Genomic DNA, 87,213 nt, shown 5'->3' on the forward strand with positions numbered 1-87,213 from the left:
CAGGACAGTGAAACGACTTTGCGCCGATGATAGTGCGGGTTCCCGTGTGAAAGTAGGTCATCGTCAGGCTCTTACAGCCCAGAAAACCCCAGTCTCCTAAAGACTGGGGTTTTTTGCTTTGGGAAATCGACTTTGGGTTACACAAGACAGTTGAAATATGAGGCCGTAATGCAATTGCAGGACATTTTGTATTCGCAGGGGTTTGGCACTCGGCGCGTGTGCGCGGGGCTGGTGCAGCAGGGGTGGGTGGCCGTGCGGGAGGCTTCCGCGGATTCGGGCTTCCAGATGTGTACAGACGCCGCGGCCAACTTTGATTTGCAAGGACTTCTGCTTAGGGTTCAGGGCGTGGAGTGGGAGTGCCATGAGAAGGCTTATGTGCTGCTCCACAAGCCCGCAGGAACGGAATGTTCGCAAAAGCCTTGTACGTATCCCAGCATCTATACCTTGCTACCCACTCCGCTGCGCCAACGGCCGACCAAAAGCGCCGTGCAGGGCGTACAGGCCGTAGGTCGGTTGGACCAGGACACCACGGGAATGCTGTTGTTGAGTGACGATGGCCAGTTCATTCATCGACTCAGTTCCCCCAAAAAACATGTTCCCAAGGTGTACCAGGTCACTACGAAGCACGCCTTAGACACAACTCAAGCAGAGCGCCTGCTGGCCGGAGTGGTATTGGACGACGATCCGAAGCCTGTGCGCGCTGCGGCATGTGAGGTGCTCGGAAGCCACCGGCTGGCTCTCACGCTCACCGAAGGGAAGTATCACCAAGTCAAGCGCATGATTGCAGCCGTCGGTAACCGTGTGGAAGGATTGCACCGATCGCGCATTGGTCGTTTCGAACTGCCAGGGGATCTGGCGCCCGGAAGCTGGAAGTGGCTGACTGCGGAAGAGCTGGCTTTGCTTGATCGCATGGACTGAATGAGGCGAAGGCCCGCATGCGTTTCGGAGGCCGAGAGCCCATGCCGTGGGGACTCCAGAGCATCGCTCATCGTGGGGTGTAGACCGTCTTGTGCATGGATCAGAGATGTTACTTATTCGGCACCTTTGAACGGGGGGCGCGCGGATAAACTGGCAGGCTCTGTTGAAAGTTGTTCTGTGAAGATTTCTGCGATCGCGCGTTTGGAACTGTGCCTTGGAGCACTCTGGTTATTCTGCGCAAGTGCATGGGCGACAGTTCCCCCCGTGTTTGTGTTGAATTCGCTAGAGGCCAATGTCAGTGTCATCGACCCGGTCACCTGGACGGAGACCGCTCGCATCCCGACGGGCAAGGAGCCTCATCACCTGTACCTTACGCCTGACGAAAAATCGATCATTGTGGCGAACGCGCTGGGGGACACGCTCACGTTTGTCGATCCTCGCACCGCGCAGGTGCAGAGAACCGTTCGCGGGATTGTGGACCCGTACCACCTGCGGTTCTCGCCAGACATGAAGTGGTTCATCACTGCGGCGAATCGGCTCAACCATGTGGACTTCTACCGCTGGGATGGCAAGGAGCTCACGCTGGTGCAGCGCGTTGCCACATCGCGCACGCCAAGCCATCTCTGGATCGACAGCCGCAGCACCACCGTTTACGCCACCATGCAGGACAGCGACGAGTTGGTGGCCATCGACATTGCCACGCAGGCCATCAAGTGGCGGATCAAGACCGGTCCCATGCCTGCGGATGTCTATGGGTCGCCGGACGATAAACGGGTTTTTGTGGGCCTGACGGGTGGCGACAGCGTGGAGGTGTTCGATGTCTCCGGGCGCGCTCCCTTGAGCATCCAGAAGATCAAAACGGGCAACGGTGCGCATGCGTTCCGTGCGGCCGGTGATGGTCGTCATCTGTACGTGAGCAACCGTGTGGCCAACACCATCAGCAAGATCGATATGGTCAGTTTCCAGGTCATCGAGTCTTACCCAGTGCCCGGGGGACCCGATTGCATGGAAGTCTCCGCAGACGGCCGGTTCATCTATGTGAGTTCACGCTGGGCGCGCAAGCTGTCGGTTGTGGACACAAAGGCCAAGAAGGTGGTGCGGCAGGTCACTGTGGGCAAATCGCCCCACGGCGTATGGACGCTGCAACACGCCCCGCGGTAGGTAGGTTTGGAGTGGTGGAGATCATGCCGGGACGGCCTGCGCGAGGTCCACTCCGTGCCACCTTGAGTGTGTTGCTGCACCGCATCGCCCTTTCATGCCAGGGCGCACGATTTGCTATATTTTTAATAGCTTTTAGCGCTTTATTATCAAGCGCTAGAGCCCAAAATGGCTGTAAAAACTCCGTCTACCTGACGTTTGACACAGGGCACATGGAAGTCGCACCGCTTGTGGCCGACGTGCTGCGGCGACAGCAGGTGCGGGTGACGTTCTTCGCGGCCAACGAGCGGACGAAGGAAGGCGATGGCAGCCTGGGGGATCATTGGGCGCCATGGTGGCGTGCGCGGGCGGCAGAAGGGCACGAGTTCGCCTCCCATACCTGGGACCACACCTACTGGCGGTCCGACCTGGGTACGCCGCAGAAGCCCGCGTTTCGCGTCCGACCATCGGCGGGGCCGCGTGCGGGTCAGGACTATGTGCTTACGGCCCCCGAGTACTGCCAGGAGCTGGGTAAGGCGGCCGACCGGCTCAAGCAGATCACCGGCAAGGCCCCGCTCCCGCTCTTCAGGGCGCCCGGCGGCAAGACGTCGCCTCAACTGTTGGACAGCGCTCGCGCCTGCGGCTTTGCGCACGTGGGCTGGTCCCCGGCGGGTTTTCTGGGAGACGAGCTTCCCAGCGAGCGCTTCAGCAATTCAGAACTGCTGCGCAAGGCTTTGCGGGACGTGCGGGATGGCGACATCCTGCTGGCGCATCTTGGGATCTGGTCGCGCAAGGAGCCCTGGGCGCCCGTGGTGCTGGAGCCCTTGATCGAAGGGCTGAAGGGACGGGGTTTCTGCTTCAAGACGCTTCGAGAGCACCCGGCCTACCCCACCATGGTTGAACCCAGACGCGCGCGCTGAACCATGGAAACGCGCGTTTACCATCGCTGCTCTGAACGGCCCGCTGAACGAATGACGAGCGGCGGCGAAGACGCACACCACGCAACGAGGATGTAAGCCATGGGCTGGCTTGGCAACGGGTTTGATGTGCTGCAGCAGCAGCTGTTCGAGGGCGTGCTGCAGCCGCTCATGTTCCACCTGGGGTTGGGAAACCTGTTGGAGACTGGCTATGAGGCCGCAGGCTGGCTGCTGGTGGGGGTGCTCCAGCTGGTGGTGATTGTGGCCGTGATCGGGCCCTTGCAGCGGGCCCGGCCTGTGGAGCCCGTGACCAACCGGGCCACCATTCGCACGGACATTCTGTACACGCTGATCCACCGCCTGGGGCTTTTCCGCCTGGGGCTTTTCTTTGCCATTGATCCCCTCGCCGACGATTTTTTCGGAGCGCTGCGGGTAGCGGGTATCAGCACCTTCCAGCTCGACGGCGTATGGCCAGGGGTGACGGATGTCCCCTGGGTCAGCCTGCTGATGTATCTGGTGGTTTTTGACTTTGTGGACTACTGGATCCACCGGGGTCAGCACCAGTTTGAGTGGTGGTGGCGTCTGCATTCGTTGCACCACGCTCAGCGTCAGATGACGATGTGGAGCGACAACCGCAACCACCTTCTGGACGACTTGCTGCGCGACACCATCCTGGTGGTGGTTGCGCAGCTGATTGGCGTGGCGCCAGGCCAGTTCATCGCCATCGTGGCCATCACGCAGCTGAGCGAGAGCTTCCAGCACGCCAATCTGCGCGTGTGGTTTGGCCGCTGGGGTGAGCGCCTGTGGGTCAGCCCACGGTTCCACCGTTTGCACCACAGCATTGGACTGGGGCACGAAACCCTGCGGCCAGTTCCTGGTGCGCCCGCCGACGCTGAGTCGGCCACGCGCTACCGCACGGTGCTGGGCGGGCACAACTTCGGCGTGCTGCTGCCCTGGTGGGACATGCTGATGCGCACGGCCAATTTTGAGCTTCGCTACGACCCCACGGGCATCCGTGACCAGGTGGAGCCCGGACCGGACGGGCGGGTGCGCGACTACGGGCGAGGGTTCTGGTCGCAGCAGTGGCGCGGAATACTCCGGCTCATCGGCAAAGCGTGACGGTGCCTTGACCTGGCTTTCAGGCAGCAAGAGCGGAGGGCGCGGCAGGATCCGTCCTTAATTCCTTTGGCATGCAGCGGCCCCGGACCATGGCTGTATGCTTGCCGCCCATGGGACTATTGCTTGATTCCTTCTGGCGTGCAGCCGCCTACTGCATGCGGCCGCGCGTGATCGTGCTGTCGATGATCCCCCTGCTGCTGATGGCAGCGCTGGGCCTGGCGCTGAGCTACTTTTATTGGGATGCGGCCGTGCAGGGCATGCGGGCCCTGCTGGAGGCCTCTGCGTTGCTGTCCAGCTTCTGGGGCCGGCTGCAAAGCTGGGGTCTGGGCGATGTCACGGCTGTCATGGCGCCGTTGATGGTGGGCGTGGCTGCAACCCCGGTGCTGGTGGTGCTGTCGCTGCTGATCGTGGCGGTATTGATGACGCCGGCTCTGGTTGCGATGGTGGCCCAGCGCCGTTTCCCGGCGCTGGAGCGCAAGAAGGGCGGGTCGTTCATTGCCAGCGTGGCGTGGTCGCTCAGCTCCACCGTGCTGGCGCTGGTGGCGCTGGTGGTGTCCATCCCGCTGTGGCTGGTGCCGCCGCTGGTGTTGATCCTGCCGCCCTTAATCTGGGGCTGGCTGACCTATCGCGTCATGGTGTTTGATGCGCTGGCCGAGCATGCCAGCAAGGAAGAGCGCGTGGAACTGTTTCGCCGCCACCGCAGCAGCTTGCTGGGCATTGGCATCGTCACGGGCTACCTGGGCGCCGCGCCCAGCATTGTCTGGGCTTCCGGTGCGCTGTTTGCCGTGGCTTTTCTTGTGCTGATCCCCGTGGCGATCTGGATCTATACCCTGGTTTTCGCGTTCTCGTCGCTGTGGTTCACGCACTATTGTCTGGCTGCCTTACAGCGCCTGCGGGCTGAGACGGGCGGTGCGGGGGCTACCTTGGCCGTGGTCCCGGCCGATGAGGGGACATCGGCTGTTTCGGCCGCAGCCGATCAAGTCGGCGCCTCCCAGGCCCCCGCGCAGCTCGCGCCAAAACTGCCTGCACCCGCCCCTTCCCATGGAGTTTCCCCGCCATGACCCCTCAGTTCGGTCTCATCATCGTTGGAGACGAAATCCTTTCCGGTAAGCGTGCCGACAAGCACATGCCCAAGGCCATCGAGCTTCTGGCTGCCCGCGGCCTTGCGCTGGCGTATGCCGACTATGTGGGCGACCAGCCGGGCCGCATCACCGCCACGCTGCAGCGCGCCCTTGCGTCGGCTGACGTGGTGTTTTCTTTTGGCGGGATTGGCGCCACACCCGACGACCACACGCGCCAGTGCGCGGCGCGCGCACTGGGCAAAGACTTGACGTTGCATCCCGAGGCCGAGGCATTGATCCGCGAGCGCATGCAGGACGTTGCGCGCGAGCAGGGCGTGCCTTACGAGCCGGACCGGGCTGACAACGTGCACCGCCTCAACATGGGTGTGTTTCCAGCCGGGGCGCGCATTATTCCGAACCCCTACAACAAGATCCCTGGCTTCAGTTGCGACGGTCCCGGCGGGGGCACGGTCCACTTTGTGCCGGGATTTCCCGTGATGGCCTGGCCGATGGTCGAATGGGTGCTGGACAACCACTACGCGGCCTTCTTCAACCGCACACCGCAGACCGAGCAGTCGGTGGTCGTCTATGGCGCCATGGAGGCTGCGCTGACGCCGCTCATGGAACGCGTTGAAAAACACCATCCGCAAGTGCGTGTGTTTAGTTTGCCCAGCGTGGATCATCCACAATACGGGCGGCATATCGAACTGGGCGTCAAAGGGCCTGCCGAGGCGGTTCCCGCTGCATGGCAAGAGTTGAAAGGCGGTCTGCACGATTTTGGTGCGACCTGCGGCCCCGAATTGGTGCGCAAGCTTGGACGTCCAGCATAGAACCCATAGACGCACCGTTTTGGTGCTTTCCGCCTGATGGCGGTTGAGTGTATGGGGCCTAGTGCTCCTTCATAGTGCGGAGCTTGCACTTGGCTGGCACGCAAACTGCTTTTCATTCGGCAAATTCTTTTTTCAACAAGCGCTTTACCCAGGAGAACCTGATGGCCAAGACCGTTGCAGACGTGATGAAGATGGTGAAGGAAAACGAAGTCAAGTTCGTTGACTTCCGTTTTACCGATACCCGTGGCAAGGAACAGCACGTGACCGTGCCCGTGTCCCACTTCGATGAAGACAAGTTCACGTCCGGCCATGCATTCGACGGCTCTTCGGTGGCCGGCTGGAAGGGCATCGAAGCTTCGGACATGCAACTCATGCCCGACCCCAATACCGCCAACATCGATCCGTTCTTTGAAGAGACCACACTGTTCCTGCAGTGCGACGTGATCGAGCCCGGTGATGGCAAGGCCTACGACCGCGACCCCCGCTCCATCGCCAAGCGCGCTGAAGCCTATCTGAAGGCTTCCGGCCTGGGCGACACCGCCTACTTCGGTCCCGAGCCAGAATTCTTCATCTTCGACGGCGTGCGCTGGTCCAACGAGCCCGGCCGCGTATTCAGCGAAATCGAAGAATATGAAGCCCCCTGGAACTCGGGCGCCAAGCTCGAAGGCGGCAACCGCGGCCACCGTCCCACCGTCAAGGGCGGCTACTTCCCCGTGCCTCCGGTTGACAGCACGCAAGACATGCGCGCCGAGATGTCTCTGATCCTCGAATCCCTGGGCATCCCGGTCGAAGTGTTCCACCATGAAGTGGCGGGCGCTGGACAGAACGAAATCGGCACCAAGTTCAGCACGCTGGTCGAGCGCGCCGACTGGACACAGGTCCTGAAGTACGTTGTCTGGAACGTGGCCAACGCCTACGGCAAGACGGCTACTTTCATGCCCAAGCCCTACGCTGGCGACAACGGCTCCGGCATGCACGTTCACCAGTCCATCTGGAAGGATGGCAAGAACCTGTTCGCTGGCGACGGCTATGCTGGCCTGTCGGACTTCGCGCTGTACTACATCGGCGGCATCATCAAGCACGCCCGTGCCCTGAACGCCATCACCAACCCCGGCACCAACAGCTACAAGCGCCTGGTGCCCGGCTTTGAAGCTCCTGTGAAGCTGGCCTACTCGGCCCGCAACCGCTCGGCTTCGATCCGCATTCCTTACGTCGCCAATCCCAAGGGCCGCCGTATCGAAGCGCGCTTCCCCGATCCATCGGCCAACCCCTACCTGGCCTTCTCGGCCCTGATGATGGCTGGCCTCGACGGCGTGGAAAATAAGATCCATCCCGGCGAAGCCGCCACGAAGGACCTGTACCACCTGCCGCCTGAAGAAGACAAGCTGGTGCCCACCGTGTGCCACAGCCTGGACCAGGCGCTGGAATATCTGGACCAAGACCGCGGCTTCCTGACCAAGGGCGGTGTGTTTACCGATTCCATGCTCGACGCCTACATCGAACTCAAGATGGGCGAAGTCACGCGTTTCCGCATGGCTCCCCACCCCGTCGAGTTCGACATGTACTACTCGCTGTAATCGCCTGCTACAGGCTGATCACGGTCCAAAAAAAGGCGGCGCGAGCCGCCTTTTTTCATGGCTGCATTGCGGGTGGCGCGATGCCCAGGCCGGAAGACAGGAACCAACGTCCCGATCGTGGGTCTGTGGCAAAGCCCCTGCCCGGGCGTGCCAGTGTGGAATTGGCGATGTGTGGCGATTGGGGGATACTTCCCCGATGCCTGCTCGGCAGTGCGAGGAAACCGAATGAATAAACCGCTCATCACCCTGATCCTGATTGCCGCTGCGGCACCCGCCGCCTGGGCGCAAGACCGCATCTACCGCTGCGGCAACGAATACACCAACAACGCAACCCAGGCCAAGGAGCGTGGCTGCAAACTGGTGGAAGGGGGCAATGTGACGGTGGTGCAGGGCACTCGCCCGGCCGCTCCCGCTGCAGCCCCAGCCGCTGGAGGTGGTGCCCCGGGGGCAGCGCCCGCCACGTCGCCTCCAAGCGCTCCCCGCGTGAGCAGCAACGACCAGAAGGCGCGCGACGCCGATGCGCGCGCCATTCTGGAGTCTGAACTGCGCAAGGCCGAGTCCCGCCATGCCGAGCTGGTGAAGGAATACAACAACGGCGCGCCCGAACGCAACGCGCTCGACCTGCGCAACCCCCAGCGCTACATCGAGCGTACCGCCGAGCTCAAGGCCAGCGTGGCCCGCAGCGAAAGCGACATCGCCGGCATCAAGCGCGAACTGGCGCGCCTGCCTGCACCGTGACCGACAGCGCCGCCGCTGTGAACCCGCTGCCTACAGAGGCGCCCGGCCCGGACACCGAGCGCTTCCACTCGCTCGACCTCATGTCAACCCTGGTGGCGGTGCTGCGGGCCGACGGCGCCGTACAGTTTGCCAACGCGGCGCTGGAAAACACACTGGGCCTGTCGCGCCGCACGCTCGAAGGCGTCGACTTCTCCACCTTTTTTACCGACCCCGCGCTGCTGCAGACGGCACTGGCAGGGGCGCGCGGCAAGGACTTTGCCGCGCTGCGCTATGAAGCCAGCCTGAAGCGCGTGCACCAGGAGCCCGTGCCTGTGCACGTCAATGTGGCCGATGCCGAGCAGGTGGGCGAGATCCTGGTAGAGCTGTGGCCGCTGGAGCAGCAGGCGCGCCAGGACCGCGAGGAGCGGCTGCTGGACCAGGCCCAGGCCAACAAGGAACTCATCCGCAACCTCGCCCATGAGATCAAGAACCCGCTGGGCGGCATCCGTGGCGCGGCGCAGCTGCTGGAGATGGAGCTCGACAACCGCGAGCTGACCGAATACACCCAGGTCATCATCCACGAGGCCGACCGCCTGCAGAGCCTGGTGGACCGCCTGCTCGCGCCGCACCGCCACCCGCACCTGGTGGGCGACGTCAACATTCACGAGGTCTGCGAGCGCGTGCGCTCGCTCGTGCTGGTGGAGTACCCGCAGGGCCTCAAGGTCGTGCGGGACTACGACACCTCCATCCCCGAGTTCCGTGGAGACCGCGCGCAACTCATCCAGGCGCTTCTGAACATCGTGCAGAACGCCGCGCAGGCGCTGACCGACCGCGTTGCGGCAGGCGATGCCGTCATCACCTTGCGCACGCGCGTTGCGCGACAGGTAACCTTTGGTCGCCAACGCTATCGGTTGGCACTGGAATTGCATGTCATCGACAACGGACCGGGCGTGCCCGACGCGATCAAGGAGCGTATCTTCTACCCTCTGGTGTCGGGTCGGGACGGTGGGTCAGGACTGGGGCTGACGCTGGCGCAAACCTTTGTTCAGCGGCACCACGGGTTGATTGAATGCGACAGTGCACCGGGTCGCACCGATTTCCGAATCCTGATTCCCTTGCCCTGAGGTCCCCTGACACGCAACCACAGGGAAGGTAAGAAAAACATATGAAGCCGATCTGGTTAGTAGACGATGACCCCTCGATCCGCTTCGTCCTGGAAAAGGCCCTGGCACGCGAGAACCTGCCCACGCGCAGCTTCACGCATCCGCGCGAGGTGCTGGATGCCCTGTCCGACCTCACCGTAGGCGACCCCGCACGGCAGGGCCCGCAGGTGTTGGTCAGCGACATCCGCATGCCCGGGGGCTCCGGCCTGCAACTGCTGGAAAAAGTGCGCGAGCTCCAGCCCGGCCTGCCCGTCATCATCATGACGGCATACTCCGACCTCGACAGCGCCGTCTCGGCCTTCCAGCGCGGCGCTTTTGAATACCTGCCCAAGCCCTTCGACCTGCCCAAGGCGGTGGAACTGATCCGCCGCGCGGTGGAAGAGAGCCAGCGCGAAGAGGTGACCGAAGAGCGACAGTCCGACACCCCCGAAATGCTGGGCCAGGCGCCTGCCATGCAGGACGTGTTCCGCGCCATCGGGCGGCTGTCGCAAAGCCAGGTCACGGTGCTCATCACCGGCGAATCCGGCTCGGGCAAAGAGCTGGTGGCCCGCGCGCTGCACAAGCACTCGCCGGTGGCGGATGGCCCCTTTGTGGCCATCAACACGGCCGCGATCCCCAAGGACCTGCTGGAGAGCGAACTCTTCGGCCACGAGCGCGGGGCCTTCACCGGCGCGCAGACCCAGCGGCGCGGCCGCTTCGAGCAGGCCGAGGGCGGCACTCTGTTCCTCGACGAAATCGGAGACATGCCGTTTGATTTGCAGACGCGCCTGCTGCGCGTGCTGTCGGACGGCCAGTTCTACCGCGTCGGCGGCCATGCGGCCGTCAAAGCGCATGTGCGCGTGATTGCTGCCACCCACCAGGACCTGGAAAAGCGGGTGAAGGAAGGCGGCTTCCGCGAGGACTTGTTCCACCGCCTCAATGTGATCCGCCTGCGCCTGCCTGCGCTGCGCGAGCGGCACGAGGACGTGCCCATGCTCACCCGCCACTTCCTGCAGCAAAGTGCGCGGCAGCTGGGCGTGGAGCCCAAGCGCATTGCCGACTCGGCGCTGGCGCGGCTGGAACAGTTTGCCTTTCCAGGCAACGTGCGCCAGTTGGAGAACATCTGCCACTGGCTCACCGTGATGGCGCCGGCGCAGGTGATCTCGCTGCAAGACCTGCCGCCGGAAGTGTTGGAAGCGCCGATCTATCAGCCGCCAGCGCGCGCCGGTGGTGCCTCTGCAGAAGCAGCAACCCCACCTGCAGCACTGTCGCCGCAACCTGCGCCTGCGATGGCCACGCCTCCCGTGCCCGAGCGCGTGGGCGCTGTGCACCCCTTCACCGCTGCCGTGCCTGCCGCCGCCATGGCGGATGCTGCACCTGCCCCCTGGCCCGCTGCAGCCGAAGTGGCGGCCGTGCCTGTGACCGTCGCGCCGCACGCATCCAGCACCTGGGAGCAGGCGCTGGAAACCGAGGCGCAAAAGCTCCTGGCCGGCGGTCAGCCCGAGGTGTGGGACGCCCTCACACGACGCTTTGAGTCCCGCCTGATCCGCACCGCGCTGGTGGCCACACACGGCCGCCGCATGGAAGCCGCGCAGCGCCTTGGTATCGGGCGCAACACCATCACGCGCAAGATCCAGGAGCTGGGTCTGGATGCGGCGGATGAAGCATGAAAAGTATAAAAAGTGCCGCTAGCGCTTGCTTAATAAGCGCTGAACGCTATAGATAGCATAGCGTGTGCGCGACGGCGCACGCCTGCATCTAGCGCTGCCCCGCCGGGGCGGCACTCTTTTCGCGAGTCGGGTGCCCCGTGCAGCGCGTGATTTTTAACCCGCGCCCGCGTGGCTTTGCCCGCGTGTCCCTTGCGTCCTACATGTAGGCCCTCCCTGTGCCGACCCGGTGCTCTGTTGACCGCTTCAAGAATGAAGTCACTGTCAACCAACCGGAGAACCTTCTATGTCGGATTTCAACGATGCCAACCGTGATGCCAATCGCGACCCCCTCACCAACGAACCCGGTTCCCACCCTGTGGGCACCGGCGTGGGCGCTGCGATGGGTGGTGCTGCAGCAGGTGCAGCTGCTGGTGCCTTCGGCGGCCCCGTGGGCGCGGCCGTGGGTGGTGCGGCCGGCGCTGTGGCCGGCGGGCTGGCGGGCAAAGCCGCCGCCGAAGCGGTGAACCCCACCGCCGAAGACGCCTACTGGCGCGAGAACTACAACCGCGAGCCCTACTACACGGAAGGCCGCACCTACGACCAGTACCGTCCCGCGTACGAACTGGGCTGGTCGTCGGTCGGCCGTTACGAGGGCGACTTCGATGCCGTCGAACCCCGCCTGGCTGACGACTGGCGCGCCCGCCACGCCGCCGAAGGCCTGGCCTGGACGGATGTGCGCCCCGCCACCCGTGCCGCGTGGAACCGCGCGTCCGGCACGGCTTTGGCCAGCGACCGGCCCCTCGACGTGATCGACAACGACGATGTGATCGACGTGCTGAACGACGTGCTGGAATCCGCACGCGATGGGGAATACGGCTTCCATTCGTGCGCCGAACACGCTGATTCGGGCCAGCTCAAGACCATCTTCCAGCGCCATTCCCGCGAATGCGCTGCCGCTGCAGTGGAGCTGGAGCACGAAATCCGCCGCCTGGGCGGTGACCCTGCCTCGGGCGGCACCGTGGCGGGCGCGCTGCACCGCGGTTGGGTGTCCGTGAAAACGGCCCTGTCCACCAGCGACGACAAGGCTGTGCTGGCCGAATGCGAGCGTGGCGAGGACGCTGCCGTAGCCCGCTACCGCAAGGCGCTCAAGGCCAACCTCCCCTCGGACATCCGCCAACTGCTGGAGCGCCAGTTGCAAGGCGCCCAACGCAACCACGACGAAGTGCGTGCTCTGCGCGACGGCTTTCAGGGCTAAGTCATTAGACGGGACGCGCCGCTGGCGCGTTCGCCCAGCCCTGAGAGGCTGGGCAAACAAAAAAGCTGCAGGGCTCCACGCCACTGCAGCTTTTTTTTATGGGACCAGTGGCAGCGGGTAAACGCATGCTCGCGCTGGGTCGGCCCATGCCGTGCGGAGCTACGCCAGTGCCAGCGTGGCCACGACCGGGGCGTGGTCGCTAGGCTGGGGGTTCTTGCGCGGCGCGCGGTCCACCACGCAAGCCGTCACCGTCGGTTTCAGGGCCTCGCTCACCAGGATATGGTCGATGCGCAGGCCCCGGTTTTTCTGAAAGCCGAGCATGCGGTAGTCCCACCAGGAATAGGTTTTTTCGGGCTGATCGAACAGGCGGAACGCATCGGTCAGACCCAGCGCCAGCAGGTCCTGGAAGTGCTGGCGCTCTTCCACCGTGTGGTGGATGGTGTCCTTCAGGCCCACGGGGTCGAACGAATCGCGGTCCTCGGGAGCCACGTTAAAGTCCCCCACCAGCGCCAGCCGCGGGTGGGCCACCAGTTCTTCCCTCAGCCAGCGGTGCAGGGCCGTGAGCCACAGCATCTTGTAGGCAAACTTTTCGCTGCCTGGGGCCTGGCCGTTGACGAAGTAGCCGTTCACCAGACGCAGCGGGCCAGCGGGCGTGTCCAGCGTCGCGGCAATCACGCGGGCCTGTTCGTCATCGTGGCCAGGGATGTTGCGCACCACGTCGCGCAGCGGGTGGCGGCTCAGGATCGCGACGCCGTTGTAAGTTTTCTGGCCGAAGGTGACGGCTTCGTAGCCCGCTTCGCGCAGGGCATCGTGCGGAAACTTGTCGTCCGTGAGTTTCAGTTCCTGCAGGCACAGCGCGTCCACCGGGTGGGCTGCCAGCCAGTCCAGCACCTGGGGCAGGCGCACGGAGAGGGAATTCACGTTCCAGGTTGCAATTTGCATGTTTTTGGCCTCCAGCGCTTGATGGATAAGCGCTAACAGCTATGAATTTGGTAGTAATAGCACAGTCGCAGGGCAGGGTGCACCTGGCCGTTCAGCGCCGTTCGTAACGCACAAAACTGAACGGCAGGCCGTTGCTCCTGCTGACATGTGCGCTGCGTTCGGTGGCCATCCATTCGGGGCCCAGCGCGGGGGCATAGGCGTCGCCTTCAAAGTCCTGCGCAATCTCGGTCACTTCCACGCGCTGGGCCAGGGGCAGGGCTTCGGCGTAGATCTGCGCGCCGCCAATCACCCACACCGTGCCATCACCAGGGCACTGGGCCAGCGCATCGGCCAGGCTGGCGGCACGCAGCGCGCCGTCGGCCTGCCAGCCGGCTTGGCGGCTGACGACGATGTTGCTGCGCCCCGGCAGAGGCCGAAAGCGGGGTGGCAGCGAGTCCCAGGTCTTTCGGCCCATGATGACCGGGCAACCCTGCGTGAGTTGCTTGAAACGCGCCATGTCCTCCGGGATGTGCCACGGGATGGTGTTGTCTTTGCCGATGACGCCGTTGGCCGCGCGGGCGTAGATGAGGGCGATTTCCATGCGTTAGAAGGTGTGAATGAATCCGGCGTGCCCGAGCAGGCCGCCAAAACGCGCCCGATCTAGGCGCAAAGCGCAGCCATAGCGCGGGCTATGGCGAGAATTTGAAACAACGAGCGGGTGCGTTTTGGCGGGATGAGCGGGCATGGCGGGTTCGTTCACACCTTCTCAGACCGCCACAGGGGCCTTGATGGCTGGGTGGCACTGGTAGTCCAGCACCTCAAAGTCCTCGTACGCGTAGTCGAAGATGCTGTCGGGCTTGCGCTTGATATTCAGCAATGGGTAGGGGTAGGGCGTGCGTGCCAGCTGCGTCTGCACCTGTTCGTGGTGGTTGCTGTAGATGTGGCAGTCGCCACCCGTCCATATGAAATCGCCTACTTCCAGGTCGCACTGCTGGGCCACCATGTGGGTCAGCAACGCGTAGCTGGCAATGTTGAAGGGCACGCCTAAAAAGATGTCAGCACTGCGCTGGTACAGCTGGCAGCTCAGCGTGCCGCGTCCGCCGGGCTCTTGGGCCGGGGCCACGTAGAACTGGAAGAACGCGTGGCAGGGCATGAGCGCCATTTTGTGCAGCTCGGCCACGTTCCAGGCGCTCACGATGATGCGGCGCGAGTCAGGGTTGGTTTTCAGCGTCTTGATCACGTCGCTGATCTGGTCGATGTGTCCGCCGTCCGGCGTGGGCCAACTGCGCCACTGCACGCCGTACACGGGGCCCAGGTCGCCGTCCTCGCGTGCCCATTCGTCCCAGATGGTTACGCCCCGTTCTTTCAGCCAGTTGTTGTTGCTGGAGCCCGTGAGGAACCACAGCAGCTCCTGGATGATGGACTTGAGGTGCACCTTCTTGGTCGTGACCAGCGGAAAGCCCTCCTTCAAGTCAAACCGCATCTGGTGGCCGAACACGCTCTTGGTGCCGGTGCCCGTGCGGTCCGACTTGTCCACGCCGTGGGTGAAAACGTGGCGCATGAAGTCTTCGTACTGAGAGCGCACGGGGCGGGCGGTAGCGGGGGCAAGGGGCTGGTTCATGGGCGGGCAGGGATGGCGCGTCGCGGGCGAAGAAGGTTGGGCACGGTGCCCGCCATGGCGTTGAACGGGGCGCGAGGCCGCAGGCGGGCAGAGCCTCGGGATTCTATGCCGCTGGCTCGCGTGGTGCTGTGCCGGCGCACTGCATGGAAAAATTTGAGTCAAATAGGGCTCTAGCGCTTGCTGCATAAGCGCTGAAAGCTATCAATTTTGGTATTTCTGCGCGGTGAGATCACAAGCCGGCTCGAAGGTACCAGCTGTGCATTGCAGATACCCAATTGATCCATCTAGGTAGAAATACCAGGGCAGTGGTGCAAATTAGTATTTATTGGCTCGATGCGAGTACCAATCGAGCATGCAAGCATCGGTATCGTTCAGTCCGTCAATGCCCGCAGCCGCTGCACCGGCGTTGAACGGCAGATTCCCCATCCATACCAACGACCTAGGAGACATTCCGATGCCACATTCCAACCGTGTTGCTGCGCCCAAGCGCCTGGCCCTGGCAGCGGCCCTGGCGGCGATGCTGTGCGGCGCCGCCAGCGCGCAGGCGCAGACCGAGCTGGTGATCGCCACCGTGAACAACGGCCACATGATCGAGATGCAGAAGCTCTCCAAGAACTTCGAGCAGGCCAACCCCGACATAAAGCTCAAGTGGGTGACGCTGGAAGAAGGCGTGCTGCGCCAGCGCGTGACGACCGACATCGCCACCAAGGGCGGCCAGTTCGACGTGATGACGATCGGCATGTACGAAGCGCCCATCTGGGGCAAGAAGGGCTGGCTGCAGGAGCTCAAGACCGACGCCGCCTACGACGTGGACGACCTGCTGCCCGCGGTGCGCAACGGCCTGACGGTGGACGGCAAGCTGTTTGCCGCGCCGTTCTATGGCGAAAGCTCGATGCTGATGTACCGCAAGGACCTGGCCGACAAGGCGGGCGTGCAGGTGCCCGAGCGCCCCACCTGGCCGCAGATCAAGGACCTGGCCGCCAAGATGCACGACCCCAAGAACGGCGTGTATGGCATCTGCCTGCGCGGCAAGCCGGGCTGGGGCGACAACATGGCCTTCATCACCACCCTGGTCAACACCTTTGGCGGGCAGTGGTTCGACATGCAGTGGAAGCCGCAGCTCGAATCGAAGCCTTGGAAGGACGCCATCAACTTCTACGTTGACCTGCTCAAGAACTACGGCCCGCCCGGCTCTGCTGCCAACAGCTTCAACGAGATCCTGGCGCTGACCAACTCCGGCAAGTGCGGCATGTGGGTGGACGCGACCATTGCGGCATCGTTCGTGGCCGACCCCAAGCAGTCCAAGGTGGCTGACCAGATGGCGTTTGCCCAGGCGCCCACCATGAATACGCCCAAGGGCGCCAACTGGCTGTGGTCGTGGAATCTGGCCATTCCCGCAGGTTCGAAGAAGGTGGACGCTGCGCAGAAGTTCATCACCTGGTCCACAAGCAAGGACTACATCCAGCTGGTCGCCAAGACCAACGGATGGGCCAATGTGCCCACCGGCACGCGCAAGAGCACGTATGCGTCGCCCGAGTTCCAGAAGGCTGCGCGCTTCGCCGCTGCTGAGAAGACGGCCATCGACTCGGCCAATCCGACCGATTCGACCCTGCCCAAGAGCCCGTATGTGGGCGTGCAGTTCGCGGCCATTCCGGAGTTCCAGTCCATCGGCATCGCCGTGGGCCAGCAGATGAGCTCGGCGCTGGCGGGCAAGACCACGGTGGACGCGGCGCTGAAGGCCTCGCAGGTGGCGGCCGACCGTGAGATGAAGAAGGCCGGCTACTACAAGTAATAGGCATTCATTCGGCTACTGCGCGGGCCGATCCGCGGCCGGTGTTCCTCGCCGTACAGACGTACGGCTGCGGTACAGCGACCCCGCCTCAGCCCGCTCGCTACGCCGACTGAACGCCTATTGCGCCGCTGGTTTTAACTTCCTCTGGCACAGCCGGATTCCCCGAGACTCTCCATGAACCGCCGCCTGCTCCCTCGCCTGCTGCTCACGCCCGCCGTGGCCACGCTCTTCCTGTGGATGGTCGTGCCGCTGGTGATGACGATCTACTTCTCGCTCATCCGCTACAACCTGATGCAGCCCGACCAGACCGGGTTTGCGGGACTTGAGAATTTCGAGTATTTCGTCACCGACCCGTCGTTTGGCACGGCGGTGGTCAACACCCTCTTGCTGCTCGGGAGCGTGATCCTCATCACCGTGGTGCTGGGTGTGGCGATTGCGTTGCTCATCAACGATCCGTTTCCTGGCCGCGGCATCGTGCGGGTGCTGCTGATCTCGCCGTTCTTCGTCATGCCCACGGTGAATGCGCTGATGTGGAAGAACATGATGATGAACCCCATCTACGGCGTGCTCGCGCAGGTGTGGATGTTCTTTGGCGCGCAGCCGGTGGACTGGCTCACGGACCACCCGTTGTTCTCGGTCATCGTGATGGTGTCGTGGCAGTGGCTGCCCTTTGCCACGCTGATCTTCATGACCGCGCTGCAGAGCATGAACCACGAGCAGCTGGAGGCCGCGCGCATGGACGGCGCCAACTACCTGCAGCAGCTGCGCTACCTGTATGTGCCGCATCTGGCGCGCTCGGTGGCGGTGGTCGTGATGATCGAACTCATCTTTCTGCTCAGCATCTTTGCCGAGATCTACACCACCACGGGTGGCGGGCCGGGCGATGCGAGCACCAACGTCACCTTCCTGATCTTCAAGCAGGCGCTGCTCAACTTCGATGCAGGCGTGGCATCGGCCGGGGCGCTGTTTGCGGTGGTGCTGGCCAACATCGCGGCGGTGTTCTTGATCCGCATGGTTGGCAAAAACCTTGACAAGTAAGACGGGGCAACGCTCATGACAACGACAAAACGACGTCGCTCCAACTTCCGGCTGGGCCCGCTTGCACTGCGCACCGCAGCGGCCTGGGCCTTGGCCCTGCTGCTAGTGTTTCCGCTGGCCTGGCTGTTCCTCACCGCCTTCAAGACCGAGCTGCAGGCCATCGCCGTGCCGCCGCTATTTGTCTTCACGCCGACGCTCGAGAATTTTCATGAAGTCCAGGAGCGCAGCGACTACCTGCTGTACGCCAAGAACTCGGTCATCACCAGCGTGCTGTCCACGCTGGTTGGGCTGATGCTGGCCGCGCCTGCGGCTTATGCCATGGCGTTCTTCGCGGGCAAGTACACCAAGGACATCCTCATGTGGATGCTCTCCACCAAGATGATGCCCGCCGTGGGCGCGCTGGTGCCCATCTATGTGCTGGCGCAAAAGAGCCACCTGCTCGACACACAGCTCGCGCTCATCATCGTGTTCGCGCTGTCCAACCTGCCCATCATGGTCTGGATGCTGTATTCGCACTTCAAGGACATCCCGCGCGAGATTCTGGAAGCTGCGCGCATGGACGGCGCCACGCTGTGGCAGGAAGTGCGCCTGGTGCTGCTGCCGCTGGGCATGGGCGGCCTCGCGTCCACCGGCCTCTTGTGCCTGGTGCTGTCATGGAACGAGGCCTTCTGGAGCCTGAACCTCAGCGCCGCCAAGGCCGGCACGCTGGCCACGCTGATCGCGTCCTACTCCAGTCCCGAAGGCCTCTTCTGGGCCAAGCTGTCCGCCGCCTCGCTGATGGCGATTGCACCCATTGTGGTGTTCGGCTGGTTCAGCCAGAAGCAGCTGGTGCAGGGCCTGACGTTTGGCGCCGTGAAGTAACGCGCAGCTTTCCTATCCAACGCAATCAAGTTTTCAGGAACCCGATTCCATGGCCTACCTCCAACTGCGCGGCATCGAGAAATTCTTTGGCGAACACCGCGCCATCAAGGGTATCGACCTGTCCATCCAGAAAGGCGAGTTCATCGTCTTCGTCGGCCCTTCGGGCTGCGGCAAGTCCACGCTGCTGCGGCTGATCGCAGGGCTCGAGAACATCGACGGCGGCACGCTGATGCTGGACGGCCGCGACATCACCGACCAGCCGTCGAGCAAGCGCGACCTGGCCATGGTGTTCCAGAGCTACGCGCTGTACCCGCACATGAGCGTGTACGAGAACATGAGCTTCGCACTCAAGCTGGCCAAGGTGGACAAGCACGTGATCGACGAGAAGGTGCAGAACGCTGCGCGCATCCTCAATCTGACGCAATACCTGCAGCGTACGCCCAAGGAGCTGTCGGGCGGACAGCGCCAGCGCGTGGCCATCGGCCGCGCCATCGTGCGCGCGCCCAAGGTGTTCCTGTTTGACGAGCCACTGTCCAACCTCGACGCGGCCCTGCGCGGCCAGACCCGTGTGGAGATCGCCAAGCTGCACCGCGACCTGGGCGCCACCACCATCTACGTGACGCACGACCAGGTCGAGGCCATGACGCTGGCCGACCGCGTGGTGGTGCTGCGCGACGGCGTCATCGAGCAGGTGGGCACGCCGCTGGAACTGTACGACAAGCCTGCCAACCAGTTCGTGGCCCAGTTCATCGGCACGCCGCAGATGAATGTGGTGCCCCTGCCGCAGCTGCCATCTCCTGTACAACAGCAGGCACCCGCCGGGGCGGAGGGCGGTGCCATCGGCCTGCGACCCGAGAACATCACGGTGCGCAACACCGGCGCGACGCTGGTGCCGGGCCAGGTGGACCTGGTGGAAGCATTGGGCGCCGAGACGCTGATCTACGTGAGCACGCCCAGCGGCGCGCAGTTTGTGGCGCGCCAGAACGACCGCACAGGCCTGCGTGCGGGCGATGCGGTTTGCCTGGACATCGATGCCTCGCAAGCCCACTGGTTCGACCCCCAAGGCCGCGTAGTGGCCCGCCAGGCTGCATGACGGTCATGAGCCTCCAAGACACACTCCAAGGCAAGGTGGCGGCCATCACTGGCGCGGCCTCTGGCATCGGCTTTGCCAGCGCCCAGGCCATGTCCGATGCGGGCGCGCGCGTGGTGCTCATCGACCGCGATGACGCCGCGCTGGCCAGGGCCTGTGCAGCGATTGGCGAACGCGCTTCGCCGCTGGTGCTCGATCTGCTGGATGCCAAGCAGTGCGCCAGCCTGCTGCAGCGCACGTTGGCCATTGCAGGACCGCTGGACATCTTTCATGCCAACGCGGGGCTGTATGTGGGCGGCGATCTCGTCGATGCCGACCCTGACGCCATCGACCGCATGCTGCAGCTCAACGTCAACGTGGTGATGAAGAACGTGCACAACGTGCTGCCCCACATGATCGAGCGCGGCACGGGCGACATCATCGTCACCAGCTCGCTGGCCGCGCATTTCCCCACGCCGTGGGAGCCGGTCTACGCATCGTCCAAGTGGGCGGTCAACTGCTTCGTGCAGACCGTGCGCCGCCAGGTGTTCAAGCACGGCATTCGTGTGGGCTCCATCTCGCCCGGGCCCGTAATCACCTCGCTGCTGGCCGACTGGCCGGCCGACAAACTCGCCGAGGCCAAGGCCAGCGGCAGCCTGATTGAGGCCTCTGAAGTGGCCGAGGTGGTGCTGTTCATGCTCACCCGCCCGCGCGGCATGACCATCCGCGACGTCGTGATGATGCCCACGAACTTTGATCTCTAGAAACCCGCAGTCACGCACCATGAATTTCATCCTGCACCTGGGCCTGGGCTCGTTCCACCGCGCCCACCAGGCCGTTTACGTTCACGCATTGCGCCAACAGGGCCAAAAGGAAGATCAGGGCTGGGCCATCGCAGGCGGCAACCTTCGCCCGGACATGGCCGACACCATCGCGGCGCTGCAAGCGCAGGATGGGCGCTACACGCTCGAAACCGTCACCCCCCAAGGCGAGCGCAGCTACACCGTCATCGAGTCGATCCAGCGTGTGATCCCCTACCAGGACGACCTAGCCCCACTGATTGCCATGGGCGCCGACCCCGCCACGCGCATCATCAGCTTCACGGTGACTGAGGCTGGCTACTACCTCGACGCGCAAAACCAGCTCGACTGGCCCACGTTTGCCGACCTGCGTGCGGACCTCGAAGCCGTGAAGATGGGCCAGGCAGGCCACACCATCTACGGCGGCCTGGTCAGCATCCTGCGCGCGCGCATGGCGGCCGGTGCGGGCCCCGTGACGCTAATGAACTGCGACAACCTGCGGCACAACGGCGAGCGCTCGCGCAGCGGGCTGCTGCAGTTCATCGACGCGCTGGGCGATACCCCGTTGAAAGCCTGGGTGGAGCAGAACACCACGAGCCCCAACGCCATGGTGGACCGCATCACGCCACGCCCCACGCCCGATGTGGCCGAGCGCGTGAAGGCCGCGACCGGCTGGGACGACAAGGCGGCGCTCATGGGCGAGAGCTTCATCCAGTGGGTGATCGAAGACGACTTCATCGCCGGCCGGCCCACATGGGAAAAGGTCGGTGTCGAGATGGTGAAGTCGGTGCAGGCGCACGAAGAGGCCAAGATCCGCCTGCTCAACGCCACCCACAGCTGCATCGCCTGGGCGGGCACGCTGGCTGGCTACCAGTTCATCCACGAAGGCACGCACGATGCCGCCATCCGCCAGATGGCCTATGACTACGTGACCAACGATGCGATCCCGGTGCTGCTGCCGTGCCCCATCGACCTCGCGCGCTACCGCGACGTGGTGCTGGACCGCTTTGGCAACCCCTCCATTGCCGACACCAACCAGCGCGTGGCCATGGACGCGTTCTCCAAGATCCCCGGCATGATCGCGCCCACCATCCGCGATAAGCTGGCGCGCAATCAGCCATTCGACAGCGTGGCCCTGCTGCCCGCGCTGTTCCTGGCCTACCTGCAGCGCTGGCATGCGGGGCAGATTCCCTACACCTACCAGGACCAGGCCATGGACCCGGCCGCGGCGCACGCCATTTGCGACGCGGGCGACCCCGTCGCTGCCTATGCGGCCGACACCACCTTGTGGGGCGAGATGGCCAGCCACCCGCAACTGGTGGACACCCTGCGCAAAGCCTACGCCCGCGTGCTGGCCTTTGTGGCTGAGCGGACATGCGCCTGAGGCTGGTGTAACTTTCGCCCACCACCGCCGCCATGACCGTGAAAACGCCCACCGCCCCGCGCCACACCAAGCCCGAGCTGGAGCACGACTATGTGCGCTCCCCCGCGCTGGGCTACGAATCGCCCGAGACGGCGGGGTTCGTCCGCTGCCTGGCACACGGGTTTCCCACGCCGCTCGCGCGCTGGCACTACCACGACGAGTACGAGCTGCACCTCATCACCGCCACCTCGGGCAAGGTGTTCGTGGGCGACTGGATCGGGCAGTTCCAGCCCGGCCACCTTGTGCTGACTGGCCCGCGCCTGCCGCACAACTGGATCAGCATGGACCTGCCCGAAGGTGGTGTGCCGCTGCGTGACCTGGTGATCCAGTTCTCGCACGCGCCGCTGGTCGCCAGCAGCGAGAGCATCCCTGAGCTGCGCGAGGTGCTGCCCCTGCTGGAGCGCGCACGCCATGGCATCGAATTCTTCGGCATGGAGGCGCAGGCGCAGGAGCACTGGCACCGCATCAAGGCGCGCCAGGGCCTGGCACGGTTTGGCGCGTTCTGTGAGTTCCTGAGCGACCTGGCCCGCTGCACCGACTTTCGCCTGCTATCGAGCACGCAGCTGCAAAGCGAGGACGACGACACCCAGCTCGACCAGATCAACGCCATCGTGAGCCGCATCACCGACCACCTGGCCGACCCGCTGTCGGCGGCCGACCTGGCGCAAGAGTTGGGCATGACGGAAAGCCGCTTTTCGCGCTTCTTCCGCCGCGCCACGGGCAATACCTTCACCGACTTCGTGAACCTGGTGCGCGTGAACCGCGCGTGCCAGCTGCTGATGGAGACCGAGCGCTACATCACGCACATCGCGTACGACGTGGGCTTCAACAACATGGCCAACTTCAACCGCCGCTTTCTGGACATCAAGGGCATGACGCCCAGCGAGTACCGCAAGCAGGGCGCGGGGCGGTTTGGGCCTCCATCCAAGCCGTAATGACGCCTGTATCTCACGACTCCATCGTTTCTCCGCCGATCCATGCCGCCATCGCGGGCGAAGCCCTGATTGACCTCATTCGTCGCCCCGACGGCAGCTACCTGCCGTGCCTGGGCGGGGCGCTTTACAACCTGTGCCGCGCGCTGGCGCGGCAGGGCGTGGGCACGCAGTACCTCAACCCCTTGTCGGGCGACCGCTTTGGCCGCGAGCTGGCAGCGCAACTGGCAGCCGATGGCGTGACGCTGGCCCAGCCGGACCCCGTGCAGCAAGTCACGTCCTTGGCCGTGGTCAACCTCACCGCACAGGGCCACCCCGACTACGCCTTCTACCGCGAAGGCGTGGCCGATCGAGCTGTGTCCGCCCAGAGTCTGGAGGCCGCCTGCAGCCGATTGCCTGCATTGCAACTGGTCTGCACCGGCGCCCTGGCGCTCGACGCGCGCGACACCGGTGTTTACCTGCCCTGGCTGGCAGCCCAGCGTACCGCAGGCCGCTGCGTGGTGGTGGACGCCAACCTCCGCCCCTCCGTCATGCCCGATCTGGTGGCCTACCGCAGCGCGGTGCACGCCGCTCTGGCCCACGCCCACATCATCAAAGCCAGCGACGAGGACCTGGAGCACCTGGCCGTGCCCGGGGCCGACGCCTTGGCCCGCGCGCAGCACCTGCTGGCCGCCAACCCGCAGGCCCATCTGCTCGCGCTGACGCTGGGCGAGGAAGGCGCGTGGCTGCTGCATCGCAATGGCGTGCAGTGTTTTGCCAGAGAAGCCCAGTCCCTTCAGGTAGTGGACACCGTGGGCGCGGGCGACAGCTTTCTGGCCGGCCTGCTGGCGCATCTGCTGCGGCAGGCGCAGGTTGACGGTGGCGCGGAGAGTTTTGCGCATGTCGTCGCACGCTTGACGGGTGACGCCTGCCAGCAGGCGCTGCGCCACGCGCTGGCCAGCGCCAGTCTGTGCGTGATGGAACAGGGTTGTGTTCCACCGGGGTGGGATGCGGCGAACGCGTGGAGTGGGCTGCATCCGGCATCCCAGGACCCAGCTTGAACAAGGGGCCGCACGCGCTCTTGCGGTCCGGCCGTCTATCATGTGCCGTCGCAGTTTGCGGAGGATGTTGATGGCGGAGTTTGTGGTTGCGATGCTGTGGTCGGCAGTGGAGGCTCTGTTGTTGTTCACCGGCGCAAAGTTGGTCCCGGTGGTCAGCCTGGGCCGCTGGCGCTCCCAGCGCTGGGGCAGCGACGAGGCTCGTGTCTTTGGCGCAGCGGGCGCCCTGTCGTTTCGCCACGAAGGAAAGCGGGTGGTGACGAACAACGGTCTGCTGTTTGTTGGGTTGCTGTTCTACGCATTGCTTATCCCGGTGGTGTTTGCCGGTTGGGGACTGGTGTCGGCATGATCTCTTTTGGTGCTGCGCCTCCCGCCACATGCATCACGGCTGCCAAAGTCACTGAAGCCCAAGCCGCCTGCCATGTCGTCCGCCAGTCGATCACCCACTGCTGCATGCCCGACCACGGTGGCGACCCCGCCATCCTCGCCGCGTGGCTGGCCAACAAAACTCCCGAGAACCTGGCTGCGTGGATCTCCGGGCCCGGCGCCGCTGCGTGGGTTGCCTATCGCGCGGACGTGATGGTGGGTTTTGCCCTGCGCACGCACGCCACGCTGGCGCTGTGCTACGTGCTGCCCGAGGCGCTGTACCAAGGCCTGGGACGCGCTCTGCTGCGCGAGGCCGAGGCCGACGCGCGACAAGCGGGCATCAGCGAGCTGGCTTTGGAGAGCACGCGCACCGCGCAGGCGTTCTACCTTCGCAACGGCTATGCGCCGTCGGGCTCTGCCCGGGCGTGGGCGGGGCTGCAGTCACAGCCCATGCGCAAGATGCTTTGAGCTTGCCGCCGCCGTGCGGTGCGATCTGCCGTGTTTGCCGCAGGAAATCAATATCAAAGCGAAAATGGCCGCCAGCGCTTTATGGTAAAGCGCTGGCGGCTATCTTTTTTATAGTCAGCTGGGCAGATATCCCGGCTGCTGGGCCTGCAGCACCCGCCCCGGGTTCATGATGCCCTGCGGGTCCAGCACCTGCTTGATGGCACGCATCATCGACAGCGCCACGGGCGACTGGTACTTGGCGAGCTTGTCGGCCTTGAGCTCGCCAATGCCATGCTCGGCCGAGAACGAGCCGCCGAACTCCGCCACGGCTTCGTACACCAGGTGGTTCACCTCCGCTTCGTGCTCGCGCAGGAAGGCCTTGGTGTCGCCCTCGGCCGGGGCCTGCACGTTGTAGTGCAGGTTGCCATCGCCCAGGTGGCCGAAGTTGACCAGGCGCACGCCTGGGATCTCGCGCTGCAGCACCGCATCCGTGTGCGCCACGAAGGCCGGGATGCGCGAGATGGGCACAGAGATGTCGTGCTTGATGTTCAGGCCCTCTTCGGCCTGGGCCAGTGGAATGCTCTCGCGGATGTGCCAGAGCTGGTGCGCCTGCGTGAGGTTCTCGGCCACCACGGCGTCGGTCACGCAGCCCACTTCAAAGGCCGTCTCCAGCAGCGCTTCGAAACGCGCGCGGGCATGTTCTTCGGATTCGCTGTCCGAGTTCTCCAACAACACGCACCAGGCCGCGTTCTCGTCGCCCAGAAAGGGCACGCGCAGCTGCGGCATGTGCTTGCCCACCAGGCTGAGCGCAAACTGCCCCATCACCTCGAAGCCCGTGAGGCCCGCGCCCAGTTGCTTGTGCGCCAGCCCCAGCAGGGCCACGGCGTGTTCCATGGAGGGCACAGCGGCCCAGGCCGTGAGCTTGGCGGCGGGCTGGGGGTAGAGCTTCATCGTGGCGGCCGTGATGATGCCCAGCGTGCCCTCGCTGCCGATGAACAAATCGCGCAGGTCGTAGCCGGTGTTGTCCTTGCGCAGGCCCTTGAGGCCGTCCCACACCTCGCCCTGCGGCGTGACCACTTCGAGGCCCAGGCACAGGTCGCGCGCGTTGCCGTAGCGGACCACTTGCGTGCCGCCCGCGTTGGTGCCCAGGTTGCCGCCAATGGTGCAGCTGCCCTCGGCCGCGAGGCTCAGGGGGAAGAGCACTCCGGCTTTCTCGGCCACGTCCTGCAGGTTCTGCAGGATGCAGCCCGCTTCCACGGTCATGGTCAGGTTGTCGGTGTCCACGCTGCGCACGGCGCTCATGCGCGTGAGGCTCAGCACGACCTGCGTGCCGCTGTCATCGGGCGTGGAGCCCACAGCCAGGCCGGTGTTGCCGCCCTGAGGCACGATGGCGGTGCCTGCTGCCGCGCAGGCCTTGACCACAGCGGCCACTTCCTGCGTGTTGGCAGGGCGCACCACAGCCAGCGCCTTGCCGCGCACGCGGCGGCGCCAGTCCTGTTCCCAGGCAGCGAGGTCGCCTTCGGTGAGCACGTGGGTGGGGCCAACGATGGCGCGGAGGGTGTCGAGCAAAGTGGTCATGGGCTTCAATCAGGGGAAGTCGGAGGCGGGCAGGGGCGTGCAGGCGATGCCGCGGGCATCAGGGTGCAGGGGCCGCTGCGTCGGTAGCAGCGGCTGCGGCTGCGGCCGCAGCCTTGGCGTTGCGCTGGCGCAGTCGTACATGCAGCGTGCAAGCAGTGAACAGTACCAGGCACAGGGCAATCTCGGCCCAGGCCAGCCATTGCGATGGGGGAGCATCGCTCCACCCGCGCACTACGCCTTCGGTGAAATACAGCCAGATCACCAGGCTCACCCAGCGATAGGTGTACATGCGGTTCTTGAGGATGCCGGCCAGCGGGATGCACAGTGGCAGCGCCTTGACGGCCAGCCAGGTGCCACCGGGTCGCAGCGGCGCGAGCACCAGCTCCCACGCCAGGCACAGCACGATCAGGCCCAGCAAGCTGCCGGTGGCTACCCAGCGCGTGGCGTCCACGGCGGCGTTGTTGGGGGAGGCATGGGCAGGGGCGGTGGAGGCGGCAGTCATTGGGGTGGCATCATATCGGCCATGCCTTTGTCCCTGCAGACAGTGGCCCGGCGCGCAGAGGCGCTGCTGGCCGAGCTGTCCCACTTCCCCTGGAGAACCACTGCCCAGACGCTGCGGGAGCGGTTTCGCGAAGACCACCTGGGCCTCACAGCCAGCAGCCTGACCTTCACCACCGTACTGGCGCTGGTGCCGTTTTTTACCGTGGCGTTGGCGGTGTTCACGGCGTTTCCCATCTTCGGCAAGTTGCAGGTGGCGCTGCAGGCCTGGCTGGTCAGCAGCCTGGTGCCGGACAGCATCTCGCGCCAGGTGATTGGCTACCTGAATCAGTTTGCGTCCAAGGCCAGCGGCCTGGGCGTGGCGGGCTTCAGCATCCTGCTCGCCACGGCGTTGGCGCTGATCCTCACCATCGACCGCACGCTCAACGGCATCTGGCGCGTGCAGCGCCTGCGGCCGCTGGGGCAGCGGGTGCTCATCTATTGGGCGGCGATCACGCTGGGCCCGGTGCTGATGGGCGCCAGCCTGGCATTCACGTCGTATGTGATGTCGGCATCGGGCGGGCTGGTCAACCGCCTGCCTGATGGCGTGCAACTGTTGTTCGACTCCATCCAGTTCCTGCTGCTGGCGGGGGCCATGGCGTCGCTGTACCACTACGTGCCCAACACGCCGGTCAAGTGGCGCCACGCATGGGCGGGTGGCTTTTTTGTGGCGGTGTGCATGGAGCTGGCTAAGAAGGTGCTGGCGCTGTACCTGGGCAAGGTGCCCACCTATTCGGTCGTGTACGGAGCGTTTGCCACGCTGCCCATTTTGCTGGTGTGGATCTATGTGGCCTGGGTCATCGTGCTGTTAGGGGCGGTGGTGACGGCCTACCTGCCCAGCCTGCTCGCCGGGGTCGCACGGCGTGGCACGGTGGCGGGCTGGACGTTTCAGCTGGCGGTGGAAGTACTGCAGCAGCTGCACGCGGCGCGCCACTTGCCGTCCAAAGGGCTGCGCCCCAGCCAGCTGGCCCAGTTGCTGCGGGTGGACATGCTGCAGCTGCAACCGGTGCTGGAGGCCCTGACGGCCATCGACTGGGCCGGGCAGGTGGCTGACGCGGCCGTCAGTGCGGCGGATGTGCCCGAGTCACGCTACGTGCTGCTGGCCGACCCGGACCAGACACGGTTGGAGCCGTTGCTGAAACGGCTGCTGCTGGAACGCGCGCAGACGCTGGAGCCGCTCTGGACACGCGCAGCGCTGAGCGAGCTGCGGCTGGCGGATGTGATTCAAAAATGATAGCTGTCAGCGCTTGGTGGGTAAGCGCTAGAGCCATATTTAACTGATTTTTTAGCCCTTGCGCCGCTCGGGTACGGCGTCGGGCGGCGTGGGTGCCCGCCCGTCCACGCGCAGGTGCAGGGCGGCCTGGGCCATGAGGTTGGCGGACACGGGCGCAGTGACGAACACGAACAAGGTGATCAGTAGTTCGGCAAAGCCCATGCGGCCCTCGGCGGCGGCCAGGATCATGCTGGCCAACAGTACACCGCCCACGCCCAGCGTGGACGCCTTGGTGGGCGCATGCAGGCGCATGAAGAAGTCCGGCAAACGCACGAGGCCGATCACACCAACCAGCGAGAAAAACGCGCCAATCAGCAGCAGCACGGCGGCCAGCCATTCGGCAAGAATCTGAAGAGTCATGGGGTGGTCCTCTAAAGGGTGGGCAACAGCGGGTCGTGGATTACGAATTCACTCGATCACGTCACCGCGGCTCAGATAGCGCGCCAGCGCCACGGTGGATGCAAAGCCCAGCATGGCCACGATGAGCGCAGCCTCGAACAGCAGCGCCGTGTGCCAGCGGATGCCCAGCAACACGATCAGCGCGACCGCATTGAGGTAGAGAGTGTCCACGGCCAGCACCCGGTCTACGGCCTGCGGGCCACGCACCAGGCGCCAGGCGCAGAGCAGAAAACACAGGGCCAGCGAGGCGGTGGCAATGTCCAGCGCAATGGGGAGGATGCTGGTGGCGGTCATGCGCGGTCTCCTTGCAGGGCGGCTGCCACGGGGTCTTCAGCCTCAAATATCGCGAGCAGCGGGGCTTCGTAGCGGGCCTTGATGTCAGCCGCCATCTGCGCGGGGTTGTCGCAATTGAGGGCATGCACCAGGATCTCGCGGCGCTCTTCGTCGATGGTGCACGACACCGTGCCCGGCGTGGTGGTGATGATGGTCGCCAGCAGTGTGATGGCGGTGGGGTTGGTCAGGGTGAGCGGCACCGGAACCCATGCGGGCTGCGGCCGCGACATGGGGCCCAGCACCAGCCGGGCTACCGTGATGTTGGACACCACGATGTCCCACAGCACCACGGCGCCCAGCCGCACCGCAGCGCGCATGTTGAGCGTGCGCGGGTCGGGCAGAAAGTCGGCCAGAAGCCGCGGAATAACCAGGCCGATGAGGGCGGCCGACAGCAGGTGAAAGACTGACACCGAGTGCTGCAACAGCAACCAGGCCACGCCCAGCAGCAGCGACAGCCAGGGGTGGGTCAGCCAGCGTTGTTTCTTCTTGGTCATGGGGTGGTGCCTCCCTTGCCGGGCAGTTTCACTTCGCCTTCACCACCGCGGTAGGGCCGCGCGGTCTGGGCAGCGGCGCCGCCCACGGCGTTCAGCACTGCGTCGGCGTAGCCGTTGCGGTTGTCCAGCTGCGCGGCGGCAGCGTCGGTGTATCGCTTCAGGGGCGAGGCCGCCACCGCAAGCAGCAGGCTCAGCGCCAGCAGGCCCAGCGTGGCCGTCATCAGGCGGCCGCTGCTGCCGGCGCTGCAGGCGGGCTCGCGTGCGGGCAGCACGTTCCAGAACAGGATGGCGCCGGCCCGGGCCAGCCCCACCAGCGTGAGGAAGCCGGCCACCAGCACCACCGTCCAAACCCAGGCATGGGCGGGTGTTGCGGCAGCGCTTTCCAGCACCATCAGTTTGCCCAGAAAGCCCGGCAGCGGCGGCAGGCCGGCGGCCGATGCAGCGCCGAGCAGCGTCATGAGGCCCAGCAGCACGGGCTGCGCTACGGGCGGTGCAGGTTGCAGGTGATCACCCGCCGTGCCGCGCTGCGAGGCCACCAGCTCTACCAGCAGGAACAGTGCGGCCATCACCAGCGTGCTGTGCACCATGTAGTACAGCGCCGCCGACATGGCTGCTGGCGTGAAGAGGCCCACGGCAGCCAGGATGGTGCCCACCGACGCCACGGTGAGGTAGGACACCAGGCGGGCCAGGCTGTGCGCCGCCAGAGCACCCAGCACGCCCAGCACGATGGTCGTCAGCGCGATGGGCAGCAGCCATGGCGCGGCGGCCAGCGCTGCATGGCCGGCCCCATCTCCGAGCATGACAGCGTGCACGCGGATGATGCTGTACACGCCCACCTTGGTCATGATGGCAAACAGCGCCGCTACTGGCGCGCTGGCGGCGGCATAGGTGGTGGGCAGCCATAGATACAGCGGCGCGATGGCCGCTTTGAGGCCGAACACCACCAGCAGCACCAGGGCCCCGGCCTTGAGCAGCGTGGCCTGCTGGGGCTCCAACTGCGTGATGCGCAGCGCCAGGTCGGCCATGTTCAGCGTGCCGGTCAGCGCGTAGATGATGGCCAGGCCCACCAGGAACAGCGCCGACGCCACGAGGTTGAGCACCACGTAATGCAGCCCGGCCTTGAAGCGGTCGCGCCCCTGCCCGTGCACCATGAGCACGTATGACGCGATGAGCAGCACCTCAAAGAACACAAACAGGTTGAACAGATCGCCCGTGACAAAGGCGCCCGACAGCCCCATGAGCTGGAAGTGGAACAGCGCGTGGAAATGCCGCCCGTGGCTGTCCCACCCGCCGGTGGCGTACCACAGCACGGGCACGGCAATGGTCCAGGTCAGGGCCAGCATCAGGGCGCTGAGGCGGTCCACCACCAGCACGATGCCGAACGGCGCGGGCCAGGCGCCCAGCGGGTACACCGTGATGGGCCCGGCGGCGGCCTCGGTCATCAGGCGCCATGCCAGCATGGCACCCAGGATGACCGACACCATGCTCACCCAGCGCCGCAGACGCAGTTGAACGCCGCCGTGACTGGCCTGGCCGCCCCCGTCGCCGATCAGCAGCAAAGCCACGGCCGTGAACATCGGCAGCAGCACGGGCAGCACCGGAAGGTGCATGGAGAAGAACGTGTTCAGCAGGTCGCTCATGCTGCTCCATCCCGCTGCTGCGTTGGTCCGGTGGTGGCGTGGCCGGGCTCGTGCCCGTCCACATGGTCGCTGCCCGTTTCGTGGCGCGTGCGCAGGGCCAGTTCAATGACAAAGCCCGTGGTGGCAAAACCGATCACGATGGCCGTGAGCACCAGCGCCTGGGGCAGGGGGTCCGCCACGGCGCCGCCTTCCGACAGGATGGGCGCGGCGTTTTGCCAGAGCCGGCCCATGGCAAAGATGAACACGTTGACGGCATAGCCCAGCAGGCTCAGGCCGATGACGACGGGCCAGGTGCGCCCGCGCAGGATGAGATAGATGCCGGTGGCTGTGACCGCACCGATGCCGGTGGCCACCAGAAATTCGAGGCTCATGGTTGGACTCCGTCAGGGGTTGGGCGGGGCGCAGCAGGCTGCGAGGGACCGGATTCGCGAGTGACCGCGCCCAGGGTGGACAGCGTCAGCAAGGTTGCGCCCACCACGGTGATGTACACCCCCAGGTCAAACAGCGCCGCCGTGGCCAGCGGGATGTCGCCCAAGACCGGCAAGTGCGGATGGCCGTGCGCGCTGGTGAGGAAGGGCTGCCCGAAGAAGAATGCACCCACGCCTGTCAGCCCGGCAATGCCCAGGCCGATGCCGATCCAGCGCACAAAGCGCCGGCCGCCCTCGGCACGCAGCAGTGCCTCGGCGCGCGATTGGCCCATCGCCACGTACTGCAGCACCAGGGCAACCGCTGTGACCAGCCCCGCGATGAACCCGCCACCGGGGAGGTTGTGGCCCCGCATGAAGATGTACAGCGTGACAACCAGCGCCAGCGGCAACACCACACGCGCCGCCACGCGCAGCATCAGTGGCTGAGCCGCAAACGTGAACAACTGGCCTTGCGCATCGGTGGTGGCGCGGCGGGTGCGCATGCCGTCCATGAGCGCCAGTACGCCAATGGCGGCAATGCCCAGCACGGTGATCTCACCAAAGGTGTCATAGCCGCGGAAGTCCACCAGAATCACATTGACCGCATTAGTCCCGCCCCCGGCAATGGCCGACTGGTTGAGGAAGTACCAGGCAATCGAGTCGTGGTCGCGCGTGAGCATCACCCACGCCAGCCAGGCAATGCCGGCGCCCCCCACCAGCGCCAGCGAGGCATCGCGCAGGCGGCGGCTGGGCGCGGATTCGCGCGGCGTGTGGCGGGGCAGCAGGGCCAGGCCCATGAGCAGCAGCACGGTGGAAACCACTTCTACCGTCAGCTGGGTCAGCGCCAGGTCGGGGGCGGACAGGCTCACAAAACTCAGGGCTGTGACCAGCCCCACCACGCCGGTCACCACCACCGACTGAAAGCGGTCGTGGTGGTTGAGGGCCAGCCACGCGCATGCCGCCAGCAGCAGACCCCACAGCACAAGCGCCGGCAGGTTCACGGGCAAAAGCTCGCGCGTGCCGGTGCCGGGTGCCTGGCCCGTCAGCACTGGTACCGCCACGGCTGCCACGCAAGCCATCACCATCCACGCGATGTAGCGCTGCAGTGAGCCGATTTCCAGCAGCGATGTGATGCGCCCGGCTGCAGCAAACAAACGGTCGGAGCCGCGGGTGAAGAGGCTGGAGCCAGTGAGGGCGCCAAACCAGCCTTCGGAAGACGTGGCATGCAGGCGCCCGTTGCGGGCGAGCAGCAAGTAAAAGGCCACGCCCGCAGCCAGAGCCACCACGCTCAGCAGCAGCGGCAGATTAAACCCGTGCCAGATGGCCAGGTGGTATTCAGGCGGCGGCGCGCCCAGCAGGGCGGTGGACGCCAGCTGCACCATCGGGCCCAGCGTGAGCGCGGGGATGATGCCCACCACCACGCAGACGGCGGCCAGCAGCGCCACCGGCGCCTTCATGCCGATGGGCGGCTCGTGCGGGTGCGGGTTGGGCAGGTCGCGCGGCGCGCCGTTGAAGAACACGTCGTGTACCAGTCGGGCCGAATATGCGACGCTGCACAGCGCGGCCAATGTGGCCAGGGCGGGTACCAGCCAGCGCCAGCCGCCGCTTTGCGCAAAGGCCACGGTTTCGGTCAGGAACATTTCCTTGGACAGGAAACCGTTGAACAGCGGCACCCCGGCCATGGCGGCCGAGGCCACCATGGCGAGCGTGGCAGTCCAGGGCATGAGCTTGTACAGACCGCCCAGCTGGCGCATGTCGCGGGTGCCGGTTTCGTGGTCCACAATCCCGGCCGTCATGAACAGGGCGGCCTTGAAGCTGGCGTGGTTGAGGATGTGAAATACCGCCGCAACGGCCGCGAGCGGAGAGCCCAGGCCGATGAGGAGCGTGATGAGTCCCAGGTGGCTGATGGTGGAATAAGCCAGCAGCCCCTTGAGGTCGTGCTTGAAGATGGCGATGAACGCGGCAAACGCTACCGTGACTAGACCGGCGGTGGACACGATGCCCACAAACAGCTCCGTGCCGCCAATCACAGGGGTCAGGCGGGCCAGCAAAAAGATGCCGGCCTTGACCATGGTGGCCGAGTGCAGGTAGGCCGAGACGGGCGTGGGGGCCGCCATGGCCTGGGGCAGCCAGAAGTGGAAGGGGAACTGGGCGCTCTTGGTGAAGCAGCCCAGCAGGATCAGCACCAGCGCGGCCGGGTAGCGGGAGTCTGCCTGGATCTGCGCCGCCAGGGCCACCATCTGGCTGATCTCGTAGGTGCCGGCAATCTGGCCCAGCAGTACAAAGCCCCCCAGCATGGCCAGCCCCCCGCCGCCCGTGATGGCCAGCGCCATGCGGGCGCCGGCGCGGGCATCGGCCCGGTGGTTCCAGTAGCCCACCAGCAGAAAGGACGAAATGCTGGTCAGCTCCCAGAACACGATGAGCAGTAGCACGTTGTCGGACAGCACGATGCCCAGCATCGCGGCCATGAACAGCATCAGCGTGCTGTAGAACTTGCCTACTGGGTCATCGGCCCCCAGGTAGTTGTGCGCATACAGGATGATGAGCAGGCCCATGCCGGTGATGAGCAGCGCGAACATCAGCGAGAGCCCGTCGAGGCGCAGCCCAATGTTGAGGCCGATCTCGGGCACCCAGGGCGTGAAGTGGCGCAGCACCTCGCCATCGAACACGGCCGGTGCCTGCATGAGCAGCAGGCCCAGGCTGGCGGCTGTGACGGCCGCGGCGATCCACGCAGTGCGCGGGCGATGGCTGGGGTGGTGAAGAAGGGCGCCGGACCAGCCCGTCAGGGTGGTGCCCGCCAGCAGCGGCAGCAAGATGATGAGCAGCAGCACGGTGTCCTATCCAGTCAAATGAGCCCGCCATTCTAGGCAGGCCCTTTCAAGTCCCCGTGTGGCGGGGGGTGAAGAAAACGCCTGAAATCTCCGAAGGCATCGCCCCCCGCTCCACGTCCCGCGTTGCCGGGCCATGCGGGGCAGAAGGCGGCGATCAGTGCTTGTCGGAGCCGGCCATCAGCCGGTCGGTCAGCGCAATCGCCAGGGCGCTCAGCAGGAACACCACGTGGATGATGGTCTGCCACATCAGCACCTGCAGCTCGTAGTTGGCGGCGTTGATGAAGGTCTTGAGCAAATGAATGGAGCTGATGCCGATGATGGCGGTTGCCAGTTTGACTTTCAGCACCGAGGCGTTCACGTGGCTCAGCCATTCCGGCTGGTCGGGGTGGTCTTCCAGCCGCAGGCGGGACACGAAGGTCTCGTACCCGCCCACGATCACCATGATTAGCAGGTTGGAGATCATGACCACGTCGATGAGCGCCAGCACCACCAGCATGATGATGGTCTCGTTGAGCGAGGTCACGGCGATATCGCTCTTGTAGCCGATGCTGGACACCAGCTTCTGCAGCGCCACGGTGTCGCCGAACACGGCTTCGATGAGGTGCACCAGCTCCACCCAGAAGTGGAATACGTACACCGCCTGCGCCAGGATGAGGCCCAGGTACAGCGGCAGCTGCAGCCAGCGGCTGGCGAAAATCAGGGCCGGCAAGGGCCGCATGGGGGAGGGGCTCGGTGGGGTGGGCTGAGACATGGGAGTCCGAATGGAAGGGTGGGGCTTTTCGAAAGACGCGCGATTCTAGAACCTTGTTGACACGGCCCAGGGGTGATGGCTGGGCGACACAGGGGCTATGCTCTGTAAGCTTCGCGCCAGTCAGTGGCCTGTAAGTGCCGCGGCCGACAGTACCGCCCAATTTCATCAGAACCAGGAGACATCACCATGAGCGCCCCCACATCCGCGATCGAGTCCGTATTGGTGGAAAACCGCGTGTTTCCGCCCGCAGACGCCGTTGTCAACGCGGCCCGCGTGTCGGGTATGGCGGGCTATGAGGCGCTGTGTGCCGAGGCTACGAAGGACTTCGAGGGCTTCTGGGCCCGCCAGGCCCGCGACAACGTGGTGTGGACCAAGCCCTTCACCCGCACGCTGGACGAATCGAATGCCCCGTTCTTCCAATGGTTTGCCGATGGCGAACTGAACGCCAGTGCCAACTGCCTGGACCGCCACATCGGCACACCCACCGAGAACAAGACCGCCATCATTTTCGAAGCCGACGACGGCGCCATCACCCGCGTGACCTACAAGGAGTTGCTGGCCCGGGTGGGGCAGTTCGCCAACGCCCTCAAGGCCCACGGCGTGAACAAGGGTGACCGCGTACTCATCTACATGCCCATGACCATCGAGGGTGTGGTCGCCATGCAGGCCTGCGCGCGCATCGGCGCCACGCACAGCGTGGTGTTCGGCGGCTTCAGCGCCAAAGCCGTGCAGGAGCGCATCATCGACGCCGGGGCCGTGGCAGTGATCACCGCCAACTTCCAGATGCGCGGGGGCAAGGAGTTGCCGCTCAAAGCGATCATCGACGAGGCCCTGGCCATGGGCGGCTGCGACACCATCCGCAATGTGTTTGTGTACCAGCGCACCCCTACGCCGTGCAACATGGTGGCCGGGCGCGACAAGACCTTTGCAGACGCACTGGCCGGCCAGCCCAGCGAATGCGCGCCCGTGCCCGTGGGCGCCGAACACCCCCTGTTCATCCTGTACACCAGTGGCTCCACCGGCAAGCCCAAGGGGGTGCAACACAGCACGGGCGGCTACCTGCTGTGGGCCAAACTCACCATGGACTGGACCTTTGACCTGCGCCCGGACGATGTGTTCTGGTGCACGGCCGACATCGGCTGGATCACGGGCCACACCTATGTGGCCTACGGCCCGCTGGCTGCTGGTGCCACGCAAATTGTTTTTGAGGGCATTCCCACGTATCCCAACGCGGGCCGGTTCTGGCAGATGATCGAGCGGCACAAGTGCACCATCTTCTACACCGCACCCACGGCCATCCGCTCGCTCATCAAGGCCGCCGAAGGCGACGCTGCAGTGCACCCCGCACGCTCAGACCTGTCGAGCTTGCGCATCCTCGGCAGCGTGGGCGAGCCCATCAACCCTGAAGCCTGGATGTGGTACCACAAAAATGTGGGCGGCGAGCGCTGCCCTATTGTTGACACGTTCTGGCAGACTGAGACCGGCGGCCACGTCATCACCCCGCTGCCAGGCGCCACGCCGCTGGTGCCGGGCAGCTGCACCCTGCCACTGCCGGGCATCACCGCCGCCATCGTGGACGAGATGGGTAACGACGTGCCCCATGGCTCGGGCGGCATCCTGGTCATCAAGCGCCCCTGGCCCAGCATGATCCGCACCATCTGGAACGACCCCGAACGCTTCAAGAAGAGCTACTTCCCCGAAGAACTCAAGGGCTATTACCTGGCTGGCGATGGCGCCGTACGCAGTGCCGACCGGGGTTATTTCCGCATCACCGGCCGCATCGACGATGTGCTGAACGTGTCGGGCCACCGCATGGGCACCATGGAAATCGAGTCCGCCCTGGTCGCCAAGACCGACCTGGTGGCTGAAGCCGCCGTGGTGGGCCGCCCGGACGACGTGACGGGGGAGGCCATTTGCGCCTTCGTCGTGCTCAAGCGGTCGCGCCCCACCGGCGAAGAGGCGAAGCAGATTGCCAACGAACTGCGCAACTGGGTCGCCAAGGAAATCGGCCCCATTGCCAAGCCCAAGGACATCCGCTTCGGCGACAACTTGCCCAAGACCCGCAGCGGCAAGATCATGCGCCGCCTGCTGCGCAGCATCGCCAAGGGCGAAGCCATTACCCAAGATACCAGCACGCTGGAGAATCCGGCAATCCTGGATCAATTGTCTAAGGCCAATTGATCCAGGAAGGCTCTGTGTACACGGGGCCTGCGCGTAGCGCTTGCCGGATTCGGGAACACTCATATCGCGCAGCGATGTGACGTGGTCACAGAACCGCATCCCGTTCACTGGCTGGCAGTCGCCCAAGTTGCCGGCCAATGGGGCCACGCACGCCCCTAGTAGAGAGGGCCTGCGCGCAGCGCTTTGTGTTCCGACCCTACAAGTCCGGCGCCCTGTAGGACGGCGGCTGAAAACAGCTGCCACAGCCCGTCAGCCTCTCGTCCATGGGGTACAACCGCGGCATTGCGTAGCCGGCCTTCCTGGCCGGACGCGTGCTCACCGGAGTCCACCATGCAACTGCGATCTGTTGTTCTTCTCCTCACCGTGCTCGCCATTGCCGCGTTGGCGGCACTCAACTGGCCCGCGCTGGCCGAGCCATCGGCTGTATCCCTCGGCCTGACCACCATCGAGGCGCCTCTGGGTCTGATCATGTTGGCGCTGACTGCGCTGCTGGGCGTATTTTTTGTCGCTTATGTGCTGTCGCTTCAGGGTTCGGTGCTGATGGAAACGCGCCGCCACACCAAAGAACTGCAAGCCCAGCGCGAGCTGGCAGACCGGGCGGAGGCGTCGCGATTTACGGAGCTGAGGGCTTTCCTGGAAGCGCAGCACCAGCAGGCCCATGCGGCAGTGCTGCACCGGCTGGACGCGCTGGAGGCTCATTTGGCCGCCCGCGCCCAGGAGACCGACAACACCACGGCAGCGTATGTAGGGCAGCTCGAACAGCAACTGCGCGACCGGGAGTCGCGCGCGACGGTGATCACGCCCATCGTCTGACGGCCGAACCTGCCGCCGGCCCAGCAAGGCAAAAAAAAGCCACCGCAAAACGGTGGCTTTTTTTCTGCAATGGTGCTTACTTTTGCGTCAAGACCCAGGCTGCCAGCTTTTTAGCGTCAGCATCGTTCACCTGGGCATTGGCGGGCATGGGCACGGGGCCCCACACGCCTGCGCCACCCTTGATGATCTTGGCAGCCAGCTTGTCCACCGCGTCTTTCTGACCTGCGTACTTGGCTGCCACTTCCTTGTAGGAAGGGCCCACCAGCTTCTTGTCCACCGCGTGGCATGCCATGCAATTCTTGGACGTGGCCAGCGCCTGATCGGCCATCGCGGGTGCAACAACCGACAGCGTCAGGGCAAGAGTGATGAGGGTACGCTTCATGGTGGGAATTCCTGTGGTTGAGTTACAGTGCTTTTAATGGAATTGTAGTGACTTGGGTTGACGCGCCCTTGTCCTCCATCAATAGGGTTTATGCGGCGTTCTCTGGAGGCGGCTATGTATCTGCTAGGACTTTCGGTTTTGTTGCTGGCGTTGAAATACCTTGAAATCGGCCCCGTGGCCAACTGGTCTTGGTGGTGGGTGCTGTCGCCCTTTGCCCTCACGGCGCTATGGTGGGCCTGGGCTGATGCTACCGGGTATACCAAACGTAAAGCTGTGGAAAAGATGGAGCAACGCAAGCAGGATCGCATCAACAAGCACAAGGAAGCCCTCGGGATGCGTCCTCGCAAGCCCCATTGAAGTGGGCACCGTCGGGAGACCTTGCTGCCTGGCAGGTTCTCCTCGACGGCTCGGAACCGGGCTCAAAAAACCCCCGTGGCATCTTGGTGCCACGGGGGTTTTTTATTGGCTGGTCAGAGTACGGGCAGCGCTTCAGTACGCGTCCAGCACCGCACCCTTGCTTGCGCTCGATGCATTGAACGCAAACTTGGCCTGCACGCCCCGTGTGTAGCGTGGGGCAGGGGCTGACCAGCCAGCGCGGCGTTTGGCGATCTCCTCGTCAGGCACGTTCAGCTGCAGCAGCAGCTGGCGCGCGTCGATGGTGATGCTGTCGCCTTCGTTGACGAAAGCGATGGTGCCGCCCGCAGCCGCTTCGGGTGCCACGTGGCCCACCACCATGCCCCAGGTGCCGCCAGAGAAGCGGCCGTCAGTGATCAGGCCCACACTCTCGCCCAGGCCGGCGCCGATCAGCGCGCCGGTGGGGGCCAGCATCTCGGGCATGCCGGGGCCGCCCTTCGGACCCAGGTAGCGCAGCACCATCACGTCGCCCGCCTTGATCTTGCCGTCCAGGATGGCTTGCAGGGCCGACTGTTCGTCGTCGAATACGCGCGCCGGGCCAGTGATCACGGGGTTCTTCAGGCCAGTGATCTTGGCCACCGAGCCTTCGGGGCTCAGGTTGCCCTTCAAGATGGCCAGGTGGCCTTGCGCGTACATGGGGTTGCTGATGGGGCGGATCACATCCTGATCGGCGCGGGGCTCATCGGGCACGTCCTTGAGCACTTCGGCAATGGTCTTGCCGGTGATGGTGATGCAGTCGCCGTGCAGCAGACCGGCATTCAGCAAAATCTTCATCACTTGCGGGATGCCGCCTGCGCGGTGCAGGTCCACGGCCAGGTACTTGCCGCTGGGTTTCAGATCGCACAGCACCGGGGTCTTCTTGCGGATGCGCTCGAAGTCGTCGATGTCCCATTCCACGCCTGCCGCGTGCGCAATGGCCAGGAAATGCAGCACCGCGTTGGTCGAGCCGCCGGTGGCCATGATCACGGCCACGGCGTTTTCGATGGAATTCTTGGTGACGATGTCGCGGGGCTTCAAGTCCATCTTGATGGCCTCGATCAGCACCTTGGCTGACTCTTTGGCCGAGTTCATCTTCTCGTCGTGCGGGTTGGCCATGGTGGAGGAGTAGGGCAGGCTGATGCCCAGCGCCTCGAACGCGCTGCTCATCGTGTTGGCGGTGTACATGCCACCGCACGAGCCCGTGCCGGGGATGGCGCGCTTTTCGATTTCCTTGAGGTCGAAGTCGCTGAGCTTGCCCGCCGCGTTCTCGCCCACGGCCTCGAACACGCTCACGATGTTCAGGTCCTTGCCCTGGTAGTGGCCGGGCAGGATGGTGCCGCCGTACACATAGATGGCGGGCACGTTGGCGCGCAGCATGCCCATCAGGCCGCCGGGCATGTTCTTGTCGCAGCCGCCGACCACCAGCACGCCGTCCATCCACTGGCCGCCCACGCAGGTTTCGATGCAGTCGCTGATGACTTCCCGGCTCACCAGGCTGTACTTCATGCCTTCGGTGCCCATGGCCATGCCGTCCGAGATGGTGGGGGTGCCGAACACCTGGGCGTTGCCGCCCGCTTCTTCGATGCCGGCAATCGCCGCGTCGGCCAGCTTCTGCAGGCCGCTGTTGCAGGGGGTGATGGTGCTATGGCCGTTGGCCACGCCCACCATGGGCTTGACGAAGTCCCCTTCCTCGTAGCCCATGGCGTAGTACATGGAGCGGTTGGGCGCGCGCGACTTGCCCTGCGTGATGTTGGCGCTACGGCGGTTGATGGGCTGGATCGGGATGGTCTTGCTGTCTGCCATGGCGGTTTCCTGGTGGGGAGTGAAGTCGTTGTAGTTGGGCGGGCAGCCCTGAGAGATGCCCCCGGCTGTCGGGATGCAAGTATGCGGGGTTTGGAGGCGCGTTTCCAATCCCTTTCGCCTGCTTCAGTAATATGCAAAACATATCACCGGATCACCACCTCAATGAAAGAAGCACTCATCGATGTGCGCGCCTGGCGCCAGTTTGTGACCGTCGCGGAAGAGCTGCATTTCGGCCGCGCGGCACTGCGCCTGCACATGACGCAGCCGCCGCTGACCCAGGCGATCGCACAGATGGAGCGCTCGCTGGGCGTGATGCTGTTCGACCGCACACGCCGCCGTGTAGCGCTGACGCCGGCAGGTGAGGCGCTGCTGCCCGATGTGCGCGACTTCTTGGAGAGGGCGCAGGCCCTGCCGGTGCGCGCGCGCGCCGCGGCGGCGGGGGAGGTGGGGCGCGTGCGACTGGGTTTTGTTTCCACCATCGGCTTCGAGCGGCTGCCCGCGTGGGTGCGCGACTTTCGCGCGCTGTGCCCGCAGGTGGCGCTGGAGCTGGTGGAGGCCACGGGCGATGTGCAGCGTGCGCTGTTCTCGCGTGGCGAGCTGGATGCTGGGCTGATGCTGCATTCACCCGGGTTTGCGCCGCCCGAACTGGCGCGTCTGGCGGTGGCGGACGAGCCGCTGGTGCTGGCGCTGCCGGCGCGCCACCCGCTGGCGCACGCGCCGCACCTCTCCCTGCCCGATGTACTGGCCGAGCCGCTGGTGATCTTTCCCCGGCGCATCGTTCCGTCACTACACGACGCCATCTTCGCGCTGTACCACGCGGCGGGCCGCGTGCCCGTGGTATCGCAGGAGGCCATCCAGATGCAGACCATCGTCAACCTGGTGTGGGGCGGCCTGGGCGTGGCCTGGGTCCCCGAGAGCGTGACCCAGTTCCGCCGCGAGGGCGTGGTCTACCTTGCGGCCGATGCATTTGGCCCCGCAGCGGCGGGCAGGGCGCGGGCCAGGGGGGCCAAAGCCAGCCCCGGGCCGCTGATGCCCGTGTGCGAGACCAGCCTGGTGTGGCCGGCTGCGCCCAGCAACCCGGCGCTGGCGCGGTTCATCGACTTTGTGCGCGAGCGTTCTGCAACCAGCTAGTGTCCCGAGTGAGGAGTTCGTTGAAAAACAAAAGATGTCGAAATCGATGTCAGGCAAGGCGCAAACCACAGCGATACCCGTAGCTATCGCGAGCATTTGCAACGCGGCTTGGCGGCGATTCTCGGCATCTTTATGAGACGAAATTCTCACTCGGAACACTATTCACCCAGGTGCCGCAGCAGCGCCGCGCCTGTACATGAACAAGAGTCCGGCCGCAATGGCCAGCAGTGGCTGCGCCACCCCATTGATGGCCGTCCAGCCCACGCCGGTCAGCAGGGCGCCCGAGGCAAACGACATCATGGCCGCCACGATGCCGTTGGCCAGCTGCATCAGCGCCTGGGCCTGGCCGCGCTCCTCGGGCGCGTGGTGGTCGGCCAGCAGTGTGGTGCCCGCGATGACCATCAGGTTCCAGCCCGCGCCCAGCAACAATGAACTCGTGAGGAACTCCGTAAAAGACACTCCCGACAGCGCGACCACAGCGCTCACGGCCAGACACGCTGCGCCCACTGCGGCCACGGCGCGGCTGCCAAAGCGGTCGACCAACGCGCCTGAAAACAGCGCTGGCGCGAACATGCCAATCACGTGCCACTGGATCACCTGCGCGGCCGATGCAGCCGAAAAGCCGCACACTTCCATCGCAAGCGGCGTAGCGTTCATCACCAGGATCATCAGGCCGTGGCCGATGGCCGTCATCACCACGGCAGCGCGCAGGCCGGGCCGTGCCAGCAAGGCGGCCATCACCGACACGCCGCCCGCCGCTGGTTTGGGTGCCACACCTTCGCGCAGCAGCGCCATCACCGCCCAGCCCAGCGCCGCCAGCACCGCGATCGCCAGGTAGGCGCCTGCCAGCGGCGTAGCCAGGAGGTTGCGGGACCACAGCGCCAGCGGGGGCGCGAAGACTGCCGCGCACAGCCCACCGGCAACAACGCAGGCGGCGGCGCGGCCCTTCTGCGTGGGCTCCACCGTCTCCAGCGCGGCATAGGTGTAATAGCCCGATGAGGCCTGGTAGGCGCCGATGGCCAGCGTACCCGCGCAGAACACCGCGAAGCTGCCCCACTGCACGCCCAGCATGCTCACCAGACCGCCTGCCACACCGAAGAGCGCGCCCACCTGCAGCCCTGCGCGCCGCCCCCGGCGCTGCATGAACAGCGACAGCGGCTGCACGGACAGCAGGTTGCCCAGCACCAGCAGCGCCAGCGGCAGCGTGGCCAGCGCCGGCCACGGAGCCAGCCGCGCCCCCACGATGGATGTCAGCGTGATGCCGATGATGGAGCAGCCCCAGTACAGGGCCTGGCCTGCAAACAACAGGCGAACGGAAGCATTGCGCACGAGCAGCATGGATGGTTTTCGGTAGTGCGCCGGGCGGCGCGGAAGGGGTGGGGAAGGTCAGTCCAGCAATCCGCCGGTGCCAAAGCGTTGCGCGTACGCCTGCGGGCTCACCGCGCGGTGCTTGTGAAAGCTGCGGCGCAGGTTTTCGGGGTGCTCGAAGCCGCACAGCCGCGCCACGGTCGAGACGGACGCCTGGGCCTGTGCGAGCAGGGTGGACGCCGCCTCGACCCGCACGCGCTCCACGTAGCGGCCAGGCGTGGTGCCCAGTTCGCGCTGGAACACGCGCGTGAGCGTGCGCGGTGGCATGTGGGCGCGCTCGGCCAGCGCATCCAGCGAGAGGTCGCCGCCCAACTGCGTGGGGATCCATTCGAGCAGCGCTGCCAGCCGGGGCGCATGGCGCGTCTCGGGCGCCAGCAGGGCGCTGAACTGCGCTTGCCCGCCCGGACGGCGCATGAACATCACCAACCGACGTGCCACGGCCAGCGCCACGGGCCGGCCCAGATCAGCCTCCACCAGCGCCAGGGCCAGGTCGATGCCAGCCGTGACACCTGCCGAAGTGAAAAGGTGCCCGTACACCGGGCTGGCCGCGTCGTAGGTGTGCAGGCAGTCCTCGTCTACCGCCACGGCAGGATAGTCGCGCCGCATCATGTCCGTGCGGCACCAGTGTGTGGTGGCGCGCAGCCCGTCAAGCAGCCCCGCATGCGCCAGCAGCAACGCGCCCGAGCACACCGATCCCATGCGCCGCACTTGAGGCTCGGCACGGCGCAGCCACTGCTGCAGGGCGGCGTTGTCCAGCTGCTCAATCACGCCGTCGCCACCCGCCACCAGCACGGTGTCCAACTGGGCGGGCTGGAGCGTGTCGAGTCCCACGTCCGCCATCACCACAAAGCCTGCGGATGTGGTCACAGGCCCGGGCGATTGCGCTACCAAATGCAGCACATAGGCGGGCGGCAGGCCGTGGCCCGCACACTCGGCGTTCGCCGAACCGAAGACCTGCAGCGGGCCGATGGCGTCCAGGCTCATGAAGCCGGGGTAGACCAGGCAGGCGACGGCGCGCGGGGCGGACCGGCTGGGGCGTGGGGCGCGGGCGGATGGCGTGAGCCGCGCGGACCCGGCGGGCGTAGAAGGGGGAGGCATGGCGCCAGTGTCAGCGTTCCCGCAACTGGCGGCAATGACAACGAGCCCACAGATCTGGCCAATGGCCCCAGCGCGCCCGTCGGTCGCCGTGCATTGAAACGGGCGCCGTGCAAGGACGGGCGGATAGGGCCGGGATGCCAGGGCCATGCGGGGCGCGGGCACAATACCGCCCACCATGCTGACCTACCCCCACATCGATCCCGTCGCACTGCAGATCGGCCCGCTGGCCATCCACTGGTACGGCCTTACCTACCTGGCGGCTTTTGGCCTGTTCATGTTCCTGGGCATCCGGCGCCTGCGGCACGAGCCTTTTGCCTCCATCACCGGCCCGGGCGCATGGACGCGCAAGGACGTGGAGGACATTCTCTTCCTTGGCGTGGCGGGCGTGGTGATTGGCGGGCGCCTGGGCTATTGCCTGTTCTACAAACCCGGCTACTACCTCAGCCATCCGCTGGAGATTTTTGCCGTGTGGCAAGGCGGCATGGCCTTCCATGGCGGCTTGCTGGGCGTCATTGTGGCCATGCTGTGGTTTGCGCATTCGCGCAAGCGCCCGTGGCTGCAGGTGGCTGACTTTGTGGCGCCCTGTGTGCCGACCGGCCTCGCAGCGGGGCGGGTGGGCAACTTCATCAACGGCGAACTGTGGGGGCGTTTTGCCAGCCCCGACCTGCCTTGGGGCATGGTGTTCGCGCACAGCGGTTCCATGCAGCCACGCCACCCGTCGCAGGTCTACCAGTTCCTGCTGGAAGGGCTGCTGCTCTTCGTCCTGCTGTGGCTGTATGCGCGCAAGGAGCGCCGCCCGGGCCAGGTGGCTGCGACCTTCCTGTTCGGCTACGGCGTCTTCCGCTTCATCGCCGAATACTTCCGCGAGCCGGACGCCTTCCTGGGCATCTTGTCGCTGGGCATGAGCATGGGGCAGTGGCTGTGTCTGCCCATGATCCTGGGCGGCGCGGCGCTGTGGCTGTGGGCGCAGCGCCAGCCACAGACGGCAGCATCTTTGAGGTGAAATCGGGCTCTAGCGTTTGACTGATAAGCGCTAAAAGCTATCAAAAGCGTAGTGGAATTGCGGGGCCCGCGGGCAGCGGGGCAGACTGCCGCCCTCCGCGGCATTCCACGCGGGCGAGCATTTGCGTTGCTTGACAACGATTTCGAGGTCTTTGGCATTTCAACTAACGGCTCACTCGGGGTATGAGCGATCCGCAGCCGGGCGCCTTTTCCGTGCTTGGTTTCCCGCCACATCTGTTGTTTCCGCACCGCCCGCAAACCTTTTTGGCACTTGGCTGGCCGGATCCGCGTTTTTCCCCTTGTCATTTTCCATAATTATGAGAAATTATGGCCTTGCGTTGACAAAGCGCGGGTTTGCTGCCTGATGAATACACGTTGGAAGCAGTAAGCGCACGCTCGGCGTGGTTCTTTTACAGATCTCCGATTGGAGTGCCTTGCACATGCGTCCGGTTCTCAACTCACTGCATGACGAAGCTGCCTCGCGGTTGCGAGAGCAGATTTTTGCGGGCGGGCTGCCTCCGGGCAGTTTTCTGGACGAGGGCGCGCTGTGCGAGCGGCTGGCCATCTCGCGCACGCCGCTGCGCGAGGCGCTCAAGGTGCTGGTGGCCGAGGGTCTTCTGCGCCATGAGCCGCGGCGCGGCTGCTTTGTGGCCGAGATCACCGAGCAGGACCTGGATGACATCTTTCCCGTGATTGCCCTGCTGGAAGGCCGTGCCGCGCACGAGGCCACCAGCAAGGCCCGGCAGGCCGACATCGTGGCGCTGGAGGTGTTGCACGAGCGGCTGCAGCAGTGTGCAGCCGACGGGCAGGTTGCCGACTACTACGAGGTCAACTACGCCATCCACGAAGCCTTCATCACGCTGGCCGACAACCGCTGGCTGGCCCAGGTAATCGGCGACCTGCGCAAGATCCTGCGGTTGGCGCGGGCGCAGACCCTGCACGTGCCGGGACGCCTGCAGCAAAGCCTTGCCGAGCATCTGGCCGTGTTTGCCGCCCTCAAGGCACACGACTGCGACGCGGCCGAAGAGGCCATGCGCAACCATCTGTTGCGCCAGCGCGATGCGCTGCGCGACGTTGCCCGCAACCATCAATCGAGGTTGACACCATGATCACCACCACCCCCGAATGGATCTCCCGCAGCGTGTCGCGCCTGCGCTCCGCGGCGCCTGCTGCCGCCGCAGCGGGTGACAAGGCTTCGGACAAAACGCCCGACAGGGCCGCCACCAAGGTTGCGGCGCTAGACAAGACCGTGACCGACGTGGTCGCCAAGGTGGCGATGCCCCGCTCCACGCATGAGCGGCTGCAGGCCACGCTGCGCCGTGGTCAGGAGGCCCTGTCGCCCCGCGCACTGCGCCGCCTGCTGGCCGACCTGCAGGAGGTGGTGGCGCCGCAGGTCAGCGAGATCGAAGGCGGGCGCCGTGCCCAAGCCGTGGCCGACTGGTATGCCAAGGCCGACCCCGAGGAGCGCCGCGACATGTGGCTGCTGATGTGTGAGCAGTTCGCGCCCGACGCCACGCGCTTCAAATCAGCCCGTCAGCGCTACGAGGCAGCCGCCGGCACGGCCGAAGAAGGCCAAGCCGAGATCAGCCTGCGCCGCGCGCTGGTGTCGCCGCGCACGCGGCTGCTGCAGCGGTTTGCGGTGTTCCCCGATGGCATGCGCTTTTTGCTGGACCTGCGGGCCGAGCTGCTGCCTCTGCTCAAAAGCGACAAGCGCCTGCTGGCGCTGGACGCAGAGCTGGAGCATCTGTTCTCCACCTGGTTCGACGTGGCGTTTCTGGAGTTGCGCCGCCTGTCGTGGGATTCGCCGGCGTCGCTGATCGAGAAGCTCATCAAGTACGAGGCCGTGCACGACATCCGCAGCTGGGCCGACCTGAAGAACCGGCTCGACAGCGACCGTCGCTGCTACGGCTTCTTCCACCCGCGCCTGCCCAACGAGCCGCTGATCTTTGTGGAAGTGGCTTTGGTGGACCGCATCTCCAGCAGCATCACGCCGCTGCTGGACGAAGCCGCCGCACCGGCGGACCTGGGCCGCGCCACCACCGCAATCTTTTACTCCATCAGCAACACTCAGACGGGCCTCAGGGGCGTGAGTTTTGGCGATTCGCTCATCAAGCATGTGGTGGAAACGCTCACGGCCGAGTTCCCGCGCCTGCGCACCTTTGCCACGCTGTCGCCCATTCCGGGATTCCGCGCGTGGCTGGGCAAGCATGCGGGTGCCATGCTGGACCGCCTGGACGACAAGCGCCGCGCCGAGCTGGGCCGCGCCGTGGGGTTTGAGCCCCCGCAGGCCACGCATTTGCTGGCCGCCGTGGACAAGGCGCTGGATTTGGATGCGCGGTCCCCCGTGCGGCAGATGCTGCTGGAATGTGCCGCGTACTACCTGGGCCGCGAGTTGCACGAAGGCAAGCCGGTGGACCCGGTGGCACGTTTCCACCTGGGCAACGGCGCGCGGGTGGAGCGCCTGAACTGGGCGGGCGACCCGTCCAGCAAGGGGCTCAAACAATCGTACGGGCTCATGGTGAATTACCTGTACGACATCAAGCGCATCGACAAGCACCGCAGCTTGCTGGCGCAAGGCAAGGTGCCGGTGTCGGGGGACATCGACAGCCTGTGCCGGGACTGAGAACTGTTCATGTTCCTGGGCCGGCACCCCACCGGGCCTGTCATCTTGCGCCGCTACCATGGTTTCCCGGTCTCGGGCCTGCGGCGGCTGGTGTAAGGTCCACCCGCCCGGCGGGCGCAAATCCTGCTGATACACCGCTGATTTTTCTTCCATCATTTTTTACAACGACGACAGGAGACAAAGCCATGACGAAAGACACACACATCCATCGCCGACAGGTGCTGCTGGGCGCTGCCGCGGCCGGGCTGGGCCTGGCCGGTGGCAGCAGTGCCAGCTGGGCGCAAGGCGCCGCTGGCTGGCCCAGCAAGCCGGTGAACCTGGTGGTGCCGTTCCCTGCGGGAGGCGGCACCGATGCATTTGCGCGCCCGCTTGCCGCGCAGTTCTCCAAGGCCACGGGCAAGACACTGGTCATCGACAACCGCGGCGGCGCCGGCGGCACCGTGGGTGCCAGCTACGCGTCCAAGGCCGCCCCGGACGGCTACACGCTGTTCATGGGGGCCGTGCACCATGCCATTGCGCCGTCCATGTACCCCAAGCTCGACTACGACATCGAGAAGGACTTCGTTCCCCTGTTCCTGTTGGCCAATGTGCCGCAGGTGGTGGTGGTCAACCCCAGGGCCGTGCCTGTGAACAACTTCCAGCAGTTCATGGACTACGTCAAGCGCAATCCTGCCAAGCTCAACTACGGCTCTGCCGGCGCCGGCACGTCGCACCACCTTGCGGGCGAGTTGTTCAAGCAGCAGACGGGCACTTTCATCACCCACATTCCCTACCGGGGCGCGGGCCCCGCGCTGCAAGACCTGATCGGCGGCCAGGTGGACATGATGTTTGACGGCCTGGGCTCGTCCGCTGCGCACATCAAGGCTGGGCGTATCAAGGCGCTCATGGTGTCGGGCCCCAAACGCAATGCCGCTTTCCCGGACGTACCCTGCGCCGCCGAAGTGGGCCTGCCCGACTACACCGTGACCACTTGGTACGGCCTGTGGGCTCCCAAGGGCACTCCCGCCGACGTGCAAGCGCGCATCGTGGACGAGATCCGCAAGCTGGGCGCGGCCGACGAACTCAAGGCCATCTGGGCCAACAACGGCGCGGAATACGGCGGCATGACCCAGCAGCAGTTTGCGGGCATGGTGAGCAGCGAGGTCAAGCGCTGGGCGGCCGTGGTGAAGGCCTCTGGCGCGAAGTTGGACTAACCCCCTGAGCCGCTTCGCGCCTTCCCCCTCAGGGGGACGCCACCGGTGGCCTGGCGGAGCCAGTTCCACGGTGGCACTGGTATGGGGGGCGGGACGGCGCGTAGCGCTTGACGAAACCTGAGTGTTGTGACGGGACGGGAAACCAAGATGTCGGGTGAAGTGTTGATGAATGTTCCCGAGCGCGGGCTGGTGCAGGTGACGCTGCGCCACGCCGGTCGGCTCAATGCTATGTCGCGCGCCATGTGGCGGCAACTGCGGCTGGTGTTTGAGGGCATTCAGCGCAGCAGCGAGGCGCGCTGCGTGTTGATCGCGGGGGAGGGCAGTGCCTTCTGCGCGGGCGGCGATATCTCGGAATACCCTGACTTTCGGTTCGACGCAGCGGCCCTGCGCGACTTTCACGAGAACGACGTGTGGGGCGGGCTGCAGGCCATGCTCGCGTGCGACGTGCCCATCGTGGCCCACATTGAGGGCGCCTGCATGGGCGCTGGCGTGGAGATTGCCAGTTGCTGCGACATCCGCATCGCCGGCCAGTCCGCACGTTTCGGTGCGCCCATTGCCCGGCTCGGCTTTCCCATGGCCCCGCGCGAGGCGCAACTGGTGGTGGGGGCGGTGGGCGAGGTCACCGCGCGCCAGATGCTGCTGGAGGCCGCCACCTTCAGCGCCGCCGACATGCAGGCACGCGGGTTTTTGAGCCGTGTGGTGCCCGACGACCAGGTGGCCACCGAGGCCCGTGCCAGCGCGCTGCGCACCGCTGCCCTGGCTCCTCAGGCCGCCCGCCTGAACAAGCAAACACTTCGGGCATTAAAAGTGCCTCTGGCGCTTGATGAGCAAGCGCAAGCAGCTATCAAAAACATAGTAATGGGCGCACCCGACCCGTACGCCTATGCCGACAGTGCCGAGCATCGCGAGGGCATTGCCGCATTTCTGGAAAAGCGCCCGCCCGCATTCTTCTGACCGTCTGACTGTCCGAACGCACCGCGCTTCTCGGACTTGTTTATTCGTGTCCCTGAACCATTCATTTGCAACCGCACCCAGCCAACCGCCTACTGCCAAATGCCTACTGCCATGAGCTCCACCAACCTCTTCACCGCCCTGCGCGCAGCCTTTCCCGCCGACCTCTCCCGCACAGCGGTGGAAACCACGGCGCCTGACGGAACGCCTCTGTTCTACACCTGGGCCGACCTGGACCGAGCGAGCGCCCGCATGGCCAACCTGCTCGCATCCCTCAAGCTGCCCGAAGGCAGCCGCGTGGCCGTGCAGGTCGAAAAATCGGTCGAGGCCATGGTGCTGTACCTGGCCACGCTGCGCGCGGGCTACGTCTTTTTGCCGCTGAACACCGCCTACCAAAGCGCCGAGATTGAATACTTCATCAGCAACGCCGAGCCGGGCGTGGTGGTATGCACGCCGGGCAACTTTGGCTGGGTGAGCAAGATCGCGTTCACGCAGGGCACGCAGCATGTGTTCACCCTGGGCGATGACCGCACCGGCAGCCTGCTGGAGCGCGCCGCGCACCACAGCGACGTGCACAAGCCCGTACAGAAATCGGCCGACGACTTGGCCGCCATCCTGTACACCAGCGGCACCACGGGCCGCAGCAAGGGCGCAATGCTCACGCACGGCAACCTGCTCAGCAATGCGGTGACCTTGAAGGACTACTGGGGCTGGAAGGATGGCGATGTGCTCATCCACGCACTGCCCATCTTCCACGTCCACGGCCTGTTCGTGGCCATCCACGGCGCGCTCATCAACGGCAGCAAGATGATCTGGTTCGCCAAGTTCGACCCCAAAGCCGTGCTGGCCGCCATGCCGCGCGCCACCGTGTTCATGGGTGTGCCCACGCTGTACGTGCGCCTGCTGGCCGAAGCAGGGCTGAATAAAGACGCTACAAAACACATGCGCCTGTTCATCGCCGGCTCTGCGCCGCTGCTCATCGAGACCTTCACCGAATGGCAGAAGCGCACCGGCCACACGATTCTTGAGCGCTATGGCATGAGCGAAACCATCATGCTGACCAGCAACCCCTATGCTGCCGACGCGCGCCACAACGCCCAGGCGGAGCGCCGCGGCGCCACCGTGGGCTTCCCGCTGCCGGGCGTGGGCCTGCGCGTGGTGGACGATGCGAACAAGCCACTGCCCGTGGGCGAGATCGGCAATATCCAGGTCCAGGGCCCTAACGTGTTCAAGGGCTACTGGCGCATGCCTGAGAAGACGGCCGAAGAGTTCACCGCCGATGAACAGGGCGGCAAGTGGTTCAAGACCGGTGACGTGGGCAAGGTCGATGAGCGCGGCTACGTGAGCATCGTGGGCCGCAGCAAGGACCTGATCATCAGCGGCGGGTACAACGTCTACCCCGCAGAGATCGAGGGCTACATCAACGAAATGCCCGGCGTGGCCGAAAGCGCGCTGGTGGGCGTGCCCCACCCCGACTTTGGCGAAGTGGGTGTGGCCGTGGTCATCGCCAAGCCCGGCGCGGCACTCAACCCCGACGCCATCGTGGCGCAGCTTAAGTCGCAGCTGGCCAACTTCAAAATCCCGAAGAAATGTTTCGTGGTGCCTGAGCTGCCGCGCAACACCATGGGCAAGGTTCAAAAGAACCTGCTGCGTGACCAGTACAAGGCGCTGTTCGTTTAACTATCGTTTTGATAGCTGCCAGCGCTTTTTGAATAAGCGCTCGAGGCCGATTTGACCTCAATTCCGCGCCCGGTGGGTGACAGTGGGCGCGCTCCCTGCCAGCGGCTGCCGTGGCACCGGCACTGCCGGACCACGGGCGGCGTCCCTCCGGGCGGAAGACGCCCAAGGCGGCTCAGAGGGGTTAACTACCGCAACACCAGCACAGGAATGTGCGAGTGCGTCAGCACATGCTGCGTCTCGCTGCCCAGCAGGAGGCGCTTGAGGCCCTTGCGGCCGTGCGACGCCATGACGATCAGGTCGCACTTGTGCTTCTTGGCGGCTGAAATCACTGCCTCGGCCACCAGGTCGGACTTGGCCACCACGGCCTTCACCTCCACCCCATGGCTCGCGCCCTGGGTCTTCACGCCGTCCACCATGGCCTGCGCAGCAGCGCTCCATTGGGCTTCGATGCGCTTGACGTCGTTCATGTCCACCGGCATGCCGCCTTCAAAGTAGCTGCGCGGGTAGCGGGGCACCACCTTCAGGGCCACCACGGTGGCGCCGGACATTCCGGCGAGCGACAGGCCGTGTTCGACGGCCTTGTCGGAAAGGGGTGAACCGTCGGTGGCGATCAGGATGCGTTTATACATGGCGGGCTCCTCAAAGTTGTGGAACAAGCTTAGAGTGGATCATGTCCTGCGGCTTGATCCAGGTCAATGTGCCTGCAGGCCCCCACAGATAGGCTTGAACCATGTCAATGTTTCGACCTGCAGAAGCGCCCGTGGAGTCCGCGCCGGAGGTGCCCGGGTTGGTAGCGTCCGTGGCGTCTGGGGCTCCCGCTCCGGAGCACGCGCTGCTGCTGGACGACCCGCAGGAGTGGTCCGCATTCGGCCGGCCCTGCACCCCCGGCGCTGACCTTGCCAACAGCGCGTGGGATTCTCAGGTGGTGCTGGAGGGCATGCACTGCGCGGCCTGCGCCCTCACCATTGAAGACGCCTTACGCGCGGTGCCCGGCGTGCAGCAGGCCGAGGTGAGCGCCGCCACCCGCCGCGCGCGCGTGGTGTGGCAGCCGGGGCAGGTGCTGCCGTCGCAGTGGATGGCCGCAGTGCAAAAAGCGGGCTACCGCGCCATGCCCGCCATGGACGCGTTTGCGCGCGAGCAGCGCCAGCGCGAGAGCCGGCGTGCACTGTGGCGCTGGCTGGTGGCGGGCTTTTGCATGATGCAGGTGATGATGTACGCGTGGCCCGCCTATGTGGCGCAGCCCGGCGACCTGTCGGGCGAGATGGAGCAGTTGCTGCGCTGGGCCTCGTGGGTCATCACGCTGCCCATGGTGGTGTTCTCGTGCGGGCCATTCCTTGCAAGCGCCTTGCGCGATGTTCGCCTGCGCCGTGTCAGCATGGACCTGCCGGTCGCGCTGGGCATGGCCATCACCTTTGTGGTCAGCACGGCGGGCACGTTTGACCCGTCGGGCATCTTCGGCAAGGAGGTGTATTACGACTCGCTGACCATGTTCGTGTTCTTCCTGCTCACCGGCCGCTGGCTGGAGCTGCGTCTGCGCGACCGCACCGCCGGCGCGCTGGAGGCCGTGATGAACCGCCTGCCTGACAGCGTGGAACGCCGCACGCCCGACGGCATCTTTGTGCGCGTCGCCACGCGGCGCCTGGTGGCGGGCGACACCATTCGTGTGCTGCCGGGCGAGGCGTTTCCGGCCGACGGGCGTATCACGCTGGGCAGCACCCATGCTGACGAAGCCCTGCTGACGGGCGAGTCCACGCCCGTGCCACGCTCCGTGGGCAGTGCGGTCACGGCGGGCAGCTACAACCTGCAATCGCCGGTGGAGGTGCTGGTGGAAGGCACGGGCGGGCAGACGCGCTTTGCGCAGATCGTCGCGCTGATGGAAAGCGCGTCGCTGCAAAAGCCCCGCCTGGCCCAGCTGGCAGACCGCATCGCGCGGCCGTTTCTGGTGGCGGTGTTGGCGGCCGCCACGCTGGCTGCCGTGTACTGGTGGCCATCGGACCCCGGCCATGCGCTGATGGTGGCGGTGGCCGTGCTCATCGTCACCTGCCCGTGCGCGCTGTCGCTGGCCACGCCGGTGGCCATGCTCACCGCCGCGGGCACGCTGGCGCGACATGGCATGCTGGTGCGCAACCTGCAGGGCCTGGAAGCGCTGGCCGGGGTGGACACCATCGTCTTCGACAAGACCGGCACCCTGACCCGTGACGGCATGGCGCTGCAGGCCGTGCATACGGCCCCCGGGTGGACGCAGCAGCAGGCGCTGGGCCTGGCTGCGGCGCTCGCACGCGGCTCCATGCACCCGGCATCGCGTGCCGTGGTGGCCGCTGCAGGCGCCTCCGCCGCGGCGCGGGATCCGCGCTGGGTGGTCACAGACTTGCGCGAGGAAGCGGGGCAGGGGCTCGTCGCTACCGTGACGGACACCCTGGCCGCGGCACAGCCGGCACGCCAGGTCCGGCTCGGGTCCGCACACCACGCGCGTGTGCAGGCTGACACCTCGGCCAGCGTTCTGCAAGTGGTGCTGTCTGAACAGCATGCCGATGGTGCGGTCTCGGAACTGGCGCGCTTTGATCTGGTGGAAGACTTGCGCGCGGAGGCGCCTGTCGTGGTGGCTGCGCTGCAGCAGGGCGGCGTTGCGGTGCACCTGCTGTCGGGCGACCGCGCCGGCGCCGTGCAGCGCGTGGCGCAAGAGGCGGGCATTGCCCAGGCGCAAGGCGAGTGCACGCCGCAGGGCAAGCTCGCCGCGCTGCAAGCCTTGCAGGCTGGCGGCCACCGGGTTGCCATGGTGGGCGATGGGCTCAACGACGGCCCGGTGCTGGCCGGGGCCCATGTGTCGTTTGCATTTGGCCGTGCGGTTCCGCTCGCGCAGTCGCAGGCCGATTTTGTGGTGCTGGGCGACAGCCTGGCTCTGGTGCCTCAAACCGTGCTGCTGGCACGCCGTACCTTGCGTGTAGTGCGCCAGAACCTGTGGTGGGCTGCTGGCTACAACGCGCTGTGCGTGCCTCTGGCCGTGGTGGGCTGGATGCCCGCCTGGCTGGCGGGGCTGGGCATGGCGCTGAGTTCGCTGCTGGTGGTCGTCAACGCCGCCCGTCTGGCGCGCGATCTGCCCCCGCTGGCGGATTCTGGCGATTCCGCCGACGAGGGGGCCAACCTGGCACCCGTCGCTCTTTCATCCACAAGCCTGGAGACCGTCTGATGGACATCCTGTATTTGCTGATTCCGCTGTCCGTGCTGCTGGTGCTGCTCATCCTGGGCGGGCTGTGGTGGGCGGTGTACCACGGCCAGTTCGAGAGCGTCGAACAGGAGGGCGAGCGCATTCTCCGGGACGGTTGACTTGGGTCAATGCTGAAAACGACGCGCTGCAACAAACTCTTACTGCATTACAAAAGAGGTGCCCGATGGATTCTCCAAAAACAATGGCTGCGCACTACAACGATACGGTGGTGCGGCAGTTTTCTATCATGGCCGTGGTCTGGGGGGTGGTTGGCATGCTGGTGGGCGTGGTCATCGCTGCCCAGCTGGCCTGGCCTGAGCTCAACTTCGGCATTCCGTGGCTCAGCTACGGGCGCTTGCGCCCCTTGCACACCAACGCGGTGATTTTTGCGTTTGGTGGGTCAGCACTGTTTGCCACCAGCTACTACGTCGTGCAGCGCACTTGCCAGGTGCGGCTTTTTGCAGGGCCTCTGGCCGCCTTCACCTTCTGGGGCTGGCAACTGGTCATCGTGGCAGCTGCCATCAGCCTGCCGCTGGGCTACACGTCCGGCAAGGAATACGCCGAGCTCGAATGGCCCATCGACATCCTGATCACGCTGGTGTGGGTGTCCTACGCCATCGTGTTCTTCGGCACCATCGGCGTGCGCAAGGTCAAGCACATCTACGTGGCCAACTGGTTCTTCGGCGCGTTCATTCTGGCCGTGGCGCTGCTGCACGTGGTCAACAGCGCGGCCATCCCGTCGAGCTTCATGAAGAGCTACTCGGCCTATGCCGGCGTGCAGGACGCCATGGTGCAGTGGTGGTATGGCCACAACGCCGTGGGCTTCTTCCTCACCGCAGGTTTCCTGGGGATGATGTACTACTTCATCCCCAAGCAGGCCGGCCGCCCGGTGTACAGCTACCGCCTGTCCATCGTGCACTTTTGGGCGCTGATCTTCACGTACATGTGGGCTGGCCCGCACCATCTGCACTACACCGCGTTGCCAGACTGGACGCAATCGGTGGGCATGGTGTTTTCGCTGATTCTGCTGGCGCCCAGCTGGGGCGGGATGATCAACGGCGTGATGACGCTGTCGGGCGCTTGGCACAAGCTGCGTGACGACCCCATCCTGCGCTTTTTGATCGTGTCGCTGTCGTTCTACGGCATGTCCACCTTCGAAGGTCCGATGATGTCCATCAAGACCGTCAATGCATTGAGCCATTACACCGACTGGACCGTGGGCCACGTGCACTCCGGCGCGCTGGGCTGGGTGGGCCTGATCACGATGGGTTCGTTGTACTACCTGGTGCCGCGCCTGTTCGGCCGCGAAAAGATGCATTCCATCAAGGCGATCGAGCTGCACTTCTGGATGGCCACCATCGGCATCGTGCTGTACATCGCCGCCATGTGGATCGCCGGTGTGATGCAGGGCCTGATGTGGCGCGCAGTCAACCCCGACGGCACGCTGACCTACACCTTCGTGGAAAGCGTGAAGGCGACCTATCCGTTCTATGTGATCCGCGTGGCCGGTGGCCTGCTGTACCTGGGAGGCATGCTGGTCATGGCCTGGAACGTGTGGGTGACGGCGATTTCGGGGCGCTCGGTCAAGGTGCAGATTCCCGCAGTGAATGCGGCCCACGCCTGAGACCCACAGGAGAGATAACCCATGTCTGACAACAAAACATCTGCCTCGACCGGCTTCTCGCACGAGAAGGTGGAAACGAACAACTTCCTCATGATCGTGCTGATCCTGCTGGTGATCGCCATTGGCGGCCTGGTGGAGATCGTGCCCCTGTTCTTCCAGAAGTCCACCACAGAAGCCGTGAAGGGCGTCGAGCCCTACACCGCCACCCAGCTGGTGGGGCGTGACGTGTACATCCGCGAGGGTTGCTACAACTGCCATTCGCAGATGATCCGCCCCTTCCGTGCCGAGACGCTGCGCTACGGCCACTACTCGGTGGCGGGCGAGTTCGTGTACGACCACCCCTTCCAGTGGGGCAGCAAGCGCACGGGCCCCGACCTGCACCGCGTAGGCGGCAAGTACAGCGACGAGTGGCACCGCATCCACCTGGTCAACCCGCGTGACGTGGTGCCCGAGTCGAACATGCCCGCCTACCCCTGGCTTGAAAAGACGGCCGTGGACCCCGCCAGCGTGGCGCCCCGCATGAAGGCGTTGCGCACCGTGGGCGTGCCCTACACCGACGCGCAGATCGCCGCATCCGCCGACGAGGTCAAGGGCAAGACCGAAATGGACGCGCTGATCGCGTACCTGCAAGTCATGGGCCGCGCGCTCAAGTAAAGGAGATTCGCCATGGACATCACCACCATGCGCATCGTCGCAACACTGGCCAGCCTGGCCGTTTTTATCGGTATCTGCGTCTGGGCCTACCTGGGCAGCAACCGTGGCCGGTTCGATGAGGCAGCCAAGCTGCCCTTCGAGCAGGAATGACCGACCGACTGACGCACACCTCCAGAACGAGAATTTCCCATGAGTGACTTCACCAGCAATTTCTGGTCGGTCTTTGTGACCACGCTGACCCTGGTCGGCATCATCGCCTGCGGCATTCTGCTTTGGATGGCAGGCCGCAAGAAGGTGATGGCGACCTCCGACAACACCACCGGCCACGTCTGGGACGAAGACCTGGTGGAGATGAACAACCCCCTGCCGCGCTGGTGGGTGTGGCTGTTCGTCATCACCATCCTCTTCAGCCTGGGCTACCTGGCCGCCTACCCGGGCCTGGGCAGCTTCTCGGGCAAGCTGAACTGGACGCAGAAGGGCGAGTACGACGCCGAAATGGCCAAGGCCCGGGCCGAGCTGGAGCCGCTGTACGCGCGCTTCGCCTCGATGAAGCCTGAAGACATTGCAGCGGACCCGCAGGCCCATGCCATCGGCGAGCGGCTGTTCATGAACAACTGCGCGCAGTGCCACGGCTCTGACGCACGCGGCAGCAAGGGCTTTCCTAACCTGGCCGACAACGATTGGCTGCACGGCGGCACGCCCGACAAGATCCGCGAGACGCTGGAAAAAGGCCGCATCGGCAACATGCCGCCCATGGCCGCTGCGGTGGGATCGGCCGAAGACGTGCGCAACCTGTCCCACTATGTGCTGAGCCTGTCGGGCAGCCCACATGATTCGCTGCGTGCGTCGCTGGGCAAGTCCAAGTTTGGCGCCTGTGCCGCCTGCCACGGCATGGATGGCAAGGGCAACCAGGCGTTGGGTGCACCCAATCTCACCGACGACATCTGGCTGCACGGCTGGGGTGAAGCGGCCATCACCGCCATCATCAACAACGGCAAGGTCAACGAAATGCCGGCCCAGGCCGACAAGCTGACCGAAGCGCAGATCGGCGTGCTGGCCTCGTACGTTTGGGGCCTGTCCAACGGCAAGCAGGCGGCTGCAGCGCGCTAACCCACAGCCCCGGGCGGCGAGCTGCCGCCGTCCGGAAGCTGTCTGACAGTACCCGCAGCCAAGCGAAGCGACACCACCATGAAGCCCCCCAGCGAGCCAGCTCGCAAGGTCATTCCGATAGCACCGGTCGCCGCCGATGCCTCCTCCCAGGGAGAAATCGTTTCTCTGTACGAGGCGCAAAAGAAAATCTACCCGCGCTCCATCAGCGGGTTGTTTGCACGCTGGCGCTGGGGCATGGTGTTCCTCACGCAACTGGTGTTCTACGGATTGCCGTGGCTTGAGTGGGGCCAGCGCCAGATGGTGCTGTTCGACCTGGGCGCACGGCGTTTCTACATCTTCGGCCTGGTCCTGTATCCGCAGGACTTCATCTACCTGACGGGCCTGCTCATCATCTCGGCGCTGTCGCTGTTTCTGTTCACTGCAGTGGCGGGGCGGCTGTGGTGCGGCTTCACCTGCCCGCAGACGGTGTACACCGAGATCTTCATGTGGATAGAGCACAAGGTCGAGGGAGACCGCAGCGCGCGGCTGCGGCTGGACAAGGGCCCCTGGACCTTCGAGAAGATTCGCAAGAAGTTTTTGAAGCAGGTGCTGTGGCTGGCGGTGGCCGTGTGGACGGGGTTCACCTTTGTGGGCTACTTTGTACCCATTCGCGAGCTGGGTGGCGAACTGCTGGCCCTGCAGGGCAGCTGGCAGATCTTCTGGGTGCTGTTCTACGGCTTTGCCACCTACGGCAACGCGGGCTATATGCGCGAGCAGGTGTGCAAGTACATGTGCCCGTATGCGCGGTTCCAGAGCGCCATGTTCGACAAGGACACGCTCATCGTGACGTATGACCGCGAGCGCGGCGAGATGCGCGGGCCCCGCAAGAAGGGCACCGACTACAAGGCCCAGGGGCTGGGCGACTGCATCGACTGTTCACTGTGCGTGCAGGTGTGCCCCGTGGGCATCGACATCCGCAATGGCTTGCAGTACGAGTGCATTGGCTGCGGCCTGTGTGTGGACGCCTGCGACACGGTGATGGACAAGATGCAGTACCCACGGGGGCTGATCCGCTTCTCCACCCAGAACGGCGTGGCCAACCACTGGAGCCGATCGCAGATGTGGCGCCGCGTGCTGCGCCCCCGTGTGCTCATCTACACCGCCGTGCTGGTGGCCTTGTGTGTAGCCATGCTCGCAAGTCTGGTCACGCGCACACCGCTGAAGGTGGACGTGGTGCGCGACCGTGCGGCGCTGTCGCGCATCGTGGCGGGTGGCAAGCTGGAGAACATCTACCGCCTGCAGATCATGAACGCCACCGAGGGTGCACAGCGCTACCGCATCACCGCGAGCGGACTGCAGGGGCTGGAAGTGGCCTCTGAACCCGAGGTGGAGATCGGCCCGGCCGAGTCCCGCTGGGTGGCGGTGCGGCTGCAGATCCCTTACGGATCGGCTTCATCGGGATCGCACCCTGTGCAGTTTGATGTGGAGGCGCTGGGCGCGGCCGCCCACGTGCGTGAGAAGTCCGTGTTTCTGGTGCCGCGATGATGGCCATGTCCCATGCACATGGGGCGTGTTTTGCCTGTGCAATGCTTGCCCGCACCGTGCGGTGTTGACCGATAGTGATAGCCATCGATTTGTTGAACTGTTTATTTGAGGAGTAACCGCCATGCCATCGACACCAGCTTTAGAGACGCCCTCGGCCCCGTGGTGGAAGTTCGGCCATGTGTGGCTGGTCATTGCCGGTCCCGTCATCGTCATCGTGGCCGGATTCGTCACGCTGTGGCTTGCGCTGTCGCGGCCAGACCCGGTGGTGGCCGAGGACTATTACCGTCAGGGCATCGAGATCAACAAGACGCTGGAGGCCCCGGAAAAAAGCCTGGCGCCGGCCATGAAGGGCCGCAACCACGCCGCCACGCCCGTGCAGGACCAGCCACGCTGAGCCCCGCATGCAACCCGCCGTGCCCCCAGAGGCCCCCCAGCGGCGCGCTGGCCCCTGTCAACGGAGACTACAACGATGTGGACGCAACGCCTGATGTGGATTGCATGGCCCGCCTTTCTGATGGCGGGTGTGCTGGAGATGCTGGTTTTTGCCATGGTGGACCCGCAGGATCTACACTGGTTCGGGCAGCCGCTGGCGTTGTCGCGCCAGGGCGTCTATACGCTGGCGTTCTTTGTGTTCTGGGGCGTGACGGCAGCCGCCGGTGCGCTGACCACCCTGCTGTCCATGTCGCCGTTTGAAGTGAACCGCTGCCCCGTGCCACACGGCGAGCGGCCCGACGATTGCCGCAAGAACGGGGACACCTGCGCGTAGTGCTGGCGGGGAGGGTTAGCGCTGCAAGGCCGCAATGCCGCAACGCCGCGCTGCAGGGGGGGCGGCGTGCCCGCCGGCCCCATCGGCCAGCGTCCCACGACCTCAGTGGCAGGCTTGCTGGCTGTTGACGATGCGCTTGAGCGCGTCGGTATCCAGAATGCGCACGTGGCGCTGTTTGACCTCCACGATGCCCTCTTCCACAAATTTGGAGAACGTGCGGCTCACGGTCTCCAGCTTCAGTCCCAGGTAGCTGCCGATTTCTTCACGCGTCATCCGCAGCACCAGTTCGGACTGTGAGAAGCCCCGGGCATGCAGGCGCTGCACCAGGTTGAGCAGGAAAGCGGCCAGGCGCTCTTCGGCGCGCATGCTACCCAAAAGCAGCATCACGCCGTGCTCGCGCACGATCTCGCGGCTCATAATCTTGTGCACGTGGTGCTGCAGGGCAGTGACTTCGCGCGAGAGCTCTTCAATACGGTCGAAGGGCATCACGCACACTTCGGCATCTTCCAGCGCCACGGCATCGCAGGTGTGGTGGTCGTTCACGATGCCATCGAGGCCGATGATCTCGCCTGCCATCTGAAAACCGGTCACCTGGTCGCGACCGTCCTCGGTGGCCACGCAGGTCTTGAAGAAGCCGGTACGGATCGCATACAGCGAAGTGAAGGTTTCGCCGTTGCGAAACAGCGTGCCGCCCCGTTTGACCTTGCGGCGGACGGCGACCACTTCGTCGATGCGCTGCAGTTGCTCATCGTTCAGACCCATGGGCATGCACAGCTCGCGGAGGTTGCAGTTGGAGCAGGCGACTTTGATGGTGAGCGGATTCATGGGCGCGTGGCAGTTGAGGTTTCAAGCATATCGCGCGCCGTATGCGTTGCGAAGCTCGCGTCGCGGCAGTTTGCGAATGACATGCATCAAATTGTCGCTGTTCGTGTCCGCGCATCACTTGATGTGGGTCAAGGACAGCATGGGTAGCCTACGGCACAGTCAGGGTGTACGCAAGGATATTTCCCCATGACCGCTGTTACGCCCGATCTTCTGCGCCGTTTTGACGTGCCAGGGCCCCGTTACACCTCCTATCCCACGGCCGACCGGTTTGTGGAGGCCTTTGGTCAGGACGACTACGTTCTTGCGCTGGAGCAGCGCAAGCTGGGCACCACGGCCAAGGCCTTGCCGTTGTCACTGTATGTGCACATTCCATTCTGTGAATCGCTGTGCTACTACTGCGCGTGCAACAAGATCATTACCAAGCACCACGACCGAGCCGACGTCTATCTGCGCTACTTGAGCCGCGAGATCGACCTGCACACCGCGCACTGCGGCACGGGCCAGGTGGTGAGCCAGCTGCACCTGGGGGGCGGCACGCCCACGTTCTTGTCGGACCAGGGGCTGCGCGAACTGATGGCCATGCTCCAGCGCAGCTTCACGCTGGCGCCGGGCGGCGAGTATTCCATCGAGGTGGACCCGCGCACCGTGACCCCCGCGCGCCTGGCGCTGCTGGCGGAGCTGGGCTTCAACCGGCTGAGTTTTGGCGTACAGGATTTTGATGCCGAAGTGCAGAAGGCCGTGCACCGCATCCAGCCGGCAGAACAGGTTTTCGCCCTGGTCGATGCGGCGCGCGGGCTGGGCTTTGAGTCCATCAACGTGGATCTGATTTACGGCTTGCCGCGCCAGACGCCGGAGTCCTTTGACCGCACACTCGCGCAGGTGGCCCAATTGCGGCCCGACCGCATTGCGCTGTATGCCTACGCTCACCTGCCAGAGCGCTTCAAGCCCCAGCGGCGCATTGTGTCGGCGGAACTGCCGGCGGCATCGGCCAAGCTGTCCATGCTGTCGCGCTCGCTGGACGCCTTCATGGACGCAGGGTATGTGTACGTGGGCATGGACCACTTTGCGCTGCCCACCGATGCGCTGGCCGTGGCCAAGCGCCAGGGCCGCCTGCACCGCAACTTCCAGGGCTACAGCACGCAGCCCGACTGCGACCTGATTGGCCTGGGCGTGTCGGCCATCGGCCGGGTGGGCGCCACCTACAGCCAGAACGCCAAGACGCTGGATGAGTACTACGACTTTCTGGACCAGGGTCGCCTGCCCGTGGTGCGTGGTCTGGCCCTCACGCGCGACGACCTGGTGCGGCGCGCGGCCATCATGGCGCTGATGTGCCAGGGCGAACTGCTGTTCGAGCCCATGGAGCAGGCCTGGCTTATCGACTTTCGTCATTACTTTGCGGCCGAGCTGGCACAGTTGGAATCCATGGCCGACCAGGGGCTGGTGACGGTGGGACCAGAGGGCATCCAGGTGACCGCCACGGGCTGGTTTTTTGTGCGCGGCATTGCCATGGTGTTCGACCGCTACCTGCAGGCCGACCGCAACCGGGCACGCTTTTCGCGCATCATCTGAGAAGGTGTGAACGAACCCGCCATGCCCGCTCATCTGAGTCCGATGTGCTATTTGCTTCTAAAAACATAGCTGCCAGCGCCTGTCATTCAAGGGTTACAGACGGTTTTTGTATGAAATCCAATACAGGCAAGCGCTAGCTGCTATTGATATTGAAGCGGTACACCCACTGTTCACCACGCACCCATGCTTGTCACCCTTGCTTCCACCGCCTTGCTTATGGGCTTGGCCGGCGGCTCCCACTGCCTGGCGATGTGCGCCGCGCCTTGTGGCGCACTCACAGGGCAGGGCGGCGCAGCGCAGGCGGGACAGACCGTTCAATGGGCCCCCCGCGGCGGCATGGTGCGGCGGTCGGTAGCGTTTCATGCCGGCCGGCTGGCCGGGTATGCCACTGCCGGCGCGCTGGCTGCGCTGGCCATGGACAGCCTGGCCTGGCTCACGCAGCAGACCACGGCCCTGCGCCCCGCGTGGACGCTGATGCACGTGGCCATGATGGCCTGGGGACTGATGATGGTGGTGCAGTCGCGCCAGCCGGCCTGGGTCGAACAGGCCGGCCGCTCGGTGTGGGCGCGCGTGCGGCCCTGGGTGGGTGCACCCGCCGGGGTGCTGGCCGCCGGCTTCCTCTGGGCCCTGATGCCCTGCGGACTGCTGTATTCCGCCCTGCTGGTGGCTGCACTCAGTGGCGGTGCGCTGCAAGGCGCCATCGCCATGGCGCTGTTCGGCGTGGGCAGCGGCTTGTGGCTGGTGGGCGGGCCATGGGTCTGGAGCCGGGTGCGGAGCCGCCTGAACGCCGCCCGCGCCGAGTGGGGCACGCGCGTGGCCGGTGGCATGCTCTGCGCCGTGGCGGCCTGGGCACTGTGGATGGACCTGATCTACAAGCCTTCGCTCTGGTGCCGGTAACCGCTATTGTTGCAGCGGTGCGACGCGTAGGGGCTTGCCCTGACCGCTGGCGGAAGGTGGGTGCGCACAATGTCACGCAATTGTGGCCGTGCCGCTGCGGTGTCACGGGCGGTTCGCCGGGCTGTCTTCGGAAGCAGGGATAATCCGTGTAACCATTGGTGGCATCGATGTCCCCATGTTACGCGTACCTCTGAAAGTGAACTCCTCCATCCTCATCGACATCAGCCAGCTGCGTGTCGGCATGTACATCCAGCTCGATGTGGGCTGGTTGCACCATCCGTTCCCGGTGAGTAGTTTCAGGGTGGCCTCGGCAGAGCAGATTGCCACCCTGCGGGAGCTGGGGCTGACGGAGGTGCGCTATGTCCCCAAGAAGAGCGATCCGGACCTGAAGGAGCTGGTGCCCGCTGCCTGGAGCGTGCCCGAGATGGCGGCGCCACCCCCAACCAATGCGCTGGACCCCGCCGCCGGCACGGTCGCGGCCGCAGTGGACCAAGAAGCCCTGCGCCGCCGGGCCGTTCTGGACGCCCAGAACCGTGCCCTGGCCGCGTGCAACCAGCGGTTTACCGAGGCCACACGGCAGTACCAGGCGCTGGAGCGCTCGGTGTCCGAGCGCCCCGATGAGGCACGGCAAAAGGGCGAGGCGCTGGTGACCGGCTGCGTGTCGGACCTGCTGGAAAACGGCGACTCCGTCATCCGCCTGCTGTCAGAAGGCGTGGGCGAGCGCAACGGTCTGCATCCCATCAACGTGATGGTGATCGCTCTGCTGCTGGGGCGGTCGCTGGGCATGCAAAGCGAGGAGCTGCACCACCTGGGTGTCGCCGCCCTTGTGCACGATCTCGGCAAGCTCAAGCTGCCGCCCAACCTGCGGCAGCCCACGCCGTCCATGATCCCCATGGAGCGCAATCGCTACGAAACCCATGTGGGCGAGTCGGTGGCCTTCGCCACGCGCATGGGCCTGCCGGAGCCCGTGGTGCAGGCCATCGCGCAGCACCACGAAATGGCTGACGGCAGCGGCTTTCCGCTGCGCCTGACCGGTCCGGCGCTGGGCCGCAACAGCCAGGTCTTGGCGCTAGTCAACCGCTACGACCGCATGTGCAACCCTGCCGTGGGCGTGGATGCACTCACGCCGCATGAGGCGCTGTCTGTCATCTTTGCGCAGCTCAAGCCCAAGTTCGACGCTGTGGTCCTGGGCGCGTTCATCCGCATGATGGGGGTGTACCCGCCGGGTTCCATCGTGCAGCTGGTCAACGACCGCTACGCCATCGTGGCTTCGGTCAATTCGTCGCGTCCGCTGCGGCCCAAAGTCATCGTGCACGACTCGCGCGTGCCTAAGGATGAGGCGCCCATCCTGGACCTGGAGACCGTGCCTGAACTGGGCATCCGCCGCAGCCTCAAGCCCGCACAACTGCCGCGCGACGCGCTGGAATACCTTTCGCCCCGGCAGCGTATCTGCTACTTTTTTGAGCGCGCGGTCACGCCCGGCCCTGACGAGGCGGGTGCGTGAGCCTCCGCCAATCCCCTGCCTGGCTGGATGGGCTGCTCGAAGCCGTGTGGCTGGTCGATGAGACCAGCCTCCTGATCCTGCACGCCAACCAGGCGGCACAGCGCCTAGCGGGTATGCCCCTGGCCGACATGGTGGGGCAGTCGGTATTGCGCCTTGCAGCCACGCCGCAGGACCAGGCCTTCTGGGGCGAGCCTGCGGACGTGGTCGCGCAAGGCATCCATTCGCACACCAGCCTGCTACGGGCCAGTGGCGCGCTGGTTCCAGTGGAGCGCCGCGTGACCCGCGTGCCACGGTCGGCCGAGGAGGGCGGCGAAACGCAGTTCATGGTCACCATGCTGGACCGCAGCGCGCAAGACGCCACCGAGCGCGAGCTGGAAACCCTGCTCTCCGAATTGCGCGCCACGCTTGATTCCGCTGCCGACGGCATGCTGGTGTGCGGCCTCGACGGTAAGGTGCGGGCCTTCAACCAGCGCTTGGCGCAGCTTTGGAGCATTCCGCGCGAGCGCCTGGTACAGCGGGACGACGCTGCGGTATACGCCCACATGGCCAGCCAGGTGGTGGACGCGCGCATGTATGCAGACCGCCTGGCCGCGATTGCCCGTGAACCCATGCAGGAGAGCACGGACATCCTGGAGCTGCGCGGCGGCACGGTGCTGGAGATGCGCACGGTGCCGCAGTTCAGCCACGGGCGACCCGTGGGGCGGGTCTATTCGTACCGCGACATCACGCGCCAGACCGAGATCCAGGCCAGCCTGCGGCTGGCGGCGCGCGTGTTTGAGTCCAGCCTGGACGCCATCTTCATTGCCGACAGCCAGCACCGCATCCTGCGCATGAATCCTGGTTGCGAGCGCCTGGTGGGCCCGTCCGCCGCTGCGTTTGAGGGCTGCATGGCCGCCTCGCTGTTTGGCGGCGGCTCGGACGCCGGCTTCATGGAGCAAGTGCTGCAAGGCTGGGCCACCGAGGGGTTCTGGGAAGGCGAGCTCTGGCTGCCGCGCGACAATGGCGCGTACTGCGCCGTGCAGCTGTCTTGGGTGGCGCTGCGCGACGACGAGGGCCGGTTGGTGCAAAGTATCGGCTTCATGCGCGACCTAACGCTGCAGCACGCCGCGCAAAAGCGCATTGAGGAGCTGGCCTACAGCGACCTGCTCACCGGCTTGCCCAACCGCCTGCTGCTGTCGCAGCGCGTGGACACCGCCATCCAGGGCGCACGGCAGACCGACACGGGCTTTGCCATCCTGTTCCTGGACCTGGACCGGTTCAAGATCATCAACGACTCGCTGGGCCACCCCTTTGGCGACCGCGTGCTGCAACTGGTGGCCGAGCGCCTGCAGACCTGCCTGCGCCAGACCGACATGCTGTGCCGCCTGGGCGGCGATGAGTTTGTCATCTACCTCCACGGTGGCGACGCGGCCGTGGCCGAAAGCGTGGCGCGCCGCATCCTGGACGACATGCTCAAGCCCTTCACGCTCGACAGCATGGGCTTTTCCATTCAGTGCAGCATCGGCATGGCGCTGTACCCGCAGGACGGCACCACGCTGGACGACCTCATCAAACAGGCCGACACGGCGATGTACCGCGTGAAGGACCGGGGGCGCGGCAGCTACGGCTTCTACCAGCCGCAGATGAACGCCAACCTGCTCTCGCGCATGCAAATGGAGCACGCCATGCGCCAGGCGCTGGGCCTGCAGCGCATGGCGGTGCACTACCAGCCCCAGGTCAACCTGGCCACCGGCCGAATCACGGGCGCTGAGGCGCTCATCCGCTGGACGGACCCCGAATTCGGTGCCGTGTCGCCCGCGCAGTTCATCCCGTTGGCCGAGGAGTCGGGCTACATCGTCACGCTGGGGGCCTGGGTGATGGAGCAGGCGGTGCGCGAGGCCGCAGTGTGGATGCACAGCGGCACGCCCATCATGGTGTCGGTCAATGTGTCGGCGCTGGAGTTTCGCCAACCGGATTTTGTTGAGCGCATCACGCGCCTGCTGGCCGTGCACCAGCTGCCGCCCACCTTGCTGGAACTGGAGCTCACGGAAACCATCCTGTTGCAAGATGCGCAAGAGATGGAGCAGCGTGTGCGCGTGCTGGCAGACCTGGGCATTGGCTTGGCCATCGATGACTTTGGCACCGGTTATTCCAGCCTGGCGTACCTCAAGAAGCTGCCCATCCACAAGCTCAAGATCGACCAGTCCTTTGTGCGCGGTCTTCCCGATGACGATGGCGACCGCGCCATCGTGAGCGCCATCATCAGCATCGGGCGCGCCATGCACATCGAGGTGGTGGCCGAAGGCGTGGAGACCGCCACCCAGCAGGCCGTGCTGCAGGCCATGGACTGCGACCACTACCAGGGTTACCTGTGCGCGCCGGGCCTTCCTGCAGAGGAATTTCGGGCCATGCTGGCGAAACCGTTGCCCTCGGCGGCACAGGGCAAGCCCAAGCCGCTCAAGAGCAAAAGCTGAGCGGGCTCAGCGGTGTTTGCTGGGTTGACCCGGAAGCCCGAAGCCTCTGCGACGTGCTGCGAGCTTTAAGCCGCCGTCACGCCCTTCCAGAACATGTAGGCCGCCAGACCAAACAGCAGCGATGCGAACACCCGCTTGAGCTGCTTGACGGGCAGGCTGTGCGCCGCCTTTGCGCCCAGGGGGGCCGTCAGCACGCTGCAGGTGGCGATCACGGCCAGCGCCGGCAGCCACACATAGCCGAGCGACGCGGGTGGCAGGTCCGCCACGTTGTAGCCGCTGGCCACATAGCCCACCACGTTGGCCAGCGCAATCGGAAAGCCCAGCGCTGCGCTGGTGGCCACGGCGTAGTGGATGGGCACGTTGCACCAGGTCATGAACGGCACGCTCACAAAACCACCGCCCGCACCCACCAGGCCCGACAGGAAACCGATCACGCCTCCGGCAGCCACCTGGCCTGCACCGCCGGGCATCTGCCGCGCCGGAGCCGGTTTCTTGTCCAGAAACATCTGCGTGGCCGAGAAGCTCACGAACAGTCCGAAGAAGATGGCCAGGAACGACCCCTTGAGCAGCGCAAACACGCCCAGGCTCGCCACCATTCCGCCCAGCACGATACCGGGCGCCAGGCGCTTCACGATGTCCCACTGCACGGCTCCGCGCTTGTGGTGCGCGCGCACGCTGGAGATCGACGTGAACATGATCGTGGCCATCGACGTCGCAATGGCCATCTTCACTGCCAAGTCGGGCGCCACCTGCCGGCCGCCCAGGATGTAGGTGAGAAACGGAACCAGCAGCATGCCGCCGCCAATGCCCAGCAGGCCCGCCAGAAAACCGGTGGCAAGGCCGAGCACGGCGAGTTCAACGATCAGGATGGGATCCAGCATGGCGTTCGAAAGGAGATGAGGAGCAAGACGAGGCCGGGAATGCAGCCCGCCGGCGCCGCGCGGCAGCGAAGGCGCGGTGGCAGGTGCATAGGAAGAAGGTGTCCGCGGATGCTACCGAACTCTCATCCTGAACCGGGGGTTCAGGTGGGCGAGGGCAGCCTTGCATTGGGTTCATCTGACGCGAGATGATCACGCTTGCTGGGCGATGTACCAAGCCCGAGCTCGTTGAGCATTGGTTCAAGGAAATATAAAGCCCGGCGGCACCGCAGACCCCTCTATTGTAGGTGCTTGAGGGTTGTTGACGGTACGGGTGGGGCTTGTAAAGCCTGTACACCGCTGCAGCGCGAAAGCACGTGCAGTATGGCTCTCTGAGCCTTGCGTCAGAGCAGCCGGCCGTCGTCGCCCAGTGCCTGGTCCAGACGTTGCACCAGACTTTGGAGTCGCTCGTTGTCTGCGTCGGGCAGCAGCGATGCCTGGGGGCTGGCATCGCCTGCGGGTTGTGGGCGCTGGGTGGTGTTGGGGCCGCTTGCAGGCTGCGCTGCGCTGGCGGCCAGGTCTGCGGCTTCGCGGTCTGCAATCTCAAACGCCAGGTTCAGCGCGGCGAGCACGGCGATGCGCTCGCGGGCGCGCACCTTGCCTGCATCGCGAATGCGGGTCATGGCCGTGTCCACGCGCTCCACAGCATCCAGCAAGCGGCTTTCGTGGCCCTCGGGGCAGGTCAGCAGGTAGCTTTGCTGCAGGATCTGCACCTCGATCTGTTTCATTCGGCTTCTTTCGTGGCGGGGGCGGTGGCGGGCAGACGGTCCAGCAGGGCGTCCACGCGGGCGCGGGCCGCGCTGAGGCGAGATTTGAGGGAATCCCGCTCGTGCGTGAGGGCTGCCACCTGTTCGGTCAGCAGTGCGTTGGTGCGCTGCAGTTCTGCGTGGCGCAGCAACAGGCGTTCAACGCGGTCAGCGATCTGGTCGGTGGGGGACGGGAGGGCCATACAGCCCTTCATTGTAGGGTTGTGGCTTGCAAACGGCCGTAAAATCCCGGCGTTGGTGCTCGCGGTGTGGTTCACATGCCGCAGTTCAACGGGAAGCAGGGAGGCGCCACCCCACAGTGCGCGCCCAGCCTGCGCTGCCCCCGCAACGGTCAGCGGACGAATCACCCGATTCTCTCTTCATCCACATGCCACTGGGTGCCTTGAACAAGCGCCTGGGAAGGCGTTGAAGAGTGTTCCGCCAGCCCGGATACCGGCCAACACGGTGGTTGTGTGCGACCTGCTTTTTTGGGGCAGGCGGTGCGCGGCCGTATCACCCATCTGCTGGCGGGGAGGCCGGCGCGGGTACTGTTTGTAGACCTTGATCCCATGAAAATCTGTACCCCTCGTGCGCGCGCTGCGGCGCCGCTGTGCCTGCGCCCTGCGCTCCTGGCTCTGGCCGTGGTGGGCGCCTGCGCGGCGCACGCCCAGCAAGCCAACGCCACCGCTCCCGGTGCCGACGAAGCTGACAGCCGTGGCGCCGTGCAGCTGGCGCAAAACCTGCGCCAGCCCTCGCTCAACGAAACCGTGGTGACGGCCACGCGCACGGCCCAGCCTTTGTCCGACCTGGTGGCCGACGTGAGCATCATTGACCGCGAAACCATTGAAAGCAGTGGGGCCACCGGCCTGGCCGACGTGCTGGCGCGGGTGCCCGGCATCGAAATCTCGCGCAACGGCGGGCCCGGCACCACCACCAGCGTTTTCCTGCGCGGGGCCGAGTCGCGCTTCACGGCGGTGTACATCGATGGCGTGCGCATGGACTCGCAGTCCACCGGCGGCGCCGCGTGGGAAGCCATCCCGCTGGCGCAGATTGACCGCATTGAAGTGCTGCGCGGCCCTGCGGGCGCCGTGTACGGCTCCGACGCCATGGGCGGCGTGGTGCAGATTTTCACCAAGCGCGGCGAGAACGGCGTTGCGCCGTACGTGGGCATCGGCCTGGGCACACACGGTACACGCAAGCTCGAAGCGGGCGTGAGCGGCGCCAGCGGCACTGTTGACTACGCACTGGGTATTGCGCGAGAAGAGAGCAAGGGCTTCAACGCCCGCACGGTGACCACGGCCAACCCGGACCGCGACGGCTACGAAAGCACATCGGGCAGCGCGCGTGTGGGTCTGCAGGTCAACAGCGTGCACCGGCTGGAGGGCACACTGCTCGTGAACGACATGGACAGCGGCTACGACACCAGCCCCACGGCCAACGACCGCAATCTGCACAAGCTGCATGCGCTGGGCCTGAATTGGCAGGCGCAGTGGAGTTCGCAGTACAAAACGCGCGTGCAGATCACCGATTCGCGCGACCGCTACGAAACACGTCCCTCGGTCTACCTCACCGAAACCCAGCTGCGCGGCTACCTGTTCCAGAACGAGTGGCGCCAGGGGCCGCATTTGGTTACCGCAGCGCTGGAGCGCCGCGAAGACCGCCTGCAGAACGCTCCCATCGACCGCAAGCGCTCACAGGACGCGCTGGCCCTGGGATACGGCTACACGGCTGGGTCGCACACCCTGCAGGCCAACCTGCGGCACGACTCGGACAGCGAATTTGGCGGCAAGGGCACTGGCAGCCTGGCCTATGGCTACAGCTTTGCACCCCAGTGGCGCGCCACTGCGTCGGTGGGCACGGCCTTCCGCGCCCCCACGCTGTACCACCGCTTCAGCGAATACGGCGTGGGTTCGCTCAACCCCGAAAGCAGCCGCAACGTGGAGCTGGGGCTGCGCTGGGCACATGCCAGCAGCAGTTTCTCCGTCACCGCATACCGCAACCGCGTGCAGGACCTCATCACCTTCGGCGGCCCCGGCCCGTGTGCTTCCAGCTTCGGCTGCTATGTGAACACCGCGCGCGCCGAGTACAAGGGCGTGACGCTGGCGGGATCGCACAAGCTGGGCAGCGTGCAATTGCGTGCGTCGCTGGACCTGCAAAATCCCCGTGACCTGAACACCGGCCGGCAACTCGCACGCCGTGCCAAGCGCCACGGCACGCTGGGCGCCGATACGCTGGTCGCGGGCTGGACGGTGGGTGCCGAAGTGCAGGCCTCGGGTCGCCGTTTCGACAATGCCGCCAACACCGTCACGCTGGGCGGCTACACGCTGGTCAACCTGTACGCCAGCACCCGCATTGCGCGCGACTTCACGCTGGTGGCCCGCCTGGACAACGCGGGCGACAAGCACTACGAAGTGGCCCGCACCTACGCCACCGCTGGCCGCACGGCCTACGTCGGCATCAAGTGGGCAATGCAGTGAAGCCACCCCTGAGTCGCTGCGCGCCTTCCCCCCGCAGGGGGGGCGCCACCCGTGGCCTGGTGGAGCCAGTTCCACGGTGGCACTGGCTTGGGGCGCGCCAGTTTCGTCGGCCATTGGGTGAGCACCGCACTGGGGGTGGGGTGTGACACGCTGTCCCGCGCTGCTGATTGCAGCCCCGGCATCGGGCCAAGGTAAAACCACTGTCACCGCAGCGCTGGCGCGCCTGCATGCGCGCCAGGGTCGGCGCGTGCGCGTGTTCAAGTGCGGGCCGGATTTTCTGGACCCGCACTGGCACCAGCTGGCCAGCGGTGCGCCCGTGCACCAGCTCGACCTGTGGATGAACGGCGAGGCCGACTGCGCGCAGCGTCTGCATGAGGCAGCGCGTGATGCGGACCTGATCCTCATCGAAGGCGTGATGGGGCTGTTTGATGGCCAGCCCAGTGCAGCCGATCTGGCACAACACTTTGGTGTACCGGTACTGGCGGTGGTCGATGCCTCGGCCATGGCAGGCACGTTTGGTGCGCTGGCATTTGGTCTGCGCCACTACCGTCCCGGTCTGCCTTGGGCCGGAGTGCTAGCCAACCGTGTGGGCAGCGCGCGCCACGCGGACATGCTGCGCGATGGCTTGCACGATGTGAACGACTGGATGGGGGCGCTGATGCGCGTGCAGGCCGACCCCTCAGCACCCGCTGGCAAAGCGGCTGCGGCACTGCTGCCCGAACGCCACCTGGGCCTGGTGGCCGCGCACGAACTGGACGACAGCCTGCAGCGCCTGGATGCTGCGGCCGACGCACTGGCTGCCACGCCGCTGGGCCAGATGGGCCTGGACGACTTGCAGTGCTGGGCGGTGGACTTCCCGGCGACTGCGTCGCCACCCACCGTGCCACGCCTGCTGGCGGGCCGCACGGTGGCTGTGGCGCGCGATGCAGCGTTCTGTTTTATCTACGCGGCCAACGTGCAATCGCTCGAACACATGGGCGCCCGCGTGGTGTTCTTCTCGCCCCTGCACGATGCCGCTTTGCCCAGTTGCGACGCAGTCTGGCTGCCCGGCGGCTACCCCGAGCTGCACACCGCGCAGATAGCGGCCAACACTGGCATGTTGACCAGCCTGCGCGCCCACGTGGCCGCAGGCAAACCCCTGTGGGCCGAGTGTGGAGGCATGATGGCGCTGTTCGAGTCCATCACCCTGGCCGACAGCAGCAAGGCCCCGCTGTGGGGGCTGTTGCCCGGCCACGTGACCATGCAAAAGCGCCTGGCGGCGCTGGGCCCGCAGCAACTGGCGGTGGCCGGGCATACGCTGCGCGGCCATACCTTTCACTATTCGACCAGCGACAGCAGCGCCCCCGTAGTGGCCCGCACGGCGCGCCCTAACGAGGCGGTTGCGCCGGATGCGGGGGAGGCGCTGTACCGGCAGGGCAGCATCCATGCCAGCTATTTCCACGCATGGTTTCCGTCCAGCCCCGAGGCGGTTGCGCACCTGCTGGGAGGCGCATCGGTATGACCATTACCACCGAGCTGATCCTGGGCGGCCAGAAAAGCGGCAAGTCCCGCCGTGCCGAACTGCTGGCGCGCGACTGGCTGGAACAGTCCGCCGATCACCGTGCGATGTTGATCGCCACCGGCGAAGCCTGGGACGACGAAATGCGCGAGCGCATCGCCCGCCACCAGCGCGACCGCGCCGGGCGTGTGCCCGGCCTGCAGACGGTGGAAGAGCCGCACGACGTGGCTGCAGCGATCACGCGGCTCAGCACGCAGCAGACCCTGCTGGTGGTGGACTGCCTCACGCTGTGGCTCACGCACTGGACCATGCCCCTGGGTGTAGAAGCCATGAATTTTGAACGAAAACAGGCCCTTGCGCTTGACTGGCAAGCGCAAGCAGCTATGTTTTTAGGAGCGGTTCGGAAAGCCCCCGGCCCCGTTGTTCTGGTGGGCAACGAAATTGGCCTGGGGGTCATCCCGATGGGGCGCGAGGTGCGCGCCTTTGTGGATGCGCTGGGCATGCTCAACCAGCAGGTGGCCCAGGTGTGCCCCCGCGTCACGCTGATGGCCGCCGGGCTGCCTCTCTCTTTGAAAGAACCTTGTTGATGAAACCCACCCCCGTGCGCCGAATCCTGTGGGTCATTGCCATCCTGATCGCGCTGGGCCTGCTCATGGCCGGGCTGGCCCAGGCGCAGCCGGTGCAGGTCACCGACGACCGGGGCCGCGCGGTGACGCTGCCGCGCCCGCCCCAGCGCATCGTGAGCCTGCTGCCCTCGCTCACCGAAACGATTTGCGCGCTGGACCAATGCCACCGCCTGGTGGGCGTGGACCGCTATTCCAATTGGCCTGACGCCATCACCCGCTTGCCGCAGGTTGGAGGTGGGCTGGACCCCAACATCGAAGCCATCGTGGCGCTGCGGCCCGATGTGGTGCTGCTGGCCACTTCGTCGCGCGCCTCGGCCCGGCTGGAGCAACTGGGCGTGAACGTGGTGGCGCTAGAGCCCAAGAGCCATGCGGACGTGCAGCGCGTGCTGGGCAAAGTCGGCCAGGTGTTGGGCGTGCCCGATGCGCAGCGGGTTTGGCGCCACATCGACGCGGCGGTGGAAGCCGCCGCCCAGTCCGTGCCGCCCGCAGCGCGTGGCGTGCGCGTGTATTTCGAGGTCAACCGCGGTCCCTATGGAGCAGGAGCCTCGTCGTTCATTGGCGAGACGCTGACCCGGCTGGGCGCGCGCAACATCCTGCCCGCATCGCTCGGACCGTTTCCCAAGCTCAACCCAGAGTTCGTGGTGCGCGCCGACCCCGACCTCATCATGGTGGGCGCGCGCAGCGTGGAGGGCTTGACCGAGCGGCCGGGCTGGAGCAGCCTGCGCGCTCTGCGTGAGCAGCGGCTGTGCGTGTTCCCGCCCGAAGACGCCGACGTGCTGGTGCGCCCCGGCCCGCGCATGGCCGAGGGCGCGCGCATCATGGCCCGCTGCCTCGCCAGCAAGGCGCCATCCGGTACCAAGGCGCAGGCAACGGCGGCGGTGCGCCCATGATGGGATCGGCGGTGCAGCGCGGTCGCTGGCTGGCGGGCCTGCTGCTGCTGGCCAGCGCGCTGCTGGTGCCGCTGGGCACCGGCGTGGGCAGCGTGGGGCTGGAGAACCTGTGGCCCGCGCTGTGGGATCACGGCACCGACCCCGCCGGCCACGCCGCACGGGACATGGCCTGGCAGATCGTGTGGGAGATCCGGCTGCCGCGCACGCTGGGCGCATGGTGCGCCGGTGCGTTGCTGGGCCTGGCCGGTGCCGTGGCGCAAGGCCTGTTTCGCAACCCACTGGCCGACCCGTACCTGCTGGGCAGTGCCTCGGGCGCCTCATTGGGCGTGGCCACGGCGCTGGCGATGATGGGCGGCGCTGCGGGCATGGTGGGCAGCGCCAAGGGCGCGGCCGTGGCCATGGTGTTCTCGGGCCACTGGCTGGTGCGCCTGGGCATGACTGGCGCGGCGTTTGCCGGGGCGGTTCTGGCGGTGCTGCTCACGCTCGCACTGGCGCGCGGTGTGCAGCACACATTGCGCCTGCTGCTGGCCGGGGTCATCGTGGGCGTGGTGCTCGGCGCCTTCACCTCACTCATCCTGCTGCTGTCGCCCGATTCCTTGCAGGCCATGCAGGCGTTTTTGCTGGGCTCCACCGGCTTTGTGGGCTGGACCTCGTGCCTGCTGATGGCCGGGGTGTGGCTGCTGTGTGTGGTGGCCGCCTGGGCGCTGTCGCGGGTGTTGGATGGGCTGGCGCTGGGCGAGTCCACGGCCCACAGCCTGGGCTTGCCGCTGGCACCGCTGCGTGCCGCGCTGGTGGCAGTGCTGGCCCTGGCCACCGGCACGGCCGTGGCGCAGACGGGGCTGATTGCTTTTGTGGGCCTGGCCGCGCCCCACCTGGTGCGCGCCGTGGTCAAGGTGCCGCACGGCCGCTTGATGGGGCTGGCCAGCCTGATGGGTGGTGTGCTGCTGGCCGGTGCAGACCTGCTGGCGCGCGGGCTCATCGCCCCCCAAGAACTGCCCGTGGGTGTGCTCACCGCCGTGCTGGGTGGCGGCTACCTGCTGTGGCTGATGCACCGGCGCACCGGACCAGGAGGCGTGCTGTAAATGCGCAATGCTCCTGAAAACATAGCTGTCAGCGCAATGGGGATAAGCGCCAGCATCGGAAAACACCCCATATTGCACGGCATCACGCTGCACCTGGCGGCGGGCCGCTGGACCAGCATCGTCGGCCCCAACGGTGCGGGCAAGTCCACGCTGCTGCGGGCGCTGGCGGGCCTGCTGCCTTGCACGGGCAGCTTGCAATTGCTCGGCCGGCCGCTGGCCACCTGGCACCGCAGCGAGCGGGCGCGAGCCCTGTCGTGGCTGGGTCAGAACGAGGTGGCCGCCGATGACCTGCTGGTGTACGACGTTGCCATGCTGGGCCGCCTGCCGCACCAGCCCTGGCTGTCGCCGCCCAGCGAGGCCGACCACACCGCTGTCGAGCAAGCCCTGCGCGCCACACAGGCCTGGGACTGGCGCCACCGCGCGCTCTCGCAGCTCTCCGGTGGCGAGCGCCAGCGCGTGCTGCTGGCCCGTGCCCTGGCCGTGCAGGCCCAGGTGCTGCTGATGGACGAGCCGCTGGCCAATTTGGACCCGCCCCACCAGTCCGACTGGTTGCTGCTGGTGCGCGACCTGGTGGCGCAGGGCAAGACGGTGGTCAGCGTGCTGCACGAGGTCTCGTTTGCGCTGCAGGCGGACGATGTGGCTATCGTTGCGGCTGGCCGCCTGCGCCACCATGGCTCCGCCCGGGACACCCACACCCACCGCGCGCTGGAGCAGGTGTTTGACGACCGCATTGCCATCCACCCGGTGGAGGGCCAGTGGCTGGCCTTGCCCCATTTGCTGCCCCGCCGCACCCCGGCGGAGCAATGACCTCCGATTGAAAGACAACCCATGCAGATCGAAGCCGCCCCCACCGAAAAACGCTACGAGAAGCCCGAGGGCGAGCGCCGGGGCCTCATCATCGTCAACACCGGCGATGGCAAGGGCAAAAGCACGGCCGCCTTTGGCCTGGCGCTGCGTGCCCATGGCCGGGGCAAGGCGGTGAAAATTTTCCAGTTCATGAAGGTGCCCACCGCGCGTTTTGGCGAGCACCGCATGTTCGAGCAGATCGGTCTGCCCATCGAGGGCCTGGGCGACGGCTTCAGCTGGAAGAGCAAGGACCTGGAGCACTCGGCCCAGCTCGCGCGCGACGGCTGGGAGAAGGCGCGCGCGGCCATCCTGTCGGGCGAACATTTTCTGGTGGTGCTGGACGAGATCACCTACCCGCTGATCTACGGCTGGCTGCCGCTGGACGGCGTGCTGCAGACGCTGCGTGAGCGGCCCAGGGACGTGCATGTGTGCATCACTGGCCGCCGCTGCCCGCCCGAGATCATTGAGCTGGCCGACACCGTGACTGAAATGCAGATGGTCAAGCACGCGTTCAAGGCGGGCATCCCCGCGCAGCGCGGCATTGAAGACTGAAAGGCTTTTGGCATGCATCTCAGCTCAGGAATGCCCGTGTCTGAATCCCCCGGGTGGCTATGGTTGACGCCTGGGTGGGCTTGGCCCTTTGCCGCCGTGTGCATCGGTGTGCCGCTGCTCGCGCTGGCGCTGGATTGGCTGGTGGGCGAACCCCCCGCCGCATGGCACCCCGTAGTGTGGATGGGACGGGCGCTGCAGGCCTGCGGCGAACGGCTGGCCCCCTCCCAGCCCGTGGCGCAGGATTTGAAGCGTTTTTGGCTTGCAGCGCTTGTCTGGTGTGCGCTGGCAGCTATTGTTTTGATAGTTTCGTCGCTGGCGCAGCACTTGGTGCTTAGGCTGCACGAACTGCTGGCGGCAGCGCTGCTGGCCGCCTTGCTCAAGCCACTGATGGCCTGGCGCATGCTGCGCGACGAGGTGCTGGCTGTAGAGGTGGCGCTGGGCCAGTCGCTGCCGGCGGGGCGGGAGCAGCTGGCGCGGCTGGTCAGTCGCGATGTCAGCCAGCTCACGGCTGACCAGGTGCGCGAGTCGGCCATTGAGTCGCTGGCCGAGAATCTCAACGATTCGGTGGTGGCGCCGCTGTTCTGGTTTGTGCTGCTGGGCCTGCCGGGTGCCGCGCTGTACCGCTTTGCCAACACGGCCGATGCCATGTGGGGCTACCCCGGCATGCGCGGCGGGCGCTATTGGCAGTGGGCCGGCAAGTGGGCGGCGCGCGCGGACGACGTGCTGTCGTGGCTGCCCGCGCGTATCACTGCGCTGCTGCTGGCGCTGTCCGCCGGGGGGGTGCAGCTGCGCTCGCTGGTGCGCCAGGCCCGCAAGACCCCATCGCCCAACAGCGGCTGGCCCATGGCCGCCATGGCGCTGGCGTTGAACGTGCGCCTGGCCAAGCCCGGCGTGTACACGCTGCATGGCAACGGGCGCCGTGCCAGCCCGCTGGACACGCGCCGTGCGGCGCGCCTGTGCGGGCATGCGGTGCTGTGGCTGGTTCCGCTGCTGGCGGGGCTGCAGCTGCTGATCCTGGTGGTGTTTGCATGGCTGCAGGTGTGAGCAGCGTGGATTGCGCGCCGCACGCCGCACCAACGCATGGGGGGCCGGACGCTGCAGGCGTGCCGCTGTTTGATTTCTCCACCAACAGCAATGCCTGCGGGCCGTGCCCGGAGGCCCAACAGGCCGTGCAGGCCGCCGATGCCACACGCTACCCCGACCCGGCGTACACGGCCTTGCGCGAACGCCTGGCCGCCTTCCACGGCGTGGCGCCGGGCCGCGTCGTGGTGGCGGCCAGCGCCAGTGAGTTCATCCACCGCATCACCGCGCTCGCCGCGCAGCGGGGTGCGGTGCAGGTGTCCGTGCCCGTGCACAGCTATGGCGACTATGCCCACGCCGCACAGGTGCACGGACTGGCCGTGGTGCGCGGGGCTGGCGTGGCGGCGGGCCTGCAGTGGGCCTGCGAGCCGTCTAGCCCGCTGGGCTGGGCCGATCTGGCTGTGCGAGCCTGGCAGCGTGAAAGAGCGGAGTGGAATGGTGGTACAGACGATGGCCGCGCTGCCGGTGTGGCGCGCGTGCTCGACTGCGCCTATGCACCACTGCGATTGGATCCTGAACACGCCTGGGCCGGCTCTCCGTCCGCCCACCTGCCCACCGATTGCTGGCAGCTGTGGACCCCCAACAAGGCCTTGGGCCTGACTGGCGTGCGCGCGGCCTACGCCATTGCGCCCGCGGGTGCCGACGACTTGGTGCGCGCCCTGGTGGCCCTGGCGCCATCGTGGCCCGTGGGCGCGCATGGCGTGGCCCTGCTGCAGGCCTGGGTGTCGCCAGCAGCGCAGCAGTGGCTGGTGCGCAGCCTTGGCACTTTGCGCGGGTGGAAGGCGCGCCAGCTGGCGCTGTGCGGGGACCTGGGCTGGGCCGTGCACGCAGGGAGCCTGGCCAATTACTTTTGCGCGCAGCCTGTCAGCCCGTCGTTGCCGGACGACCTGGCGGCGTTGCGTGCAGCGGGCATCAAGCTGCGTGATGCCACGTCCTTCGGCCTGCCGGGCAGCGTGCGCCTGGGGGTGGTGCCGCCCGCCGCGCAGGACGCGCTGCGCGAGGCCTGGAGCACTCTGGGCGGCGGCCGTACCATCGCCGGCACACACCATTCAACCGGGTCAGGGGATACCTTGTGAGAACCATCACCATCAACCGCTATGTCACGCCGCTGCGTGAAGGTGGCTCCATGCCCGCCATCGTCGAGGGCGACGACCTGGGCACCTACGTGCTCAAGTTCCGCGGCGCAGGGCAGGGCGTGCGCGCCCTGCTGGCCGAGATGATCGCGGGCGGCATCGCCCGGGCGCTGGGCCTGCCCGTGCCCGAGATCGTGCTGGCGGAGCTCGACCCCGCCCTCGCGCAGACCGAGCCCGACCCCGAGATCCAGGACCTTGTGCGCGCCAGCGGTGGCCTGAACGTGGGGCTGGACTACCTCTCAGGTGCGCTCAACTTCGACCCGGCGGTGGATGTGGTGTCGGATGACTTCGCCTCGCGCCTCGTGTGGTGCGACGCGCTGGTGGGCAATGTGGACCGCACTGCGCGCAACACCAACCTGCTCATGTGGCATCGCAAGCCCTGGCTCATCGACCACGGTGCGGCGCTGACGTTTCACCATGCCTGGAATGGCGCGGTGGCCCTGCCTGCCAAGCCATTCGCGCCGATTGCCGACCACGTGCTGCTGGCCCGGGCCACGCTGCTGGCGCAGGTGGATGCGGAACTGGCCTCACGCCTCACGCCCGAGGTGGTGGCAGGCATCCTGGCAGATGTGCCCGACGAGTTCTTGTTGCTGGCCAGTGTTGATCACGAAGAAGGTCCGCTGACGGCCGCCGCAAGCCACCGCCAAGCCTACGTGAACTACTTTTGCGCGCGGCTGGATGGGCGCGCCACCTGGGTGGATGCACTGAAGGAGGCTGTCGATGCACGCGCCTGAGGTGTATGACTACGCCATCGTGCGCGTGGTGCCGCGCGTGGAGCGCGAAGAGTTCATCAACGCGGGCGTGATCCTGTCGTGCCAGCGCACCGGCTTTCTCCAGGCTGCCATCGCGCTCGATGAAGCGCGCCTGCTGGCCATGGACCCGCACGCCGACATTGACACTGTGCGCCGCCACCTGTCCGCCATCGTCGCCATCTGCGCGGGCGACGAGGGTTGTGGCCCCATTGCGCGCCTGCCGTTCCGCCAGCGCTTTCACTGGCTCACCGCCAAGCGCAGCGCGATCATCCAGACATCCCCTGTGCACACCGGCCGCTGCACCAATGCGGCCGCAGCGCTTGAACACATCATGGATCGCATGGTCCGCCCACTGCCTTGAATCCAAATCCTTCTCCCCATTTGGCCCGCTGCGTGATGGTGCTGGGCACCACCAGCGGCGCCGGCAAAAGCTGGCTGGCCACCGCGCTGTGCCGGTGGTACAGCAACCAGGGCCTCAAGGTCGCGCCCTTCAAGGCGCAGAACATGAGCAACAATGCGCGGGTGGTTTCAGGCCCAAACAGAAGCCAGGGAGAAATCGGCAGCGCCCAGTACTTTCAGGCCCTTGCGGCCCGTGCCGAGCCCGAAGTGCGCATGAACCCGCTGCTGCTCAAGCCCGAGGCCGACACGCACAGCCAGGTCGTGCTCATGGGGCAGGTAAGTGCGGAGTTGACGGCCATGCCCTGGCGCGGCCGCAGCGAAAAGGTGTGGCCGCAGATCGCTGCGGCGCTCGATGCATTGCGCGCCGAAAACGACGTGGTCGTGATCGAAGGTGCAGGCTCGCCCGCCGAGATCAACCTGCACGCCAGCGACATCGTCAACATGCGCGTTGCCCGCCATGCCGATGCGCGCTGCTTGCTTGTTACCGACATCGACCGGGGCGGCGCCTTCGCCCACCTGTATGGCACCTGGGCGCTGTTGCCCGAGGACGAGCGATTGCTGATCCACGGCTTTGTGCTCAACAAGTTTCGTGGCGACGCCGGCCTGCTGGCGCCTGCGCCGCAGATGCTGCAGGACCTGACCGGCGTGCCCATCATGGCCACCATCCCCATGCACTGGAAACATGGCTTGCCAGAAGAAGACGGTGTTTTTGACGACCGCACGCTGTCGGCGGGCACGGTGCACACCACGGTGGCTGTCATTGCCTACCCGCGCATCAGCAACCTGGACGAGTTCCAGCCCCTCAAGAACGTGCCCGGCGTGCGCCTGCTGTGGGCGCGCAGCCCGGCCGATCTGGCAGGCCTGAAGGCGACGGACTGGGTGGTGCTGCCCGGCTCCAAAGCCACCGCGGCAGACCTGGCCTGGCTGCGTGCGCAGGGCCTGGACCAGGCGATTGCGCAACACGCGGGGCAGGGGGGCATGGTGTTGGGTGTGTGTGGCGGCCTGCAGATGCTGGGCGAGGCGCTGATCGACACCGCTGGGATTGACGGCAATGCGCCCGGCCTGGGCCTGCTGGCGCTGGTCACCGCCTTCGAGGCCAACAAGACTGTGCGGCGTACTCAGGCCCAGTTCAGCGCGGTGCAGGGTGCCTGGGCCGCGCTGGCCGGCGTGCCCATCAGCGGCTATGAGATCCACCACGGCCAGACGGCCCAGCACCCCGCCATGGCCGCAAAGGGCGATGTGGCGCGCGAAGTCCTTCCTGGCATCGGCTGGCAGAGCCCTGCTGGCAATGTGCTGGGGGTGTATCTGCATGGCCTGCTGGAAGACCCCTCAGTGCTGCAGGCCCTGTTTGGCCGCGCGGGTGCGGCACCCGTGCCGACGCTCGATTCCGTGTTCGATGGCCTCGCTCACATGGCAGACGCCAGTTTTGCCCCTGGCGCGCTGCGGTCGCTGATCGCGCCCATCGCGTTCCACACCTGACAGCTGCGTCCCGCTGCTCGCGGCGGATTCAACCGTTTCTGATTTTTCCGCTTTACGCACCATGCAACCCCTCGCCGCATTCACCGTCCCCGCCATCGCAGATATCGCTGACGCCCCGTTGACCGCCCGGCTTCAGCACTTGCTGGACAACAAGACCAAGCCCCTGGGCTCGCTGGGCCGGCTGGAGGCGCTGGCCTTGCGCATCGGCCAGGTGCTGGGCACCGAGGCGCCCTCGCTGCGCCAGCCGCAGATGCTGGTGTGTGCTGGCGACCACGGCCTGGCGGCCAAAGGCGTGTCGGCCTTTCCAAGCGACGTGACGTGGCAGATGGTGGAGAACTTTTTGGCTGGCGGTGCCGCAGTGAGCGTGCTGGCCCGCCAGCATGGCCTGCAGCTCACGGTGGTGGACTGCGGCGTGGCGCGCCCCCTGGCCGCGCGCGATACGCCGGCTGGCGCGCCACAGTTGCTGGTGCGCAAGGTGGCGCCCGGCACGGCCGACGCGTCGGTAGGCCCCGCCATGACTGCCGAGCAATGCGCGCAGGCTCTCGTCAACGGTATGGAGGTGGTGCGGAACCTGCCGGGCAACGCGCTGCTGCTGGGTGAGATGGGCATTGGCAACACCTCGGTGGCGTCGCTGCTGCTCGCGCGCCTGGCCGGCCTGCCGTTGGCCGACGTGACGGGCGCGGGCACGGGGCTGGACCCGGCGGGGATCGAACGCAAATGCGCCGTACTGCAGCAGGCGCTGGACGCCAATGCCGGCGCCACCAGCCCGCTCGGCGCACTGGCCGCACTGGGCGGCTACGAAGTGGCGACGCTCGTGGGTGCCGTGGTGCAGGCCGCGGCCGAGCGCCGCTTGATTGTGGTGGACGGCTTCATCACCAGCGCCGCCGTGCTGGTTGCCTGCCGCCTGCAGCCTGCGGTGCTGCAGCGCTGCGTGTTCGCCCACCGCTCGGGCGAACGCGGCCACGCGTTGATGCTGGCGCAGATGCAGGCCGAGCCGCTGCTGGACCTGGGCCTGCGGCTGGGTGAGGGATCGGGTGCGGCGCTGGCCTGGCCGCTGCTGCAGTCTGCCTGCGCGGTGCTGGCGGAAATGGCGAGTTTTGAGTCGGCGGGGGTCGCCACGCAGACGGTCTGAATCGCCTCATCCCACCACGGTCCGGTTGCGCCCCTCGTGCTTGGCGCGGTAGAGCGCTGCATCGGCACGGGACAGCATCGCGTCCAGCGTCTCATGCGGCCCCGTCCAACTGGTCAGTCCGATGCTGACCTGGCAATCCAGCGCGTGGCCCGTGGCCAGCGTGGCGTGGATGCGCTGGGCGACCACCCTGGCCGCCTCGGCATCGCTGCCGGGCAGCAGCACCAAAAACTCCTCGCCGCCGTACCGCCCCAGCCGGTCCGCGCGGCGCAGCACTTGGCGTGTGCGGTCGGCAAAGTGCACCAGCACTGCATCGCCATGCTGGTGGCCCCGGGTGTCGTTGACGGCCTTGAAGTTGTCCAGGTCCACCATCATGATCGCCGGGCCATCGCCATAGCGCCGGGCGCGCTCCAACTCGTCCTCGCAGCGCTCCAGCAGCGCGCGGCGGTTCAACGTGTTGGTGAGCGAATCGTGCGTGGCCAAGTGTTCCAGTTCGGTGCGCAGGCGGTCGGTGGCCATCAGCACCGCGCCAATGGAGAGCATGAGCACCATCAGCACATAGGCGCCGATGTACAAGGTCTGGAACAGCGAGGGCTCCATCAGGTCTGAGCCGCCCTTGCCGATCAGTATGGAAATCAGCCGCACGGCCAACACCAGCGTGTGCGCGGCCAGCACCACCTGCACCAGCCGCACCGGAAAGCTGCGCTCTCCGTGGCGCAGCATGAAGCGCAACTGCGCCGCGTAGATGCAGCCCATCAGCACCGTGAAGAAGCCCACCCGCAGCCCATAGCTGGGATAGCCATAGGTGAGCACCACAAACACGGCGGTGCTGCCCGCCATCACCCAACCCCAATAGCGCCAATAAAAGTGGTGGCCCAGAAAATGCCGCGTGCCCATGTAGTAGAGCAGGCTGCCCAGCACCAGCAGCTGGTTGGCCAGCACCAGGCTGAGCCACGGCGGGATGAACCCCCGCGCACCGAACAGCACCGTGGACGCCAGCCACAGCAGGGGCGCCATGGCCCAAGCGCCCACACCACGGATCGAGGGCGGGTAGTGGCGCCGCATGAACAGCAGAACGATGGCCATGATGGCGGACATGAAGCCCGCCATGGCGATCATGGAACGTGGGTCGAGGTTCGTCATCCGGCGTGGGGAGTGGGGTGGCGCGCCTTCGTAAGCAATTGTTTCTTCTGCCGAGGCCCAGTATAGCCATCGACAAGGGCGCCGGGCTTGTCCGCCCACGGGCTGCGACAGAGCTGCCGAGCACCAGAACGGACCACCCCGTAGGGGCAAGGATGGTGCGCAGCACCGGTTGCGGGAACGAAGGGCGCACGGGGTTGGTGCATTTTGTATGCAATAAATAAAATAATTGTGTACAAGACTGGCATGTGCTTTGCATACAAAAAAGCCATGCACACCACTCCCTCTGCACCCGTCCTTGCTGCCATCGAACTCATTGCGCTGACCAAGCGCTATGCCCACGGCAAGCCGGCGGTCGATGCCATCAACCTGCGCATTGCCAGCGGCAGCTACTGCTGCTTGCTCGGGCCTTCGGGCTGCGGCAAGAGCACCACCTTGCGCATGATTGCGGGGCACGAGTCGGTCACCAGCGGCGACATCCTGCTGGAGAACCGCAACATCACCGACCTGCCCGCCGCCGCGCGCGGCACGGCCATGATGTTCCAGAGCTTTGCGCTGTTTCCGCACCTCTCGGCGCTGGACAACGTGGCCTTTAGCCTGAAGATGAAGGGCGTTGCCAAGGCCGAACGGCAGGCCAAGGCGCGCGACCTGCTGGAACGCGTGGCCCTGGGGCATCTGGCCGAGCGCAAGCCGGCCGAACTCTCCGGTGGGCAGCAGCAGCGCGTGGCGCTGGCGCGGGCCCTCATCACCCAGCCCCGTGTGCTGCTGCTCGATGAGCCGCTCTCCGCCCTCGACCCCTTTCTGCGCATCCAGATGCGGGCCGAGCTGCGCCGCTGGCAGAAGGAGCTGGGGCTGACCTTCATCCATGTGACCCACAGCCAGGAAGAAGCCATGGCCCTGGCCGACACCATGGTGGTGATGAACCACGGCGTGATCGAGCAGGTGGGCAGCCCGCACGAGGTCTACAACCGGCCTGCCAGCGAATTCGTGGCGCGCTTCATGGGCGGGCACAACGTGATCGACACGCCTGAAGGCAAGGTAGGCGTGCGCACCGACCACCTGCAGATCGCCCCCGCCCAGGCAGAGCTGCCCTGGGGCGCCCAGCGCATGCAGGCCGTGGTGACAGATGTGGAGTACCAGGGCACCTATGTGCTGCTGGGTCTGCAAAAGCAGAGCGTGGCCTTGTCGGCCAACGCCACGGCGGCGTATTCGGTGATGGTGTCTGAAGCAGCCTTTGCCGCGCAGCCCTACCAGGTGGGGCAGGCCGTGCAACTGCACTGGACACCCGATCAGGCGCACCCGCTGTCCGTGCCTGTTCCCGCAATGGCTCAGGCCGCCTGACCGCACCGCCACGTCTTTTTTGTCTTGTAACCCGTCCCTTCCGCAACCCAAGGAGTGTTCCCATGTCAGATGCTTCCCGTACTGATTCCCCTGTTGTTGTCTCCGATGCCACTGGCGTCGTCCGTGACGCCACTGGTGTGGCGCGCCGCTCGCTGCTCAAGGGCACGGCGGGCATCCTGGCCGCCGGCATGTTCCCGGCCGTGCACTCGCAGGAAAAGATCGTGTTGCGCTACCTGGGCACGGCGGTGAACCAGGACAAGGCCATTGCCGAGAAATTCAAGGCCGACACCGGCATCGAGATCCAGTACGTGGCCGTGACCACCGACGACGTGACCAAGCGCGCCGTCACCGCGCCCAACAGCTTTGATTTGATCGACACCGAGTATTTCTCGCTCAAGAAGATCGTGCCCACGGGCAACCTCAAAGGCATCGACACCAAGCGCATCAAGAACGCCGACAAGATCACCACGCTGTTCACCACCGGCATGGTGGCGGGCAAGGCCGTGGGCGACCAGGGCACGGCGCCCAAGAAGGTGATCTACCTGGAAAGCGAAAAGTCCAAGAAATTCGCGACCGCGCCCACGCAGTTCATGTCGCTGATCCCTACCGTTTACAACGCCGACACGCTGGGCATCCGCCCCGACCTGATCAAGCGCCCCATCAACTCGTGGGCTGAGCTGCTCAACCCCGAGTTCAAGGGCAAGACAGCCATCCTGAACATCCCGAGCATCGGCATCATGGACGCCGCCATGGTGGTCGAGGCCATGGGCATCTGCAAGTACCCCGACAAGGGCAACATGACCAAGAAGGAGATTGATCTCACGATCAAGACCCTGATCGAAGCCAAGAAGCAGGGCCAGTTCCGCGCGCTGTGGAAGGACTTCAACGAGTCGGTGAACCTGATGGCTTCGGGCGAAGTGGTGATCCAGTCGATGTGGAGCCCGGCCGTGACGGCTGTGCGTACCAAGGGCATTGCCTGCAACTTCCAGCCCCTGAAGGAGGGCTACCGCGCCTGGGCTGCAGGGTTTGGCCTGCCCGCCACGCTGAGCGGCCGCAAGCTCGATGGCGCGTACGAGTTCATCAACTGGTTCCTCGACGGCTGGGCTGGTGCCTACCTGAACCGCCAGGGCTACTACAGCGCTGTGCTGGAGACCGCCAAGTCCAAGATGGAAGCCTACGAGTGGGCCTACTGGATGGAAGGCAAGCCCGCCACGCAGGACATCAAGAGCCCCAATGGCGACGTGCTGGCCAAGGCCGGTGCGGTGCGCGACGGCGGTAGTTATGAGTCGCGCATGGGCGGCATCGCTTGCTGGAACGCGTTGATGGACGAGAACAACTACATGGTGCAGAAGTGGAATGAATTCGTCGCGGCGTAGAGAGTTCACCCCCTGAGCAACCGTCTTGGAAGTCAAGCGCAATGGTGATTTGGATTCCATGCGGAGCCTTGCTTAGCGATGGCGTTAAGCATCGTCAGCAGCTTGCGCATGCAAGCCACCAAGGCGACC

At 65.7% G+C, this 87,213-nt stretch carries 82 protein-coding genes and 1 riboswitch; of the genes, 60 read left to right on the top strand and 22 right to left on the bottom strand.

Translation table 11 applies throughout. The annotated features are described in order from the left end of the window. Positions 1–168 precede the first annotated feature (168 nt). The 11 genes from ACK4HJ_RS17200 to ACK4HJ_RS17250 all read left to right on the top strand — a co-directional run bounded on the left by ACK4HJ_RS17200 (position 169) and on the right by ACK4HJ_RS17250 (position 12,322). Positions 169–918: a 16S rRNA pseudouridine(516) synthase gene (locus tag ACK4HJ_RS17200; protein ID WP_409833825.1), complete on the top strand. Its 750-nt coding sequence runs from the start codon at positions 169–171 to the stop codon at positions 916–918. A gap of 177 nt (positions 919–1,095) precedes the next feature. Further along, positions 1,096–2,079 (top strand): beta-propeller fold lactonase family protein, encoded by a 984-nt coding sequence (locus ACK4HJ_RS17205; RefSeq protein WP_409833827.1) that lies wholly within the window; start codon positions 1,096–1,098, stop codon positions 2,077–2,079. A 23-nt stretch (positions 2,080–2,102) separates the two neighbouring features. Beyond that, positions 2,103–2,975 (top strand): polysaccharide deacetylase family protein, encoded by an 873-nt coding sequence (locus ACK4HJ_RS17210; RefSeq protein WP_409833958.1) that lies wholly within the window; start codon positions 2,103–2,105, stop codon positions 2,973–2,975. Positions 2,976–3,074: 99 nt separating this feature from the next. Further along, positions 3,075–4,091: a sterol desaturase family protein gene (locus ACK4HJ_RS17215; RefSeq protein ID WP_409833829.1), complete on the top strand. Its 1,017-nt coding sequence runs from the start codon at positions 3,075–3,077 to the stop codon at positions 4,089–4,091. A gap of 110 nt (positions 4,092–4,201) precedes the next feature. Beyond that, positions 4,202–5,152 (top strand): EI24 domain-containing protein, encoded by a 951-nt coding sequence (locus ACK4HJ_RS17220; RefSeq protein ID WP_409833831.1) that lies wholly within the window; start codon positions 4,202–4,204, stop codon positions 5,150–5,152. Beyond that, a complete protein-coding gene (locus ACK4HJ_RS17225) occupies positions 5,149–5,982 on the top strand; it encodes a competence/damage-inducible protein A (protein WP_409833833.1) in 834 nt (277 codons plus the stop codon). The genes ACK4HJ_RS17220 and ACK4HJ_RS17225 overlap by 4 nt, the downstream gene beginning before the upstream one ends. A 161-nt stretch (positions 5,983–6,143) precedes the next feature. Further along, positions 6,144–7,559, top strand: coding sequence for a type I glutamate--ammonia ligase (gene glnA / locus ACK4HJ_RS17230; RefSeq protein WP_409833835.1), 1,416 nt, complete (start codon positions 6,144–6,146; stop codon positions 7,557–7,559). Positions 7,560–7,784: 225 nt separating this feature from the next. Continuing rightward, the gene (locus ACK4HJ_RS17235; RefSeq protein ID WP_409833837.1) at positions 7,785–8,297 is read left to right on the top strand and encodes a hypothetical protein; all 513 of its coding nucleotides are present in this window, start codon (positions 7,785–7,787) and stop codon (positions 8,295–8,297) included. A gap of 80 nt (positions 8,298–8,377) precedes the next feature. After that, positions 8,378–9,400, top strand: a complete 1,023-nt coding sequence (gene glnL, locus ACK4HJ_RS17240) for a nitrogen regulation protein NR(II) (protein ID WP_409833960.1) — start codon at positions 8,378–8,380, stop codon at positions 9,398–9,400. A gap of 41 nt (positions 9,401–9,441) precedes the next feature. Then, complete coding sequence (gene ntrC, locus ACK4HJ_RS17245) at positions 9,442–11,088, top strand: nitrogen regulation protein NR(I) (protein WP_409833839.1); 1,647 nt, start codon at positions 9,442–9,444, stop codon at positions 11,086–11,088. Between the two features lie 283 nt (positions 11,089–11,371). Continuing rightward, entirely contained in the window at positions 11,372–12,322 is a 951-nt protein-coding gene (locus ACK4HJ_RS17250; RefSeq protein WP_409833841.1) for a ferritin-like domain-containing protein, read from the top strand. Positions 12,323–12,481: 159 nt separating this feature from the next. Here ACK4HJ_RS17250 and xth read toward each other — a convergent pair whose 3' ends face one another. The 3 genes from xth to ACK4HJ_RS17265 all read right to left on the bottom strand — a co-directional run bounded on the left by xth (position 12,482) and on the right by ACK4HJ_RS17265 (position 14,864). Beyond that, a complete protein-coding gene (gene xth, locus ACK4HJ_RS17255; protein ID WP_409833842.1) occupies positions 12,482–13,264 on the bottom strand; it encodes an exodeoxyribonuclease III in 783 nt (260 codons plus the stop codon). 91 nt (positions 13,265–13,355) lie between these two features. Then, positions 13,356–13,844 carry a dihydrofolate reductase gene (locus tag ACK4HJ_RS17260; RefSeq protein WP_409833844.1) on the bottom strand — a complete coding sequence of 163 codons (489 nt, stop codon included), beginning with the start codon at positions 13,842–13,844 and terminating at the stop codon, positions 13,356–13,358. 165 nt (positions 13,845–14,009) lie between these two features. Further along, positions 14,010–14,864: a thymidylate synthase gene (locus tag ACK4HJ_RS17265; RefSeq protein ID WP_409833845.1), complete on the bottom strand. Its 855-nt coding sequence runs from the start codon at positions 14,862–14,864 to the stop codon at positions 14,010–14,012. 454 nt (positions 14,865–15,318) lie between these two features. On the opposite strand from ACK4HJ_RS17265, the gene ACK4HJ_RS17270 reads away from it, so the two are divergent. The 10 genes from ACK4HJ_RS17270 to ACK4HJ_RS17315 all read left to right on the top strand — a co-directional run bounded on the left by ACK4HJ_RS17270 (position 15,319) and on the right by ACK4HJ_RS17315 (position 24,650). Then, on the top strand, positions 15,319–16,656 hold the full coding sequence (locus tag ACK4HJ_RS17270; RefSeq protein WP_409833846.1) for an ABC transporter substrate-binding protein: 1,338 nt from the start codon (positions 15,319–15,321) through the stop codon (positions 16,654–16,656). A gap of 174 nt (positions 16,657–16,830) precedes the next feature. Further along, positions 16,831–17,694 carry a carbohydrate ABC transporter permease gene (locus ACK4HJ_RS17275; RefSeq protein ID WP_409833848.1) on the top strand — a complete coding sequence of 288 codons (864 nt, stop codon included), beginning with the start codon at positions 16,831–16,833 and terminating at the stop codon, positions 17,692–17,694. A 15-nt stretch (positions 17,695–17,709) separates the two neighbouring features. Next, a complete protein-coding gene (locus tag ACK4HJ_RS17280; protein WP_409833850.1) occupies positions 17,710–18,555 on the top strand; it encodes a carbohydrate ABC transporter permease in 846 nt (281 codons plus the stop codon). Positions 18,556–18,604: 49 nt separating this feature from the next. Then, positions 18,605–19,648, top strand: a complete 1,044-nt coding sequence (locus tag ACK4HJ_RS17285) for an ABC transporter ATP-binding protein (RefSeq protein ID WP_409833852.1) — start codon at positions 18,605–18,607, stop codon at positions 19,646–19,648. 5 nt (positions 19,649–19,653) lie between these two features. Continuing rightward, on the top strand, positions 19,654–20,388 hold the full coding sequence (locus ACK4HJ_RS17290) for an SDR family oxidoreductase (RefSeq protein ID WP_409833854.1): 735 nt from the start codon (positions 19,654–19,656) through the stop codon (positions 20,386–20,388). A gap of 19 nt (positions 20,389–20,407) precedes the next feature. Then, complete coding sequence (gene dalD / locus ACK4HJ_RS17295) at positions 20,408–21,808, top strand: D-arabinitol 4-dehydrogenase (RefSeq protein ID WP_409833856.1); 1,401 nt, start codon at positions 20,408–20,410, stop codon at positions 21,806–21,808. Positions 21,809–21,840: 32 nt separating this feature from the next. Continuing rightward, positions 21,841–22,782, top strand: coding sequence for an AraC family transcriptional regulator (locus ACK4HJ_RS17300; RefSeq protein WP_409833858.1), 942 nt, complete (start codon positions 21,841–21,843; stop codon positions 22,780–22,782). Next, positions 22,782–23,819, top strand: a complete 1,038-nt coding sequence (locus tag ACK4HJ_RS17305; protein WP_409833860.1) for a PfkB family carbohydrate kinase — start codon at positions 22,782–22,784, stop codon at positions 23,817–23,819. The genes ACK4HJ_RS17300 and ACK4HJ_RS17305 overlap by 1 nt, the downstream gene beginning before the upstream one ends. A gap of 70 nt (positions 23,820–23,889) precedes the next feature. Beyond that, a complete protein-coding gene (locus ACK4HJ_RS17310; RefSeq protein WP_409833861.1) occupies positions 23,890–24,165 on the top strand; it encodes a hypothetical protein in 276 nt (91 codons plus the stop codon). Then, on the top strand, positions 24,162–24,650 hold the full coding sequence (locus ACK4HJ_RS17315) for a GNAT family N-acetyltransferase (protein ID WP_409833863.1): 489 nt from the start codon (positions 24,162–24,164) through the stop codon (positions 24,648–24,650). The genes ACK4HJ_RS17310 and ACK4HJ_RS17315 overlap by 4 nt, the downstream gene beginning before the upstream one ends. Before the next feature lie 114 nt (positions 24,651–24,764). Here the strand turns inward: ACK4HJ_RS17315 and ACK4HJ_RS17320 are convergent, their stop codons facing one another. Both ACK4HJ_RS17320 and ACK4HJ_RS17325 read right to left on the bottom strand, forming a co-directional pair. After that, complete coding sequence (locus ACK4HJ_RS17320; protein ID WP_409833865.1) at positions 24,765–26,207, bottom strand: FAD-binding oxidoreductase; 1,443 nt, start codon at positions 26,205–26,207, stop codon at positions 24,765–24,767. A gap of 58 nt (positions 26,208–26,265) precedes the next feature. After that, on the bottom strand, positions 26,266–26,709 hold the full coding sequence (locus tag ACK4HJ_RS17325) for a DUF2069 domain-containing protein (protein WP_409833866.1): 444 nt from the start codon (positions 26,707–26,709) through the stop codon (positions 26,266–26,268). Positions 26,710–26,730: 21 nt separating this feature from the next. Between ACK4HJ_RS17325 and ACK4HJ_RS17330 the strand changes: the two genes are divergently transcribed. Next, positions 26,731–27,978 carry a YihY family inner membrane protein gene (locus ACK4HJ_RS17330; protein WP_409833868.1) on the top strand — a complete coding sequence of 416 codons (1,248 nt, stop codon included), beginning with the start codon at positions 26,731–26,733 and terminating at the stop codon, positions 27,976–27,978. 51 nt (positions 27,979–28,029) lie between these two features. Here ACK4HJ_RS17330 and ACK4HJ_RS17335 read toward each other — a convergent pair whose 3' ends face one another. From ACK4HJ_RS17335 to ACK4HJ_RS17365, 7 genes are all read right to left on the bottom strand, one after another. Continuing rightward, positions 28,030–28,377, bottom strand: coding sequence for a Na+/H+ antiporter subunit G (locus ACK4HJ_RS17335; RefSeq protein WP_409833870.1), 348 nt, complete (start codon positions 28,375–28,377; stop codon positions 28,030–28,032). Positions 28,378–28,425: 48 nt separating this feature from the next. Continuing rightward, positions 28,426–28,710 (bottom strand): K+/H+ antiporter subunit F, encoded by a 285-nt coding sequence (locus tag ACK4HJ_RS17340; protein ID WP_409833872.1) that lies wholly within the window; start codon positions 28,708–28,710, stop codon positions 28,426–28,428. Continuing rightward, positions 28,707–29,243 (bottom strand): Na+/H+ antiporter subunit E, encoded by a 537-nt coding sequence (locus ACK4HJ_RS17345; RefSeq protein ID WP_409833874.1) that lies wholly within the window; start codon positions 29,241–29,243, stop codon positions 28,707–28,709. Before ACK4HJ_RS17345 ends, ACK4HJ_RS17340 begins: the two co-directional genes overlap by 4 nt. Beyond that, positions 29,240–30,883 carry a monovalent cation/H+ antiporter subunit D gene (locus tag ACK4HJ_RS17350; protein WP_409833876.1) on the bottom strand — a complete coding sequence of 548 codons (1,644 nt, stop codon included), beginning with the start codon at positions 30,881–30,883 and terminating at the stop codon, positions 29,240–29,242. Before ACK4HJ_RS17350 ends, ACK4HJ_RS17345 begins: the two co-directional genes overlap by 4 nt. Next, positions 30,880–31,254, bottom strand: coding sequence for a Na+/H+ antiporter subunit C (locus ACK4HJ_RS17355; protein ID WP_409833878.1), 375 nt, complete (start codon positions 31,252–31,254; stop codon positions 30,880–30,882). Before ACK4HJ_RS17355 ends, ACK4HJ_RS17350 begins: the two co-directional genes overlap by 4 nt. Continuing rightward, positions 31,251–34,121 carry a monovalent cation/H+ antiporter subunit A gene (locus ACK4HJ_RS17360; protein ID WP_409833880.1) on the bottom strand — a complete coding sequence of 957 codons (2,871 nt, stop codon included), beginning with the start codon at positions 34,119–34,121 and terminating at the stop codon, positions 31,251–31,253. The genes ACK4HJ_RS17355 and ACK4HJ_RS17360 overlap by 4 nt, the downstream gene beginning before the upstream one ends. A 154-nt stretch (positions 34,122–34,275) precedes the next feature. Further along, positions 34,276–34,872 (bottom strand): TIGR00645 family protein, encoded by a 597-nt coding sequence (locus tag ACK4HJ_RS17365; RefSeq protein ID WP_409833881.1) that lies wholly within the window; start codon positions 34,870–34,872, stop codon positions 34,276–34,278. 186 nt (positions 34,873–35,058) lie between these two features. Here ACK4HJ_RS17365 and acs point away from each other — a divergent pair, with 186 nt between their 5' ends. Together acs and ACK4HJ_RS17375 are read left to right on the top strand one after the other, a co-directional pair. Beyond that, positions 35,059–37,053, top strand: a complete 1,995-nt coding sequence (acs, locus tag ACK4HJ_RS17370) for an acetate--CoA ligase (RefSeq protein WP_409833883.1) — start codon at positions 35,059–35,061, stop codon at positions 37,051–37,053. 330 nt (positions 37,054–37,383) lie between these two features. Next, positions 37,384–37,866, top strand: a complete 483-nt coding sequence (locus tag ACK4HJ_RS17375) for a LapA family protein (protein ID WP_409833885.1) — start codon at positions 37,384–37,386, stop codon at positions 37,864–37,866. 76 nt (positions 37,867–37,942) lie between these two features. Here ACK4HJ_RS17375 and ACK4HJ_RS17380 read toward each other — a convergent pair whose 3' ends face one another. After that, positions 37,943–38,248 (bottom strand): c-type cytochrome, encoded by a 306-nt coding sequence (locus ACK4HJ_RS17380; RefSeq protein ID WP_409833887.1) that lies wholly within the window; start codon positions 38,246–38,248, stop codon positions 37,943–37,945. A gap of 114 nt (positions 38,249–38,362) precedes the next feature. Between ACK4HJ_RS17380 and ACK4HJ_RS17385 the strand changes: the two genes are divergently transcribed. After that, a complete protein-coding gene (locus tag ACK4HJ_RS17385) occupies positions 38,363–38,605 on the top strand; it encodes a TIGR04438 family Trp-rich protein (RefSeq protein ID WP_409833889.1) in 243 nt (80 codons plus the stop codon). A gap of 132 nt (positions 38,606–38,737) precedes the next feature. On the opposite strand, the gene ilvD is transcribed toward ACK4HJ_RS17385, so the two are convergent. Continuing rightward, entirely contained in the window at positions 38,738–40,444 is a 1,707-nt protein-coding gene (gene ilvD, locus ACK4HJ_RS17390) for a dihydroxy-acid dehydratase (protein ID WP_409833891.1), read from the bottom strand. 162 nt (positions 40,445–40,606) lie between these two features. Between ilvD and ACK4HJ_RS17395 the strand changes: the two genes are divergently transcribed. Further along, positions 40,607–41,575: a LysR family transcriptional regulator gene (locus ACK4HJ_RS17395; protein WP_409833893.1), complete on the top strand. Its 969-nt coding sequence runs from the start codon at positions 40,607–40,609 to the stop codon at positions 41,573–41,575. Positions 41,576–41,737: 162 nt separating this feature from the next. Here the strand turns inward: ACK4HJ_RS17395 and ACK4HJ_RS17400 are convergent, their stop codons facing one another. After that, entirely contained in the window at positions 41,738–42,913 is a 1,176-nt protein-coding gene (locus tag ACK4HJ_RS17400; protein WP_409833895.1) for an MFS transporter, read from the bottom strand. A gap of 48 nt (positions 42,914–42,961) precedes the next feature. Further along, on the bottom strand, positions 42,962–44,041 hold the full coding sequence (locus tag ACK4HJ_RS17405; protein WP_409833897.1) for a GlxA family transcriptional regulator: 1,080 nt from the start codon (positions 44,039–44,041) through the stop codon (positions 42,962–42,964). Positions 44,042–44,216: 175 nt separating this feature from the next. Between ACK4HJ_RS17405 and lgt the strand changes: the two genes are divergently transcribed. The 6 genes from lgt (at position 44,217) to ACK4HJ_RS17435 (ending at position 51,490) form a co-directional block, all read left to right on the top strand. Further along, complete coding sequence (gene lgt / locus ACK4HJ_RS17410) at positions 44,217–45,044, top strand: prolipoprotein diacylglyceryl transferase (RefSeq protein WP_409833899.1); 828 nt, start codon at positions 44,217–44,219, stop codon at positions 45,042–45,044. Positions 45,045–45,483: 439 nt separating this feature from the next. Then, positions 45,484–46,152, top strand: a complete 669-nt coding sequence (locus ACK4HJ_RS17415) for a GntR family transcriptional regulator (protein WP_409833901.1) — start codon at positions 45,484–45,486, stop codon at positions 46,150–46,152. After that, complete coding sequence (locus ACK4HJ_RS17420) at positions 46,149–47,666, top strand: malonyl-CoA decarboxylase (RefSeq protein ID WP_409833903.1); 1,518 nt, start codon at positions 46,149–46,151, stop codon at positions 47,664–47,666. The genes ACK4HJ_RS17415 and ACK4HJ_RS17420 overlap by 4 nt, the downstream gene beginning before the upstream one ends. 185 nt (positions 47,667–47,851) lie before the next feature. Continuing rightward, positions 47,852–48,859, top strand: a complete 1,008-nt coding sequence (locus ACK4HJ_RS17425; protein ID WP_409833905.1) for a Bug family tripartite tricarboxylate transporter substrate binding protein — start codon at positions 47,852–47,854, stop codon at positions 48,857–48,859. 147 nt (positions 48,860–49,006) lie between these two features. Further along, a complete protein-coding gene (locus tag ACK4HJ_RS17430) occupies positions 49,007–49,813 on the top strand; it encodes an enoyl-CoA hydratase/isomerase family protein (protein WP_409833962.1) in 807 nt (268 codons plus the stop codon). A gap of 111 nt (positions 49,814–49,924) precedes the next feature. Further along, on the top strand, positions 49,925–51,490 hold the full coding sequence (locus ACK4HJ_RS17435; protein ID WP_409833907.1) for a malonate--CoA ligase: 1,566 nt from the start codon (positions 49,925–49,927) through the stop codon (positions 51,488–51,490). A 185-nt stretch (positions 51,491–51,675) separates the two neighbouring features. Here the strand turns inward: ACK4HJ_RS17435 and ACK4HJ_RS17440 are convergent, their stop codons facing one another. Continuing rightward, positions 51,676–52,119, bottom strand: a complete 444-nt coding sequence (locus ACK4HJ_RS17440; protein ID WP_409833908.1) for a universal stress protein — start codon at positions 52,117–52,119, stop codon at positions 51,676–51,678. 107 nt (positions 52,120–52,226) lie between these two features. On the opposite strand from ACK4HJ_RS17440, the gene ACK4HJ_RS17445 reads away from it, so the two are divergent. From ACK4HJ_RS17445 to ACK4HJ_RS17485, 9 genes are all read left to right on the top strand, one after another. Beyond that, a complete protein-coding gene (locus ACK4HJ_RS17445; protein WP_409833964.1) occupies positions 52,227–54,677 on the top strand; it encodes a heavy metal translocating P-type ATPase in 2,451 nt (816 codons plus the stop codon). Continuing rightward, positions 54,677–54,814, top strand: a complete 138-nt coding sequence (ccoS, locus tag ACK4HJ_RS17450; RefSeq protein WP_094287546.1) for a cbb3-type cytochrome oxidase assembly protein CcoS — start codon at positions 54,677–54,679, stop codon at positions 54,812–54,814. The genes ACK4HJ_RS17445 and ccoS overlap by 1 nt, the downstream gene beginning before the upstream one ends. Before the next feature lie 65 nt (positions 54,815–54,879). Further along, complete coding sequence (ccoN, locus tag ACK4HJ_RS17455; RefSeq protein ID WP_409833911.1) at positions 54,880–56,319, top strand: cytochrome-c oxidase, cbb3-type subunit I; 1,440 nt, start codon at positions 54,880–54,882, stop codon at positions 56,317–56,319. Positions 56,320–56,340: 21 nt separating this feature from the next. Continuing rightward, a complete protein-coding gene (gene ccoO / locus ACK4HJ_RS17460) occupies positions 56,341–56,973 on the top strand; it encodes a cytochrome-c oxidase, cbb3-type subunit II (protein WP_409833912.1) in 633 nt (210 codons plus the stop codon). Positions 56,974–56,985: 12 nt separating this feature from the next. Further along, complete coding sequence (locus tag ACK4HJ_RS17465; protein ID WP_345067069.1) at positions 56,986–57,123, top strand: cbb3-type cytochrome c oxidase subunit 3; 138 nt, start codon at positions 56,986–56,988, stop codon at positions 57,121–57,123. A gap of 39 nt (positions 57,124–57,162) precedes the next feature. After that, positions 57,163–58,083, top strand: a complete 921-nt coding sequence (gene ccoP, locus ACK4HJ_RS17470) for a cytochrome-c oxidase, cbb3-type subunit III (RefSeq protein WP_409833915.1) — start codon at positions 57,163–57,165, stop codon at positions 58,081–58,083. Between the two features lie 78 nt (positions 58,084–58,161). Continuing rightward, on the top strand, positions 58,162–59,607 hold the full coding sequence (ccoG, locus tag ACK4HJ_RS17475) for a cytochrome c oxidase accessory protein CcoG (protein ID WP_409833917.1): 1,446 nt from the start codon (positions 58,162–58,164) through the stop codon (positions 59,605–59,607). A 121-nt stretch (positions 59,608–59,728) separates the two neighbouring features. Continuing rightward, positions 59,729–60,001 carry a FixH family protein gene (locus ACK4HJ_RS17480; RefSeq protein ID WP_409833919.1) on the top strand — a complete coding sequence of 91 codons (273 nt, stop codon included), beginning with the start codon at positions 59,729–59,731 and terminating at the stop codon, positions 59,999–60,001. A gap of 75 nt (positions 60,002–60,076) precedes the next feature. Beyond that, positions 60,077–60,373: a hypothetical protein gene (locus ACK4HJ_RS17485; RefSeq protein WP_409833920.1), complete on the top strand. Its 297-nt coding sequence runs from the start codon at positions 60,077–60,079 to the stop codon at positions 60,371–60,373. A 102-nt stretch (positions 60,374–60,475) separates the two neighbouring features. On the opposite strand, the gene fnr is transcribed toward ACK4HJ_RS17485, so the two are convergent. After that, positions 60,476–61,198: a fumarate/nitrate reduction transcriptional regulator Fnr gene (gene fnr, locus ACK4HJ_RS17490; RefSeq protein ID WP_409833921.1), complete on the bottom strand. Its 723-nt coding sequence runs from the start codon at positions 61,196–61,198 to the stop codon at positions 60,476–60,478. A 186-nt stretch (positions 61,199–61,384) separates the two neighbouring features. On the opposite strand from fnr, the gene hemN reads away from it, so the two are divergent. From hemN to ACK4HJ_RS17510, 4 genes are all read left to right on the top strand, one after another. Continuing rightward, complete coding sequence (gene hemN, locus ACK4HJ_RS17495; protein ID WP_409833923.1) at positions 61,385–62,767, top strand: oxygen-independent coproporphyrinogen III oxidase; 1,383 nt, start codon at positions 61,385–61,387, stop codon at positions 62,765–62,767. 183 nt (positions 62,768–62,950) lie between these two features. Continuing rightward, entirely contained in the window at positions 62,951–63,664 is a 714-nt protein-coding gene (locus ACK4HJ_RS17500; protein ID WP_409833924.1) for a sulfite exporter TauE/SafE family protein, read from the top strand. A 196-nt stretch (positions 63,665–63,860) separates the two neighbouring features. Beyond that, on the top strand, positions 63,861–65,168 hold the full coding sequence (locus ACK4HJ_RS17505; RefSeq protein ID WP_409833926.1) for an HD-GYP domain-containing protein: 1,308 nt from the start codon (positions 63,861–63,863) through the stop codon (positions 65,166–65,168). After that, positions 65,165–67,621: an EAL domain-containing protein gene (locus tag ACK4HJ_RS17510; protein WP_409833928.1), complete on the top strand. Its 2,457-nt coding sequence runs from the start codon at positions 65,165–65,167 to the stop codon at positions 67,619–67,621. Before ACK4HJ_RS17505 ends, ACK4HJ_RS17510 begins: the two co-directional genes overlap by 4 nt. A 65-nt stretch (positions 67,622–67,686) precedes the next feature. Here ACK4HJ_RS17510 and ACK4HJ_RS17515 read toward each other — a convergent pair whose 3' ends face one another. The 3 genes from ACK4HJ_RS17515 to ACK4HJ_RS17525 form a co-directional block, all read right to left on the bottom strand. Further along, positions 67,687–68,502 (bottom strand): sulfite exporter TauE/SafE family protein, encoded by an 816-nt coding sequence (locus tag ACK4HJ_RS17515; RefSeq protein WP_409833929.1) that lies wholly within the window; start codon positions 68,500–68,502, stop codon positions 67,687–67,689. A 380-nt stretch (positions 68,503–68,882) separates the two neighbouring features. Further along, positions 68,883–69,266 (bottom strand): cell division protein ZapA, encoded by a 384-nt coding sequence (locus tag ACK4HJ_RS17520; protein ID WP_409833931.1) that lies wholly within the window; start codon positions 69,264–69,266, stop codon positions 68,883–68,885. Further along, a complete protein-coding gene (locus ACK4HJ_RS17525) occupies positions 69,263–69,487 on the bottom strand; it encodes a DUF904 domain-containing protein (RefSeq protein WP_409833933.1) in 225 nt (74 codons plus the stop codon). The genes ACK4HJ_RS17520 and ACK4HJ_RS17525 overlap by 4 nt, the downstream gene beginning before the upstream one ends. A gap of 36 nt (positions 69,488–69,523) precedes the next feature. Next, positions 69,524–69,761, top strand: a riboswitch (cobalamin riboswitch). A gap of 92 nt (positions 69,762–69,853) precedes the next feature. On the opposite strand from ACK4HJ_RS17525, the gene ACK4HJ_RS17530 reads away from it, so the two are divergent. The 13 genes from ACK4HJ_RS17530 to cobT all read left to right on the top strand — a co-directional run bounded on the left by ACK4HJ_RS17530 (position 69,854) and on the right by cobT (position 83,230). Beyond that, positions 69,854–71,761, top strand: coding sequence for a TonB-dependent receptor domain-containing protein (locus tag ACK4HJ_RS17530; RefSeq protein ID WP_409833934.1), 1,908 nt, complete (start codon positions 69,854–69,856; stop codon positions 71,759–71,761). 142 nt (positions 71,762–71,903) lie between these two features. Continuing rightward, a complete protein-coding gene (locus ACK4HJ_RS17535; protein ID WP_409833936.1) occupies positions 71,904–73,262 on the top strand; it encodes a cobyrinate a,c-diamide synthase in 1,359 nt (452 codons plus the stop codon). Then, positions 73,259–73,846, top strand: coding sequence for a bifunctional adenosylcobinamide kinase/adenosylcobinamide-phosphate guanylyltransferase (locus ACK4HJ_RS17540; protein WP_409833937.1), 588 nt, complete (start codon positions 73,259–73,261; stop codon positions 73,844–73,846). The genes ACK4HJ_RS17535 and ACK4HJ_RS17540 overlap by 4 nt, the downstream gene beginning before the upstream one ends. Continuing rightward, positions 73,846–74,775 (top strand): ABC transporter substrate-binding protein, encoded by a 930-nt coding sequence (locus tag ACK4HJ_RS17545; RefSeq protein WP_409833939.1) that lies wholly within the window; start codon positions 73,846–73,848, stop codon positions 74,773–74,775. The genes ACK4HJ_RS17540 and ACK4HJ_RS17545 overlap by 1 nt, the downstream gene beginning before the upstream one ends. Further along, positions 74,775–75,857 (top strand): FecCD family ABC transporter permease, encoded by a 1,083-nt coding sequence (locus ACK4HJ_RS17550; RefSeq protein ID WP_409833966.1) that lies wholly within the window; start codon positions 74,775–74,777, stop codon positions 75,855–75,857. The genes ACK4HJ_RS17545 and ACK4HJ_RS17550 overlap by 1 nt, the downstream gene beginning before the upstream one ends. Next, on the top strand, positions 75,858–76,664 hold the full coding sequence (locus tag ACK4HJ_RS17555; protein WP_409833941.1) for an ABC transporter ATP-binding protein: 807 nt from the start codon (positions 75,858–75,860) through the stop codon (positions 76,662–76,664). It abuts the gene before it with no gap. A 21-nt stretch (positions 76,665–76,685) separates the two neighbouring features. Then, positions 76,686–77,255 carry a cob(I)yrinic acid a,c-diamide adenosyltransferase gene (gene cobO / locus ACK4HJ_RS17560; RefSeq protein WP_409833943.1) on the top strand — a complete coding sequence of 190 codons (570 nt, stop codon included), beginning with the start codon at positions 76,686–76,688 and terminating at the stop codon, positions 77,253–77,255. Positions 77,256–77,285: 30 nt separating this feature from the next. After that, positions 77,286–78,299 carry an adenosylcobinamide-phosphate synthase CbiB gene (gene cbiB / locus ACK4HJ_RS17565; RefSeq protein ID WP_409833967.1) on the top strand — a complete coding sequence of 338 codons (1,014 nt, stop codon included), beginning with the start codon at positions 77,286–77,288 and terminating at the stop codon, positions 78,297–78,299. Then, the gene (locus ACK4HJ_RS17570; RefSeq protein WP_409833944.1) at positions 78,284–79,411 is read left to right on the top strand and encodes an aminotransferase class I/II-fold pyridoxal phosphate-dependent enzyme; all 1,128 of its coding nucleotides are present in this window, start codon (positions 78,284–78,286) and stop codon (positions 79,409–79,411) included. Before cbiB ends, ACK4HJ_RS17570 begins: the two co-directional genes overlap by 16 nt. Next, a complete protein-coding gene (locus tag ACK4HJ_RS17575) occupies positions 79,408–80,202 on the top strand; it encodes a HipA family kinase (RefSeq protein WP_409833946.1) in 795 nt (264 codons plus the stop codon). Before ACK4HJ_RS17570 ends, ACK4HJ_RS17575 begins: the two co-directional genes overlap by 4 nt. Then, positions 80,189–80,581: a DUF3037 domain-containing protein gene (locus ACK4HJ_RS17580; RefSeq protein WP_409833948.1), complete on the top strand. Its 393-nt coding sequence runs from the start codon at positions 80,189–80,191 to the stop codon at positions 80,579–80,581. The genes ACK4HJ_RS17575 and ACK4HJ_RS17580 overlap by 14 nt, the downstream gene beginning before the upstream one ends. 35 nt (positions 80,582–80,616) lie before the next feature. After that, positions 80,617–82,098, top strand: a complete 1,482-nt coding sequence (locus ACK4HJ_RS17585) for a cobyric acid synthase (protein WP_409833969.1) — start codon at positions 80,617–80,619, stop codon at positions 82,096–82,098. A 61-nt stretch (positions 82,099–82,159) separates the two neighbouring features. Next, the gene (cobT, locus tag ACK4HJ_RS17590) at positions 82,160–83,230 is read left to right on the top strand and encodes a nicotinate-nucleotide--dimethylbenzimidazole phosphoribosyltransferase (RefSeq protein WP_409833950.1); all 1,071 of its coding nucleotides are present in this window, start codon (positions 82,160–82,162) and stop codon (positions 83,228–83,230) included. A gap of 6 nt (positions 83,231–83,236) precedes the next feature. Here cobT and ACK4HJ_RS17595 read toward each other — a convergent pair whose 3' ends face one another. Further along, the gene (locus tag ACK4HJ_RS17595) at positions 83,237–84,370 is read right to left on the bottom strand and encodes a GGDEF domain-containing protein (protein WP_409833952.1); all 1,134 of its coding nucleotides are present in this window, start codon (positions 84,368–84,370) and stop codon (positions 83,237–83,239) included. Between the two features lie 267 nt (positions 84,371–84,637). On the opposite strand from ACK4HJ_RS17595, the gene ACK4HJ_RS17600 reads away from it, so the two are divergent. Further along, positions 84,638–85,708: an ABC transporter ATP-binding protein gene (locus ACK4HJ_RS17600; RefSeq protein ID WP_409833954.1), complete on the top strand. Its 1,071-nt coding sequence runs from the start codon at positions 84,638–84,640 to the stop codon at positions 85,706–85,708. A gap of 62 nt (positions 85,709–85,770) precedes the next feature. Beyond that, a complete protein-coding gene (locus tag ACK4HJ_RS17605) occupies positions 85,771–87,084 on the top strand; it encodes a PotD/PotF family extracellular solute-binding protein (protein ID WP_409833956.1) in 1,314 nt (437 codons plus the stop codon). The last annotated feature ends 129 nt before the right edge of the window (positions 87,085–87,213 follow it).

It is taken from the genome of Acidovorax sp., from assembly GCF_046294525.1.
Taxonomy (GTDB): Bacteria; Pseudomonadota; Gammaproteobacteria; order Burkholderiales; family Burkholderiaceae_C; genus Acidovorax.

Coding starts and splice junctions, on each gene's coding strand:
- ACK4HJ_RS17200 (WP_409833825.1), top strand. CDS start 169: ATGCAATTGCAGGACATTTTGTATTCGCAGGGGTTTGGCACTCGGCGC.
- ACK4HJ_RS17210 (WP_409833958.1), top strand. CDS start 2,103: ATGCCGGGACGGCCTGCGCGAGGTCCACTCCGTGCCACCTTGAGTGTG.
- ACK4HJ_RS17215 (WP_409833829.1), top strand. CDS start 3,075: ATGGGCTGGCTTGGCAACGGGTTTGATGTGCTGCAGCAGCAGCTGTTC.
- ACK4HJ_RS17220 (WP_409833831.1), top strand. CDS start 4,202: ATGGGACTATTGCTTGATTCCTTCTGGCGTGCAGCCGCCTACTGCATG.
- ACK4HJ_RS17225 (WP_409833833.1), top strand. CDS start 5,149: ATGACCCCTCAGTTCGGTCTCATCATCGTTGGAGACGAAATCCTTTCC.
- glnA (WP_409833835.1), top strand. CDS start 6,144: ATGGCCAAGACCGTTGCAGACGTGATGAAGATGGTGAAGGAAAACGAA.
- ACK4HJ_RS17235 (WP_409833837.1), top strand. CDS start 7,785: ATGAATAAACCGCTCATCACCCTGATCCTGATTGCCGCTGCGGCACCC.
- glnL (WP_409833960.1), top strand. CDS start 8,378: ATGTCAACCCTGGTGGCGGTGCTGCGGGCCGACGGCGCCGTACAGTTT.
- ntrC (WP_409833839.1), top strand. CDS start 9,442: ATGAAGCCGATCTGGTTAGTAGACGATGACCCCTCGATCCGCTTCGTC.
- ACK4HJ_RS17250 (WP_409833841.1), top strand. CDS start 11,372: ATGTCGGATTTCAACGATGCCAACCGTGATGCCAATCGCGACCCCCTC.
- xth (WP_409833842.1), bottom strand. CDS start 13,264: ATGCAAATTGCAACCTGGAACGTGAATTCCCTCTCCGTGCGCCTGCCC.
- ACK4HJ_RS17260 (WP_409833844.1), bottom strand. CDS start 13,844: ATGGAAATCGCCCTCATCTACGCCCGCGCGGCCAACGGCGTCATCGGC.
- ACK4HJ_RS17265 (WP_409833845.1), bottom strand. CDS start 14,864: ATGAACCAGCCCCTTGCCCCCGCTACCGCCCGCCCCGTGCGCTCTCAG.
- ACK4HJ_RS17270 (WP_409833846.1), top strand. CDS start 15,319: ATGCCACATTCCAACCGTGTTGCTGCGCCCAAGCGCCTGGCCCTGGCA.
- ACK4HJ_RS17275 (WP_409833848.1), top strand. CDS start 16,831: ATGAACCGCCGCCTGCTCCCTCGCCTGCTGCTCACGCCCGCCGTGGCC.
- ACK4HJ_RS17280 (WP_409833850.1), top strand. CDS start 17,710: ATGACAACGACAAAACGACGTCGCTCCAACTTCCGGCTGGGCCCGCTT.
- ACK4HJ_RS17285 (WP_409833852.1), top strand. CDS start 18,605: ATGGCCTACCTCCAACTGCGCGGCATCGAGAAATTCTTTGGCGAACAC.
- ACK4HJ_RS17290 (WP_409833854.1), top strand. CDS start 19,654: ATGAGCCTCCAAGACACACTCCAAGGCAAGGTGGCGGCCATCACTGGC.
- dalD (WP_409833856.1), top strand. CDS start 20,408: ATGAATTTCATCCTGCACCTGGGCCTGGGCTCGTTCCACCGCGCCCAC.
- ACK4HJ_RS17300 (WP_409833858.1), top strand. CDS start 21,841: ATGACCGTGAAAACGCCCACCGCCCCGCGCCACACCAAGCCCGAGCTG.
- ACK4HJ_RS17305 (WP_409833860.1), top strand. CDS start 22,782: ATGACGCCTGTATCTCACGACTCCATCGTTTCTCCGCCGATCCATGCC.
- ACK4HJ_RS17310 (WP_409833861.1), top strand. CDS start 23,890: ATGGCGGAGTTTGTGGTTGCGATGCTGTGGTCGGCAGTGGAGGCTCTG.
- ACK4HJ_RS17315 (WP_409833863.1), top strand. CDS start 24,162: ATGATCTCTTTTGGTGCTGCGCCTCCCGCCACATGCATCACGGCTGCC.
- ACK4HJ_RS17320 (WP_409833865.1), bottom strand. CDS start 26,207: ATGACCACTTTGCTCGACACCCTCCGCGCCATCGTTGGCCCCACCCAC.
- ACK4HJ_RS17325 (WP_409833866.1), bottom strand. CDS start 26,709: ATGACTGCCGCCTCCACCGCCCCTGCCCATGCCTCCCCCAACAACGCC.
- ACK4HJ_RS17330 (WP_409833868.1), top strand. CDS start 26,731: ATGCCTTTGTCCCTGCAGACAGTGGCCCGGCGCGCAGAGGCGCTGCTG.
- ACK4HJ_RS17335 (WP_409833870.1), bottom strand. CDS start 28,377: ATGACTCTTCAGATTCTTGCCGAATGGCTGGCCGCCGTGCTGCTGCTG.
- ACK4HJ_RS17340 (WP_409833872.1), bottom strand. CDS start 28,710: ATGACCGCCACCAGCATCCTCCCCATTGCGCTGGACATTGCCACCGCC.
- ACK4HJ_RS17345 (WP_409833874.1), bottom strand. CDS start 29,243: ATGACCAAGAAGAAACAACGCTGGCTGACCCACCCCTGGCTGTCGCTG.
- ACK4HJ_RS17350 (WP_409833876.1), bottom strand. CDS start 30,883: ATGAGCGACCTGCTGAACACGTTCTTCTCCATGCACCTTCCGGTGCTG.
- ACK4HJ_RS17355 (WP_409833878.1), bottom strand. CDS start 31,254: ATGAGCCTCGAATTTCTGGTGGCCACCGGCATCGGTGCGGTCACAGCC.
- ACK4HJ_RS17365 (WP_409833881.1), bottom strand. CDS start 34,872: ATGTCTCAGCCCACCCCACCGAGCCCCTCCCCCATGCGGCCCTTGCCG.
- acs (WP_409833883.1), top strand. CDS start 35,059: ATGAGCGCCCCCACATCCGCGATCGAGTCCGTATTGGTGGAAAACCGC.
- ACK4HJ_RS17375 (WP_409833885.1), top strand. CDS start 37,384: ATGCAACTGCGATCTGTTGTTCTTCTCCTCACCGTGCTCGCCATTGCC.
- ACK4HJ_RS17380 (WP_409833887.1), bottom strand. CDS start 38,248: ATGAAGCGTACCCTCATCACTCTTGCCCTGACGCTGTCGGTTGTTGCA.
- ACK4HJ_RS17385 (WP_409833889.1), top strand. CDS start 38,363: ATGTATCTGCTAGGACTTTCGGTTTTGTTGCTGGCGTTGAAATACCTT.
- ilvD (WP_409833891.1), bottom strand. CDS start 40,444: ATGGCAGACAGCAAGACCATCCCGATCCAGCCCATCAACCGCCGTAGC.
- ACK4HJ_RS17395 (WP_409833893.1), top strand. CDS start 40,607: ATGAAAGAAGCACTCATCGATGTGCGCGCCTGGCGCCAGTTTGTGACC.
- ACK4HJ_RS17400 (WP_409833895.1), bottom strand. CDS start 42,913: ATGCTGCTCGTGCGCAATGCTTCCGTTCGCCTGTTGTTTGCAGGCCAG.
- ACK4HJ_RS17405 (WP_409833897.1), bottom strand. CDS start 44,041: ATGCCTCCCCCTTCTACGCCCGCCGGGTCCGCGCGGCTCACGCCATCC.
- lgt (WP_409833899.1), top strand. CDS start 44,217: ATGCTGACCTACCCCCACATCGATCCCGTCGCACTGCAGATCGGCCCG.
- ACK4HJ_RS17415 (WP_409833901.1), top strand. CDS start 45,484: ATGCGTCCGGTTCTCAACTCACTGCATGACGAAGCTGCCTCGCGGTTG.
- ACK4HJ_RS17420 (WP_409833903.1), top strand. CDS start 46,149: ATGATCACCACCACCCCCGAATGGATCTCCCGCAGCGTGTCGCGCCTG.
- ACK4HJ_RS17425 (WP_409833905.1), top strand. CDS start 47,852: ATGACGAAAGACACACACATCCATCGCCGACAGGTGCTGCTGGGCGCT.
- ACK4HJ_RS17430 (WP_409833962.1), top strand. CDS start 49,007: ATGTCGGGTGAAGTGTTGATGAATGTTCCCGAGCGCGGGCTGGTGCAG.
- ACK4HJ_RS17435 (WP_409833907.1), top strand. CDS start 49,925: ATGAGCTCCACCAACCTCTTCACCGCCCTGCGCGCAGCCTTTCCCGCC.
- ACK4HJ_RS17440 (WP_409833908.1), bottom strand. CDS start 52,119: ATGTATAAACGCATCCTGATCGCCACCGACGGTTCACCCCTTTCCGAC.
- ACK4HJ_RS17445 (WP_409833964.1), top strand. CDS start 52,227: ATGTTTCGACCTGCAGAAGCGCCCGTGGAGTCCGCGCCGGAGGTGCCC.
- ccoS (WP_094287546.1), top strand. CDS start 54,677: ATGGACATCCTGTATTTGCTGATTCCGCTGTCCGTGCTGCTGGTGCTG.
- ccoN (WP_409833911.1), top strand. CDS start 54,880: ATGGATTCTCCAAAAACAATGGCTGCGCACTACAACGATACGGTGGTG.
- ccoO (WP_409833912.1), top strand. CDS start 56,341: ATGTCTGACAACAAAACATCTGCCTCGACCGGCTTCTCGCACGAGAAG.
- ACK4HJ_RS17465 (WP_345067069.1), top strand. CDS start 56,986: ATGGACATCACCACCATGCGCATCGTCGCAACACTGGCCAGCCTGGCC.
- ccoP (WP_409833915.1), top strand. CDS start 57,163: ATGAGTGACTTCACCAGCAATTTCTGGTCGGTCTTTGTGACCACGCTG.
- ccoG (WP_409833917.1), top strand. CDS start 58,162: ATGAAGCCCCCCAGCGAGCCAGCTCGCAAGGTCATTCCGATAGCACCG.
- ACK4HJ_RS17480 (WP_409833919.1), top strand. CDS start 59,729: ATGCCATCGACACCAGCTTTAGAGACGCCCTCGGCCCCGTGGTGGAAG.
- ACK4HJ_RS17485 (WP_409833920.1), top strand. CDS start 60,077: ATGTGGACGCAACGCCTGATGTGGATTGCATGGCCCGCCTTTCTGATG.
- fnr (WP_409833921.1), bottom strand. CDS start 61,198: ATGAATCCGCTCACCATCAAAGTCGCCTGCTCCAACTGCAACCTCCGC.
- hemN (WP_409833923.1), top strand. CDS start 61,385: ATGACCGCTGTTACGCCCGATCTTCTGCGCCGTTTTGACGTGCCAGGG.
- ACK4HJ_RS17500 (WP_409833924.1), top strand. CDS start 62,951: ATGCTTGTCACCCTTGCTTCCACCGCCTTGCTTATGGGCTTGGCCGGC.
- ACK4HJ_RS17515 (WP_409833929.1), bottom strand. CDS start 68,502: ATGCTGGATCCCATCCTGATCGTTGAACTCGCCGTGCTCGGCCTTGCC.
- ACK4HJ_RS17520 (WP_409833931.1), bottom strand. CDS start 69,266: ATGAAACAGATCGAGGTGCAGATCCTGCAGCAAAGCTACCTGCTGACC.
- ACK4HJ_RS17525 (WP_409833933.1), bottom strand. CDS start 69,487: ATGGCCCTCCCGTCCCCCACCGACCAGATCGCTGACCGCGTTGAACGC.
- ACK4HJ_RS17530 (WP_409833934.1), top strand. CDS start 69,854: ATGAAAATCTGTACCCCTCGTGCGCGCGCTGCGGCGCCGCTGTGCCTG.
- ACK4HJ_RS17540 (WP_409833937.1), top strand. CDS start 73,259: ATGACCATTACCACCGAGCTGATCCTGGGCGGCCAGAAAAGCGGCAAG.
- ACK4HJ_RS17545 (WP_409833939.1), top strand. CDS start 73,846: ATGAAACCCACCCCCGTGCGCCGAATCCTGTGGGTCATTGCCATCCTG.
- ACK4HJ_RS17550 (WP_409833966.1), top strand. CDS start 74,775: ATGGGATCGGCGGTGCAGCGCGGTCGCTGGCTGGCGGGCCTGCTGCTG.
- ACK4HJ_RS17555 (WP_409833941.1), top strand. CDS start 75,858: ATGCGCAATGCTCCTGAAAACATAGCTGTCAGCGCAATGGGGATAAGC.
- cobO (WP_409833943.1), top strand. CDS start 76,686: ATGCAGATCGAAGCCGCCCCCACCGAAAAACGCTACGAGAAGCCCGAG.
- cbiB (WP_409833967.1), top strand. CDS start 77,286: ATGCCCGTGTCTGAATCCCCCGGGTGGCTATGGTTGACGCCTGGGTGG.
- ACK4HJ_RS17570 (WP_409833944.1), top strand. CDS start 78,284: ATGGCTGCAGGTGTGAGCAGCGTGGATTGCGCGCCGCACGCCGCACCA.
- ACK4HJ_RS17580 (WP_409833948.1), top strand. CDS start 80,189: ATGCACGCGCCTGAGGTGTATGACTACGCCATCGTGCGCGTGGTGCCG.
- ACK4HJ_RS17585 (WP_409833969.1), top strand. CDS start 80,617: ATGGTGCTGGGCACCACCAGCGGCGCCGGCAAAAGCTGGCTGGCCACC.
- cobT (WP_409833950.1), top strand. CDS start 82,160: ATGCAACCCCTCGCCGCATTCACCGTCCCCGCCATCGCAGATATCGCT.
- ACK4HJ_RS17595 (WP_409833952.1), bottom strand. CDS start 84,370: ATGACGAACCTCGACCCACGTTCCATGATCGCCATGGCGGGCTTCATG.
- ACK4HJ_RS17600 (WP_409833954.1), top strand. CDS start 84,638: ATGCACACCACTCCCTCTGCACCCGTCCTTGCTGCCATCGAACTCATT.
- ACK4HJ_RS17605 (WP_409833956.1), top strand. CDS start 85,771: ATGTCAGATGCTTCCCGTACTGATTCCCCTGTTGTTGTCTCCGATGCC.